Origin of the sequence: Streptomyces sp. CG4 (genome assembly GCF_041080655.1) — a bacterium.
Classification (GTDB): Bacteria; Actinomycetota; Actinomycetes; order Streptomycetales; family Streptomycetaceae; genus Streptomyces.
Genome location: NZ_CP163525.1, coordinates 1,206,931 through 1,320,319, shown reverse-complemented (window position 1 = coordinate 1,320,319; position 113,389 = coordinate 1,206,931). Strand labels below are relative to the sequence as shown.

General features: G+C 71.9%; 99 protein-coding genes, 3 pseudogenes and 2 riboswitches (2 of these 104 running past the window's edge). Of the genes and pseudogenes, 61 read left to right on the top strand and 41 right to left on the bottom strand.

Going from position 1 to position 113,389, the window contains the following annotated elements; translation table 11 throughout:
* Positions 1–527, top strand: the 3' end of a protein-coding gene (locus tag AB5L52_RS06065; RefSeq protein WP_369362883.1) for a cation:proton antiporter. It extends 781 nt beyond the left edge of the window; the window shows 527 of its 1,308 coding nt (coding positions 782–1,308); its start codon lies beyond the left edge, outside the window; it ends in the stop codon at positions 525–527.
* A gap of 10 nt (positions 528–537) precedes the next feature.
* Here AB5L52_RS06065 and AB5L52_RS06060 read toward each other — a convergent pair whose 3' ends face one another.
* Complete coding sequence (locus tag AB5L52_RS06060) at positions 538–2,235, bottom strand: hypothetical protein (RefSeq protein ID WP_369362882.1); 1,698 nt, start codon at positions 2,233–2,235, stop codon at positions 538–540.
* Positions 2,236–2,550: 315 nt separating this feature from the next.
* A riboswitch (cobalamin riboswitch) is annotated at positions 2,551–2,673 on the top strand.
* A 60-nt stretch (positions 2,674–2,733) separates the two neighbouring features.
* On the opposite strand from AB5L52_RS06060, the gene AB5L52_RS06055 reads away from it, so the two are divergent.
* From AB5L52_RS06055 to AB5L52_RS06035, 5 genes are all read left to right on the top strand, one after another.
* Entirely contained in the window at positions 2,734–3,141 is a 408-nt protein-coding gene (locus tag AB5L52_RS06055) for a (2Fe-2S) ferredoxin domain-containing protein (RefSeq protein ID WP_369362881.1), read from the top strand.
* A 152-nt stretch (positions 3,142–3,293) separates the two neighbouring features.
* Positions 3,294–4,370 carry an enoyl-CoA hydratase/isomerase family protein gene (locus tag AB5L52_RS06050; protein ID WP_369362880.1) on the top strand — a complete coding sequence of 359 codons (1,077 nt, stop codon included), beginning with the start codon at positions 3,294–3,296 and terminating at the stop codon, positions 4,368–4,370.
* 189 nt (positions 4,371–4,559) lie between these two features.
* Positions 4,560–4,698: riboswitch (cobalamin riboswitch) on the top strand.
* Positions 4,699–4,734: 36 nt separating this feature from the next.
* Positions 4,735–4,956, top strand: coding sequence for a CbtB-domain containing protein (locus tag AB5L52_RS06045; protein WP_351568199.1), 222 nt, complete (start codon positions 4,735–4,737; stop codon positions 4,954–4,956).
* A gap of 21 nt (positions 4,957–4,977) precedes the next feature.
* A complete protein-coding gene (locus AB5L52_RS06040; RefSeq protein WP_369362879.1) occupies positions 4,978–5,730 on the top strand; it encodes a CbtA family protein in 753 nt (250 codons plus the stop codon).
* A gap of 147 nt (positions 5,731–5,877) precedes the next feature.
* A complete protein-coding gene (locus AB5L52_RS06035; RefSeq protein WP_369362878.1) occupies positions 5,878–6,243 on the top strand; it encodes a hypothetical protein in 366 nt (121 codons plus the stop codon).
* Positions 6,244–6,292: 49 nt separating this feature from the next.
* Here the strand turns inward: AB5L52_RS06035 and AB5L52_RS06030 are convergent, their stop codons facing one another.
* Positions 6,293–6,877, bottom strand: coding sequence for a histidine phosphatase family protein (locus AB5L52_RS06030; protein ID WP_351568208.1), 585 nt, complete (start codon positions 6,875–6,877; stop codon positions 6,293–6,295).
* Between the two features lie 31 nt (positions 6,878–6,908).
* Positions 6,909–7,225, bottom strand: a pseudogene (locus AB5L52_RS06025) (short-chain fatty acyl-CoA regulator family protein); the annotation flags it as partial.
* Positions 7,226–7,343: 118 nt separating this feature from the next.
* Between AB5L52_RS06025 and AB5L52_RS06020 the strand changes: the two are divergent.
* Positions 7,344–7,754, top strand: a pseudogene (locus tag AB5L52_RS06020) (citrate/2-methylcitrate synthase); the annotation flags it as partial.
* A 79-nt stretch (positions 7,755–7,833) separates the two neighbouring features.
* Here AB5L52_RS06020 and AB5L52_RS06015 read toward each other — a convergent pair.
* Genes AB5L52_RS06015 through aceA form a run of 3 tightly spaced genes read right to left on the bottom strand, consistent with a single transcriptional unit; the run spans position 7,834 to position 11,645 of the window.
* A complete protein-coding gene (locus AB5L52_RS06015) occupies positions 7,834–8,712 on the bottom strand; it encodes a 3-hydroxybutyryl-CoA dehydrogenase (protein WP_369362877.1) in 879 nt (292 codons plus the stop codon).
* Positions 8,709–10,301 (bottom strand): malate synthase A, encoded by a 1,593-nt coding sequence (aceB, locus tag AB5L52_RS06010; protein WP_369362876.1) that lies wholly within the window; start codon positions 10,299–10,301, stop codon positions 8,709–8,711. Before aceB ends, AB5L52_RS06015 begins: the two co-directional genes overlap by 4 nt.
* 60 nt (positions 10,302–10,361) lie before the next feature.
* Entirely contained in the window at positions 10,362–11,645 is a 1,284-nt protein-coding gene (aceA, locus tag AB5L52_RS06005; RefSeq protein ID WP_369362875.1) for an isocitrate lyase, read from the bottom strand.
* A gap of 376 nt (positions 11,646–12,021) precedes the next feature.
* Here aceA and AB5L52_RS06000 point away from each other — a divergent pair, with 376 nt between their 5' ends.
* From AB5L52_RS06000 to AB5L52_RS05980, 5 genes are all read left to right on the top strand, one after another.
* Positions 12,022–13,452: a short-chain fatty acyl-CoA regulator family protein gene (locus AB5L52_RS06000; protein ID WP_351022806.1), complete on the top strand. Its 1,431-nt coding sequence runs from the start codon at positions 12,022–12,024 to the stop codon at positions 13,450–13,452.
* 174 nt (positions 13,453–13,626) lie between these two features.
* Positions 13,627–15,096, top strand: a complete 1,470-nt coding sequence (locus AB5L52_RS05995; RefSeq protein WP_369362874.1) for a Y4yA family PLP-dependent enzyme — start codon at positions 13,627–13,629, stop codon at positions 15,094–15,096.
* On the top strand, positions 15,093–16,412 hold the full coding sequence (locus AB5L52_RS05990; protein WP_369362873.1) for a pyridoxal-phosphate dependent enzyme: 1,320 nt from the start codon (positions 15,093–15,095) through the stop codon (positions 16,410–16,412). The genes AB5L52_RS05995 and AB5L52_RS05990 overlap by 4 nt, the downstream gene beginning before the upstream one ends.
* A gap of 47 nt (positions 16,413–16,459) precedes the next feature.
* Positions 16,460–17,629 carry an aminotransferase class V-fold PLP-dependent enzyme gene (locus AB5L52_RS05985; RefSeq protein WP_369362872.1) on the top strand — a complete coding sequence of 390 codons (1,170 nt, stop codon included), beginning with the start codon at positions 16,460–16,462 and terminating at the stop codon, positions 17,627–17,629.
* Between the two features lie 92 nt (positions 17,630–17,721).
* Positions 17,722–18,486, top strand: coding sequence for a trans-aconitate 2-methyltransferase (locus AB5L52_RS05980; RefSeq protein WP_369362871.1), 765 nt, complete (start codon positions 17,722–17,724; stop codon positions 18,484–18,486).
* Between the two features lie 101 nt (positions 18,487–18,587).
* Here the strand turns inward: AB5L52_RS05980 and AB5L52_RS05975 are convergent, their stop codons facing one another.
* Together AB5L52_RS05975 and rpmF are read right to left on the bottom strand one after the other, a co-directional pair.
* Entirely contained in the window at positions 18,588–19,760 is a 1,173-nt protein-coding gene (locus AB5L52_RS05975; protein WP_369362870.1) for a GTP-binding protein, read from the bottom strand.
* A gap of 6 nt (positions 19,761–19,766) precedes the next feature.
* Positions 19,767–19,937, bottom strand: a complete 171-nt coding sequence (rpmF, locus tag AB5L52_RS05970) for a 50S ribosomal protein L32 (protein WP_365709296.1) — start codon at positions 19,935–19,937, stop codon at positions 19,767–19,769.
* A gap of 155 nt (positions 19,938–20,092) precedes the next feature.
* Here rpmF and AB5L52_RS05965 point away from each other — a divergent pair, with 155 nt between their 5' ends.
* The gene (locus AB5L52_RS05965) at positions 20,093–21,073 is read left to right on the top strand and encodes a proline racemase family protein (RefSeq protein ID WP_369362869.1); all 981 of its coding nucleotides are present in this window, start codon (positions 20,093–20,095) and stop codon (positions 21,071–21,073) included.
* A gap of 54 nt (positions 21,074–21,127) precedes the next feature.
* Positions 21,128–22,048 carry an ornithine cyclodeaminase family protein gene (locus AB5L52_RS05960; protein ID WP_369362867.1) on the top strand — a complete coding sequence of 307 codons (921 nt, stop codon included), beginning with the start codon at positions 21,128–21,130 and terminating at the stop codon, positions 22,046–22,048.
* Between the two features lie 28 nt (positions 22,049–22,076).
* On the opposite strand, the gene AB5L52_RS05955 is transcribed toward AB5L52_RS05960, so the two are convergent.
* Genes AB5L52_RS05955 through glyA form a run of 5 tightly spaced genes read right to left on the bottom strand, consistent with a single transcriptional unit; the run spans position 22,077 to position 28,355 of the window.
* The gene (locus tag AB5L52_RS05955; RefSeq protein ID WP_369362866.1) at positions 22,077–22,700 is read right to left on the bottom strand and encodes a sarcosine oxidase subunit gamma; all 624 of its coding nucleotides are present in this window, start codon (positions 22,698–22,700) and stop codon (positions 22,077–22,079) included.
* Positions 22,693–25,533: a sarcosine oxidase subunit alpha family protein gene (locus tag AB5L52_RS05950; RefSeq protein ID WP_369362864.1), complete on the bottom strand. Its 2,841-nt coding sequence runs from the start codon at positions 25,531–25,533 to the stop codon at positions 22,693–22,695. The genes AB5L52_RS05955 and AB5L52_RS05950 overlap by 8 nt, the downstream gene beginning before the upstream one ends.
* Complete coding sequence (locus tag AB5L52_RS05945) at positions 25,530–25,826, bottom strand: sarcosine oxidase subunit delta (protein WP_369362863.1); 297 nt, start codon at positions 25,824–25,826, stop codon at positions 25,530–25,532. Before AB5L52_RS05945 ends, AB5L52_RS05950 begins: the two co-directional genes overlap by 4 nt.
* A 10-nt stretch (positions 25,827–25,836) precedes the next feature.
* Positions 25,837–27,057, bottom strand: coding sequence for a sarcosine oxidase subunit beta family protein (locus AB5L52_RS05940; protein ID WP_351022773.1), 1,221 nt, complete (start codon positions 27,055–27,057; stop codon positions 25,837–25,839).
* On the bottom strand, positions 27,054–28,355 hold the full coding sequence (glyA, locus tag AB5L52_RS05935; RefSeq protein ID WP_369362862.1) for a serine hydroxymethyltransferase: 1,302 nt from the start codon (positions 28,353–28,355) through the stop codon (positions 27,054–27,056). Before glyA ends, AB5L52_RS05940 begins: the two co-directional genes overlap by 4 nt.
* A 103-nt stretch (positions 28,356–28,458) precedes the next feature.
* On the opposite strand from glyA, the gene AB5L52_RS05930 reads away from it, so the two are divergent.
* Positions 28,459–29,124, top strand: coding sequence for a GntR family transcriptional regulator (locus tag AB5L52_RS05930; protein WP_369362861.1), 666 nt, complete (start codon positions 28,459–28,461; stop codon positions 29,122–29,124).
* Positions 29,125–29,194: 70 nt separating this feature from the next.
* Here the strand turns inward: AB5L52_RS05930 and AB5L52_RS05925 are convergent, their stop codons facing one another.
* Positions 29,195–29,491, bottom strand: a complete 297-nt coding sequence (locus AB5L52_RS05925) for a hypothetical protein (protein WP_369369086.1) — start codon at positions 29,489–29,491, stop codon at positions 29,195–29,197.
* On the opposite strand from AB5L52_RS05925, the gene AB5L52_RS05920 reads away from it, so the two are divergent.
* Together AB5L52_RS05920 and panD are read left to right on the top strand one after the other, a co-directional pair.
* Positions 29,373–29,768, top strand: coding sequence for an aldehyde dehydrogenase family protein (locus tag AB5L52_RS05920; protein WP_369368826.1), 396 nt, complete (start codon positions 29,373–29,375; stop codon positions 29,766–29,768). The two genes, AB5L52_RS05925 and AB5L52_RS05920, sit on opposite strands and share 119 nt — an antisense overlap.
* 90 nt (positions 29,769–29,858) lie before the next feature.
* Positions 29,859–30,278, top strand: coding sequence for an aspartate 1-decarboxylase (gene panD, locus AB5L52_RS05915; protein WP_351568260.1), 420 nt, complete (start codon positions 29,859–29,861; stop codon positions 30,276–30,278).
* Positions 30,279–30,736: 458 nt separating this feature from the next.
* Here the strand turns inward: panD and gndA are convergent, their stop codons facing one another.
* The gene (gndA, locus tag AB5L52_RS05910) at positions 30,737–32,176 is read right to left on the bottom strand and encodes an NADP-dependent phosphogluconate dehydrogenase (RefSeq protein ID WP_369362860.1); all 1,440 of its coding nucleotides are present in this window, start codon (positions 32,174–32,176) and stop codon (positions 30,737–30,739) included.
* Positions 32,177–32,447: 271 nt separating this feature from the next.
* Here gndA and AB5L52_RS05905 point away from each other — a divergent pair, with 271 nt between their 5' ends.
* Positions 32,448–33,605: a transglycosylase family protein gene (locus AB5L52_RS05905; protein ID WP_369362859.1), complete on the top strand. Its 1,158-nt coding sequence runs from the start codon at positions 32,448–32,450 to the stop codon at positions 33,603–33,605.
* Here the strand turns inward: AB5L52_RS05905 and AB5L52_RS05900 are convergent.
* A complete protein-coding gene (locus AB5L52_RS05900) occupies positions 33,595–34,773 on the bottom strand; it encodes a DMT family transporter (protein ID WP_351568269.1) in 1,179 nt (392 codons plus the stop codon). The two genes, AB5L52_RS05905 and AB5L52_RS05900, sit on opposite strands and share 11 nt — an antisense overlap.
* 489 nt (positions 34,774–35,262) lie before the next feature.
* Between AB5L52_RS05900 and AB5L52_RS05895 the strand changes: the two genes are divergently transcribed.
* The 7 genes from AB5L52_RS05895 (at position 35,263) to AB5L52_RS05865 (ending at position 44,511) form a co-directional block, all read left to right on the top strand.
* A complete protein-coding gene (locus AB5L52_RS05895; RefSeq protein WP_351022754.1) occupies positions 35,263–36,012 on the top strand; it encodes a (2Fe-2S)-binding protein in 750 nt (249 codons plus the stop codon).
* A gap of 40 nt (positions 36,013–36,052) precedes the next feature.
* A complete protein-coding gene (glgA, locus tag AB5L52_RS05890; protein ID WP_351568275.1) occupies positions 36,053–37,204 on the top strand; it encodes a glycogen synthase in 1,152 nt (383 codons plus the stop codon).
* 50 nt (positions 37,205–37,254) lie between these two features.
* Positions 37,255–38,475 (top strand): glucose-1-phosphate adenylyltransferase, encoded by a 1,221-nt coding sequence (gene glgC, locus AB5L52_RS05885; protein ID WP_369362857.1) that lies wholly within the window; start codon positions 37,255–37,257, stop codon positions 38,473–38,475.
* Between the two features lie 36 nt (positions 38,476–38,511).
* Positions 38,512–38,796, top strand: coding sequence for a hypothetical protein (locus AB5L52_RS05880; RefSeq protein WP_351568278.1), 285 nt, complete (start codon positions 38,512–38,514; stop codon positions 38,794–38,796).
* Positions 38,797–38,970: 174 nt separating this feature from the next.
* Positions 38,971–41,292, top strand: coding sequence for a GH92 family glycosyl hydrolase (locus tag AB5L52_RS05875; RefSeq protein WP_369362856.1), 2,322 nt, complete (start codon positions 38,971–38,973; stop codon positions 41,290–41,292).
* Positions 41,293–41,437: 145 nt separating this feature from the next.
* Positions 41,438–42,769, top strand: coding sequence for a wax ester/triacylglycerol synthase family O-acyltransferase (locus AB5L52_RS05870; protein WP_351022739.1), 1,332 nt, complete (start codon positions 41,438–41,440; stop codon positions 42,767–42,769).
* A 248-nt stretch (positions 42,770–43,017) separates the two neighbouring features.
* Positions 43,018–44,511, top strand: coding sequence for an SDR family NAD(P)-dependent oxidoreductase (locus tag AB5L52_RS05865; protein WP_351022736.1), 1,494 nt, complete (start codon positions 43,018–43,020; stop codon positions 44,509–44,511).
* A 783-nt stretch (positions 44,512–45,294) separates the two neighbouring features.
* On the opposite strand, the gene AB5L52_RS05860 is transcribed toward AB5L52_RS05865, so the two are convergent.
* Positions 45,295–45,690, bottom strand: a complete 396-nt coding sequence (locus AB5L52_RS05860; RefSeq protein WP_351568290.1) for a hypothetical protein — start codon at positions 45,688–45,690, stop codon at positions 45,295–45,297.
* Positions 45,691–46,343: 653 nt separating this feature from the next.
* On the opposite strand from AB5L52_RS05860, the gene AB5L52_RS05855 reads away from it, so the two are divergent.
* A complete protein-coding gene (locus AB5L52_RS05855) occupies positions 46,344–46,829 on the top strand; it encodes an N-acetyltransferase family protein (RefSeq protein WP_369362854.1) in 486 nt (161 codons plus the stop codon).
* Between the two features lie 44 nt (positions 46,830–46,873).
* Here the strand turns inward: AB5L52_RS05855 and AB5L52_RS05850 are convergent, their stop codons facing one another.
* Complete coding sequence (locus tag AB5L52_RS05850) at positions 46,874–48,223, bottom strand: amidase (protein WP_369362852.1); 1,350 nt, start codon at positions 48,221–48,223, stop codon at positions 46,874–46,876.
* A 219-nt stretch (positions 48,224–48,442) separates the two neighbouring features.
* On the opposite strand from AB5L52_RS05850, the gene AB5L52_RS05845 reads away from it, so the two are divergent.
* Both AB5L52_RS05845 and AB5L52_RS05840 read left to right on the top strand, forming a co-directional pair.
* Entirely contained in the window at positions 48,443–50,803 is a 2,361-nt protein-coding gene (locus AB5L52_RS05845) for an alpha-L-fucosidase (protein WP_369362851.1), read from the top strand.
* A gap of 74 nt (positions 50,804–50,877) precedes the next feature.
* Positions 50,878–52,413: an alpha-L-fucosidase gene (locus AB5L52_RS05840; protein WP_369362850.1), complete on the top strand. Its 1,536-nt coding sequence runs from the start codon at positions 50,878–50,880 to the stop codon at positions 52,411–52,413.
* 18 nt (positions 52,414–52,431) lie between these two features.
* On the opposite strand, the gene AB5L52_RS05835 is transcribed toward AB5L52_RS05840, so the two are convergent.
* Positions 52,432–53,490 (bottom strand): LacI family DNA-binding transcriptional regulator, encoded by a 1,059-nt coding sequence (locus AB5L52_RS05835; RefSeq protein ID WP_369362849.1) that lies wholly within the window; start codon positions 53,488–53,490, stop codon positions 52,432–52,434.
* Positions 53,491–53,710: 220 nt separating this feature from the next.
* On the opposite strand from AB5L52_RS05835, the gene AB5L52_RS05830 reads away from it, so the two are divergent.
* Genes AB5L52_RS05830 through AB5L52_RS05805 form a run of 6 tightly spaced genes read left to right on the top strand, consistent with a single transcriptional unit; the run spans position 53,711 to position 63,147 of the window.
* A complete protein-coding gene (locus tag AB5L52_RS05830; RefSeq protein WP_369362848.1) occupies positions 53,711–54,997 on the top strand; it encodes an ABC transporter substrate-binding protein in 1,287 nt (428 codons plus the stop codon).
* A gap of 6 nt (positions 54,998–55,003) precedes the next feature.
* The gene (locus tag AB5L52_RS05825; RefSeq protein ID WP_369362847.1) at positions 55,004–55,891 is read left to right on the top strand and encodes a carbohydrate ABC transporter permease; all 888 of its coding nucleotides are present in this window, start codon (positions 55,004–55,006) and stop codon (positions 55,889–55,891) included.
* Positions 55,888–56,793, top strand: coding sequence for a carbohydrate ABC transporter permease (locus AB5L52_RS05820; protein WP_351022706.1), 906 nt, complete (start codon positions 55,888–55,890; stop codon positions 56,791–56,793). Before AB5L52_RS05825 ends, AB5L52_RS05820 begins: the two co-directional genes overlap by 4 nt.
* Positions 56,794–56,819: 26 nt before the next feature.
* Positions 56,820–58,076 carry a glycosyl hydrolase gene (locus tag AB5L52_RS05815; RefSeq protein ID WP_351022703.1) on the top strand — a complete coding sequence of 419 codons (1,257 nt, stop codon included), beginning with the start codon at positions 56,820–56,822 and terminating at the stop codon, positions 58,074–58,076.
* Complete coding sequence (locus AB5L52_RS05810) at positions 58,073–60,088, top strand: endo-beta-N-acetylglucosaminidase (protein WP_369362846.1); 2,016 nt, start codon at positions 58,073–58,075, stop codon at positions 60,086–60,088. The genes AB5L52_RS05815 and AB5L52_RS05810 overlap by 4 nt, the downstream gene beginning before the upstream one ends.
* A gap of 44 nt (positions 60,089–60,132) precedes the next feature.
* Positions 60,133–63,147, top strand: coding sequence for an alpha-mannosidase (locus AB5L52_RS05805; RefSeq protein ID WP_369362845.1), 3,015 nt, complete (start codon positions 60,133–60,135; stop codon positions 63,145–63,147).
* A gap of 93 nt (positions 63,148–63,240) precedes the next feature.
* Here AB5L52_RS05805 and AB5L52_RS05800 read toward each other — a convergent pair whose 3' ends face one another.
* Complete coding sequence (locus AB5L52_RS05800) at positions 63,241–63,960, bottom strand: FCD domain-containing protein (RefSeq protein WP_351022695.1); 720 nt, start codon at positions 63,958–63,960, stop codon at positions 63,241–63,243.
* A gap of 176 nt (positions 63,961–64,136) precedes the next feature.
* Between AB5L52_RS05800 and AB5L52_RS05795 the strand changes: the two genes are divergently transcribed.
* The 8 genes from AB5L52_RS05795 to AB5L52_RS05760 are packed head-to-tail and all read left to right on the top strand — an operon-like array spanning position 64,137 to position 71,950.
* Positions 64,137–65,204: a sugar ABC transporter substrate-binding protein gene (locus AB5L52_RS05795; RefSeq protein WP_369362843.1), complete on the top strand. Its 1,068-nt coding sequence runs from the start codon at positions 64,137–64,139 to the stop codon at positions 65,202–65,204.
* On the top strand, positions 65,201–66,691 hold the full coding sequence (locus AB5L52_RS05790; protein WP_369362842.1) for a sugar ABC transporter ATP-binding protein: 1,491 nt from the start codon (positions 65,201–65,203) through the stop codon (positions 66,689–66,691). Before AB5L52_RS05795 ends, AB5L52_RS05790 begins: the two co-directional genes overlap by 4 nt.
* Positions 66,684–67,712, top strand: coding sequence for an ABC transporter permease (locus AB5L52_RS05785; protein ID WP_351022687.1), 1,029 nt, complete (start codon positions 66,684–66,686; stop codon positions 67,710–67,712). The genes AB5L52_RS05790 and AB5L52_RS05785 overlap by 8 nt, the downstream gene beginning before the upstream one ends.
* Before the next feature lie 36 nt (positions 67,713–67,748).
* Positions 67,749–69,089, top strand: coding sequence for an L-fuconate dehydratase (locus AB5L52_RS05780; protein WP_351022684.1), 1,341 nt, complete (start codon positions 67,749–67,751; stop codon positions 69,087–69,089).
* Entirely contained in the window at positions 69,086–69,841 is a 756-nt protein-coding gene (locus AB5L52_RS05775) for an SDR family NAD(P)-dependent oxidoreductase (protein ID WP_369362839.1), read from the top strand. The genes AB5L52_RS05780 and AB5L52_RS05775 overlap by 4 nt, the downstream gene beginning before the upstream one ends.
* Complete coding sequence (locus AB5L52_RS05770; protein WP_351022679.1) at positions 69,838–70,809, top strand: aldo/keto reductase; 972 nt, start codon at positions 69,838–69,840, stop codon at positions 70,807–70,809. The genes AB5L52_RS05775 and AB5L52_RS05770 overlap by 4 nt, the downstream gene beginning before the upstream one ends.
* On the top strand, positions 70,806–71,120 hold the full coding sequence (locus tag AB5L52_RS05765) for an L-rhamnose mutarotase (RefSeq protein ID WP_351022676.1): 315 nt from the start codon (positions 70,806–70,808) through the stop codon (positions 71,118–71,120). The genes AB5L52_RS05770 and AB5L52_RS05765 overlap by 4 nt, the downstream gene beginning before the upstream one ends.
* A complete protein-coding gene (locus tag AB5L52_RS05760; RefSeq protein WP_369362837.1) occupies positions 71,117–71,950 on the top strand; it encodes an amidohydrolase in 834 nt (277 codons plus the stop codon). Before AB5L52_RS05765 ends, AB5L52_RS05760 begins: the two co-directional genes overlap by 4 nt.
* Here AB5L52_RS05760 and AB5L52_RS05755 read toward each other — a convergent pair.
* Positions 71,938–73,359: a lipase maturation factor family protein gene (locus tag AB5L52_RS05755; RefSeq protein ID WP_369362836.1), complete on the bottom strand. Its 1,422-nt coding sequence runs from the start codon at positions 73,357–73,359 to the stop codon at positions 71,938–71,940. The two genes, AB5L52_RS05760 and AB5L52_RS05755, sit on opposite strands and share 13 nt — an antisense overlap.
* 131 nt (positions 73,360–73,490) lie before the next feature.
* On the opposite strand from AB5L52_RS05755, the gene AB5L52_RS05750 reads away from it, so the two are divergent.
* From AB5L52_RS05750 to AB5L52_RS05740, 3 genes are all read left to right on the top strand, one after another.
* On the top strand, positions 73,491–74,783 hold the full coding sequence (locus AB5L52_RS05750; protein ID WP_369362835.1) for a DUF6777 domain-containing protein: 1,293 nt from the start codon (positions 73,491–73,493) through the stop codon (positions 74,781–74,783).
* A gap of 85 nt (positions 74,784–74,868) precedes the next feature.
* On the top strand, positions 74,869–76,953 hold the full coding sequence (locus AB5L52_RS05745; RefSeq protein ID WP_369362834.1) for a SpoIIE family protein phosphatase: 2,085 nt from the start codon (positions 74,869–74,871) through the stop codon (positions 76,951–76,953).
* A 49-nt stretch (positions 76,954–77,002) separates the two neighbouring features.
* Complete coding sequence (locus tag AB5L52_RS05740; RefSeq protein ID WP_369362832.1) at positions 77,003–77,866, top strand: Fpg/Nei family DNA glycosylase; 864 nt, start codon at positions 77,003–77,005, stop codon at positions 77,864–77,866.
* 148 nt (positions 77,867–78,014) lie between these two features.
* Here AB5L52_RS05740 and AB5L52_RS05735 read toward each other — a convergent pair whose 3' ends face one another.
* The 3 genes from AB5L52_RS05735 to AB5L52_RS05725 form a co-directional block, all read right to left on the bottom strand.
* Entirely contained in the window at positions 78,015–78,668 is a 654-nt protein-coding gene (locus tag AB5L52_RS05735) for a zf-HC2 domain-containing protein (protein WP_369362831.1), read from the bottom strand.
* A 175-nt stretch (positions 78,669–78,843) separates the two neighbouring features.
* Positions 78,844–79,359, bottom strand: a complete 516-nt coding sequence (locus tag AB5L52_RS05730; protein ID WP_351022657.1) for a hypothetical protein — start codon at positions 79,357–79,359, stop codon at positions 78,844–78,846.
* A gap of 153 nt (positions 79,360–79,512) precedes the next feature.
* A complete protein-coding gene (locus AB5L52_RS05725) occupies positions 79,513–80,082 on the bottom strand; it encodes a sigma-70 family RNA polymerase sigma factor (RefSeq protein ID WP_351022655.1) in 570 nt (189 codons plus the stop codon).
* A gap of 228 nt (positions 80,083–80,310) precedes the next feature.
* Between AB5L52_RS05725 and AB5L52_RS05720 the strand changes: the two genes are divergently transcribed.
* Entirely contained in the window at positions 80,311–81,459 is a 1,149-nt protein-coding gene (locus AB5L52_RS05720) for a CapA family protein (protein ID WP_369362830.1), read from the top strand.
* Positions 81,460–81,469: 10 nt separating this feature from the next.
* Here AB5L52_RS05720 and AB5L52_RS05715 read toward each other — a convergent pair whose 3' ends face one another.
* Positions 81,470–82,894 (bottom strand): amino acid permease, encoded by a 1,425-nt coding sequence (locus tag AB5L52_RS05715; protein ID WP_369362828.1) that lies wholly within the window; start codon positions 82,892–82,894, stop codon positions 81,470–81,472.
* A gap of 333 nt (positions 82,895–83,227) precedes the next feature.
* Between AB5L52_RS05715 and AB5L52_RS05710 the strand changes: the two are divergent.
* Positions 83,228–83,362 (top strand): annotated as a pseudogene (locus AB5L52_RS05710) (MFS transporter); the annotation flags it as partial.
* Positions 83,363–83,401: 39 nt separating this feature from the next.
* Here AB5L52_RS05710 and AB5L52_RS05705 read toward each other — a convergent pair.
* The gene (locus AB5L52_RS05705) at positions 83,402–83,881 is read right to left on the bottom strand and encodes a universal stress protein (protein WP_351022646.1); all 480 of its coding nucleotides are present in this window, start codon (positions 83,879–83,881) and stop codon (positions 83,402–83,404) included.
* A gap of 422 nt (positions 83,882–84,303) precedes the next feature.
* On the opposite strand from AB5L52_RS05705, the gene lysX reads away from it, so the two are divergent.
* Positions 84,304–87,582: a bifunctional lysylphosphatidylglycerol synthetase/lysine--tRNA ligase LysX gene (lysX, locus tag AB5L52_RS05700; protein ID WP_351022643.1), complete on the top strand. Its 3,279-nt coding sequence runs from the start codon at positions 84,304–84,306 to the stop codon at positions 87,580–87,582.
* A 292-nt stretch (positions 87,583–87,874) separates the two neighbouring features.
* The gene (locus AB5L52_RS05695; protein WP_369362826.1) at positions 87,875–88,708 is read left to right on the top strand and encodes a polysaccharide deacetylase family protein; all 834 of its coding nucleotides are present in this window, start codon (positions 87,875–87,877) and stop codon (positions 88,706–88,708) included.
* A gap of 36 nt (positions 88,709–88,744) precedes the next feature.
* Here AB5L52_RS05695 and AB5L52_RS05690 read toward each other — a convergent pair whose 3' ends face one another.
* Positions 88,745–89,434 carry a class F sortase gene (locus AB5L52_RS05690; RefSeq protein ID WP_369362824.1) on the bottom strand — a complete coding sequence of 230 codons (690 nt, stop codon included), beginning with the start codon at positions 89,432–89,434 and terminating at the stop codon, positions 88,745–88,747.
* A gap of 333 nt (positions 89,435–89,767) precedes the next feature.
* Here AB5L52_RS05690 and AB5L52_RS05685 point away from each other — a divergent pair, with 333 nt between their 5' ends.
* Positions 89,768–90,547, top strand: coding sequence for a hypothetical protein (locus tag AB5L52_RS05685; RefSeq protein WP_351022634.1), 780 nt, complete (start codon positions 89,768–89,770; stop codon positions 90,545–90,547).
* Between the two features lie 156 nt (positions 90,548–90,703).
* Here AB5L52_RS05685 and AB5L52_RS05680 read toward each other — a convergent pair whose 3' ends face one another.
* Entirely contained in the window at positions 90,704–91,468 is a 765-nt protein-coding gene (locus AB5L52_RS05680; protein ID WP_351568368.1) for a hypothetical protein, read from the bottom strand.
* A gap of 33 nt (positions 91,469–91,501) precedes the next feature.
* Positions 91,502–92,071, bottom strand: coding sequence for a hypothetical protein (locus tag AB5L52_RS05675; RefSeq protein ID WP_369362823.1), 570 nt, complete (start codon positions 92,069–92,071; stop codon positions 91,502–91,504).
* Between the two features lie 254 nt (positions 92,072–92,325).
* Between AB5L52_RS05675 and AB5L52_RS05670 the strand changes: the two genes are divergently transcribed.
* The 3 genes from AB5L52_RS05670 to AB5L52_RS05660 all read left to right on the top strand — a co-directional run bounded on the left by AB5L52_RS05670 (position 92,326) and on the right by AB5L52_RS05660 (position 96,553).
* Positions 92,326–93,282, top strand: a complete 957-nt coding sequence (locus AB5L52_RS05670; protein ID WP_369362821.1) for an SCO0930 family lipoprotein — start codon at positions 92,326–92,328, stop codon at positions 93,280–93,282.
* 317 nt (positions 93,283–93,599) lie between these two features.
* Positions 93,600–94,412 carry an SAM-dependent methyltransferase gene (locus AB5L52_RS05665; protein ID WP_351022622.1) on the top strand — a complete coding sequence of 271 codons (813 nt, stop codon included), beginning with the start codon at positions 93,600–93,602 and terminating at the stop codon, positions 94,410–94,412.
* Complete coding sequence (locus tag AB5L52_RS05660; protein ID WP_351568377.1) at positions 94,409–96,553, top strand: EAL domain-containing protein; 2,145 nt, start codon at positions 94,409–94,411, stop codon at positions 96,551–96,553. The genes AB5L52_RS05665 and AB5L52_RS05660 overlap by 4 nt, the downstream gene beginning before the upstream one ends.
* A 120-nt stretch (positions 96,554–96,673) precedes the next feature.
* Here AB5L52_RS05660 and AB5L52_RS05655 read toward each other — a convergent pair whose 3' ends face one another.
* Positions 96,674–97,558, bottom strand: a complete 885-nt coding sequence (locus AB5L52_RS05655; RefSeq protein ID WP_351568380.1) for a LysR substrate-binding domain-containing protein — start codon at positions 97,556–97,558, stop codon at positions 96,674–96,676.
* Positions 97,559–97,677: 119 nt separating this feature from the next.
* Between AB5L52_RS05655 and AB5L52_RS05650 the strand changes: the two genes are divergently transcribed.
* The 5 genes from AB5L52_RS05650 (at position 97,678) to AB5L52_RS05630 (ending at position 103,024) form a co-directional block, all read left to right on the top strand.
* Positions 97,678–98,349, top strand: coding sequence for a succinate dehydrogenase (locus tag AB5L52_RS05650; RefSeq protein ID WP_351023035.1), 672 nt, complete (start codon positions 97,678–97,680; stop codon positions 98,347–98,349).
* 1 nt (position 98,350) lies between these two features.
* Positions 98,351–100,300 (top strand): fumarate reductase/succinate dehydrogenase flavoprotein subunit, encoded by a 1,950-nt coding sequence (locus AB5L52_RS05645; RefSeq protein WP_351568383.1) that lies wholly within the window; start codon positions 98,351–98,353, stop codon positions 100,298–100,300.
* The gene (locus AB5L52_RS05640) at positions 100,297–101,046 is read left to right on the top strand and encodes a succinate dehydrogenase/fumarate reductase iron-sulfur subunit (protein WP_369362820.1); all 750 of its coding nucleotides are present in this window, start codon (positions 100,297–100,299) and stop codon (positions 101,044–101,046) included. The genes AB5L52_RS05645 and AB5L52_RS05640 overlap by 4 nt, the downstream gene beginning before the upstream one ends.
* 257 nt (positions 101,047–101,303) lie before the next feature.
* Entirely contained in the window at positions 101,304–102,074 is a 771-nt protein-coding gene (locus AB5L52_RS05635; protein WP_351022608.1) for a GNAT family N-acyltransferase, read from the top strand.
* A complete protein-coding gene (locus tag AB5L52_RS05630; RefSeq protein WP_369362819.1) occupies positions 102,074–103,024 on the top strand; it encodes a lysophospholipid acyltransferase family protein in 951 nt (316 codons plus the stop codon). Before AB5L52_RS05635 ends, AB5L52_RS05630 begins: the two co-directional genes overlap by 1 nt.
* Here AB5L52_RS05630 and AB5L52_RS05625 read toward each other — a convergent pair.
* The 5 genes from AB5L52_RS05625 to AB5L52_RS05605 all read right to left on the bottom strand — a co-directional run bounded on the left by AB5L52_RS05625 (position 103,000) and on the right by AB5L52_RS05605 (position 107,297).
* Positions 103,000–105,330 carry an ABC transporter gene (locus AB5L52_RS05625; RefSeq protein ID WP_369362818.1) on the bottom strand — a complete coding sequence of 777 codons (2,331 nt, stop codon included), beginning with the start codon at positions 105,328–105,330 and terminating at the stop codon, positions 103,000–103,002. The genes AB5L52_RS05630 and AB5L52_RS05625 overlap by 25 nt on opposite strands.
* Before the next feature lie 32 nt (positions 105,331–105,362).
* Entirely contained in the window at positions 105,363–105,551 is a 189-nt protein-coding gene (locus AB5L52_RS05620) for an antitoxin (protein WP_351022600.1), read from the bottom strand.
* Positions 105,552–105,798: 247 nt separating this feature from the next.
* The gene (locus AB5L52_RS05615; protein ID WP_369362817.1) at positions 105,799–106,050 is read right to left on the bottom strand and encodes a DUF5133 domain-containing protein; all 252 of its coding nucleotides are present in this window, start codon (positions 106,048–106,050) and stop codon (positions 105,799–105,801) included.
* A gap of 133 nt (positions 106,051–106,183) precedes the next feature.
* Positions 106,184–107,116, bottom strand: a complete 933-nt coding sequence (gene ligD, locus AB5L52_RS05610; protein WP_369362816.1) for a non-homologous end-joining DNA ligase — start codon at positions 107,114–107,116, stop codon at positions 106,184–106,186.
* A 10-nt stretch (positions 107,117–107,126) separates the two neighbouring features.
* Positions 107,127–107,297, bottom strand: coding sequence for a hydrophobic protein (locus AB5L52_RS05605; RefSeq protein ID WP_351022594.1), 171 nt, complete (start codon positions 107,295–107,297; stop codon positions 107,127–107,129).
* Between the two features lie 152 nt (positions 107,298–107,449).
* Between AB5L52_RS05605 and AB5L52_RS05600 the strand changes: the two genes are divergently transcribed.
* Both AB5L52_RS05600 and AB5L52_RS05595 read left to right on the top strand, forming a co-directional pair.
* Positions 107,450–107,950 carry a DUF6328 family protein gene (locus tag AB5L52_RS05600; RefSeq protein ID WP_351022591.1) on the top strand — a complete coding sequence of 167 codons (501 nt, stop codon included), beginning with the start codon at positions 107,450–107,452 and terminating at the stop codon, positions 107,948–107,950.
* A gap of 15 nt (positions 107,951–107,965) precedes the next feature.
* Positions 107,966–109,378, top strand: coding sequence for an RtcB family protein (locus tag AB5L52_RS05595; protein WP_369362815.1), 1,413 nt, complete (start codon positions 107,966–107,968; stop codon positions 109,376–109,378).
* Positions 109,379–109,493: 115 nt separating this feature from the next.
* On the opposite strand, the gene AB5L52_RS05590 is transcribed toward AB5L52_RS05595, so the two are convergent.
* The 6 genes from AB5L52_RS05590 to AB5L52_RS05565 form a co-directional block, all read right to left on the bottom strand.
* Entirely contained in the window at positions 109,494–109,949 is a 456-nt protein-coding gene (locus AB5L52_RS05590; protein WP_351022586.1) for an archease, read from the bottom strand.
* A gap of 74 nt (positions 109,950–110,023) precedes the next feature.
* On the bottom strand, positions 110,024–110,443 hold the full coding sequence (locus tag AB5L52_RS05585) for a CBS domain-containing protein (RefSeq protein ID WP_369362814.1): 420 nt from the start codon (positions 110,441–110,443) through the stop codon (positions 110,024–110,026).
* Between the two features lie 206 nt (positions 110,444–110,649).
* On the bottom strand, positions 110,650–110,940 hold the full coding sequence (locus tag AB5L52_RS05580) for a hypothetical protein (RefSeq protein ID WP_351022580.1): 291 nt from the start codon (positions 110,938–110,940) through the stop codon (positions 110,650–110,652).
* A 57-nt stretch (positions 110,941–110,997) separates the two neighbouring features.
* A complete protein-coding gene (gene ligD / locus AB5L52_RS05575; protein ID WP_369362813.1) occupies positions 110,998–112,119 on the bottom strand; it encodes a non-homologous end-joining DNA ligase in 1,122 nt (373 codons plus the stop codon).
* Between the two features lie 259 nt (positions 112,120–112,378).
* Complete coding sequence (locus AB5L52_RS05570; protein WP_351022576.1) at positions 112,379–112,606, bottom strand: hypothetical protein; 228 nt, start codon at positions 112,604–112,606, stop codon at positions 112,379–112,381.
* 79 nt (positions 112,607–112,685) lie between these two features.
* Positions 112,686–112,928 (bottom strand): hypothetical protein, encoded by a 243-nt coding sequence (locus tag AB5L52_RS05565; protein ID WP_351022573.1) that lies wholly within the window; start codon positions 112,926–112,928, stop codon positions 112,686–112,688.
* A 130-nt stretch (positions 112,929–113,058) separates the two neighbouring features.
* Here AB5L52_RS05565 and AB5L52_RS05560 point away from each other — a divergent pair, with 130 nt between their 5' ends.
* Positions 113,059–113,389: the 5' portion of a hypothetical protein gene (locus AB5L52_RS05560; RefSeq protein WP_351022570.1), read on the top strand. The gene runs 161 nt beyond the window's last position; only the first 331 of its 492 coding nucleotides appear in the window; the start codon lies at positions 113,059–113,061; its stop codon lies beyond the right edge, outside the window.

Here is a 113,389-nt window from a genome sequence, read left to right as displayed (position 1 = left end):
TCGGCGCGGTCATGCCCCGGGAGGACGCCGGGGAGCGGCTGCGGGTCTCCGTGATGGACGGGCTGGAGAAGTCGGCCACCCAGATCCTGCTCCCCGTCTACTTCGTGGTGGCGGGCACCCGAGTCGATCTGACCACGTTCCGCGCGGCACACCTCGGCGGGCTGGCGGTGATGCTGGCGGTCGCGGTTGTGACGAAGATGGCCGGTGCCGGGTTCGGGGCCGCCGCGGCAGGCCTGCCCCGGCGGGAGGCGAAGACCGTCGCGGTGCTGATGAACACCCGGGGCCTTACCGAGATCGTCATCCTCACCGTCGGACTCCAACTGCACTTCATCGACCAGGCGTTCTACTCGATCCTGGTGGTGATGGCGGTGCTGACCACGGTCATGACCGGGCCGCTGCTCCACAGCGGCGGCCTGGTCACGGTGGGGGACGGCGGGCCCGCGGAGCGTGGGACGGGCCGTGGTCCCGGGCCTGCGGCAGGCGGCCGGGAGGCGTCCCGCCCCGCGCATCAGGAGAAGAGGTCCTGACCGCCCCGCCTCAGGAGGCCCGCACGGACTTGTCCCACACGCTGGTACGGAGCAGCCCCGCCCGGTGCAGCCGCTGCTCCAGCTCCAGCACCTCCTGCGCCGCCTGCCGCGGACACCGGGCCGCGACCCCGATCAGCCCCCAGCGCCCGGCCACCGAGGTGATCGCCCGCGCCCACCCCGCGTGCCCGGGCCGCTCGACCCTGTCCTCCAGCCGCTTCAGATCCGTCTCCGTCGTCGGCCGCACCACCTTCGTCGCCGCGTACACCCCCTGCCGCGTGCCGAGCACCTCCCGCGCCTCGGCGAGAAACGCCCGGACGTACTCGGCGCCGTTCGAGGAGAGATTTAGATCCTGCATGGCGACCACCGGCCGCCCGCCGAAACGGCCACCCAGACGGGCGATGGCGAAGTCCACACCGCCCTTGACGAACCCCAGATCGCGCCCCGCCCCCTGGAACGCGCCGTGCAGCGCCGCCATGCCCTCCCGTACGGCACGGAACTGAGCGGGCGTGATGTCGAACCGGGCGCAGGTCTCCTCGTCCACATAGACACTGCCCTCCCAGACGCTGCCCCGGGTGATCTGCACCGTTCCGCCCTCGGCGGGCTGTCCGGCCACCACATGGGCGGAGGGCGCCAGGATGAACTCGTAGCCGGGCAGGCGGTGGCGCAGATAGTGGGTATGCGCCTCCAGGACGTAGTCCTCCTCGGTCTCCATCGCCTGGCGGGCCAGCGCGTCGAGCGCCGCGTCGTCGGCCAGCGGCACGGCCATACGGATCCTGCTCCCGGTGAGTGCCTCGGCGGGCTTGAAACAGCCCAGCTCCAGCCCGTACCGCTCGCGCAACAGCCGGGCGGCCGTGTGCACCCGGTGACGCAGCAGTGCCTCGTCGGCGCCGGCCCGGGAGACCGAGTAGCCGGGCAGGCGGGGCAGCAGCACGCCGAACTCCCGGTGGAACGCCGTCACTTCGGCCTCCGCCGCCAAGGAGGACTCCGGGGCGTCCACCGCCCTCGGCGCGGAGACGCCCATCGCGTCCTCGACCGTCGGGTACAGCGTCGTCTTCCGGTTCCACCGCTCGGCGACCTCCGGCCCGTTGGCGTCCACCCGCAGCCGCTCCAGGCCCGCCGCACGCTTCAGCCAGAGCAGCAGCACCCGCGCCTCGGTGTCGATCGCGAACAGCCGCACCACTGTCTCCGGCGCGGCACTCAACTGCCGCACCAGACGCTCCAGCGGCGGCGCCGGCCGGTCCGCGAGCGAGTCGGCCGCCATCGCCAGCAGGGCGTGCGTCAGGTAGTAGTAGCGCAGCTCGGGGACCTCCACGGGCACCGCCGCGGACGCCGCCACCGCCTGCCGCCACGGCTCGCCCCGGCCCACGACCAGGTCGCCCGGCGCGGCCAGATACACCGCCCGCGCCTCGTTGTACGCCGAGAAGTCGTCCGGTGAGCGGCCGAGGGCCAGTTGGGCCACATCGGCCTCGAAGCAGCCCTTCAGCGTGGACGCGGTGCCCAGCACGATGGCCGGCACCTGGCCGCGCGACGCCCCGAACGGCAGCAGCTCCTTGCCCGCCGCCTCCTTCGCACCGGCCAGATCCGTCCCGAGCAGACGCCGTGAGACCTGCTCCAGTTCCTCGGTCGAGAGCAGATCGGGCCCGGTGACGAACCCCTCCCATGCCAGGGTCCTGCCACGGTGAACGACGGTCTGTTCCTGTTTCTGCATCCACGACTCCCGGATTCGGTGCGGAAAGCGACGAGTTGGTCACATTCTGTATGCCCCGCAGGGGCCCGGACCGCTCACCGGTCACAGCGGCCTCACCCATGGCGTGCGCCCGAGACGTGCGGCGCGCGCCCGGGACGCGAAGTGTGCGCCCGCGACGCGAGGGGTGCGCTGGGTACGCGAAGTGTGCGCTCGGTACGCAAAACAGGCACCCGAACCCATCATGAGCGCCCCGGACTCGTCGCGCGCCCGAGGGCGCCGTCCGCCCGCGGCCCCGGTGATGGGATGATGATCGGCGACATAAGGCGACGGCGGTCCGAGGAAGCCGGTGGAAGTCCGGCGCGGTCCCGCCACTGTGACCGGTGAGCGAGTTCCGGCAGGCCACCGCCCCGCCCGGGGTGGGAAGGCGGGGCGAGCCACGACCCGGGAGCCAGGAGACTCACGCGGTCGCCTCCTCGACGGACACCGGGGCGGATCTCCCCGGGAGGGGAGTGGCACGGCATGCCCGGGACGCCGACGGAAGAGACATCAGGCGAGCCGGCGGCGGCGAGCGGTGCGGCGCCGTGCCGGGTCGTGGTGTGCCGGGACTGCTGCTGCGGCAGTCCCAAGGTGACCGGGGTCGATCACGCGGCGCAGACCGCGCGGCTGCGGGCGGAGCTGCCGGTGCGCATCTCCGAGTGCCTCGACGTGTGCGATCAGGCCAACGTCATCGTCGTACAGCCCTCGGCCGCGGGCCGGGCCGCCGGTGCGCGGCCGGTCTGGCTCGGGCTCGTCAACGATCCGGACGCGACCGAGGACATCGTCGGCTGGGTGCGCGCCGGCGGCCCGGGCGTGGCTCCCCGGCCGGACATCCTCGACCTGTACACGTTCACACCGCCCCGACGACGACTCGGCGAAGACCGGCCGTAGCCAGGAAGGGCATGCCGCGCGCTCGCACCGCAGCCGCCGGCGTGCGCCGCGGGAACACCGTCCGCGGCCTGCGCACCGGTCCCGCAGATCCTGGAAGGAACCAAGGAGATCATGTACTTCATCGTGGCCCGTGACCTGCCGGAGGCGTTCGGATGACCGGCAGCGGGGAACCCGTCCTGTTCCACACCGCGGGCCGGGCCGCCCACATCACGCTCAACCGGCCCAGAGCCCTCAACGCCCTCACCCACGCCATGGTGCGCCGTATCGACGAGGCACTGACGGCGTGGGAGCACGACCCGGCCGTCGAGACCGTGGTCATCACCGGCGCCGGAGAGCGCGGACTGTGCGCGGGCGGCGACATCCGTGCCATCCACGACGACGCCCGCGCCGGCGACGGCACCCTCTCGGCCGCGTTCTGGCGCGACGAGTACCACCTCAACGCCCGTATCGCCCGCTATACCAAACCGTATGTCGCGCTCATGGACGGCATCGTGATGGGCGGCGGGGTAGGCGTCTCCGCGCACGGCAGCGTCCGCATCGTCACCGAGCGGTCGCGGATCGCGATGCCCGAGACCGGCATCGGCTTCGTCCCCGACGTCGGCGGCACCTATCTGCTCGCCCTCGCCCCGGGCGAACTGGGCACCCACCTCGCGCTGACGGGCGCGCAGATCGGCGCCGGCGACGCCCTGCTGTGCGGCCTCGCCGACCACTACGTACCGTCCGCCGCGCTCCGCTCCCTCGTCGACGACCTCGCCGAGATGCCCCTGCCGGACGTCCTCGCCCGGCACGTACAGCCGCCGCCACAAGGGGAGTTGACGGCAAGGCGCGAGTGGATCGACGGCTGTTACGCCGCCGACTCGGTCGAGGAGATCGTTCAACGGCTGTTCGCCCACGGCGGCCCGGACGCGAAGGAGGCCGCCGATACCCTGCTCGCCAAGTCGCCCACCGCCCTCAAGGTCACCCTGGCCGCAGTGCGCCGCGCCCGGCGTCTCGGCCCGCTGGAACGGGTCCTCGACCAGGAGTACCGCGTCTCCTGCGCCGCCCTGAGCACAGCCGACCTGGTGGAGGGCATCCGCGCCCAGGTCATCGACAAGGACCGCGATCCGCGCTGGTTCCCGAAGACCCTCGCCGAGGTCTCCGACGCCGACGTGGCCCGCTTCTTCGCCCCGCTCGGCGACCGCGAACTGGGGCTCGCCGGGCCCGGCGACGCCCGGGAGGCGGCCTGGTGAGCAGGACCGTCGCGTTCGGTCGACCCGGGCACTTGGACGCCCGCATGGCCGCCGAACCGGCGAGGTCGCGGCGGCCTTCATCGACGAACGACCGCCGGAATTCCGCCACTGCCGACCCACCGGCCCTCTGCCGTCCCGCCTGGTGGGAGAGGAAGATCACGTCGGGCGGAGGCGGTCTTGGCCATGGTCGCGTCACGCGGTACGGTCGGTCCGATATCGACGACGGCGACACGGAAGCCGGTGGGAATCCGGCACGGTCGCGCCACTGTATGCGGGACCCCCAGGGGGCTCGTGAGTCAGACCCGTGGCCGTCGTCCTGTGCACCACCGAGATGGGACGCGAACTCCCAGAGGAGGGTCCTGCCATGGCGCAGACCGTCGCCCAGCCGACAGCCACCACCCCCGTCGTTCCCGCCAAGCTGCCGCTGAAGGCGATCGCTCCCTGGGCGGTGTTCTTCGGCATCCTCATGATGGTCCTGCTCTACTTCGTCGGCGCCGAGCAGGGCGCCACCTCCGTGTTCAGCGGCACGGACGTCCACGAGTGGGTGCACGACGCCCGCCACCTGCTCGGTTTCCCCTGCCACTGACGCGAGGGACCCCGTGCACACATGAAATCCGCAACCGTACGGAACCTTCTCGTACGGGGCATGCTCGCCGGCCTCGCGGCCGGCGTGCTCGCCCTGGTGGTGGCCTATCTCCTCGGTGAGCCGAACGTCGACAAGGCGATCAGCTTCGAGGACGCCCACTCCCACGAGCACGAGATGGCGGTCGTCTCCCGCTCCCTGCAGTCCACCGCCGGCCTCGCCACCGGCGTCCTCGTCTACGGGGTCGCCTTCGGCGGCATCGCCGCGCTCGCGTACTGCTTCGCCCTCGGCCGCGTGGGCCGCTTCAGCCCGCGCGCCACGGCGCTGCTGCTGTCGGGCTGCGCCCTGTTCGCCGTGTACGTGGTGCCGTTCCTGAAGTACCCGGCCAATCCGCCGTCGGTCGGCAGCCCCGACACCATCGGCAAGCGGACCACCCTGTACTTCCTGATGATGCTGCTCAGCGTCCTCCTGGCGATCGCCGCCACCCTCCTGGGCAAGCGGCTCGCGCCGAGCCTGGGCACCTGGTGGGCGACCGTGGTCGCGGTGGCCGCGTTCGCCGTCGTGATCGGCCTGGCCTACCAGTTCCTGCCCGTCGTCAACGAGGTGCCCAAGGACTTCCCGGCGACCCTGCTGTGGCGGTTCCGGCTCTCGGCACTGGCGATCCAGACCGTCATGTGGGGCGGATTCGGCCTTCTCTTCGGCGAGTTGGCCGAGCGGGTGCTGAACCCCAAGCCGGCGGCGGCCAAGAGCGGACGTGCGGTTCCGGCCGCGCACTGACTCCTTCCGGACAACAGAGGGCCCTTCGGAACCTTCCAAGGGCCCTCTGGCGTTCAACGGACACCGATGCACACGGGATTTCACGGGCAGGGCACGGAAGCCGGCCGATCGGGCGCCCACCACCCGGGCGAGGCGCGGAGGAAGCGGATGGCCAGACCTTCACAGCCGCGCCGCATCACCCTCGGCGGCCGGGACGCGGTCGCCCTCACCCTGGAGGAGTACGAGCAACTGGCCGCCAGTCGCCGCCAGATCGGCGGCCAGAGCGCCCGCGTCCGGGTCCTCGCCCAGCAGGCCAAGCGCAACGAACGGCTCCTGCACGACCTGGAGGCGCTCATAGCCACCCCGGGAGAGCCCTGCCCAGGGCAGACCCCAGCGGAGACCTGCCAGGGGCACCCCCACATGGCACCGGCCACGAGCCCCGACGGCGAGCCCGTGGTGGACGCCACCGCGGCCCCCTGCCTGCGCTGCGCCGTGGCGGCACTGCTGCGCCGCCATCGGGGCCCGACAGCCTGAACGGCCCTTCGGCGCTCCCTGGTCGGCCTGAACCCCCGGCCGGCGGCGCCTAGTCGTCCTCCTCCGGTGCGGCCAGCGGACGCCCCAGCCGCAGATTCCACCGCCCGGACCGGCCGCTGAGCTCGGTCACGGTCAGCGGCGGCACATCGAGGCGCCAGAAGACCGAGGCGGACAGGTCGAGGGCGGCGACGACGGCCGCCCGCACCACCTCCGGCTCGACCACGGCGACCGTACGGCCGTCCATGTCCTGGGCGGTGTCCAGCCAGCGCCCGATCCGCTCGCACACGTCCCGCACCGACTCCCCACCGTGTTCCGCCCAGCCGGGATCGGTGAGCCAGCGGCCCACCGCCTCCGGCTCCGCGGCCCCCACCTCCTGCAGGGTGCGGCCCCGCCAGCGGCCCACATCGAGACCGGCCAGCTCCGCTGCCGCCGCGCCGTCGAGGCCGAGTGCCTCGGCCGTCTCCCGGCAGCGCACACTGGCGGAAGTGACCACGCGGGCGGGTGCGGGCAGTGACCCGGCCGCCGCCCGGGCACCGGCCGCGCCGATGTCGTCGACGGAGTCGCCGTCGTAGAAGCGGGCCTGCCGCAGAGATGGGCTCATGGCGGGCGAGACGAAGGTCACGCGGCTGGTCACGCGGCTGCTCCTGGTGTCCGTGTCATCGGTGTCATGGGGTGCGGGACTCGACCGCGTACGGCACATACGGACGCCGGTCCGGGTCGACGGCCGACCGTCCGCCGGCCGGGGGCGGGCCCGCTGGCCGCAGTCGCGACGCTCGCGGATCCGGCAGCCCAGGCCGCCGGCGGTTCGCGGCCCGGGGGTCGTCCAGGGTCACCATGCCCCGCGCGCCGAGTTCGCCGTCGCGCTCGCCCGCGAACTGCGGCACGCGGACCGTCGTTTGGAGATGTCGCCGGCCCGGTCGACCCGCAGGAACGAGAACGGCACGCCCCGTCGCCCGGTGCGCTGCAGGGTGCTCATCCGGTGGTCCAGCAGTGGGCCATGCTCCAGCAGCGCCGGTTGGCCGGCGGTCGGCCGGTCGCCGGACCATGCGCACACCTCCTCGCCTCGCCCGCGAACTTAGCATCCGCGGAATGCGCCGACGGAGGTCGGCGACCCGCGCCGGGCCGAGGAGCAGCTGGAGCAGGCGCCGGCCGGCGGGCGGAAGATCACGGGCTTCGGCCATCGCGTCTACGAGCACAGCGACTCCCGTGTGCCGATCACGCGGGACGCCCTGGACCGCCTGGTCGCCCGCGCCACCGACCCCGAGATCCCCCGTCTCGCCGAGCTGCACGCGGCCCTGCATCACGCCATGCTCGCTCACCCGCAAGGGCGTCCATCCCCACCCCGACTACCCGGCCGGGCTCGCCCGCCACCTGATCGGCTTCGACACCTCGGCCTTCACATCCCTCTTCGCGATGAGTCGCAGCACGGCCGGACCACCCACGTCACCGAACAGCTCGCCCACAACGCGCTGGTCCGGCCCCTCGCCGCCTACGCGGGTCCGGACCAGCGGGCGGCGTGCGCGGCGGCGGGTAGCGGGCCGAGCCCTGGTCGCGCGGGCGGTCTCCGCCCTGTTCCTGCGGGCGGTGGCCTCAGTCCTGGTCGTACGGGTCGTACGGGTGGAAGCCGCGGCCGGTCTTACGGCCCAGCAGTCCCGCCTCGACCATCCGCTGGAGCAGCGGGGGAGGGGCGTAGAGGGGCTCGCGGAACTCGTCGTACAGCGACTCGGCGATGGAGGCGACCGTGTCCAGGCCGATGAGGTCCGCGAGTTTCAGCGGGCCCATGGGGTGGGCGCAGCCCAGCTCCATGCCGGTGTCGATGTCGGCGGCGGTGGCGAAGCCGGACTCCGCCATCCGGATCGCGGACAGCAGATACGGCACGAGTAGCGCGTTGACGACGAAACCCGACCGGTCCCGGCTGTGGATCACCGTCTTGCCCAGTGTGCGGCCCGCGAACTCCTCGGCCGCGGCCACCGTGTCGGCCGACGTGTGCAGCGAGGTCACGACCTCCACCAGCGGCAGCACCGGAACGGGGTTGAAGAAGTGCAGGCCCACGACCCGGTCGGCCCGTCCGGTCGCCCTGCCGAGCCGCATCACCGACAAGGACGAGGTGTTGGTGGCCAGCACGGCCGCCGGATCCTCGACGATCTTGTCGAGTGCCGCGAAGACCTCGGTCTTGGCGTCGGGGCTCTCCACGACGGCCTCCACGACCAGCTGCCGGTCGGCCAGGTCCGTCAGGTCGCCGGTGAAGACGAGCCGGGCGAGCGCGTCCTGTGCGGCGCTCTCGGGCAGCTTCCCGCGTCGCACGGCGCGGTCGAGCGAGCCCGCCACCCGTTCCCGCGCGGCACGGGCCGCGGCCGCGTCCACCTCGCACACCACCGTGTCCAGACCGGCCCGCGCACACACCTCGGCGATCCCGGCGCCCATCTGGCCGCCACCGACCACGCCCACCCTTCGGATACGCCCGCTCATGACCCCTCCTTCGCGTGCCGCACGAGATGACGGGAGTAGGCGTCCGGTGTGAAGAACAGTGGCAACTCCCCGGACAGCGCGGTGCGTTCGAACAGCGCCCGCGCCTCCTCCACCGGCGCCCAGGGATACTCGGCGCCGAGCTTCGCGGTCTCCTCGTCGAGCAGCCGCAGGACCGTCTCCCGGTCGATCACCCGGTGCCGCAGCCACTGCCAGACCTGCACCCGGGCGAACTCGGCGGTGGCCGCGTCCGCCATGAGGCCGTGGAGGGCGACCGCGCCCTGCCCGCGCAGCCAGGCGGCGAAGTAGCGCAGCGCGACAGCGATGTTGGTGCGCACGCCGTCCGGGGTCGGCGGGCCGCTGAGCCGGCGCACGGACAGCAGGTCACCGGCCGTCACCGCCACGTCGTCCCGCGTCCGGTCGAGCTGGTGCGGCCGGTCGCCGAGGACGCCGTCGAACACCGCACGGCACACCGGGACGAGCCCCGGGTGGGCCACCCACGAGCCGTCGAACCCGTCCTCCGCCTCCCGCTCCTTGTCCAGCCGCACCGTGGCCGCCGCGGCCTCATGGGCGTCCGGGTCCTCGCCGGGCACCTGCGCGGCCATCCCGCCGATCGCATGGGCGCCGCGCCGGTGGCAGGTGCGCACGAGCAGTGCGGTGTACGCCCGCATGAAGGGCGCGGTCATCGTGACCTTGGCACGGTCGGGGAGCAGGCAGTCGGTGCGGTGGCCGAAGGTCTTGATCAGGCTGAACAGATAGTCCCAGCGGCCCGCGCTGAGGCCGGAGCTGTGCTCGCGCAGCTCGTGCAGGATCTCCTCCATCTCGAACGCGGCCGTGATCGTCTCGATGAGCACGGTGGCGCGGACGGTGCCCCGGGGGATGCCGAGCAACTCCTGGGCGAGGACGAAGATGTCGTTCCACAGCCGGGCCTCGTACCGGTTCTCCAGCTTCGGCAGACAGAAGTACGGGCCGTACCCGGCGTCGATCTGCCGCTGGGCGCAGCGGAAGAAGTACAGACCGAAGTCGACGAGCGCGGCGGGCACCGGCCGGCCGTCGTACTCCAGATGCTCCTCGTCCAGATGCCAGCCGCGCGGTCGTACGACGATGGTGGCGAGCTGCTCCCCGAGCCGGTACTCCTTGCCGTCCCCGGCGGTGAAGTCGATCCGCCGCTCGACGGCGTCCAGCAGGTTCAGCTGGCCACCGATGATGTTCTCCCAGGTGGGAGCGGTCGCATCCGCGAAGTCGGCTATCCACACCCGGGCGCCGGAGTTGAGTGCGTTCACCGTCGTACGGCGCTCCGGCGGGCCGGTGATCTCGACCCGCCGGTCGGTCAGACCGGGCGCGGGCGGCGCGACGCGCCAGCTCGGGTCGGCACGGACGGCGGAGGTGACCAAGGGGAAGTCGAGCAGGGACCCGGCGGCCAGGCGCAGGGCCTGTCGGCGGCGTTCCCTCATCAGGTCCTGGCGGCGTGTGCCGAAGGCCGCGATCAGACGACCGACGAAGTCCAGGGCGGCGGGGGTGAGGATCTCGTCGTGGCGGTGGCCGGGTGCGGCGAGGACGCGGACATGGTGGGTCAGTGCGGTGGTGGACATCGGGTTCTCCTGCGGGAGGAAGGGGAGCGGGGGCCGTGGGCCCCCGCTCGGCCGGGCTGCCTAGTGGAACTGCTCCTTCTCCGTGGACCCGGCCAACGCGGTGGTCGAAGAGGCGGGGTTCACGGCCGTGGACACCAGGTCGAAGTAGCCGGTGCCGACCTCGCGCTGATGCCTGACCGCCGTGAAGCCGTCGGCCTGCGCCGCGAACTCCCGCTCCTGCAGGCCGACATACGCGGTCATGCCGTGCTCGGCGTAACCACGCGCGAGGTCGAACATGCCGTGGTTCAGGGAGTGGAACCCGGCCAGCGTGATGAACTGGAAGCGGTAGCCCATCGCGGCCAACTCCCGCTGGAACTTGGCGATCTGGTCGTCGTCCAGCGCCGCCTTCCAGTTGAAGGACGGCGAGCAGTTGTAGGCGAGCATCCGGTCCGGGTACCGGGCGTGGATCGCCTCGGCGAACTCGCGGGCCTGCGCGAGATCGGGCGTACCCGTCTCGACCCAGATCAGGTCGGCGTACGGGGCGTAGGCCAGCCCGCGGGCGATCACGGGCGCCATGCCGCCCCGCACCCGGTAGAAGCCCTCCGCCGTGCGCTCGCCGGTGACGAACTCGGCGTCGCGCTCGTCGACATCGCTGGTCAGCAGGGTGGCGGCGAGGGCGTCGGTGCGGGCGATGACGACGGTGGGAACGCCGGCGATGTCGGCGGCGAGCCGGGCGGCGTTCAGGGTGCGGATGTGCTGCGAGGTCGGCACCAGGACCTTGCCGCCGAGGTGCCCGCACTTCTTCTCCGAGGCGAGCTGGTCCTCGTAGTGGATGCCGGCCGCGCCGGCCGCGATCATCGCCTTGGTCAGCTCGAAGGCGTTCAGCGGGCCGCCGAAGCCGGCCTCGGCGTCGGCGACGATCGGCGCGAGCCAGTCGGTCGTGTCCCCGGCGTCCTCGGCGATGGCGATCTGGTCGGCGCGCAGCAGCGCGTTGTTGATCCGACGCACCACCTGCGGCACCGAGTTGGCCGGGTACAGGGACTGGTCGGGGTAGGTGTGGCCGGCCTGGTTGGCGTCGGCGGCGACCTGCCAGCCGGACAGGTAGATGGCCTGCAGCCCGGCCTTGACCTGCTGCACGGCCTGGCCGCCGGTCAGGGCGCCGAGCGCATGGATGTAGTCCCGCTCGTGCAGCTGGCGCCACAGCCGCTCGGCGCCGCGCCGGGCCAGGGTGTGTTCCTCGCGGACGCTGCCGGAGAGCCGGAGCACGTCCTCGGCGCTGTAGGTGCGTTCGATGCCCTGCCACCGGGGGTCGGTGGCCCAGCGCCGCGCGAGTTCCTCGGCCGCCTGCGTCCTCGACTCTGCCATGACGGTCACGTCTCCTCGGTCTGTACGGGATGCCAATTCCCCTGTCCTTGCGGCCAGGAGTGGCACTGTGTGTCGATTGACTGGGGTGCGGTCCGCCGGCACGCGTGCGGGCGGAGCTGAGCAAGGCTGCCGGTCACGACTCCGCCGGTGCCGGGATCTCCGACGTCAGGGCATGAATCGCGCCCCGGTTCCGGGCGGTTGTCGCCGGTGTCCGGCGGGCCGCGCTTGAACTCTGGCACTGGCACTGGGTGCCATCAACCGTGGACGTTTGCCAACTTCTGCGAATCTTCGGGTCGTGGTCTGCCAAGTTTGCGAAGCGTGTGCGGGCGACCCGGTCACGTAGGCTGGGCGGACACCGGGGACGGAGGGGGAGCGGGTGAGCAAGACGTACGCGGGGGCGCGTCTGCGGCGGTTGCGCGAGGAACGGCGTCTGGCACAGGCCGAGTTGGCGCGTGTGCTCGGCATCTCGCCGAGCTATCTGAACCAGATGGAGCACGACTCCCGGCCGCTCACCGTGCCCGTGCTGCTGCGGCTGACCGAGGCGTTCGGCGTCGACCCGGGGTTCTTCTCCGAGCGCGACACGACCCGTCTGGTGGCGGACCTCCGGGAGGCGCTGGCCGGGGAACTCGCCGAGGCCCGGGTCTCCGCGGCCGATCTGGCGGACCTCGCCGCCCGCATGCCCGACGTCGCCCGCGTCCTGCTGGACCTCGGCCGCCGCAACCAACGGCTCGCCGAGCACTTCGGCGACGGCCGCGGCACGGACCGGGAGCAGCCTCGCTCACCCCACGAGGAGGTCCGGGACTTCTACTACCGCCGCCAGAACTACCTCCACGACATCGACCTCGCGGCGGAGGAACTCGCCCTGGAGATCGGCATCCGGCCGGGCGAGGTCGTACCGGCACTGGCGGCCCGCCTCGCGGACCGGCACGGCGTCCGGCTGACCGGTGCGACCGGCGACTACCTGCACCACTACGACGAGCCGACCCGCACCCTCCACCTCTCCACCCGACTGCGCCCCGGACAGCGTGCGTTCCGCATGGCGATCCAGCTCGCCCTGCTCGAACGCGGCGAGGCACTCGACCGCCAGGCCGCCGAGGACTTCGCGCCCGGCTCGCCCGCCCACCGCCTGGCCCGCATCGGCATCGCCAACTACTTCGCGGCGGCCCTGATCCTGCCGTACGGCGCCTTTCACGCGGCCGCCGAAGAGGTGCGCTACGACATCGAACGCCTCACCGACCGCTACGGCCTCGGCTACGAGACCGTCTGCCATCGCCTGAGCACCCTCCAGCGCCCGCGCCTGCGCGGCGTGCCCTTCTCCTTCGTCCGCGTCGACCGGGCGGGCAACATGTCCAAGCGCCAGTCGGCGACCGGCTTCCACTTCTCCCGGGCCGGCGGCACCTGCCCCCTCTGGAACGTCTACGAGGCCTTCGCCGCGCCCGGCCGCATCCATGTCCAGATCGCCGAAACACCGGACGGCCAGCGGTACTTGTGGACGGCACGGGCCATCACCCGGCACCGCGGGGGCTGGGGGGAGCCGGGCAAGACCTTCGCCATCGGCCTCGGCTGCGAGATCCGGCACGCCCACCGGCTCGTCTACTCCGACGGCCTCGACCTCACCAACGCCTCCGCCGCCACTCCCATCGGCATGGGCTGCCGCGTCTGCGAACGCCTCGACTGCCCCCAGCGCGCCGCCCCACCCCTCGGCCACCCGCTGCGCATCGACCAGAACACCGGCACCTTCGTGCCGTACCCCGTGGCGGACTCTGCCGATTCTGCTGACTCGCCTGGTGAAAGAGCGGGTGGCTGACCACCGACTCCTCCGGCCCCCCTGATCGTTTCCGGCCGCTGTCCCCGTCGCCCACTTGCGGACGTGCACGGAATAGGCCGACGGTGGGGTGGGAAGGGTGCCGAACGGCGCACCGCGGGGAGCGGTGGGCCGGGCCGGGGACGCAGGGCACGGCGGGTGGGGGAGGGGCCGGGTTTGGGCGGGCAGCCTTTGTATCTCGCACCGCGGCTGGGCCCGCGGCTGCGCTCCGTCCTGGAGTCGCCCGGGTGGTTGCACACCCTCACGGACGCCCTCGGGTCCCCGCTGCATGTCGTCCTTCCCGATCAAGTCGTGGAAAACCTCGATGGTTTCCGGACGAGCTACGGCAGACATCAGCTGTCCGGGCAGGTGTTCTTCGCCCACAAGGCCAACCGGTCCAGCGCCGTGCTGCGGCGGCTGGCCGCGACCGACGCGGGCGTCGACGTCGCCTCGCTGGGCGAGCTGCAGCACGCGCTGGGCTCCGGCTTCGCACCCGACCGCATCATGGTCACCGGGCCGAAGAACCCGGAACTCCTGTGGCTCGCCGCCCGCAGCGCGGTCACCGTCGGCGTCGACACCCCCGAGGAACTGGCGCAACTCGCCGCGCTGGTGCGCACGTACAAGCTGGCGCGTGTCCGTGTTCTGCTGCGACTGTCGGGCTTCGCGGCCACCGGCGTACGGGTGCTGAGCCTGCGCAGCCGATTCGGCACCCCCGTAAGGGAGTTGGCCGCCCTGCTCGACTTGATCGAGCGGTACGGCGACGCGGTCGACCTGACCGGGGTGGCGTACCACGTGGACACCACGAGCATCACCGAGAAGGTCACCGCGCTCGAAGGCTGTCTCCTGGCGTTGGAGGAGTGCCGGAGCCGGGGGCTGCGCCCGCGCGCGGTGGACGTCGGCGGCGGGTTCGGGGTGAACTACCTTGCCGACGGCGGGCAGTGGGAGCGGTACACGACCGAACTCACCGGCGCGGTCCTGGGCACCCGACCGCCCCTGACCTGGGGCGGGCACGGCTACGGCCTGCGCAACGAGAACGGCACGCTCCGCGGAACGCTCGGCCTCTACCCCGCGCACCGCCCGGTGGCAGGGGCCCGCTACCTCGACGAGCTGCTCACGCACCCGGCCCCCTCCTTCGGCGGGCGCCCGCTGGCCGAACTCCTGCTGGACTGCCTGTACGACCTGTACGCCGAGCCCGGGCGGGCCCTGCTCGACCAGTGCGGCACGACGCTGGCGAAGGTGCTGGAGGTCCGCGCCCCACGGGACGGCGGGCCGCTGCTGGTCCGGCTGGCGGCGAAGGCCGACGACGTGGCGCTGGAGGAACACGGAGTGCTCATGGACCCGATCGTCCTCCCGGGCAACGCCGCACCCTGCGACACCCGTGCCGAACCGGTCGCGGTCCATCTCTTCGGCAGCCTGTGCCTGGAGACCGACCTGATCACACGCCGGACGGTCTTCCTGCCCCGCCGCCCCGAGCCCGGCGATCTGCTGGCCTTCGCCAACACCGCCGGCTACTGCATGGACTTCCACGCCACCCGCGCCCAGGACCAGCCCGTCGCGCGCAAGGTCGCCGTCTGGCAGGAGGGCGGCGCGTGGCGATGGTGCCTGGACGACGAGTACTGGCCGATATCCGTGGGGGGAGCACAGTGAGGTACGACAGCATCACCGAAGTCATCGGCAACACCCCGCTGGTGCGCATCGACCCTCATGTGCACGGTCTGTCGCACATCGACCTCTACGCCAAGCTGGAACTGCTCAACCCGTTCGGGTCGGTCAAGGACCGTGCGGCCTGGAACATGGTCCGCCCGCAGCTGGCCGCCGCGGCCGAGCGGGGCAGCCAGGTCGTCGAGCTGTCCAGCGGCAACACCGCCAAGGCCCTCGCCGTCCTCGCGGGCATGCACGGACTGACCTTCAAGAGCGTCACCAACCGGATGCGGGTCCCGGAGATCAAGGACCTGTTGCTCCTGCTCGGCGCGGAGATCGAGGAGCTGCCGGGCCAGAGCGAGTGTCTCGACCCGACCGCCACCGACGATCCGCTGACCCTCTTCCACCGGACGCTGTCCGAGTCCGGCGCCGCCTATCTGCACACCGACCAGTACTTCAACCCGCGCAACACCGAAGCCCATCTCACCGGTACCGGCTCCGAGATCGTCAAGGACCTGGACGGCCGGGCCCCGGACTGGTTCATCGCCTGCGTGGGGACGGCCGGTTCCTCCACGGGCGTCGCCCGGGTGCTGCGCGAACACGACCCCTCCGTACGGGTCGTCGGGCTGGTCGCGGCCAAGTCGGACTTCGTCCCCGGCATCCGCACCATCGACGAGGCACACCAGGTGGGCCTGTTCGATCCCGGCACCTACGACTCGATCGAGGCGGTCGGCTCCGACGAGGCGATCGAGGGCATGCTGACCCTCAACCGGAGGTGCGGCATCCTGGCGGGACCCACCGGAGGAGCCGCCTACTTCGGCGCCCTCCGCCGGCTGCGGGCAGTGGACGCCGAACTGCGGGAACGCCAGTCGGCGGTCTTCATCGTCTGCGACCGCGTGGAGAGCTACCTGGGTTATGTGCGGGAACGGCGCCCCGACCTCTTCGGCCGTCCCCGCCGCGCGAACTCCCCCGCCGACCTGACCGACGCCGAGATACGCCGGGCCCCGTCCGCCGATGTCACGCAGGCACAGGCCTGGATCGACAGCGGCCGGCCGCCGGTGGTCGACCTGCGCAGCTCCTTCGCCTACGCCGCCCTGCACATCGACGGCTCGGTCAACATCGTCGACGAGCTCTTCGAGGAACTCCTCCGTGGCGGACTGCCGTTCAGCCGCAGTCGTCCCGTGCTGCTGGTCTGCCCGGTCGGCGAGAAGTCCGCGCGATACGCGGCCCTGCTGACCCGCCTGGGACATCCCGACGTCCGCAGTCTGACCGGTGGCATCATCGCCTGGCGCGACGCGGGCGCACCCCTGGTGCGGGACTGAGCGCCGTGACCGTACCCGGGTCTGAATGTCCGTACGTCACAGGAGGGTTGGGGGAGTGGCAGCGCGCCCTGCGCGCCGAGTTCCCCATCATCGCGGGGCACCCCGAGCTGTCCTACCTGGACAGCGCGGCCACCGCGCAGAAGCCGCAGGCCGTACTCGAAGCGGTCCAGGCCTACCTCACGACGACCAACGCCAACGCCGGACGCGGCACCTACCCCTGGGCCAACAAAACCACGTCCCTGGTCGAGGAGACCCGGGACCGGGTCAAGCGGTTCCTCGACGACCCGGACCCGGAGCGGTCCGCCGTGCACTTCACGAGCGGCACCACCGACGGACTGCGCACCGTCGCCCGCGACTGGCTCCCCCAACTCCTCGCCGACGGCGACGAGATGGTGGTCCCGGTCGCCGACCACCAGGCCAACATCGCGCCCTGGCTGGAGGTCCAGCGGCAGCTGGCCCGTCAGGGCGTGCACATCCGCGTGCTGCCGATGCCGTACCAGCGGTCATCGGGCGACTATGACCACAGGGCGCTGGAATCCGTCACCGGACCGCGCACGAGATTCATCGCCGCGACCCACGTCCACCACGTCTACGGCGGCGACATGAACATCCACCGCATCCGCCGGGCGGTCGGCCCGGACGCCGTCGTCTGCCTGGACGCCGCCCAGAGCGTCGGCCATCTGCCGGTGTCCGCGGCCGAACTCGACGTCGACTTCATCGTCTTCTCCGGGCACAAGGCCATGGCCCTGCCGGGCTCGGGGGCCGTGTGGGCACGTCAGGCACGCGGACCGGTGTTCACCCCCGGCGGCTGGTCGGGCACGCCCAATACCGTCGGCATCGCCTCCCTGGCCGCGGCACTGGACTGGCTGGCGGCCGCCGGTACCGACCGGATCGAGCGGTGGACGGTCGCCCTGGCGGCCCGGCTCACGGACGGGCTGCGCCGCCTCGACGCCTACGAGATCCTGGGCTGCCAGACCAGCCTGGCCGCCGACGCGGCCGTACAGCGACGCCGGGGCATCGTCACCTTCCGGCATCGCGCCGTGGACTCGGGCGACCTCGGCTTCATCCTCTTCAGCCACGGCTTCATGGTGCGCAGCGACAACCACTGCCAGGGCAGTGCGGGGGAGCGGACGGGCTCGGTGCGGGTGAGCCTGCATGTGTACAACACCGTGGAGGAGGTCGACCGGCTGCTGTCCGTGCTTACCTCGCTCGGGTGACGTGACATCAGATCCCGTAATGGGAACCGTTTCCACTAGTAGGGTCTCGACTCGAAGGCAACGGATGCGGGACAGCGAGGTGGCACGACCTGATGGGGCTGAGCCTGGCCACGGCCGAGCGATGGGTGGAGCGCTGGGAGCGCCAGCAGCAGCGGTACGCCGTGGAGCGCGAGGAGCGCTTCACAGTGATCGCGGACGTCGTGGAGCACATCACGGCGAGCGTCACCGGCCGGCCCCTGGTCGTCGACCTCGGCTGCGGTCCCGGCTCACTGGCGGCCCGGCTCGCCCGGCGGCTGCCGGGCGCCGACATCGTGGCGGTGGACCGGGATCCGCTGGTGCTCGAACTCGCCCGCACCCACCACCCGGACGCGGCCCGCTACGTCGACGCGGTGATCGGCGAGGAGGGCTGGACGGAGTCGCTGGGCCTCGACCGCCCACTGGACGCGGCCGTGTCGACCACGGCACTGCACTACCTGAGCCGGGACGGCCTGCGCCGCACCTACCGGCACATCGCCGGGCTGCTGCGCCCCGGCGGTGTCCTCGTCAACGGCGACCATCTGCCGCAGGACGAGCCCGGGCTCGCCGGCATCGCCGGGCACATCGGACGTCGCCGAGCCGAGCGGCAGCGGGTCTTCGCCCACGAGGACTGGTCCTCCTGGTGGACGGCCGTCGCCGAGGATCCCGAGCTGGCCGACCTGCTCACCGCCCGCCGCAGCCGGCAGCCCGACAGGGGCACCGGCGGCACCGCCCGGCTGTCCCTGTCCGCGCATCTCGGTCTGTTGCGGGAGGCGGGGTTCGGCTGTGCCGGTGCCGTCTGGCAGTACGGCGACAGCCATGTTGTCGTGGCGATCCGGTGATCCTCAGTTGGCCCCGGGGCGTCGCCGTGTCGGTGAGCGGCGGCAGCGGATGTGCCGGGCCGGGCGGTGCCGTGGCTGCGTTCACCGCCCGACCCGGAGTCTCAGGGTCGCGCCACGAGCTGCGGTGATGTGTGGTCGCAGCTGTCGTCGATGCCGTAGGTGTCCCAGGCGGGGAACGGATCGTCCGGCGGCAGGGTCTCGCCGTCCGCCAGCAGGCAGCTGGTGAGCGCGGCGTGGAGGGCCTCGGTGTGCAGGTGCGTGCCGATGAAGACGAGTTCCTGGCCGGCCGGGCTGTCGGTGTCGCGGGCGGCGGAGGGCTCGAAGCGGGCGACGGAGCCGGCCTGCGACCACAGCCCCGTCACCTGCGGGCGGCTGGCGAGCGTGAAGAAGCCCTTGGACCGCAGGATCTGCCCGTACGCTCCGCTGTCCATCTCCTCGGTGACGAACCGCCACAACCGCCCGGGGTGGAAGGGGAGTCCGGAGCGGAAGGCGGTGGAGGAGATGCCGTACTCCTCCGTCTCCGGGACGTGGTCACCGTTCAGCTCCATGACCCAGCCCGGAGCCTGCTGGGCCCGTTCGAGATCGAACAGCCGGGTGCCGAGGACGTCCTTGACGGTCACGCGTCCCTGGACGGCGGGCACGATCCGCGCCACCGGGTTGAGGCGTGTGAGCGTGGCCCGGAGCCGGTCGGCGGTGGCGTCGTCGACCAGGTCGAGCTTGTTGAGCACGAGGACGTCGGCGAACTCGATCTGGTCCATCAGCAGGTCGCTGACGGTCCGTTCGTCGTCCTCGTACTGGTCGAGCCCGCGCGCCACCAGCTCGTCGCCGCCCGCCAGTTCGGGCAGGAAGTGGGCCGCGTCGACGACCGTGACCATGGTGTCCAGGCGGGCCAGGTCGCCGAGGGTGGCGCCGTCGTCGCGGGCGAAGGCGAAGGTGGCCGCGACCGGCATGGGCTCGGAGATACCGCTGGACTCGATGAGGAGGTAGTCGAACCGGCCTTCGCGGGCCAGCCGGTCCACCTCCACCAGCAGGTCGTCGCGCAGGGTGCAGCAGATGCACCCGTTGGTCATCTCGACCAGCCGCTCCTCGGTCCGCGACAGCGCCGCCTCGCCGCCGCGCACCAGCGCCGCGTCGATGTTGACCTCGCTCATGTCGTTGACGATGACCGCGACGCGCAGTCCCTCGCGGTTGCCGAGCACATGGTTGAGCAGCGTGGTCTTGCCCGCGCCGAGAAACCCGGACAGGACGGTGACCGGCAGTCGGGGGGTATCCATCGCGGGTCAGCCCTCGGGGCGCAGCAGCCCGCGCTCGTACGCCCTGACCAGGTGCTGCGGTACGAGATGCCGTACGCCGTCGATCGTGACCGGGACCAGCGTCGGCGTGGCGGCCTTCCACTGGGCCCGGCGGTGACGGGTGTTGCTGCGGGACATCTTGCGCTTGGGGACGGCCATGGTTCTCCTCCTTGGGTGACCAAGGAGACGCTATATGAAAACGGATCCCATTACCAAGTTGGCGGGGGTGGCCGTCCCCCGACTCGCCACGACACAAGGAGCGCCCATGGCAGGACGGTTCCCGGCGGTCGGCACCGTCGACTACCACACCGGTGGTGAACCCTTCCGCATCGTCCCCGCACCACCGGTCGCCGTCGAAGGAGCCACCGTCGCCGAACGCCGCATGGCCGCCCTCGGCGACCCCGACGTGGACGACCTGCCTGCGCAAACTGCTGTGCCACGAGCCTCGCGGACACGCCGACATGTACGGCGGCTTCCTCACTCCGCCGGACGACGAGGGCGCCCACTTCGGCGTGCTGTTCTGGCACAAGGACGGCTTCTCGACCGCCTGCGGCCACGGCTCCATCGCGCTCGCCGTCTGGGCCGTACAGACCGGCCGCGTCGCCCGCGACCTCTCCGGCACGACCGTCGTCGTCATCGACGTCCCCTCGGGCCGGGTCACCCTGCGCGTGCACACGGCCGGCGAACGGATCACCGGCGTCGACTTCGTCAACGTCCCCAGCTACCGGCTCGCCGCGCAGGTCACCGTCGGGACGACACGCGGCGACGTCAGCGTCGACATCGGCTACGGCGGCGCCCTCTACGCCCACCTGGACGCGGCCCGTGCCGGACTCGCCGTCACGCCCGAGCACTACGCCGACCTCATCGCGATCGGGCGCGAGGTGAAACGGGCGCTGAACGACACCGCGTACGCCCGCCACCCCGTCGACGACCGCCTCAGCGGCCTCTACGGCACCGTCCTGTACGACGACCTCGGCGCCGACGAGGACGGCAATCCGCACCAGCGCAATGTCACCGTCTTCGCCGACGGCCAGGTCGACCGTTCCCCGTGCGGCTCCGGTACCTGCTCGCGCGTCGCCGTACTCGCGGCGGAGGGCCGTCTCAAGCGGGGCCAGACCCTCGTCCACGACTCGATCGTCGGCACGCGCTTCCATGCCCGGATCGTCGAGGAGCTGTCCGCCGACGGCCACCGTGCCGTCGTGCCGGAGGTCACGGGGATGGCCTACCGGACCGGTGAGCACCGCTTCGAGCTCGACCCGGCGGACGACCTCGGCACCGGCTTCGTACTGCGCTGACCGTTGACCGCTCACCGGCGCCGTAAGGTGCAATACCTCGACGGACGGAGTTCCATGCAGACCATCAGTCTCAGCGGGCGCGAGGTCCGTGACGCGGTGTCGATGCGCGAGGCCATCGACGCGGTGCGCCGCGGCTTCGTCGGTCTGGCGGGCGGGGAGTTCGAGATGCCCACGCGCACCGCGCTGCGGGACGGCCGGTTCCTCGTGATGTCCGCCCACCACCGGCCGACCCGGTCCGCCATGGTCAAGACCCTGAGCGTGAACTTCGACCGTGCGCCCGCCATCACCGGCACCGTCGTATGGAGCACCCTGGACCGGCTCGATCACCTGGTCGCGGACGCCGGCGCCGTCACCACGCTGCGCACCGGCGCGGCGGTCGGGGTCGCCACCGACCTCCTCGCCGCGCCCGACGCCGACCGGCTCACCCTGATCGGCACCGGCGGTCAGGCCCCCGACCAGGTCCGCGCCGTGCACACCGTGCGCCCGCTGCGCCGCCTCACCGTCGTCGGCACCAGCGACGCACGCGCCCGGTCCCTGGCGGACACCCTCCGCGCCGAGCTGGACGGCACCGAGATCCGTATCGCGACCGACCCGGCGGCCGCCGTCGGCGACGCACACATCGTGTGCTGCGCCACCCCCGTGACCAGCCCGCTCTTCCCCGCATCCGCCCTGCCCGCCCAGGTGCACGTCAACGCCATCGGCGCCTTCCGCCCCGCCATGCGCGAACTGCCGGACGAGCTGCTGGCCGACAGCACCGTGGTCGTCGACGAACTCGGCGCGATCCTTGAGGAGTCGGGTGAGATCATCCATGCCCTGCGGGCGGGCGCCCTCACCCGGGACGACCTCACCGAACTGGGCACCGCCCTCACCTCGGCCCCCGGCGGCCACGGCAGGCGCACGGTGTTCAAGAGCGTGGGCGTCGCCATGCAGGACTGGGCCGTCGCACGCCTGCTGGCCGACAAGTTCCTCGGCTGATCCCGCAGAGCCTGTCACTCCGCCCGGTTCAGGGGACCTCCGGGCCGCGGTACTCGCACATCGCGTCGAGGAGCCAGTGGGCCAGATAGCCGGCGAACGACGAGCGTGGGAAGAGCCGGTATGCCGGCTGCTCGTCGACCTGCCAGAGCAGCACGGGGACGGGTCCCACCGTGGTCGACACCGCCCGGCCGGGCCCGAAGGCACGGGGATGCAGGTCCAGCGGGCAGCCCTTCTCCAGCACCTGCCGAGCGGCCGGGCCGCTCAGCTCCAGCGTGGTGCGGTTGGCCGAGACGTCCACGACCGAGCCCGGGTCCTTCCCGAGCGCCCGCCGCAACTCGGCCGTGTCGAGGGGCTCTTCGGACAGCACCAGCCACTCGTCGGGGCCGAGCCAGACGACCGTACGGACGCCGGACGCGGAGGTGCCGCCGCACTGCCGGGGCAGCGGCGCCCCCAGGGCCTTCTCGATGCGGCCCGCCGCTTCGGAAGCGGGGTCGACGCGCAGGTTCACCATGGTGATGAACGGCCGCTCGGTGAGGGCGACGCCGCGGTCGCCGGTGACGGTGGCGTCGCGCATCCGTTCCGCCAGATGCGCCAGGGGGCTGGTGCGCAGAGCCACCGGGCCCGCACCTGCGTCGAGCGTCGGCTCAGCCATCTCGCTTGGTCCCTTCGGGGTCGTAGAGGACGGAGTCGGCCACCTCGACGGGCACCAGCGCCTCGCCCACCGCGGCGAGCAGGGTCTCACCGATCCTGGCCCGCCCGTCGGCGACGAGCGCGAGCGCGAAGGGGCGGCCGAGGGCCGGGCTGTGGTAGCTGGAGGTGACATGGCCCAGCATCGGCACCGGCCCGCTCCCGGGGGTGATCGGCACGCCGGGCGCGACGAGTTGGGTGCCCTCGGGCAGCCGGGTCCTGCGATCGGCCGGGAGCAGACCGACCAGCTGCTTGCGGTCGCCGCGGGAGGTGTCGGCGCGGGAGTGGGACCGCTTGCCGATGAAGTCCTTCTGCTTCGAGACCACCCAGGACATGCCCGCGTCCTGCGGGGTGACGGTGCCGTCGGTGTCCTGGCCGACGATGATGTAGCCCTTCTCGGCCCGCAGGACGTGCATGGTCTCGGTGCCGTACGGGGTGATGTCGTACGGCCGGCCGATCGCGTACACCTCCTCCCAGACCGCCTGGCCGTACCACGCGCAGACGTTGATCTCGTAGGCGAGTTCGCCGGAGAAGGAGATCCGGCAGATACGGGCGGGGATGCCGGAGGCCAGCGTGGTCTCGCGGAAGGCCATGAACGGGAAGGCCTCGTTCGACAGGTCGACGTCGGGGGCGAGTTGAGCCACGACCTGGCGCGAGCGCGGGCCGACGACGGCGACCGTCGCCCACTGCTCGGTCACCGACGTGCAGTGGACGTCGAGTTCGGGCCACTCGGTCTGCAGCCACTCCTCCAGCCAGTCCAGGACCGCGGCGGCGCCGCCGGTCGTGGTGGTCATGAAGTAGCGGTCCTCGTCGAGGCGCAGCGTCACACCGTCGTCGAAGATCATGCCGTCGGGCTTGCACATCACGCCGTAGCGGGCCATGCCCGGCGTGAGCTTCTTGAAGGCGTTGGTGTAGACGCGGTTGAGGAACTCGCCCGCGTCCGCGCCCCGGATCTCGATCTTGCCGAGGGTGGAGGCGTCCATGAACGCCACCCCCGCACGGGCCGCGCGGCACTCGCGGGCCACCGCCGTGTCCATGTCCTCACCGGGCCGGGGATAGTACCGAGGCCGCTTCCACTGCCCGACGTCCTCGAACACCGCTCCGTGGGCGACATGCCAGTGGTGCATGGCGGTCGTGCGCTCCGGGTCGAACAGCTCGCCGCGCTGCCGCCCGGCGAGGGCGGCGAAGGCGACCGGCGTGTACGGCGCCCGGTAGGCCGTGGTGCCGATCTCTCCCACCGAACCACCGAGGGCCTCGGCGATCACACCGATCGCGTTGACGCCGGAGGTCTTGCCCTGGTCGTTCGCGGTGCCGAGCGAGGTGTAGCGCTTCACGTGCTCGACGCCGCGCATGCCGGTGCCGGTGGAGCGCAGGACATCGGCGACCGTGACATCGCGCTGCAGGTCGACGAAGTGGGTGTCCCAGCCGTCGTCCACGCCCGGCACCAGCCACAGGGCGCGCACCTCGGGGCGTACGTCCTCGTACGACGTCGTCGGCACCGGCACCGGGAACCCGGCCTCGGTCGCCGCCACCGCCCCGGCTCGTGCGCCTTCGGCCACGCACCCGTCGAACGTGTACGTCCCGCGGGCCGCGCCGACGACCTGCTGCTGCCGCACGGTTCCGTCGGGCACGAAGGCGGCCCGCCCGGAGTCCCAGCGGAGCCGGCCCTGGCGCTGGCTGTGCAGATGGACCACCGGGCTCCAGCCGCCGGAGACGGCGAGCAGATCGCAGTCGAACGCCTCGGCCGCACCGGTGAGTCGGCCGTCCGCGTCGATCCCCCGGACGGTGACCGAGGTGATCCGCCCTTCTCCCGCCGTGTCGGCCACCGCGCTCCCCGCGAGCACCCGCACCCCGGTCGCGGCGGCGACTTCGCGGGCCCGCCGGGACAGTTCGGGACGTGCGTCGACGACGGCGGCGATGTCGATGCCGGCGGCGTGCAGATCGGCGACCGTGTCGTACGCGCTGTCGTTGGTCGTAGCCACCACGGCCCGCGAACCCGCCGCCACACCGTACCGGTTGAGGTACGTGCGCACGGCCCCGGCGAGCATCACCCCGGGCCGGTCGTTGCCGGCGAAGACCAGCGGGCGTTCGTGGGCGCCGGTCGCCAGGACCACCTGGCGGGCCCGGATGTGCCACAGCCGTTGGCGCGAGACACTCTCGCGGGGGGCGTCGGCGCCGAGGTGGTCCGTACGCCGTTGCAGGGCCAGCACGTAGTTGTCGTCGTACGACCCGAAAGCCGTGGTGCGTCGCAGTACGACGACTTCGGGGGCGGCGTCGAGTGCGGCGTGGACCTCGTCGGCCCAGTCGAGGCCGGACAGCAGCGAACCGCCGGGCTCGGGCCGGTCGTCGACGAGGATCACCCGGGCTCCGGAGCCGGCGGCAGCGGCGGCGGCCGCGAGCCCGGCAGGTCCGGCGCCTATGACCAGGACGTCGGTGTGGACGTACTTCTTGTCGTAGACGGCGGGGTCGGGGGTCGGGTCGAGCCGGCCCATCCCGGACAGGGTGGTGGCGGACAGGCCGTCGTACAGCTCCACGGTCGTGGCCGGGAGCATGCTCTCCGAGCACGAACCGGCCAGCTGCAGCAGGGCGTTGGGCTCCTCGACGCCCGCGGAGACGATGCCGCGCGGGCGGCCGCGGTAGAGCGACGGGGCGACCTCGACGAGGCCGTTCGCCAGCATGGCCGAGGCGACGGTGTCGCCGGGGTGCCCGGTCAGCCGCCGCCCGTCGACGGTGAACCGCAGTACGGTGCCGCGGTCGACACGGCCCCCCTGCCGGAGCCGGAAGCGCTGGTCGGTCATCGGTCTCCTCCGGCTGGGGGCAGTTCGGGGCGCGGCTCGTCGAGCCGGTAGGCGGCGAGTACCTCGTAGGTGACGGTGTCCCGCAGTACGTTGAACCAGCGGCGGCAGCCGATGCCGTGCAGCCATCGCTCGGCGAAGGGGCCCTTGGGGTTGTCGCGGTAGAAGACGTACTCGGCCCATTGGGCGTCGGAGAGGTCCTCGGGGTTCTCGGGGTAGGGGACGTGGGCCTGTCCCCCGTAGTGGTACTCGGTCTCGTCGCGGGGACCGCACCACGGGCAGGTGATCAGAAGCACCAGGTCCTCCTCAGTGGGCCACGGCTGCCGCGCCGTGCTCGTCGATCAACGCGCCCGTCGTGAAGCGGTCGAGGGCGAACGGGGCGTTCAGCGGATGCGGTGCGCCCGTGGCGATGGTGTGCGCGAAGGTCCAGCCGGCGGCCGGGGTGGCCTTGAAACCGCCGGTGCCCCAGCCGCAGTTGACGTACAGGTTCTCCACGGGCGTGGTGCCGATGACCGGAGAGGCGTCCGGGGTGACGTCGACGATGCCGCCCCAGGTGCGCAGCACATGGGCACGGGCGAAGACGGGGAACAGCTCCACGGCGGCGGCCATCTGCTGCTCGATCACATGGAAGGAGCCGCGCTGGCCGTAGCCGTTGTAGGCGTCGACACCCGCGCCCATCACCAGTTCGCCCTTGTGCGCCTGGGAGACGTAGACATGCACGTGGTTCGACATGACCACGGTGGGGTGCACCGGCTCGTGCAGCTCGGAGACCAGCGCCTGGAGGGGGTGGGACTGCACGGGCAGCCGGAAGCCCGCCAGCCGTGCCAGCACGCCGCTGTGTCCGGCCGCCGCGAGTCCGACCCGGCCGGCGAGGATGCGGCCGCGGTTGGTCTCGACGCCCGTGACCCGGTCGCCGTCCTTGAGGAAGCCGGTGACCTCGCAGCCCTGGATGAGGTCCACGCCCAGCGCGTCGGCGCGGCGGGCCAGCGCCCAGGCGACGTGATCGTGCTTGGCGATGCCGGCCCGCGGCTGGAAGGTGCCGCCGAGGACCGGATACCGGGTGCGCGGCGAGACGTTGAGGATGGGGCAGACCTTGGCCACCTCCTCCGGCTCAAGCCACTCGGCGTCGACTCCGTTGAGGCGGTTGGCGCCCACGCGGCGCACACCCTCGCGGACGTCCTGAAGGGTGTGCGCGAGGTTGAGGACGCCGCGCTGGCTGAACAGGAAGTCGTAGTCCAGCTCCGCCGGGAGCCGCTCCCACAGCTTGAGCGCGTGCTCGTAGATCGCCGCGCTCTCGTCCCACAGGTAGTTCGAGCGGATGATCGTGGTGTTGCGGGCCATGTTGCCGCCGGCCAGCCAGCCCTTCTCCAGGACGGCGACGTTGGTGATGCCGTGGTTCTCGGCGAGGTAGTAGGCGGTGGCCAGGCCGTGGCCTCCCGCGCCGACGATGACGACGTCGTACGAGGAGCGCGGCTCGGGGTTGCGCCACAGGAAGTCCGGATGCTCCGGCAGCGGCTCGGCGGTCATGCCGCGGCTCCGTTCAGGTGGGGGTAGAGGGGGAACGCGCCCGCGAGCTTCTCGACCCGGTCGCGCAGTGCGTCCTCCGCCCGTTCGCCCTTCAGGGCTTCGGCGATGATGTCGGCGGCCTCCCGGAACTCCGTCTCGCCGAAGCCGCGGGTGGCCAGGGCCGGCGTCCCGATCCGCAGGCCGGAGGAGACCATCGGCGGGCGCGGGTCGAACGGCACCGCGTTGCGGTTGACGGTGATGCCGATGCGGTGCAGCCGGTCCTCGGCCTGCTGCCCGTCGAGCGCGGATCCGCGCAGGTCGACAAGGACCAGGTGGACCTCGGTGCCGCCGGTCAGCACGGTGATCCCGGCCTCGGCCACGTCGTCGGCCAGCAGTCGGCCGGCGAGGATCCGGGCGCCGTCCAGGGTGCGCCGCTGGCGTTCCTTGAACTCCGCGCTCGCCGCCACCTTGAAGGCCACCGCCTTCGCCGCGACGACGTGCTCCAGCGGGCCGCCCTGCTGCCCCGGGAAGACTGCGGAGTTGATCTTCTTGGCCAGACCGGCGCGGCTGAGGATCACACCGCCGCGCGGGCCGCCGAGGGTCTTGTGCGTGGTGGTCGTGACGACATCGGCGTACGGCACCGGGCTCGGGTGCAGGCCCGCGGCCACCAGCCCGGCGAAGTGCGCCATGTCGACCATCAGGTACGCGCCCACCTCGTCGGCGATCCGCCGGAACGCCGCGAAGTCGAGCTGCCGGGGGTAGGCCGACCAGCCGGCGACGATCATCCTGGGCCGGTGGGCCAGGGCGAGCTGCTCGACCTCGTCCATGTCGATGCGCAGGTCGGACTCGCGCACGTGGTACGGCACGACGTTGTACAGCTTGCCGGAGAAGTTGATGCGCATGCCGTGGGTGAGATGCCCGCCGTGCGCCAGGTCGAGGCCGAGGATCGTGTCGCCGGGCTGGAGCAGCGCGAACATCGCGGCCGCGTTGGCCTGAGCACCCGAGTGCGGCTGTACGTTCGCGGCCTCGGCGCCGAACAGGTCCTTCACCCGGGCGATCGCCAACTGCTCGATGACGTCGACGTGTTCGCAGCCGCCGTAGTAGCGGCGTCCCGGGTAGCCCTCGGCGTACTTGTTCGTCAGCACCGAGCCCTGGGCCTCCAGGACGGCCGTCGGGGCGAAGTTCTCCGAGGCGATCATCTCGAGCGTCGACTGCTGACGGCGAAGCTCGGCGTCCACGGCGGCGGCGACCTCCGGGTCGAGCTCGCTCAGCGGGCGGGAGAGGGAGGAGGTGACCGTGGTCGACGGGGTGGTTGCCATCTGTACACCATCCTGGGAGACGACTAATAGTCAACTGATATATCAGTCTGTGCGGTAAAGTATGGGAGCTCGCGGCACAGGTCAAGAGGGCCAAGGGGGCTTCATGCAGCAGATGGCGACCGAGCCCAGGGGCGAGGAACTGTCCCTCGCCGAGCGCGCCTACCGCGCCCTCCGTGACCGGCTCGTCATGCTGGAGATCCGCCCGGGCGCGCCGATCAACGAGGATCAGCTGGCCCAGTCCCTCGGTGTGGGCCGGACGCCGGTCCGCGAGGCCCTCAAGCGGCTCCAGTACGAGCGCCTGATCACGACCTACCCCCGGCGCGGCACCTTCGCCACCGACGTGAACATCACCGACCTGGCCCATATCTCCGAGGTGCGCCAGGAGCTGGAGCCGCTGGCCGCCGCCCGGGCCGCGCGGCGCGCCACGGCCACGGACCGGGCGACCCTGACGGCCCTGCGGCAGGAGCTGGCGAGCGCGGACTCCCGCCGGCCCGCCGCCGCCGAGCTCCTGCACCTGGACCTTCGCGTCCATCGCGCCATCTACGCAGCCACGCACAACCCGTATCTGGACGACACCCTCGTCCGCTACGACAACCTGGCCACCCGCATCTGGTGCCTGTTCATCGACCGGCTGTCCGACATGGCCGGCCATGTCGGAGAACACGGACCGCTGATCGACGCCATCGTCGCCGGTGACCCCGACGCGGCGGCAGGACTCGCCCGCAGCCACGTCGAGCGCTTCGAGCGCGCCATTCGCGCCGCCCTCTGAGACGGCGCCGCGCGGTTGGCAACTCGCTTTCCGCACCTGCGAGTTCGCGGCGGACCAGCGATGGTCCGGGTCAGTGCACCGGGCCCCGCGAGTCTCCCGGACGCAGCCGGGGCCTGCCCGCCAAGGTGGTCCGCGGATACGGCTCGACCGCGTCCTCGGGGAGCTGGGCGACCATGTGGCGGACGCAGCGCTCGATCTTCACCCGCCACAGTCGCGCCGTCTCGTTCCCGTCGGCGCCGCGCACCGCCTTGACGTCGAGGTCGGCCCCCTGGTCTCGAAGGCTCACTTCGACCGGGCCGACCGTCCTGGTCGACGTACCCGAAGGAGCCGAAGTCGCCCGCGAGGAGATCTTCGGCCCCGTGATCACGGTCGAGACCTTCGCCGACGAGGAGGAGGCGGTACGGCGCGCCAACGACGTCCCTCTCGGCCTGTCGGCATCGGTGTGGACCGAGAACGCCCGCCGCAGCCACGACATCGCCGCCCGCCTCGACTTCGGCACCGTCCGGGTCAACTCCCATCTGGTACGGGCCGGCGAAGTCCCCTGGGGCGGATTCAAGGGATCCGGCTACGGCCGGGACCTGTCGATCTACGCGCTGGACGACCACTCGCGCACCAAGCACGTGATGCACAACCACGGCCGCTGAACCCGTACCCCTGTATGTCCCCGGTAGAGTGAGTGAACGCCTTTGACCTGCACAGAGCAGGCAGGGAGCAGACAAACCGGGAGTTTCTCCGTGCTGCGCACCATGTTCAAGTCCAAGATCCACCGTGCCACCGTCACCCAGGCCGACCTGCACTATGTGGGATCGGTGACCATCGACGCCGATCTGCTCGACGCCGCCGATCTGCTGCCGGGCGAGCTGGTGCACATCGTCGACATCACCAACGGCGCCCGCCTGGAGACCTACGTCATCGAGGGCGAGCGCGGGTCCGGGGTGATCGGGATCAACGGGGCGGCCGCCCATCTCGTCCAGCCCGGCGACCTGGTGATCATCATCAGCTACGCTCAGGTCACCGACGCCGAGGCCCGCGAGCTGAAGCCGCGGGTCGTGCACGTGGACGCGGGCAACCGCATCGTGTCCCTCGGTGCGGACGCCTCCGAGCCCGTGCCGGGCTCGGACCAGCGGCGCAGCCCGCAGTCGGTCCCGGCCTGACCGGGAGACGGGGAACAGGTCACTCGCCCTGTCGGGTGAGTGGCCGCTCGGGGGCCGGGTACGTGGGGGAGTAGTCCAGAGGCGATGCCTCGCGACTGCCCGGAGGACACCCATGACACACCCGTACCCCGACCCGGTCCCACCCGGCCCGGCCCCGGACCCCTACCCCACCCCGGTCCCACCCCCCGAGCCGGGCCCCCAGCCCACCCCACCCCCACCGGGCCCCGAACCGACCCCACCGCCACCACCCCCGGCCCCGGGCCCGCCGGAACCCTCGCCGTCCCCGATCCCGCCGGGCCCGGAGCCGGTACCGAACCCCGAGCCAGGTCCGCCACTGACCTGAAAGACCGGGCGCGAAGCGCCGGTCTTTCAGGGGCGCGGGGAACTGCGCGACCGGCCACGACGTACCCGCAGCCGCACGATGGCAGGTCCCCCACCCCCTGGGACGCACGAACCGACTACGCGGAGACCTCCGACCGGTCCCCACCCCACAACGTGTGGAACGAACCCTCCCGGTCCACCCTGCGATACGTGTGCGCCCCGAAGAAGTCCCGCTGCCCCTGCGTAAGCGCCGCAGGCAACCGCTCGGCCCGCAACGCGTCGTAGTACGCCAGCGCCGCGGCGAAGCCGGGGGTCGGCACCCCCTGCCGGGTGGCGGCGATCAGCACCTCGCGCCAGTCGTCCTGAGCGCCGGCGATCTCGCGGGCGAACGTCTCGTCCGACAGCAGGCTGGGCAGATCGGCGCGGGCGTCGTACGCGGCGCGGATGCGGTCCAGGAACGCGGCCCGGATGATGCAGCCGCCCCGCCAGATCGAGGACACCGCACCGAGGTCGATGTCCCAGCCGTACTCCTCGCTGCCCGCGGCGATCTCGTGGAAGCCCTGCGTGTACGACACGATCTTGGACGCGTACAGCGCCTGCTCGACCCGGTCGGCGAAGGCCGCCGCCTCCGCCCTGCCCAGCGGCACCGCCTTCGGCCCCGCCAGCCCCTGCGAGGCCTCGCGGAGCCCCGCGTGCCCGGACAGCGAGCGCGCGAAGACCGCCTCGGCGATGCCGGACACCGGAACGCCCAGGTCGAGGGCGATCTGGACCGTCCAGCGGCCCGTGCCCTTCTGCTCGGCCTGGTCCACGACGACGTCCACGAACGGCTTGCCGGTGGCCGCGTCCACGTGGGACAGGACCTCGGCGGTGATCTCGATCAGGTAGGAGTCGAGGCGGCCCCGGTTCCAGGTACGGAAGATCTCCGCGATCTCGGCGGGGGAGTACCCGGCGACATCGCGCAGCAGCTGGTACGCCTCGCCGATCAGCTGCATGTCGGCGTACTCGATGCCGTTGTGGACCATCTTCACGAAGTGCCCGGCGCCGTCGGGGCCCACATGGGTCACACAGGGCGCGCCGTCCTGCGCCTTCGCGGAGATCTTCTCCAGCATCGGGCCCAGCGAGTCGTACGACTCCTTCGGGCCGCCCGGCATGATGCTCGGCCCGTGCAGCGCGCCCTCCTCGCCGCCCGAGACGCCCATGCCGACGAAGTGGATGCCCTGCTCGCGCAGCGCCCTCTCCCTGCGCCGGGTGTCCGCGAAGTGCGCGTTGCCGCCGTCGATGATCATGTCGCCGGGCTCCAGCAGCGGCGCGAACTCCTGGATCACCGCGTCCGTCGGGTCACCGGCCTTCACCATGATCACCAGCCGGCGCGGGCGCTCGAGCGCCGCCACGAACTCCTCGGCGGTCTCGGCCTTGACGAAGTCGCCCTCGCCGCCGAACTCCTCCACCAGCGCCTTGGTGCGTGAGGCCGTACGGTTGTGCACGGCGACCGTGTAGCCGTTGCGGGCGAAGTTCCGGGCGAGATTGCGGCCCATGACCGCGAGGCCCGTGACACCGATCTGCGCTGAAGTGCTCATACCGCCTGCTCCCTGGTTGCCTCGTGACTACGGCTCCGTCAGTACGGGTCCTCGCCCATCCTTACGTGCCGCTGTGGCGAGCGCACATTCAACCCGCCACGCCTGTGTACGCGGCGGGGGCGCCCGCGGCCTCAGTTCCCGGCGAATCAGGCCAAGCAAGGGCCGTTCCCGGCCACTTGGGCGGCGTGAGCGGCCGGATTTCCGTCTTGTCATGGCCTGTTCGCGGCGCTTACTTTTGCCCCTCCTGACGCATGTCGAGGGGGAGTCGGACATGGCCGTACGCGGTCGGCACCGCCGGTACCAGCCGAACAGGATCAACCGCGCCTCACTCACCGTCACGGCGGGCGGCGCCGGACTCGCGATCCCCCTGGTCGCCGCCGGCACGGCCGACGCGGCCGAGGCCGCCACCTGGAACAAGGTCGCCGCCTGCGAGTCCAGCGGCAACTGGAGCATCAACACCGGCAACGGCTACTACGGCGGGCTGCAGTTCACCCAGTCCACCTGGGAGGCGTACGGCGGCACCCGGTACGCGCCGCGCGCCGACCTCGCCACCCGGGACCAGCAGATCGCCGTCGCCGAGCAGGTCCTCGGCGGGCAGGGGCCGGGCGCCTGGCCGGTGTGCTCGGTGCGGGCCGGGCTCACTCGCGGGGAAGCCGACCCCGGCCGGCACACCGAGAGCGTGCACCCGGACAGCGCCGCGACCCGGCCCGTGACCGCCGAGAAGAAGAGCTCCGTACGGGACGTACGGCCGCAGACCACCCCGCAGTCCCGCGCGGGCCTGACGGAGATGTACACCGTGGTGCACGGCGACACACTCTCCGGCATCGCCGAGGACCACCATGTGCGCGGCGGCTGGCGTGGTCTCTACGCCGGCAACCGCGCGACCATCGGCGCCGATCCCGACCTGATCCTGCCGGGCCAGCGGCTCAGCCTGCGCGGCGCGGCCCCGGCCGACACCAAGTCCCCGAAGCGGAAAGCCCCTTCGGAGCACAGGACCGCCCCACAGCGGACCAGGAGCACCGGCCGCACACTCATCGCACCGGTCGACGCGCCCATCGGCACCGGCTACCGCGTCGCGGGCGCGCACTGGTCGAAGGGCTACCACACCGGCGTCGACTTCCTCGTGCCCACCGGCACCTCCGTGCAGGCCGCCGAGGCCGGGAACGTGGTGGCCGCGGGCTGGGGCGACGCGTACGGCTACCAGGTGGTCATCCGGCACGCCGACGGCCGCTACACCCAGTACGCCCACCTGTCGGCCATCTCGGTGCGGATCGGGCAGAGCGTCACCACGGGCCAGCGCATCGGCCGTTCCGGAGCCACCGGAAACGTCACCGGCCCGCACCTGCACTTCGAGGTGCGGACCGGGCCGGACTTCGGGTCGGACATCGACCCGCTCGCCTATCTGCGGGCCGGCGGCGTCAGGATCTGACCCGCGTACGGCGGCGGACCACCACCGGCAGCGGCACCGGGGCACTCGCGGGCAGCGCGCTGTACCACGCGGGGAGCACCGGGTCGGCCGGCGGCCGGCCGTCGTCGGCGCCCTCCCCGGTGCCGCCCGGCGCCGGTGCCGGCAGGTCCCGCGGCACGGCCGCGTCGAGCACGGGCTCCTCGGGCACGCCGTCGGCCTCGGGCAGCACGCCCTGCTCGGCCCCCTCCGCCTCGTCCTGCGCCGCTCCTCGCTGGTGCGGCACCCCCAGGAGGGCTTCCGCGTTGCCGGCGGCCGGTACGGTGCCGGGCGCGCCGGTATCCGGGAGGGAAGGCGACTCGGTGTGCGCGACGCGCTCGGTCGTCAGCATGATCAGGCCGCCCGCCGCCACCACCCCGCAGCACAGGGCGAACGCGGTGCCCGTACCGCCGTAGCGGAACGTCTCGCCGAACATCAGGATGCCGACCGCCGCCGCCAGTACCGGATTAACCACGGTGAGTGTGGCCAGCGGGGCGGCGAGCCCGCCGCCCCGGTAGGCGGCCTGGGACAGCGCGACGCCGCCGACCGCGAACAGGCCGATGGCCGCGAGCGAGGGCAGGTCGCCCAGGTCGATGCCGTGGGTCCAGTCCTCGGCGACGGTCTTGGTGAACACCGACGACATGCCGAACGCGATGCCGGAGGCCGTGGCGAGCAGCACGCTGCGCACCGCCGGGTGCCGGTGCGCGGCCAGCCCCGCGGACATCAGCGCCACGACCGCGCCCCCGGTGACCAGCGCGACCGCGACCCGCTGGGCCGCGTCGAGGGAGTGGGCGTCGGAGGTGCCGACCAGGGACAGCAGACCGGCGAGACCCACGGTGGCCATGACCGCACCGCGCCAGGCTTTGGCCCCGGCCCCGCGGCCGACGAACAGCGCCGCCATGGGCAGCGCGAAGACGATGGTGAGGGCGCCGAGCGGCTGGACCAGGCTCAGCGGGCCGTAGGCCAGCGCCACCACATGCAGCACACCGCCGAGCCCGTTGAGCGCCAGCGCCCCCCACCAGCTCGGGCGGCGCAGCGGCAAGTACGCGCTGTCCGGGCAGGACACCGCCACCTGCTCCTGCACGATCGCGCCGGCCGCGTAGGCCAGGGCGGACACGAACGACAGGAGCACGGACAACGCGAGGGCACTCATCCGCGTCTCCCCTGCGTGCGGCCGGAGCCCTTGGACCCTGTCGTCGGACTCCCTCCCCCACGGCCATGAAGGGCGTGGGAGGTGCCCCCGGCCCGGCGGCGTCCGGCACGCACTCCCCCGGAGGGGGCACGCCCTGCCGCGTCGTCGTCATGCGCCGACGCTCCCCCGCGCTCGAACGCGCTCGCGCGGCGGGACCCCCGTCGTCGGCTCCCTCCTCCACCTTGCGGCTGCGCGCACCCGACGCCGCCGGGCCCGCCCTCCGGGCGGACGACGGGAGTCTGTTGGCAGGGCCCGGCCGGGCGCGGCGTACGGTCGGCTTCCATGGTCCACACTCTGCCCGTCCGCGCCCTTCCCGTCGTCGTCCCTGAGCACCCAATGCGTCCTACTGCCGATGGAGTACACCGGCCACGCGATCATCCTCGGGACGGGTGACGCCAGGCGGACACCCCGGGGGCCGGCCCGCGAACGCGCCTGGTACGAGTACCTGTCGTGGACCTCGACCCCGCTCTCGCCGCCCTCCGCCCGCTCGGCGGCTTCTTCGCCTTGCGCACACACCCGACTTGGGCCGGATCCGCCGGCGGACCGGACCCCGGCCGACTGCCGACACTCGCCGAGACCTACGAACGGGTGACACCGGACGCCCTGACGACACGGGTTGCCGTGGTCGCGGACCGGCTGCGCACCTCCGAGCCGCGCGTCGCCGCGTCCATCGCCCAGCAGGGCCTCGCCGCCCGGCTGTGGTCGACGGCCCTCGGCTGCGCCGTCCTGTACGGCGCACTGCCCGACCTCGACCCGCGCCTGCTGCGCTGGGACCCCCGCGCCACCGCCCCCGACGACCTGTACCTGACCGAACTGCGCCCGCTGCCCGGCGACGCAGCCACCCTCGCCGACACCGTGCTGCACGGACACTTGCGTCCCCTAGGGGAGACCCTGAGCGCCCGCTTCGGGTGCGCACCCGGACTGCTGTGGGGCAACGCGGGCTCCGCGCTCGCCGGCGCGGCCCGGGAACTGGACCGCTGGGCGCGCGCCCACGGCCGCGCCGACGCCGCGGTCCGGGCAGGCGCCCTGACGGACGAACTCCTCGCCCACCCCCTGCTCAGCACCACCGGCACCCGCGCCGGCACCGCCTTCCGCCGCCGCAGCTGCTGCCTGTACTACCGCGTCCCCGGCGGCGGAGTCTGCGGCGACTGCTGCTTCATCCGCCCGCCGCGCTCTTCCCCGGACGCCGCATCTGGGTGACCATGAAGGGAACCTGCCGCCGGGACAAGGGGGTTGTCGGGTGCGAGTGGGACTGCTGACCCGGGAGTACCCCCCGGACGTGTACGGCGGCGCCGGTGTCCATGTCGAGTTCCTCGCCCGGGAGCTGTCCGCCCTGGTGGACCTGGAGGTGCACTGCTGGGGCGAGGGCCGCGGCGTCGGCGTCGTACGCCACCGCCCCTGGTCCGTGCTCGACGGCGCCAACGACGCGCTGCGCACCTTCTCCGTGGACCTGGCCGTCGCCGCCGCCCTCGAAGGCCGCGAACTCGTCCACTCCCACACCTGGTACGCCAACCTCGCCGGCCACCTCGCCAAGCTGCAGTACGGCATCCCGCACGTGGTCACCGCCCACTCGCTGGAGCCGCTGCGCCCCTGGAAGGCCGAGCAACTGGGCGGCGGATACGCGCTGTCCAGCTGGGCCGAACGCACCGCGATCGAGACCGCCGACGCGGTGATCGCCGTGTCCGGCGCCATGCGGGAGGACATTCTCGCCTGCTACCCGGCGCTCGACCCGGACGCCGTACACATCGTGCACAACGGCATCGACACCCGCCTCTACCGGCCCGACCACGGCACCGACGCCCTCACCCGGCACGGCATCGACCCCGATCGCCCCTACGTCCTGTTCGTCGGCCGGATCACCCGCCAGAAGGGCGTGCCCCATCTGCTGCGCGCGGTACGGGACATCGACCCCGGCGCCCAGGTCGTGCTGTGCGCGGGCGCGCCCGACACCGCCGAGATCGACCGGGAGTTCCGGGACCTGTTCGAGGAGCTGAGCCGGGCCCGCGCGGGCGTGTTCTGGATCCCGCAGATGCTGCCGCGCCCCGAGGTCGTCCAACTCCTCACGCGCGCCGCCGTGTTCGTCTGCCCCTCGGTGTACGAGCCCCTCGGCATCGTCAACCTGGAGGCGATGGCCTGCGGCACGCCCGTGGTCGCCTCCCGGGTCGGCGGCATCCCCGAGGTGGTGGACGACGGCAGGACGGGCCTCCTCGTCGACACGGGCGACGGCTTCGAAGCGGGCCTCGCCCGGGCCCTGGACGCCGTCCTCGGCGATCCGGTGGCGGCGCGGCGGATGGGGCGGGCCGGACGGGAGCGCGCGGCACGGGAGTTCGGCTGGGACACGGTGGCCCGGCGCACGACCGCGCTGTACGAGGAGATCCGCAAACAGGCTTAGTCCCGTCCGCGCGGGGCAGCCATGGTTCATCCAGGGTGAGGGGAGCGGCCATGCGTCGTGGAGGACCTTCGGTGCTGGGGATCGTACTGGCGGGCGGCGAGGGCAAACGCCTGATGCCGCTCACCGCGGACCGCGCCAAACCAGCCGTCACCTTCGGCGGCACCTACCGCCTCGTCGACTTCGTCCTGTCCAACCTCGTCAACGCCGACATCCTGCGGATCTGCGTACTGACCCAGTACAAGTCGCACTCGCTGGACCGGCACATCACCACCACCTGGCGGATGTCCAGCCTGCTCGGCAACTACGTCACACCGGTCCCGGCCCAGCAGCGCCTCGGCCCGCGCTGGTACCTGGGCAGCGCCGACGCGCTCCTGCAGTCCCTGAATCTGGTCCACGACGAACAGCCCGAGTACGTCGCCGTGTTCGGGGCCGACCACGTCTACCGCATGGACCCGCGGCAGATGCTCCGGCAGCACACCGAGGGCGGCGCCGGCGTCACGGTGGCCGGCATCCGGGTGCCGCGCGCGGAGTCCTCGTCCTTCGGGGTGATCACCCCGGGCCCCGACGGCCACAGCGTCGAACGCTTCCTGGAGAAGCCCGCCGACCCGCCGGGCCTGCCGGACGACCCGGAGACCGTGTTCGCCTCGATGGGCAACTACCTCTTCACCACCAAGGTCCTCGTCGAGGCGCTGCACCGGGACGCCGAGGACGAGCAGTCGGTGCACGACATGGGCGGCTCGATCCTGCCCCGGCTCACCGCGCGCGGCGAGGCCCAGCTGTACGACTTCGGCGACAACCACGTGCCCGGCGAGACCAGCCGTGACCAGGGCTACTGGCGGGACGTGGGCACCCTCGACGCCTACTACGAGGCGCACATGGACCTCATCGCCGAGCGCCCCGCGTTCAACCTCTACAACCGTCAGTGGCCCATCTACACCCACTCGAACCAGCTCTCCCCGGCCCGCTTCAACGCGGGCGGCATCGCCGGCGAGTCCATCATCAGCGCGGGCTGCCTGATCCGCGGTCAGGTCACCCGGTCGGTCCTCTCCCCGGGCGTACGGGTCGACCCGGGCGCGGTGGTCCAGGGCTCGGTGCTCCACGACAACGTGCGCATCGGCCGGGGCGCGGTGGTCCGCGGCGCCGTCCTGGACAAGAACGTGGAGGTCCCGCCCGGTGCGACCATCGGCGTCAACCCGGAGCGGGACGCCGACCTGTACACGGTCTCCAAGGGCGGGGTGATCGCCCTGGGGAAGGGGCAGCGGGTGCCCTGAGCCGGCTCCCGGGGTCCTGAGGATAGGGTCCCCGTCATGCGATGTTCGATATGCGGGTCGGCCCGGCTGAGTCCGGTCGGTGAGCTGACCTCGGGGGAGCGGGCGTTCGAGCGGCTGCGGCTGAGGTTTGGCCGACCGGGCTTCCTCAAGCCCCGACCGGTGTTCGAGGCCTCGCGCGCGCGGGCCTGCCGCGACTGCGGGGCCCTGTTCCCCTTCCTCACGGAGTACGACCGGCGGGAACTGGACGCGGCGGCCGACGGCCTGATCGAGGTCGAGGACGCCGCAGCCCAGTACCACGGCCCGTCCGACGGTCCGGGATAGGCCGGGCGCCCGTCACGCGGGCCCGGCCTCCTGGGGGCCCGCTGACGGGTCGTCACCGTACCCCGCCCGGTCGTGCGCGACGCGTTCGGTGTGATGTCCGTATCTTGCCCGGATTTGGGTCGTTCGACCTTCAGGATGCAGACAACGATGTCGAACCTGCGGAGGTCATCCGACATGAGAGGGACCCGGCGCACGCGGCTGTGCCTTGCCGGGGTGATGGCAGCGTCCGCGCTGATCGCCACCCCCGCCGCTCCGGCCGCCGAGCGGACCGACGGCCACCTCACCGACCTGGTCAACCCGTTCATCGGGAGCCAGAACGAGGGCAACACCTTCCCCGGCGCGGCCGTGCCCTTCGGCATGGTGCAGCTCTCCCCGGACACCGGGCACATGACCGGCTACGACTACACGCAGAACCGGATCCGTGGTTTCTCCCTGGTCCACCTCTCGGGCGTCGGCTGCCGCCTCGGCGGCGACCTGCCCGTGCTGCCCACCACCGGCGATGTCACACAGACGGACTACACCAAGTACGCGGCCGGATTCTCGCACCGGGACGAGACGGCGAGCCCCGGCTACTACCGGGTCGGCCTCTCCTCCGGCATCCGTGCCGAGCTGACCGCGACCGAGCGCACCGGCGTGCAGCGCTACACCTTCCCGGCCACCGACAAGGCCAACGTCCTGCTGAACGCGGCCCAGTCGCTGCACAAGACGGCCTCCAGCTCGGTGGAGGTCCTGGACGACCGCACCGTGCGCACCGCGATCACCGGACACGGCTTCTGCCGGGACACCGGCCCCTACACCGTCTACACGATCACCCGTTTCAGCCGGCCCTTCACGGCGTACGGCACCTGGAACGGCCGGTCCGTCACCTCGGGCGTCCGCAGCGGACCCGGCGGCGCCTACGTCCGCTTCGACACCACCAAGGACCGTACGGTCGAGGCGACCACCGCGATGTCGTACGTCGACGCGCGCGGCGCGGCCGGGAACCTGCGCGCCGAGGGCGGCCGGAGCTTCGACGCCGTACGCGCGCGGGCCCGCGCGGCGTGGGAGCAGCGGCTCGCCGACGTCCAGGTGCGCGGCGGCACCAGCACCCTGCGCCGGACCTTCTACTCCTCGCTGTACCGGTCGTTCCTCGCGCCGAACATCGGGAGCGACACCGACGGCCGCTACCTCGGCTGGGACCGCCGGATCCACCACGCCAACGGGTTCACGTACTACCAGAACTGGTCGCTCTGGGACACCTACCGCACCCAGGCCCAGCTCCTCGCGCTGCTCGCGCCGCGCGAGGCACGGGACATGGCCCGGTCGGTCGTCGCGATCGACGAGAACGGCGGCTGGCTGCCCAAGTGGGGCTACGGCCCGGTCGAGACGAACGTCATGAGCGGCGACCCGGTCACCCCGTTCCTGACGACGGCCTATCAGATGGGCCTGCTCAAGGGCTTCGAGGAGCGGGCCTACCGGGCGCTGAAGAAGAACGCCGACGGCGTCCCGCCCGCCGGCAACCCGGGCATCGGCCGGGAGGCCAACACCGAGTACCTCGCGCACGGCTACGCCCCCTTCGTCCAGGACCGGCCGTACGCCAAGATGGGCGACTCCGACTACCACCACGGCGCCTCCGTCACGCTGGAGTACGCGCTCGCCGACGCCATGCTGGCCCAGATGGCCCGCGGTCTCGGCCACCAGGCCGACGCCGCCCGCTACGCCGCCCGGGCGCAGAACTACCGGAACATCTTCGACCCGAGCACCGGCTTCTTCCGCGCCCGCGACGCCTCCGGCGACTTCACCGGCTCGGCCGACCCGGCCCAGGGCACCGGCTTCCACGAGGGCACGGCCTGGCAGTACCAGTGGCTCGTACCGCAGGACGTGCAGGGCATGGTGCGGCTCATCGGCGGCGAACGCGCGGCCAACGACCGGCTGGACTCCTTCTTCGCCTACGACAAGCTGCTCGCCGACCCCGCGAAGACCGCCCGTGAGGCGTGGGTGCACGGCAACGCGTACGCGTACTACAACGCCGACAAGTACAACCCGATGAACGAGCCCGACCTCATCGCGCCGTACACCTACCTCGCCACCGGGCAGCCGTGGAAGACCACCGACGTGGTGCACGCCGCCCTCACCCTGTTCACCGACGGGCCCACCGGCATGACCGGCAACGACGACCTGGGCACGATGTCCGCCTGGAACGTGCTGTCGTCCATCGGGCTCTTCCCGATCCAGCCGGGCTACGACACCTGGGGCCTGTCCACGCCCGTCTTCGACCGCGTCGACGTCGCCCTGGACCGCCGGTACTGGCCGAGCGGCGGGCTGACCATCGCCGCGCCCGGCACCTCGGCCACCCACCGCTACATCCAGTCCGTGCGCACCGACGGAAACCCGCACGGGCGGACGTATCTGACGACGGGTGCGCTGCGCAGCCTGCGTTCGCTGGCGTTCACGGTCGGCTCGCGCCCGTCTGAGTGGGGTACGTCACCCAAGGCGGCGCAGCCGGTTCTGAAGTGACCTCACGTATCACTGGGTCCCGCCCCTTTTGCAGGGGCGGGACTTAATCTGCCGTTAACTGAGCGTAGCCTGATCGTACTTGACCGTAATCAGGTCGCGGGGATTGACTGCAGATCCACCCGCCGTCGACGCGTGAGGCAAGCCCGTGACTTCCGATCTGCTCGCTCCACTCGACCTGGCGTTCTGGAACATCGAGTCCGACCAGCACCCCATGCACCTCGGCGCGCTCGGCGTCTTCGGTGCCCACTCGCCCACCGCGGGTGCGCATGCCGCCGACCTGCTGGCCGCCCGGGCCGCCGCCGTGCCCGGGCTGCGGCTGCGCATCCGCGACGTATGGCAGCCGCTGGCCTTCGGCGGCGCCGCCCGGGAGACCGACCCGGACTTCGATCCGCTGAACCATGTACGGCTGCACGCCCCGACCGCCGACTTCCACGCGGTCGCCGGCCGGCTCATGGAACGCCCGCTGGAGCGCGGCCGGCCGCCGTGGGAAGCCCATGTGATGCCCGGCGAGGACGGGGTGTCCTTCGCCGTGCTGTTCAAGTTCCACCACGCCCTCGCCGACGGGCTGCGCGCGCTGAAACTCGCCGCCGGCGTCCTCGACCCGGTGGACCTGCCCCAGCGGGCGCCCCGCGTCCTCGAGCCGCCCCGCGGTCTGCTGCCCGACGTGCGCAAACTGCCGGGGCTCGTGCCCGGCCTGGTCAAGGGCGCGCTGTCCGACATGGGCCGGGCCCTGGACATCGGCGCCTCGCTGGCCCGGTCCACCCTCGGCATGCGGCCCGTCTCCGCGCTGACCGCGGCCCCGAGCGGCACGCGCCGCACCGCCGGGGTCGTCGTCGACATCGACGATGTGCACCGGGTGCGCAAGACCGCGGGCGGCACCGTGAACGACGTGCTCATCGCCGTGGTCGCCGGTGCCCTGCGCCGCTGGCTGGACGAGCGCGGTGACGGCAGCAAGGGGGTGGCGCCCCGTGCCCTCATCCCCGTCTCACGGCGCCGGCCGCGCACCGCTCATCCGCAGGGCAACCGGCTCTCCGGCTATCTCATACGGCTGCCCGTGGACGAACCCGAGCCGCTCGGCCGCCTCGACTCCGTGCGCACCGCGATGGTCCGCAACAAGGACGCGGGGCCCAACCGGGGTGCCGGCGCCGTCGCCCTGCTCGCCGATCACGTCCCGGCCCTGGGTCACCGGCTCGGCGGGCCGTTGGTCGGCCAGGCGGCCCGGCTGTGGTTCGACATCCTCGTCACCAGTGTGCCGTTGCCGGGTCTGGGGCTGCGGCTGGGTGGGCACGAGCTGAACGAGGTCTATCCGCTGGCTCCGCTCGCCCCGGGGCAGGCGCTGGCGGTGGCGATCTCGACGTATCGCGGGCATGTGCATTACGGGCTCGTCGCCGACGCGCGGGCCGTGCCGGACCTCGACCGGTTCGCGTACGCGGTGTCGGCCGAGGTCGAGACGTTGCTGTCGGCTTGCGACATGTGAGGGTTCCCACCCGCTCGCCCGCGCGGCTTTCGCCGCCGGGCGCGGGTGGCCCCGCGGGGCGCCCTCGCCGCCGACGGCCTGCGGGCGTCGCCGGGGCCGCCCCCCGGCGTCCGCAGGGCGGCCTGCGGGTGTCCGTAGATCGTCCCCGTGAGCGGTTTGGTCCCACGCCCCGGCCTCCGTAAAATGCCCTGTTCGAATGCGGGCGCGAGTCGGAGCGCTGCGCGGGTGATCAGGGAAGCGGCAGCGCGATGACGGTGACAGAGGACGGCCCGACGGCCACGGACGAGGTCGTGTACGGCCCCGGCATCGACCCCGAGCGCCTGGCCGTCTGCCTCGCCGTGCTCGAGGAACTCGACACGCTGGAGGTCGACCACCCGGACGCCATCGCGGTGCGCCGGGCCACCGCCGGCATCTACCGCACGGTCAAGCAGCGCCGCCGCCAGGAGCGCCGGGCCGCCAAGACCGCCCACGACAAGGCGGTCACCGAGGCCACCGCGACCGGCTCCGCCGAGCGCATCGACGACGAGACCGAGGGCCTGCTGCCCAGCTCGAAGATCGAGGAAGGCAGGATCGCGGGCATATTGCAGCGCCCGCGCTCCTGCTACACCTGCAAGACCCGCTATGTCGAGGTCGACTACTTCTACCACCAGCTCTGTCCGGACTGCGCCCGCACGAACCGGGCCAAGCGCGACGCCCGGGCCGACCTCGCCGGCAAGCGCGCCCTGCTCACCGGCGGCCGTGCCAAGATCGGCATGTACATCGCGCTGCGGCTGCTGCGCGACGGCGCGCACACCACGATCACCACGCGCTTCCCGAAGGACGCCATCCGCCGGTTCAAGGCGATGGAGGACTCCGCGGACTGGATCCATCGGCTAGAGGTGGTCGGCATCGATCTGCGCGACCCCGCGCAGGCCGTCGCGCTGGCCGAGCGGGTCACCGAGGCCGGTCCGCTCGACATCCTGATCAACAACGCGACGCAGACCGTGCGCCGTCTGCCCTCTGCCTACGCGGCCCTGGTCGACGGCGAGACCGCCCCGCTGCCCGCCGGTGAACTCCCCGCGCATCACGTGATCGGCGCGTTCAACTCCGGCGCGGTCGACGGCATCGCCGCGCTGCCCGTCGGCACCAGCGGCCTCGACGCGCAGAAGGTCGCCGACCTCGCCCTGGTCGCGGGCAACGCCAGTGTCGCCCGGCACGTCGCGGGCACCGCCATCGACGCCGGCGGCCTCGTCCCCGACGTCGTCGACACCAACACCTGGGTGCAGACCATCGACCAGATCTCCCCGGTCGAACTGCTGGAGACCCAGCTGTGCAACTACACGTCGCCGTTCATCCTGATCAGCGCCCTGCGCCCGGCCATGGCCGACGCCGCGAAGAAGGCGGCCAGCGGACGCGCGTACGTCGTGAACGTCTCGGCGATGGAGGGCGTCTTCGCCCGCGGATACAAGGGCGCCGGGCACCCGAACACCAACGCTGCGAAGGCTGCCATGAACATGGTCACGCGGACCAGCGCCCAGGAGATGTTCGACGCCGACGGCATCCTCATGACCTCCGTCGACACCGGCTGGATCACCGACGAGCGGCCGCACTACGACAAGCTGCGGCTCGCCGAGGCCGGCTTCCACGCGCCCCTCGACCTGGTCGACGGCGCCGCCCGCGTCTACGACCCGATCGTCCGCGGCGAGGCGGGCGAGGACCTGTACGGCGTCTTCCTGAAGGACTACGCGCCCGGCAAGTGGTGATCGCGCCGGAGACGCCACGCCCGCCTAATCCGGTGGCCGGCGCGACCGCCCCCGTCCTAGGGTGAAGCGGTCGTGCCGGAGTGCCCGGTGCGCAGGCGACGCGTTCTTCATGGTTGTGATCCATCAGCAGACCCCAGCGGGACTGCGGGCCTCTCGGGGCCGACGCGTAGCCTTCCGGATCTCGGGCACCCCGCGCCGACGGCCGACTGACGGACCATCAGCCACCCAAGGCCGTCCCGGCGGTCATCGACAGCCGATTCCGTCACTCGCGCAGAACCGCGCCGGCCGGTCACCCAAAGCCCGGGTCCGGTCAGTCGCCCGAGGCCGCGCCGGCGGGTTGTCGAGGTCCGGTCTGGTCGGTCGCCCGAGGCCGCGCCGGTGGGTTGTCGAAGTCCGCCCGAAGCCGCACTGGTGGGTCGTCGGAGTCCGGTCTGGTCGGTCGTCCGAGGTCGTACCGGCGGGTCGTCGAAGGCCGGTATCGTCAGTCGCCCGAAGCCGCACCGGCGGGTCGTCGGAGTCTGGTCCGGTCGGTCGTCCGAGGTCGCGCCGGTGGGTTGTCGAAGTCCGCCCGAGGCCGCGTCGGCGGACTGTCGGAGTCCGGTGTGGTCGGTCGCCCCAGGCCGCCACGGCGGGTCGTCGGAGGCCGGTCTGATCGGTCGCCCGAGGCCGCACCGGCCGGTCGTCGAAGTCCGGTCTCGTCAGTTACCCGAAGCCGCACCGGTGGGCCGTCGAAGGTCGCACCCGGCAGCCCCCGCGGCCGCACGCCCTGGGGGCTGCCGCGTGTCAGTCGACGGCGCCGAGTCGTGAATGGCGGGCCGCCACCAGCTCCAGCACCGTGCGCCAGTCTTCCAGGACGCCCGCGTCGAAGCCCGTCGTACGGCTCTCCTCTTCGGCCTGGCGCAGCCGCAGCACATCGTCGTCGGCGGGTCCCGCGTCCCCGCGCACCAGGCGGAAGACCCGCTCCCCGAGCAGGGAGCGCACCGCCTCGGCCGCGCCGAGCGCGTCGCCCGGCTCGTCGCCCGGGCTCAGTACCGGTCCTATGCCGTGCACCAGCCCCGCGACCTGGAGCTCCTTGTCGGCGGGGCGCCTGCGGCGCAGCAGCGCGGCGGTTCGCAGCGCGTGCTGGTGCCGGCCGGCGTACAGCAGATCCATCAGCTCCTCGACGCTGCGCAGCTCCATGCGTCAGTCCTTCCGCGAGACAGCCGTTGCAGCTCATCAGCAGATCATGGCGAGCTTGCGGTCCGGCCAACGGCACTTGAACTGAGCCACATGTAGGCCGATTGGGTGAACCGCCCCGGCGGCCGGGCGAGCGGCTCATGGCAAATGGCCGCATATTAGGAGTCATTGGGCGGCAAACGACTTCTTATAGTTACACCTTGTTTGCACTCCCGATCGAGCGCACCACCGCTCATTTGGGTAATCTGGAGGGGTGGACAGCAGCACCGGGTCCCACCCAGACCCAACGTTCGCACCGGCGCCACCGCGTCCGAACTGGCCTTGCAACCAGAACCCGAGTGGGCGTCGAGTGCCGAAGCGCAGGCTGTCCGGCATGCCCTCGAGGGTGACCGACACATAAGGAGTGCGCGGTGACACCGGACAAGACGAATCGCGATCAGCGCCCCAAGGAACGTACGGAGCGCGTGGGACGGCGACCCGGAGAGCTCGGCAGCCTCGATGTGTGGGCCCGGTCCGCCCCGATCCGCCTCGCGGGCTACGAGGACGACCTCGCCGAACCCCACATCCTGCCCAGCGTGGACTGACCTCGGGGCCGGATCTGGGCCGGATCTTCGCGATCGCCGCAGGCATGGGCGTGACCTGACAGACTCACGCCCATGCTGATCAGAGAAGCCGTGGCCGACGACTGGCCGCGGATCTGGCCTTTCTGGCGCCGGATCGTCGCCGCAGCCGAGACCTACGCCTGGGACCCGGAGACCTCCGAGGAGGACGCCCGCGCGCTGTGGATGAACCCCGCCAAGCGCGTCTACGTCGCCGAGGACACGGCCGGACGCGTGGTCGGCTCGGCCTATCTCACCCCGAACTACGGCGGCCCCGGCGCCCGCGTGGCCAACGCCGGCTTCATGGTCGACCCCGACTGCGCCGGCCAGGGCATCGGCCGCGCCCTCGCCGTACACGTCCTGGCCGAGGCCAGGGCCCACGGCTACCGCGCGATGGTCTTCAATGCCGTGGTCGAGACGAACCCCGCGGTCGCCCTCTGGACCTCCCTCGGCTTCACCGTCCTCGCCACGATCCCGGAGGCCTACGACCACCCCCGCCACGGCAGGGTGGGCCTCCACATCATGTACCGGGCGCTCGACTAGGGGGGCGCAGGCGCACAGGCAAGGCTCGGGCGCATGAGCGCGACTCAGGAGCCGGCCACCGGCGCCGTCCGCCGCCAGGGGCGCAGCCGCTCCAGTTCCTCCGCCAGCTCCAGCAGGACGGCCTCCGTACCCGGACGGCCGACGAGCTGTACGGCGCACGGGGCGCCCGAGCCAAGGGTGCCGCACGGGACCGACATCGCGGGCCAGCCGGTCAGGTTCCAGGGCGGGGTGAACGGGGAGTACGCGGTGTTGGCGAGGATGTTGCGCAGCCAGCCGCGTTCGTGCCAGGGGCCGGCCGCGGGGGAGCGCCGGGCCAGGGCCGGGGTGAGCAGGACGTCGTGCTCGGTGAAGAAGGGGGTGAGCCGGTCGCGCAGCCGCTCACGGCTGTCTCCGGTGCGCACCGAGCGGACGAACCGCCGGCCCAGGTCCGCGTGCACCCGGGTCCGCCGGGCGAGCCGCGCCCGGTCCAGGCCCGCGGCGTCCACCGCCGTCCCGGCCGTCCAGTGCCGCAGCGCGGTCACGCCCAGCGAGAGCGGATACGGCGGCTCGGCCCGCCGCACCCGGTGCCCGGCCCGCGCCAGCATCCCGGCCGCCTCCCGGACCGCGGTCGTATACGGTCTGCTCACCGCGACCCCGGCCAGCGGGCTGCGCAGGGCCACCGCGATCCGGCGGGGTGCGGGCTGCCCGGACCGTCGTACCTCCGTGCCCGCGAGGACGCCCAGCGTCAGCCGCAGATCCTCGACCGTCGTGGCCAGCGGGCCGTTCTCCGCCATGCCGAACCAGTCGCCCTGGCCGATCCCCGCCGGAATCACCCCCAGGCCCGGCTTGAGCGTGACCAGGCCGCAGTTCGCGGCCGGGATGCGCAGCGAGCCCATCCCGTCGTTGCCGAGCGCGACCGGCACCAGGCCGGCGGCCACCGCGGCCGCGCTGCCACCGGAGGAGCCGCCCGCCGTGCGGGAGGGGTCCCACGGATTGCGGGTGATGCCGAAGACGCCCTCCGTGGTGCCGAAGACACACAGCTCGGGCACGTTCGTCAGACCGACGACCACCGCGCCGGCCGCCCGCAGCCGGGCCACCGTGACATGATCCTCGGCGGCCGGGGTGTCGGAGGTGGCGGTGGTGCCGTCGCGATGGGACTCGCCGCGCACCGCCAGATTGTCCTTGACGGCCACGGGCACGCCGGCGAGCGGCAGTTCGGCCAGATCGGCGCGGGCGGCCACCGCGTCGGCCTCGGCCAGCGCCGCCTCGGCCCGCACCTTCCGGAACGCCCCGATCCGTCCGTCGATCCGCTCGATCCGCGCGAGGCACTCGGCCACCACCTCCCGTGGCGTGACCTCCTTGGCGCGGACGGCGGCGGCTGTCTCGGCGGCGGTCCGCCCGACCCGGTCACCCACGGGCACTCCTCGCTCGGTCGTCGGCTACTCGCCGGTATGCATCACGGCGCACGGAGAACTGTGCCCGGTCGGGAGCGGTACGTCGAGAGGCCCGTCACAGCAAGGCACTGATCGTCCGATCAATACGTGAAGTGCGGCCCGCTGCAGCCCCGTTGACAGCCCGGAGGCCACCCCACCATCATCAGACATCCGATGAATCGGACTGCATGGGAGCCGCTCATGAGCATGTGTCCCAGACGGCTGATCCTGGGCGCGGCAGCGGGCGTCACCGCCTCGGCCGCCCTGCCGCTCACCACCACGACCCCCGCGCGAGCCGCCGGCGAGCAGGGATCACTGGCCGCCGCGGCGCAGGGACCGTGGGCCGCCGTCCCCGATCCGGTGCCCGTCCCGCTCGACGTCCTCTTCGACAACGACGGCATCGACACCGGCGCCGCCCGCGGCGGCGACTTCGACGGCTCCGGCTACACCTTCCCCGGCGAGGAACTCCCCGCCGGCCCGGTCGAGGTGGCCGGCGTGCCCTTCCGGTTCCCCGCCTCGACCGCGGGCAGCCGCAACAACGTCGTCGCCCTCGGCCAGCGCCTCGACCTGCCGAAGGGCCGCTATCTGTCGGCCTTCTTCCTCACCGCGGCCAGCTACGGCAACGCCTCCGGCACGGCCACCGTGCACTACGCCGACGGCACGACCAGCACCGCCGGCCTCGGCGGCGCGGACTGGTACGCGGCGGGCGGCCCGCTGTCGGCGCCCTACCGCTACCGTCCCGACGGCGGCAAGGACGAGCACAGCGTCGGCATCGGCGTCTCGGAGATCTGGCTCGACCCGCGCCGGGAGGCGGTCGCCCTCACCCTCCCCGTCACCAATCCGGCCGAGGCGAACAAGGCCTCCCTGCACCTCTTCGCCCTCAGCCTCCAACCCGCCGCCGAGGGAAGGGCGTTGACCCTGCGCGCCCCGCACTCCACGCCCTCCCTGCTCGAACCCTCCGGCGCACAGAGCGTGGAGGCCACGGTCGTCAACGCGGGCACCGTCGCCGTGCTGGCCGCGGACGGCGTCTCGGTCAGCGTGGACACCGAGGGCGCCCGCACGGTCCAGCCGGCCCGGATCCGCCGCCTCGACCCCGGCGAACAGGCCCGCGTACGCATCGGTATCCGCAACAGCCCGGGCACCGCGCCGGGCACCCGCCGGGACGGCACGGTCACGGTGACCGGCCGAGGCGCCCGAGCGGCCGCGAGCAGGGCGACATTGACCCTCGGCACCGCCGACTACCGGCCCACCGAGACCTCCCTCTCCGCCCACCAGGCGCCGTACTGGTTCCAGGGCGCCAAGTTCGGGATCTTCATCCACTGGGGCGTCTACTCGGTCCCCGCCTGGTCACCGGTGGGCAAGCAGTACGCCGAGTGGTACTGGGACCACATGCAGGATCCGGCGGGCGCGGTGTACGCCTACCACCGGGACACCTACGGCGAGGACTTCGCCTACGACGACTTCATCCCCCGCTTCACCGCGGAGCGGTTCGACCCGCGAGCCTGGGTGGAGCTGTTCCGCGACGCGGGCGCCCAGTACCACGTCCTGACCTCCAAGCACCACGAGGGCTTCGCCCTGTGGGACACCCGGGTCAGCGACCGCAACGCCGTCAAGATGGGCCCGAAGCGGGACCTGGTGAAGGACCTCTTCGAGGCCAGCCGCCGCTACGCTCCCGAGCTCCATCGCGGCCTGTACTTCTCCATGCCCGAATGGTTCAACCCGGACAACCCGTGGATGGGACACGCCCCGCGCAACCCGTACACCCTCCAGCCCGTGCCGTACACCGGCTACACGGCCGGCAAGGACTACGTCCACGACTACCAGGCCGCGCAGCTGCTCGAACTGATCCACGGCTACGACCCCGAGATCATCTGGTGCGACATCGGCGGCGTGAACGACAGCGTCCACGTCCTCGCCGAGTACTTCAACCACGCCAAGAACCGGGCCCGTCCGGTCGACGTCACGGTCGACGACCGCTCCGGCATCACCGTCCACGACTTCACGACCCCCGAGTACACGACGTACGCCAACACGGTCGTCGCCAAGTGGGAGGCCAGCAGGGGGCTTGACCCCTTCTCCTACGGCTACAACCAGGCGACGCCCGACTCCGCCTACATGACCGCGGAGGAGGTGGTCCACACGGTCGTCGACATCGTCTCGAAGAACGGCAACTTCCTCCTCGACATCGGCCCCCGCGCCGACGGCACGATCCCCGAGATCATGCAGACCCGGCTGCGGGAGACGGGCGCCTGGCTGAAGACCAACGGCGAGGCGATCTACGACACCACCTACTGGTCGCGGATGGCCCAGCTCGGCGACGAGTTGCGCTTCACCGTCCGCCCGGACGACGCCTTCTACATCCACTCCCTCGCCGCACCCGGCCCGAAGCTCACCGTCGAGGCCCCGGTGCCGGTGCGCCCCGGTGACAAGGTCACGATGCTCGGCCATGACCGGCCTCTGACCTGGACGCTCACCAACGGCGCACTCGTGATCGACGTACCGGAGGCGGCCCGGAAGGCGGGCAAGTACGCCTGGGTGTTCAAGGTGGAGTGGCATGGCTGAGCACCGCCGCGGAAGGCTCGGGCTGCTCGGTCTCGCCGCGGTGCCGGCCCTCTCCTGACCCGAGGAGTACGCACATGGATCTCTCCAGGCGCGTCTTCGTCACCTCGGCCGCTGCCCTGGCGGCCACGGTCGGCCTTCCGGCCCTGCCGGCCGCCGCCGCGGACACCGACCGCTCCCGCATCCCCGTCGGCCCGGCCGACACCGAGGCCGAGCTCGTCCGCAAGGCCTCCCAAGTCCGGCCCACCGCACGGCAGATCGCCTGGCAGCGGCTGGAACGCACCGCCTTCCTGCACTTCGGCGTGAACACCTTCACCGGCCTGGAATGGGGTACCGGGGACGAGGACCCGGACGTCTTCCAGCCGGCCGGCCTGGACACGGACCAGTGGGCGCGCGCCCTGCGCGACGGCGGTTTCGAACTCGCCATCCTCACCGTCAAACACCACGACGGCTTCGTTCTCTACCCGTCCCGCTACACCAAGCACACGGTGGCGAGCAGCAGTTGGCGGGGCGGCCGAGGCGATGTGCTGCGCCCGTTCGCCGACTCGATGCGCCGCCACGGCCTCAAGGTCGGCGTCTACGTCTCACCGGCCGACGAGAACCAGTACCTGCACGGCGTCTACGCCAACGGCAGCCCGCGCACCGCCAGGACGATCCCGACACCGGCCGAGGGCGACGACCGCGCCCCGGGCCGCGTCTTCACCCTCGACGCCACCGACTACGGCGCGCACATGCTCAACACGCTCTACGAGGTGCTCACCGAGTACGGGCCGATCGACGAGGTCTGGTTCGACGGCGCCCAGGGCCGTATCCCTCCGGAGAAGGTGGAGCGGTACGACTGGGACAGCTGGTACACCCTGGTCCGCTCGCTCGCCCCGGCCGCGGCCATCGCCGTCTCGGGCCCGGACGTGCGCTGGGTGGGCAACGAGGGGGGACTGGCCCGGCAGGACGAGTGGAGCGTCGTACCGGTCGCGGAGAAGGACAACGGCCGCACCGACTACGCGCTGGCCTACGACGCGCCCGACGAGGGCAGCCGGTCCGCGCTGCTCGCGGCCCGCGACGTCGCCGGCTATCTGCAGTGGTGGCCCGCCGAGTGCGACGTGTCCATCCGGGACGGCTGGTTCTACCACCCCGGCCAACAGCCCAAGTCGGTGGAGCAGTTGACGGACATCTACTTCCGTTCCGTGGGCCGCAACGCGGTGCTGCTGCTCAACGTTCCGCCGGACACGGACGGTCTGCTGCCCGCGGCGGACGTGGCACGGCTGCGCGCATTCCGCGAGCGCATCGACCGGGAACTGCCCGAGGACCTCGCCCAAGGCGCCCGGACCACCACCTCACCGGGGCGGGTGAGCGTCGACCTCGGCACGGAGCGGGAGGTGGACCGGATCCGGCTGGCGGAGGACATCCGGCACGGGCAGCAGATCGAGGGGTTCGTCGTCGAAGCCCAGGTGGACGGTGCGTGGTCACAGGTGGCCGCCGCCGGGACGGTGGGCGCGAGCCGGATCCTGCTGCTGGCGGCGCCGGTGCGGGCCCGGCGGTGGCGGGTGCGGGTCACGGCGGCCCGGGCGGCCGTACACCTGGACCAGTTCGCGCTGTACCGGTCGCGCGACTGACCGCGAGGACGGTCACCTTCACACAGACGGCTCCCCGGGGCGCACCGGCGCCGTGCTGCCCCGTACCGTCAGGCGGGGGACCGGCACGCGTACCGCCCGTGCCGGTCCCCCGTCCAGCAGTGCCGTCAGTTCCCGTGCCGCCGTGCGGCCGAACTCCGCGCTGTCCCGGGAGAGGGCGGACAGCCAGGGCTTGACCATGCGGCACAGGGCCGAGTCCTCCCAGGAGACGACGGAGACGTCCTCCGGTACCGAGTGGCCGAGTTCGGCCGCCGCCGACACCCCGGCCACCGCCATCACGTCGTTGTCGTAGATCAGGGCCGTCGGGGGCGCGGCAGCGCGCAGCACGCGGCAGGTCACGGCCGCGCCCTCCGCGTCGGAGTAGTCGGTGGTGACCGAGCGGACCTCGGTCAGACCGCGCCGGTCGGCCTCGGCGCGCAGGGTGCGGATCCGGCGCTGGGTGTGAGCGAGGCCCGGCAGCCCGGCGATGTGCACGATCCTGCGGTGGCCCAGCGTCGTCAACTCGTCGACCACCGAGGCCATCGCGCCCGCGTCGTCCGCCCAGACCGCCGACAGGTCGGGATGGCGTTCGTCGGGTGCGCCGCCGATCACGACGGCGGGCAGACCGAGTTCGTCCAGCAGGCCGGGGCGGGGGTCGTCGGCGCGCGGGTCGACCACCAGGACGCCGTCGACGCGGTGTTCCGCCCACCAGCGGCGGTAGACCGCGCATTCGTCGGCCACGTCCTCCACGACCTGGAACAGCAGCCCCAGATGCCGTTCGGCGAGCACCTCCTGGATGCCGGAGACGAGTTGGAGGAAGAAGGAGTCGACGCCCAGGGTGTGCGCGGGACGGGCCAGGACGAAGCCGACCGTCGCCGCGCCCTCGCCGGACAGGGCGCGGGCGGCCGTGCTGGGACGCCAGCCGAGCTGCTCGGCGACCCGGCGGACCCGCGCACGGGTGACCTCGGAGACACCGGGGCGGCCGTTGAGCGCGAAGGACACCGCGCTCTCGGAGACTCCGGCCCGCCGGGCGATGTCCTTCATCGTGGGCCGGCGTGCGGGGGACCGCTTGGTCGGCACGTTTCTCCCCCCTTCCTGACAGTGCTGGCTAATGCGCTTGAGTGTCAAGACCCTAAAGCGCATTAGCGAACTACGGCAAGATCCCGGCCAGAACTCTCTGACCTGCACTAATGAACTTCCCTTTTCTTTAGTTCGGATGACTGCATTGACTTTCTCCGAACGGCGCGGGCAAGGTCTCTGGCACCCCGACAGCCCGACACAGCAAGGGAGCCGTGTCACCGTGCCCCAGTCCCGCAGAGCCCTCGCCGCCGCTGTCGTCGCCCTCGTCCTGCCGCTGAGCGCCTGCGGTTCGGGCGGGGACGGCGGCGGCTCGACCGACGCCTCCGGCAAGGTCGAGGGCGACATCACCTTCCAGACCTGGAACCTGCGCGCGAACTTCACGTCGTACTTCGAGGGCCTCATCGCCGACTTCGAGAAGAAGTACCCCGGCACTCATGTGAAATGGGTCGACCAGCCCGCCGAGGGCTACCCCGACAAACTCAGCGCCGACGCCGCCGGCGGCACCCTGCCCGACGTCGTCAACGTCTCCCCGGACCTGGTCGCCCCCCTCGCCAGGGCCGGGCTCGCCATGGACCTCGACAAAGCCGCCGGAAAGTACCGGTCCGAGTACCTGGACGGCGCCTGGGCCGGCCACCAGGTGCCCGGCATGAGCGGCACGTACGCCTTCCCCTGGTATCTGAACACCGGCCCGCTCTTCTACAACAAGGCGCTCTTCGAGAAGGCCGGGCTCGACCCCGACAAGCCGCCGAAGACCTACGGCGAACTCTTCGCCGACGCCCTGCAGATGGGAAGGAAGAGCGGAGGTCAGGTCGCCACCCTGGCCAACGTGCCCACCATCGAGGACTTCGGTCGCTACGGCGTCACCCTGATGAACCGGCAGGGCACCGCGTTCGCCTTCAACGACGCCAAGGGAGTCGAACTCCTCACCGAGTACAAGAAGTTGTATGACGCCAAGGCCCTCGACCCGCAGGCACTGACCGCGACCCCGGAGTCCTCCGGCAAGAAGTTCCTCACCGGCGCCGTCGCCATGAACCCCGGCAGCGCCCTCGACCTCGACAACTTCAAGAAGAACGCCCCGAGCCTGTACAGGAACATCGGCATCACCGACCAGATCACCAGCACCGGGCACGTCAACATGTATGTGATGGGGGTGATGGTCAACTCCCGCACCCGGCACACCCCGGCCGCCGTGGCCTTCGCGCACTTCGTCACCGACGCCCGCAACCAGATGTCCTTCGCGAAGAAGGTGGCCATCTTCCCGAGCACCGCCGGTTCCCTGAACGACCCGTACTTCACCAAGGAGGACGGCACCGACGAGACCCGGGTGCGCATCGCCGCCGCCAAGTCCCTGAAGAACGCGGTCAACTACACCCCCGTGCTGTTCAGCGACCAGATGAAGACCGCGCTGCGCAACGAGGTGGCCAAGGCGCTCCAGGGCAAGGAGAGCCCCCAGCAGGCCCTCGACAACGCTGTCAACGCCGCCGACCGTCTGCTGCGGCAGGGCTGAGCTGCCGTGGCCGTCCCCGTGCGCATCAGACGCCAACTGCCCATCAGCCCTTGGCTGTTCGCCGCCCCCGGACTGCTCGTCACCGGCGCGTTCGTGCTCTACCCGTTCGTCTCCACCCTGGTGAACTCCTTCACCGACCGCCGCACCCTGCTGCCGGGGCACTTCGTGGGCCTCGCCAACTTCCGGGAGCTGCTCCAGGACGACATGTTCTGGACCGGGCTGCGCAACAGCACCCTGTACATCGCCGGGGTCGTCCCCGCCCTCGTCGTCCTGCCGTTGCTGCTCGCACTGCTGGTGCAGAAGAACATCCCCGGCATCACCTTCTTCCGCTCCGCCTTCTACACCCCGGTCGTCGCCTCGATCGTGGTCGTCGGGCTCATCTGGGTGTGGCTGCTGGACGAACGCGGACTGGTCGACTCGGTGCTGGAGACCGCCGGGATCGGCCGGATCGGGTTCCTCAGCGACCAGTGGCTGCTCCTGCTGAGCGCGATGGCCGTCACGGTGTGGAAGGGCCTCGGCTACTACATGATCATCTATCTCGCGGCGCTCGCCCATGTGCCGCGCGAGTTGCACGAGGCCGCCGCCGTGGACGGCGCGGGCCCCGTGCGTCGCTTCTTCTCGGTCACCGTGCCCGCCGTGCGCTCCACGATGGTGCTGGTCGCCGCGCTGTCCTCGGTCGCCGCGTTCAAGGTGTTCTCCGAGGTGTACCTGATGGCGGGCCCGGCCGGCGGGCCGGCCGGTGAGGACACCACCCTGGTCATGCTCGTCCAGCGCACCGGCACCGGTCTGACCGGCCGGGTCGGCTACGCCTCCGCGCTCTCGGTCGTCGTGTTCGTCGTCACCGTCGCGCTGATGCTGCTCGTCCTGCGCGCCGACCGCAGGGAGGAGTCGTGAGCGTCCTGGAGAAGGTACGGCCCGAGCCGCCCGGCACCGCCCGGCGCGAGCCGCGCGTCACCGACGAACACGGTCGCCGTATCCGCGCCGGCGAGCTGGTCTGGCGCTATCTGCTGCTCCTCGGCGTCCTCGCGCTGACCGTCGGCCCGTTCCTCTGGCAGCTGTCGACCTCCCTCAAGGGTCCCACCGAGGACATCTACGGCTCGCCGCCGAGCCTCCTGCCCGCCCACCCCACGCTGCACAACTACACGCGGGTCGCCGACACCATCCCCGTCTGGGACTACGCCCTGAACTCCCTGAAGGTCGCCACCGCCAACGTCGTCACCAACTGCGTCGGCTCGGCGCTCGCCGGATACGCCCTGGCCCGGCTGCGCTTCAGGGGCCGACGCGGGACCACGCTGGCGTTCGTGCTCGCGATGCTCGTGCCCGTCGAGGGCATCGTCATCGCCCAGTTCACCACCATGCGCGAACTCGGCCTGAACAACACCCTGATCGGGGTCGTCCTGCCCGGCGCGATCGGTGCGATGAACGTGCTGCTGATGCGGGGCGCCTTCCGCGCCCTGCCGTACGAGATCGAGGAGGCGGCCTACGTCGACGGCGCCAACGTCTGGCAGCGGTTCCTGCGCATCGCGCTGCCGTCGGTGAAGGGCACGCTGGCCGTGGTCGCGATCTTCGCCTTCATGGGCGCCTGGGACGACTTCCTGTGGCCGCTGATCGTGCTCAGCGACCCGTCCAAGTTCACCCTCACCATCGGCCTGAACTATCTGCACGGCACCTTCGCCAACGACGAACGCATCGTCGCCGCCGGCACCGTGATCGCCGTGGCCCCGCTCATCGCCCTCTTCGCCTGCCTGCAGCGGTACTTCTTCCGAGGTGTCGGCGAGGGCGCCGTCAAGGGCTGAATACCCGTACGCCACTAGGACACTTCATGCCTCCTGCCGTCCGCTTCGGCGTCAACTACACCCCGAGCGAAGGGTGGTTCCACCACTGGCTCGACTTCGACCTGGACTCGGTGCGCGCCGACCTCGACGCGATCGCCGCACTCGGCCTGGACCACATCCGCGTCTTCCCGCTGTGGCCCTACTTCCAGCCCAACCGCACCCTGATCCGCCCGCACGCCGTAGAACAGCTCGTGGCCCTCGCCGACGCGGCCGCGGAACGCGGCCTGGACGTCAATGTGGACGGCCTGCAAGGCCACTTGAGCAGCTTCGACTTCCTGCCCGCGTGGACCCGCACCTGGCACCGGCGCAACCTCTTCACCGACCCGGAGGTGGTCGAGGGCCAGGCCGCCTATCTGCGCACCCTCGCCGCCGCCCTCGCCGACCGCCCCCACTTCATCGGCATGACCGTCGGCAACGAGGTCAACCAGTTCGCCGCCGGCCCCCACCCCGACCCCGACCGCATCACCTCAGCGGAAGCCGAGCGGTGGCTCGTCCGGATGCTGGCCGCCTGCGCCGAGGGCGCCCCGGACCGGCTGCACCTGCACGCCTCCTACGACGCGGCCTGGTACCAGGACGACCAGCCCTTCACCCCCGCCCACTCCGCCCGCCTCGGCGACGTCACCGCCGTGCACTCCTGGGTGTTCAACGGCACCGCCCAGCGTCACGGCCGTACCTCGGTGCCGGCCGAGCATCACGCCGCCTATCTGACCGAGCTGAGCAAGGCCTGGGCGGACGCACCTCACCGGCCGGTGTGGCTGCAGGAGGTCGGCGCGCCCGCGCCGCTCGTGCCCGCCGAGCACGCGGCCGCCTTCGCCGAGGCCACCGTCACCCATGCCCTCGACTGCCCCGACCTGTGGGGCATCACCTGGTGGTGCTCCCACGACGTGGCGCGCGGCCTCGCCGACTTCCCCGAACTCGAATACGGGCTGGGCCTGTTCACCAACGACCGCGCGCCCAAGGACATCGCCCGCGTGCTGGCCGGCGCGGCGCACCGGACCCCTCGGGTTCCGGCTGTGCGCACCACCGCCCTCGTCGTGCCCGACGATCCGGCGCGCCGCTCCCGGTGCGCCCCCGGCGGACCCGTCTTCGACGCCTTCTTCCGGCTCGTCGCCGACGGCGCCCGTCCCACCACCGTCCTCGACACCCGCGCGGACGACAAGGACCACCTCGCCGCGCGCGGGATCACCGAGGTCGTCACTCCCGACCAGGTACTCCCCACCCCACACGGAGGCACCCGCTCGTGAACCCCAGCAGACGCACCGTCCTCGTCGCCGGCGCCGCGGCCACCCTGGTCCCGGCCGCTCCCGCCCTGGCAGCCACCCGTCCGAAAGCCGCCGCCACCGCGCCGTACGCCTCCTACTGGTACCCGGACTCGCTCCCCGCCGGCAGCCCGGACACCGGCATCACCTGGCGCAGCCTGAAGAGCTGGCGCGCGGCCGACGACGCCGACCTCGTCTGCAACGCCGCGTCCGTGCCGCTCGCCGCCCGTTTCACCCCGACTCCCACGAACACCACGGCCCGCTCCGGCCAGGCCCGCATCCAGGCCCTCGTCTCCTTCGGACCCACCTCGAACAACCCGTCCCAGGGCTCGGCCACCGCCGACTACTACGCCCTCACCCACTGGTCCTACCTCGACGAACTGGTCTTCTGGGGCGGCTCGGCCGGCGAGGGCCTGATCCTCGCGCCGAACGCTCCGATCGTGGACGCGGCCCACCGGCACGGCGTCCCGGTGCTCGGAAACATCTTCCTGCCACCGGTGGCGTACGGCGGGCAGCTGCAGTGGACCCGGGACCTCGTGCAGAAGGACGCCTCCGGGCACCATCCGCTCGCCGCGCAACTCGTCGCGGTCGCGGCGGCCTACGGCTTCGACGGCTGGTTCGTCAACGCCGAGACGGGCGGCGGGAACACCGCCCTCGGCCAGGCCATGCTCGGCTTCGTGAAGGAGCTGAAGGCGCTCGCGGCGGCCAAGGGGCAGCGGGTGACCTGGTACGACGCGATGACCGTGAACGGCACGGTCAGCTGGCAGGGCGCCCTCGACAGCCAGAACCAGGCCTTCTTCCAGGCCGCCGACGCCATGTTCGTGGACTTCCGCTGGAGCGCGGGCACGCTCGCGTCCTCGGGCACGAAGGCGGGCCGACTGGGCCGCAGCCGCTATGAGTTGTGGGCGGGAGTGGACGTGGAGTCGAACGGTTCGGACACGTCGGTGGACTGGGACGCGATCGTGCCGTCCGGCAAGCAGCACATCTCCTCGATCGGCTTCTACCGGCCGGAGTGGACCCGCAGCCACCTGCCCGCCGACCAGCGCGCCCCCGAGGACTTCCACGCCGCCGACGACCGGTTCTGGACCGGGCGCTCGGCGGACCCCTCCCGGCCGGACGCGAGTGATCCCTGGCGGGCGCCCGCGGTGTCGGTCGCGGACCGCTCGACGGTGACCTCACTGCCGTTCGCGACCGTGTTCAACACGGGGCACGGGCTGCGCTGGTACGAGAACGGGGCCGTCACCTCGGACACGGCCTGGAACCACCTCGGGCTGCAGGACCGGCTGCCGTCACGGCGCTGGGTGGTGCGCACCACGGGGGAGCGGCCCGCGGTGACCTTCGACTTCGCCGCCGCCTGGCGGGGCGGGAGCAGCGTGCTGGTGGACGGTGCGCTCGATCAACCCGTGGTGGTGGATCTGTACGCGACCCGGCTGCCGATCGGCGCTGACACGGTCGTCGAGCTGACGTACCGGACCGACGCGGGGGCCGTGCACGTCGAGCCGGGCGTGGCGACGGCCGAGCCGAGCGGCGCCGGGGCGGCTCCGCCGTACACGTATCCGGCGGTGACCTCGGTCGACGAGGGCGTCAACGGCTGGCAGTCCGTGTCGCTGCCGCTCACCGGGCTGACCGGCACCGTCCACGCCCTCGGCGTGCGGCTCACGGCCACCGCGGGCCCGGTGCGCTGGCGCCTCGGCGGTCTCGCCGTCCGGGGCACCGGCACCGCCCCGGCAGCCCCCACGGGCGCCCGGATCACCGCCGCGACCGGCGGCGACCTGCGCCTCGCCTGGGACGCCGCCCCCGGCGCCGTCCGCCACTACGAACTGCACCGCGTGCTGCCCGACGGCACCCGGCGCTTCCTCGGCGGCACCTGCCAGCGCGCCTACTTCCTCACCGGCCTGCGGCCCGAGCAGGGGGAGAGCGCCGCACGGTTCGAACTGCGCGCCGTGGGGGAGCTCTACAACGCCTCGGCCCCCGTGACCGTGACCCACACCTGGTAGCCATCCGGACCCCGTAACTCCGCACTCCGCAGGGAGCACCCCCCATGCATGACGACCGCACTCTGGTGGAAGCCCGCCTCAGGCGCGTCCTCGACGAACGCATCCGCCCCGCCGTGTACCCCGAGTCCGTGCCGCTGCGGGTCGCGGTCTGGCACGCGCCCGGTGAGCCCGTACCGGTCGCGGAAGGACTCGCCGCCGAGCCGGAGCGCATCGAGGTCGGCGCCCGGTGGGGGGCTCCCTGGGGCACGAGCTGGTTCCGGGTGACCGGGACCGTGCCCGAGGCCTGGGCCGGGAAGACCGTCGAGACCCTGCTCGACCTGGGCTTCGACGAGAACATGCCCGGCTTCCAGTGCGAGGGCCTGGTCTACCGCCCCGACGGCAGCCCGGTGAAGGGCCTCAACCCGCGCAACCAGTGGGTCCGCGTCGGCGCCCCGGCGGCGGGCGGGGAGGAGGTGGTCCTGCACATCGAGGCCGCCTCCAACCCGGTCATCCTCGACTACCACCCCTTCCTGCCCACACGGCTCGGCGACAAGGAGACCGCCGGCAGCGATCCGCAGTACACGCTCGCCCGCATGGACCTCGCGGTCTTCGACGACACGGTGTGGCAGCTCGTCATGGACCTGGAGGTGCTCGGTGAGCTGATGGCCGAGCTGCCCGTGGACTCCGCGCGCCGGTACGACATCCTGCGCGCCGTCGAGCGAGCCCTGGACGCCGTCGACCTCCAGGACGTGAACGGCACCGCGGACCGGGCCCGGCAGCAGCTCACCGCTGTGCTCGCCTCCCCCGCCGTGCCGTCCGCGCACCGCGTCAGCGCCGTCGGGCACGCGCACATCGACTCGGCCTGGCTGTGGCCGCTGCGCGAGACGGTCCGCAAGGTGGCCCGTACGACCTCCAACATGACCGCGCTGATCGAGGACGAGCCGGAGTTCGTCTTCGCCATGTCCCAGGCCCAGCAGTGGGCCTGGGTGAAGGAGCACCGGCCCGAGGTATGGGCGCGGGTGAAGAAGGCCGTCGCGGAGGGGCGGTTCGCGCCGGCCGGCGGGATGTGGGTGGAGTCGGACACCAACATGCCGGGCTCGGAGGCGATGGCCCGGCAGTTCGTGCACGGAAAGCGGTTCTTCCTGGACGAGTTCGGCATCGAGAACGAGGAGGCGTGGCTGCCGGACACCTTCGGCTTCGCCGCGGGCCTGCCGCAGATCATCAAGGCGGCGGGCTCGAAGTGGCTGCTGACGCAGAAGATCTCCTGGTCCCGGACGAACACGTTCCCGCACCACACCTTCTGGTGGGAAGGCATCGACGGCACCCGGATCTTCACCCACTTCCCGCCCGTCGACACCTACAACTGCTCCATGAAGGGCAGCGAACTCGCCCACGCGGAGCGCAACTTCAAGGACAAGGGCCGGGCCCGGCACTCCCTCGCGCCCACCGGCTGGGGCGACGGAGGCGGCGGCACGACCCGCGAGATGGTCGCCAAGGCGGCCCGGCTGCGCGACCTGGAAGGCTCGCCGACCGTCGCCTGGGAGACACCCCGCGCCTTCTTCCGGAAAGCCGAGGCCGAGTACCCCGAGGCGCCCGTCTGGGTCGGCGAGCTGTACCTCGAACTGCACCGCGCCACGCTCACCAGCCAGGCCAGGACCAAACAGGGCAACCGGCGCAGCGAACACCTGCTGAGGGAGGCGGAGCTGTGGGCGGCCACCGCCGCCGTCCGCACCGGATTCCCCTACCCCTACGACGAGTTGGACCGGATCTGGAAGACGGTCCTGCTGCACCAGTTCCACGACATCCTGCCCGGCTCGTCCATCGCCTGGGTGCACCGGGAGGCACGGGCGACGTACGAGCGGATCGCCGCGGAACTGAACGACATCATCGACGCGGCCCAGCGCGCCCTGGCCGCCGACGGCGACCGGGAACTGGTCTTCAACGCGGCACCACACAGCCGCGCCGGCGTTCTCGCCGGCGGCGCGGGAGCACGGCGCTTTCCGCAGGGGACGAGCTCCGCCCCGCGCCCCGCCGGTGGATTCGTCCTGGCCAATGGCCTGCTCCGGGCCGAGATCGACGCCCAGGGGCTGATCGTCTCCGTCTACGACATCCAGGCCGACCGCGAGACCATCGCCCCCGGCCAGGCGGCCAACCTCCTCCAGCTCCACCAGGACTTCCCGAACATGTGGGACGCCTGGGACGTGGACGAGTTCTACCGGAACACGGTCACCGACCTCACGGACGCGGAGAAGGTGAGGGCCGGTGAGGACGGTACGTCGGTGCGGATCACACGCTCCTTCGGCGACTCCCGCGTCACCCAGGTGCTGTCCCTGCCGCCGGGCGAGCGGCGCCTGGTCATCGACACCGAGGTCGACTGGCACGAGACGGAGAAGTTCCTGAAGCTGGCCTTCCCGCTCGACCTGCACGCCGAACGCTACGCCTCCGAGACCCAGTTCGGGCATGTCTTCCGCCCCACCCACACCAACACCTCCTGGGAGGCGGCCAAGTTCGAGGCGTGCAACCACCGCTTCGTCCACCTGGCGGAGCCCGGCTGGGGCGTGGCGGTCGTCAACGACTCGACGTACGGCCACGACGTGACCCGCACGGTGCGCGCCGACCCCGACCGCGGTACGACGACCACGGTCCGCGTCTCCCTCCTGCGCGCCCCGCGCTTCCCCGACCCCGAGACCGACCAGGGCGTCCACCGCTTCCGGCACGCGCTCGTGCCCGGCGCGGACATCGGGGACGCGGTCCGCGAGGGCTGGCGGATCAACCAGCCGGAACGCCACCTGACCGGTGCCCATGAGGTGGCCCCGCTGGTCACCCTGGACAACGACGCCGTGGTCGTCACGGCGGTGAAGCTCGCCGACGACGGCAGCGGGGACGTGGTGGTCCGCTTCCACGAGGCCCAGGGGGGCCGGGCCCGCGCGACGCTCACGGCGAGCTTCGAGGTGTCGGACGTGACGGTGACGGATCTGCTGGAGCGGCCACTGCCGGATGCCGTGGAGCGCGCGGGCACCAGCGTCGCTCTTCGCTTGCGGCCGTTCGAGCTGGTGACCTTGCGGTTCAGGCGAGCCTGAGCGCGCCCCCAAGGGGCGCGGGGCAGTGGTGGACCTGCGGCTCCGCCGCGCGGGCGCGATCAGCCCCCGGTGCCGTGGACGACGGACGGCCTGTCACGGCCCTTCTCGCGGAGCGCCGAGCTGTGCGCGCAACCACTCCTCCACTTCACCCACATGCGCCGCCGCCGCGGCCCTCGCCGCCTCCGGATCACGCGCGGCGAGGGCGCGATGGATCGCCGCGTGCTCACGCCGTGTACGCGCGAACGCCCCCTCCTCCTGATACCCCCGCCACACCCGGGCCCGGAAGGTACGCGACGAGAGGCCCTCCAGAATCGCGGCCATGGTCTCGTTGCCCGCCGCGGCGGCGATCTCGCGGTGGAACGCGAGATCGTGGGCGAGGATCTCCTCGGGATCGTCGGTGGCGTTCATCGCCGCCAAGTGCTTCTCCACGGCCGTGAGTTGGTCCGCCGTGATCCGCGCGGCGGCCAGCGCCGTCGCCGTGGACTCCAGGATTCGGCGCACCTCCAGCAGTTCCACCAGCCGGGGGCCCCGGGACAGGTCCGCGACCACCCCGAAGGTCTCCAGCAGGTCCCCGGCCTCCAGCGCGGTGACGTAGATCCCGGAGCCGTGCCGGGCCTCCAGGACGCCCAGTACCGTCAGCGCGCGAATCGCCTCCCGCATCGAGCTGCGGGAGATACCCAGCCGGGCGGCGAGATCCCGCTCGGTGGGCAGCCGCTGGCCGGGCTCAAGCCGGCCCTCGCCGATCATCGCCTTGATCTCCTCGATGGCGCGCTGGGTCACCGTGCCCTTCTGCGGCACTTCTGCCTCGTTCACGCCACTCCTCCTGCCCTCCCGGTGCGCCGCAGTCTAGCCAGCGGAGTGGTCCGACCACTACGCCCTGGATTCGCGAATTTTCCGTGCAGGAGGGTGTTGACTCGGCTTATTGGTCTGATAAGTATGCGGCGTCTGCTCGAACAGCCTCGATTTCACCCTCGACGAGGAGCCGCGAGATGCCCGCCAGCACTGTGAGGAAGCGCAGCAGGTCCCGGATCATCGGCGCGGCGGCCCTGGCCGCCGGTGCCGCACTCATGCTCGCCGCCTGCGGCAGTACCAAGGACACCGCGAGTCCGGGCGGAGGCGGCGGCGCCGGCAGGGTCGGCGTGATCCTGCCGCTGCTGACCTCGCCGTTCTGGCAGTCGTACAACGACTATGTGCCCAAGATGGCCACGTCCGAGGGCGTCGAGGTGCTGAAGACGGTCAACTCCAACAGCGACCCCTCGCAGCAGATCACCGACATCGACAACGAACTCACCCAGGGCGTCAAGGGGTTGGTGGTCGCCCCCCTGGACAGCGCCGCCGTCCAGGCCGGACTCGACCAGGCCGAACGCAAGGGCGTCCCCGTGGTCGCCGTGGACGTCGCACCCGACAAGGGCAAGGTCGCCATGGTGGTGCGCGCCGACAACGTGGCCTACGGCGAGAAGGCCTGCGACTACCTCGGACAGCACGTGAGCAGCGGCAAGGTCGTACAGATCATGGGCGACCTGGCCTCCGTCAACGGCCGAGACCGCTCCGAGGCCTTCCGCTCCTGTGTGAAGAAGAAGTACCCGAAGCTCACGGTGCTGGAGATCCCCGCCAAGTGGGAGTCCGACACCGCCGCGGCCAAACTCGACACGCTGCTGGGCGCCAACCCCGACATCAAGGGCATCTATCTGCAGGCCGGCGGTGTCTACCTCGCTCCGACCCTGCAGACCCTGAAGTCCAAGAACATGCTGAAGCCGGCCGGGCAGCAGGGCCACATCGCCATCGTCTCCAACGACGGCATCCCGCAGGAGTTCGACGCCATCCGCAAGGGCCGGATCGACGCCACGGTCTCCCAGCCCGCCGACGCCTACGCCCAGTACGGCCTCTACTACATCAAGGCGGCGATGGCCGGGAAGACGTTCAAGCCCGGACCCACCGACCACGGCTCCACGATCGTGCGGCTGCCCAACGGAATCCTGGAGGACCAGCTGCCCGCGCCGCTGGTCACCAAGGCCAACGTCGACGACCCCAAGCTCTGGGGCAACACCGTCAAATGAGCACGCCACTGGTGCAAGCAGAGGGCATCGTCAAACGCTACGGCCCCACCGTCGCCCTGGCCGACGGACGGCTCACCGTCCTGCCCGGCGAGTCCCACGCCCTGGTCGGCCGCAACGGCGCCGGCAAGTCCACCCTGGTCAACGTCCTCACCGGTCTGCAGGCCCCGGACGACGGCACCGTCCGCTTCGACGGCGAGCCCGCACCCCCGCTCGCCGACCGGGACGCCTGGCGCCGCAAGGTCGCCTGCGTGTACCAGAAGCCGACGGTCGTCCCGGAGCTGACGGTCGCCGAGAACCTGTTCCTGAACCGGCAGCCGACCGGCCGCGGCCTCATCAGCTGGCGCCGGCTGCGCCGTGCGGCCGCCGAACTCCTCGACACCTGGGACGTGCGCGTCGATCCCGAGGCCCGCACCGCCGACCTCCGGGTCGAGGACCGTCAAATGGTCGAGATCGCACGGGCGTTGAGCTTCGGCGCCCGGTTCATCGTGCTGGACGAACCCACCGCCCAGCTCGACAACCGGGAGATCGAGCGGCTCTTCACCCGCATGCGCTCCCTGCAGGGCTCCGGCGTCACCTTCCTGTTCATCTCGCACCACCTCCAGGAGGTGTACGAGGTCTGCCAGACGGTCACCGTGCTGCGCGACGCCCGCTGGATCACCACCGCACCCGTCACCGACCTGCCGAAGGCGGCCCTGGTGGAGGCCATGGCGGGGGAGTCCATCGCCCAACAGGGTATGCACAACAGGTCGGTCGACACCGACGCTCCCGTCCTGCTGGAGGCACAAGGGCTCACCTCACCGGCGTACGACGGCGTCGACCTCACCGTGCGGCGCGGCGAGGTCGTCGGACTCGCCGGGTCCAGCGGCAGCGGCAAGACCGAGTTGGCCGAGTCCTTCGCGGGACTCCACACCCCGACCGGCGGCAGCGCTCGGCTGGCCGGTGAGAGGCTGCCGTTCGGGGACGTACGGGCCGCGCTGCGCGCCGGGATCGGCTGCGTCCCGCGCGACCGGCACGAACAGGGGCTGATCGCCGGCATGAGCATCGGCGACAACGCCACGCTGAGCGTGCTGGACCAGCTGGGCAGGTACGGCTTCGTCGCCACCGAGCGCAGGCGCGGGCTCGCCGCCGAGTTGATCGACCGTCTCGATATCCATGCCGAAGGCCCCGACCAGCCCGTGTCCGACCTGTCCGGCGGCAATGCGCAGAAGGTCGTCATGGCCCGTGCCCTTGCCTCGGACCCGCGCCTGCTGGTCCTGATCAACCCCACCGCCGGGGTCGACGTGAAGTCCAAGGAGTCGCTGCTCGCCCGCATGGACAGCGCCCGCGACGACGGCACCGCCGTCCTCGTCGTCTCCGACGAACTCGACGACCTGCGCCGCTGCGACCGCGTCCTCGTCCTCTTCCACGGCCGCGTCGTCGCCGAGCACCCGGCCGGCTGGCGCGACCACGAGCTGATCGCCTCCATCGAAGGAGTTGACCATGGCTGACACCCGGGCCGTCCCGCCGCTCGCACCCCCGAGGACCCCGGACGCCCGCTCGGCCCGCACCGTCCTGCTCCGCCGCGCCCGTGAACTCGCCCTCGTCCCCGCCCTGTTGCTGCTCATGGTGCTCGGCGCATTGGTCAACGACTCGTTCCTGACCGAGCGGAACCTGATCTCGATCCTCGGCGCCTCCGCGGCGCTCGCGATGGTCGTCCTCGCCGAGTCCCTCGTCCTGATCACCGGCAAGTTCGACCTGTCCCTGGAGTCGGTCGTCGGCATCGCACCGGCCGTTGGCGCCCTGCTGGTGCTGCCCGCGAGCCAGTCCGGCTGGGGCACCGACCTCCCGGCCGCGCTCGCGCTGCTCGCGATCCCCGTGGTCGGCGCGGTCATCGGCGCCTTCAACGGTGTCCTCGTCGTGAAGTTCCGCCTCAACGCCTTCATCGTCACGCTCGCGATGCTCATCGTGCTGCGCGGTCTGCTGGTCGGCGCCACCAAGGGCAAGACCCTGTTCGGCATGCCCGACAGCTTCTACTCCCTGGCCACCACCACCTTCCTGAACGTGCCCATGTCGGTGTGGCTCGCCGCGGTCGCCTTCGCCGTCACCGGGTTCGTGCTGAAGTACCACCGCACCGGTCGCGCCCTCTACGCGATCGGCGGCAACGCGGAGGCTGCCCGCGCGGCCGGCGTCCGCGTGGACCGGGTCATGCTCGGCGTGTACGTCGTCGCGGGCGTGCTCGCCTCGGTCGGCGGCCTGCTGCAGACCGGGTACGTCGGCGCGATCAGCGCCAACCAGGGCCAGAACATGATCTTCACCGTGTTCGCGGCCGCGGTGATCGGCGGCATCAGCCTGGACGGCGGCAAGGGCACCATGTTCGGCGCCCTGACCGGCGTCCTCCTCCTGGGCGTCGTACAGAACCTGCTGACCCTCGCCCAGGTCCCGTCGTTCTGGATCCAGGCCATCTACGGCGGGATCATCCTCGTCGCCCTCGTGATCGCGCGTGTGACGACCGGCCGCGCCCAGGACTGACGTTCCATCCAATCTCCGCTGACGGAAAGGACTTCAGTGTCCCAGGCCCCCGCCCGCGTCACCGCGGTCGACACCCACGACATCCGTTTCCCCACTTCGCGCGAGCTGGACGGCTCCGACGCGATGAACCCGGACCCCGACTACTCGGCCGCCTACGTCGTGCTGCGCACCGACGCCGCCGACGGGCACGAGGGACACGGGTTCGTGTTCACCATCGGGCGGGGCAACGACGTCCAGGTGGCCGCGATCGACGCGCTGCGGGACCATGTGCTCGGCCGGGACGTGGCCGAGCTGTGCGCCGACCCGGGCTCGCTCTTCCGGGACCTGATCGGCGACAGCCAGCTGCGCTGGCTCGGCCCCGAGAAGGGCGTGATGCACATGGCGATCGGGGCCGTCGTCAACGCCGTCTGGGACCTCGCCGCGCGACGGGCCGGCAAGCCGCTGTGGCAGCTGCTCGCCGACGCCGAACCGGAGTGGCTGGTCGGGCAGATCGACTTCCGCTACATCGTGGACGCGCTCACCCCGCAGGAGGCCCTCGGTCTGCTCAGGCGCGGGAGGCAGGGCGCCGAGGAGCGCCGGGCCCGGCTGCTGGAGCGCGGCTACCCCGCCTACACCACCTCCCCGGGCTGGCTCGGCTACGACGACGACAAGCTCGGCCGGCTCGCCGCGCAGGCCGTCGCCGACGGCTTCCGGCAGATCAAGCTGAAGGTCGGCGCCGACCTCGACGACGACATCCGGCGCTGCCGGGTCGCCCGCGCGGTCGTCGGACCGGACATCCGGCTCGCCGTCGACGCCAACCAGCGCTGGAACGTGGACGAGGCGATCCGCTGGACCCGGGCCCTCGCCGAGTTCGGCCCGTACTGGATCGAGGAGCCCACCAGCCCCGACGACGTCCTCGGCCACGCCGCGATCCGCCGCGCGGTGGCCCCGGTGAAGGTCGCCACCGGCGAGCACGTGCACAACCGGATCGTGTTCAAGCAGCTACTCCAGGCCGGTGCCCTCGACATCGTCCAGATCGACGCGGCCCGCGTCGCCGGCGTCAACGAGAACCTCGCCATCCTGCTGCTCGCCGCCAGGTTCGGCGTCCCGGTCTGCCCGCACGCGGGCGGCGTCGGCCTGTGCGAACTCGTACAACACCTCTCGATGTTCGACTACTTGGCGATCTCGGGCACCACCGAGGACCGTGTCATCGAGTACGTCGACCATCTCCACGAGCACTTCGTCACCCCGGTCGTCATCCGCGCCGGCCACTACTCGGCACCCACCGCGCCCGGCTTCTCCGCCGCCCTGCGCCCGGAGTCCCTCACGCGGTACACCTTCCCCGGCGGCACGTACTGGGCCGCCGACCCCGACACCCAGAAGGGACAGGCCGCATGAGCGACTTCGAGGGTCTCAGGGCCCTGGTCACCGGCGGCGCGTCCGGCATCGGCCGGGCCACCGCCGACCTCCTCGCCGCCCGGGGCGCCCGGGTCGCCGTCCTCGACCGGGACCCGGCGAACGTCGGCAAGCCGCTCCTCGCCTACCGCGCCGACGTCACCGACGACAGCTCGGTACGGGCCGCCGTCGAGCGGGCCGCCGAGGACCTGGGCGGTCTGGACATCCTGGTCAACAACGCCGGGATCGGCGCCCAGGGCACCGTCGAGGACAACGACGACGCCGAGTGGCAACGCGTCTTCGACGTCAATGTGCTGGGCATGGTCCGCGCCGCCCGCGCCGCCCTCCCGCACCTGCGCCGCTCGGACCGGGCGGCCATCGTCAACACCTGCTCCATCGCGGCCACGGCCGGACTCCCGCAACGCGCCCTGTACAGCGCCACCAAGGGCGCCGTGTACTCCCTGACCCTCGCCATGGCCGCCGACCATGTCCGCGAGGGCATCCGCGTCAACTGCGTCAACCCCGGTACGGTGGACACCCCGTGGGTCGGCCGGCTGCTGGACGCGGCTCCCGACCCGGCCGCCGAACGCGCCGCCCTGGAAGCCCGCCAGCCCACCGGCCGACTGGTCTCCGCCGCCGAAGTGGCCGGCGCCATCGCCTACTTGGCGGGCCCCCTCTCCGACGCCACCACCGGCACCGCCCTCGCCGTCGACGGCGGCATGCAGGGCCTGAGGCTCCGGCCGGTGGGCCGATGAGGACGCTCGGTCGCAGCGGCGTCGAGGTCACCCCGCTCGGCTTCGGCGCCGCACCGCTCGGCAATCTCTACACCCCGCTGGACGACGAGCAGGCGGGGGAGGCGGTACGGGCCGCCTGGCAGCGCGGCATCCGGTACTTCGACACGGCTCCGCACTACGGCCTCGGTCTCTCCGAACGCCGGCTCGGCGCGGCCCTGCGCCGGTACGACCGCGCCCACTACACCGTGTCCACCAAGGTCGGCCGCCGCCTCGAACCCGCCGAGGGCACGGGGGACGACCTGGCCAACGGCTTCGCGGTACCCGCCACCCACCGCCGCGTCTGGGACTTCAGCGCCGACGGCATCCGCCGCACCCTGGAGGCGAGCCTGCACCGCCTCGGCCTGGACCGCGTCGACGTCGTCTATCTGCACGACCCCGACGACCACGCCGAGCAGGCCTTCCGCGAGGGCTACCCGGCCCTGGAGAAGCTGCGCGCCGAAGGAGTGGTCGGCGCGATCGGCGCGGGCATGAACCAGACCGCGATGCTCACCCGGTTCGTCCGCGACACCGACGTGGACGTGGTCCTCTGCGCGGGCCGCTACACCCTGCTCGACCAGAGCGCCGGCACCGAGCTGCTGCCCGCGGCGGCCGAGCGCGGGGTGTCCGTGGTCCTCGGCGGCGTCTTCAACTCGGGCCTGCTCGCGGATCCGAAGCCCGGGTCGACGTACAACTACACCCGGGCCCCACAGGAGTTGCTCGGCCGTGCCCTGCGCATGAAGGCGGTCGCCGAACGGCACGGCACCACCCTGCGCGCCGCCGCCCTGGCCTTCGCCGCCGCGCACCCGGCCGTCGCCTGTGTCCTGGCCGGTCCCCGTTCCGCAGCCGAAGTCCACGACGGTGCCGACCAGTTCGCGTCCCCAATCCCGCCGGAGTTCTGGCGCGAGCTGCGGGAGTCCGGCCTGCTGCCTGAAGAGGAAGGCCCGTCATGAGAGTCGCCCTGCACACCAAGGTCCGTCCCGACCGCATCGCCGCCTACGAGGCCGCCCATCGGGACGTCCCGAAGGAACTCACCGCCGCCATCCGCGCCGCCGGCGCCACCTCCTGGACCATCTGGCGCAGCGGCACGAACCTGTTCCACCTGCTGGAGTGCGTGGACTACGGCCGTCTGCTCGCCGAACTGGAGCAGCTGCCGGTCAACGTGGCCTGGCAGGCTCGCATGGCCGAGCTGCTCGATGTCGTACACGACTACTCGCGTGACGGCGCCGAAGCGGGGCTGCCCGTCGTCTGGGAGCTGCCGTGACCGTCGACGCCCACCACCACCTCTGGGACCTGTCCGTCCGTGACCAGGACTGGATCCCCGAAGACAGCCCGCTCAGGCGCGACTTCAGCCTGGCCGACCTCGAACCCGAGGCGCGGGCGGCCGGAGTCACCCGTACCGTCCTCGTCCAGACCGTCACGGTGCCCGAGGAGACCCCCGAGTTCCTGGCCCTGGCCGACATGCACGACCTGATCGCCGGTGTCGTCGGCTGGACCGACCTCACCCGCCCCGACATCGCCGACGAACTGGACCGACTGCGCGAACTCCCCGGCGGCTCCCGCCTGAAGGGCATCCGGCACCAGGTGCAGAGCGAGCCGGACCCGGAGTGGCTGCTGCGCCCTGACGTACGCCGGGGCCTGACGGCGCTCGCGGACGCGGGCCTCGTCTACGACCTCGTCGTCCTGCCCCACCAGCTCCCGGCGTGCGCCCAGGCCGCCGAGGCCCTTCCCGGGCTGACCTTCGTCCTCGACCACTTGGGCAAGCCGCCGATCGCCTCCGGAGCGCGGGAGCCCTGGGCCTCCGCCCTGCGCGCACTCGCCGCCCGCCCGAACACGGTCGCCAAGCTCTCCGGCCTGCTCACCGAGGCCGACCCCGCTTCCCGGGCCACGGCCGACCTGCGGCCGTACGCCGAGACCGCGCTGGCGGCCTTCGGCCCCGGCCGCCTGATGTTCGGCTCCGACTGGCCGGTGTGCACCCTGGCGGCCGCCTATGCCGAAGTCCTGGACGTGACAAGGGAGTTGACCGCCGGGCTCAGTGCGGCGGAACGCACGGCCGTCCACGAGGGCACCGCCACCCGCGTCTACGACCTCTGAACCGCCCCCGCCAGCCTGGTCGGCGGCAGATACTCGCGCACATACGTCCGCTCCCAGCACGCGCCCGTCTCCCGCAGCTCCCGCCAGGTGGTGTAGCGGTAGCGGAAGAGGCGGGCCCGGATGTAGCGGGGCGGGGTGTCCGCCGGGAAGGGGGAGCGGCGGAGCAGGCGCAGCGTGGCGCGGTCGTTCTCCAGCAGGCGTTCCACCAGTCCGCCGAACCAGTCGCCGGCGTAGGCCGGGGACAGCGCCGCGAACCACATCAGCCAGTCCAGGCGCAGATGGTAGGGGGCGAACTGGCGCGGCCAGTGCCGGGTGTCACCGGGCTTGCCCCGGAACTCGTACTCCCGCCAGTCCGAGTCCTCGCGGGGTAGTGCGTCCAGGGTGCCCTCGACCACCACCTCGTAACGGACCCGGCTGATGCTGCCGAACGCGCCATAGGTGTTCACCAGGTGCAGCGGGTCGAAGGAGCGGTTCATGACCTGGCGGCGGGAGACCATGTTCAGCACCGGGTGGTAGCTCAGGAAGACCAGCAGGGCCGCGACCGCGAGCACCAGGACCTCGTACCACAGCGGCGCCGCCGGCACGGGCGGCGCGGACCCGGGAAACCGGAGCGCGGACAGGGCCAGCACGATGGTGATCCAGTTCAGCCAGGAGAAGTTGCCGGACAATACCAGCCACAGCTGGGTCACGATCATGAGCGCGGCGGCGGCCGAGGCGATCGGCTGTGGTGTGAACAGCAGTACCGGCACGACGAGTTGGGTGAAGTGGTTCGCGGCGACCTCGACCCGGTGCAGCGGCCTCGGCAGACGGTGGAAGAACCAGCTCAGCGGGCCCGGCATGGGCTGTGTCTCGTGGTGGTAGTACAGGCAGGTCAGCTTCCGCCAGCACGCGTCGCCCCGCATCTTGATCAGCCCGGCGCCGAACTCGACCCGGAACAGGATCCAGCGCAGCAGGAACTGGACGACGATCGGCGGCGCCACCTCGTCGTTGCCGAGGAACGCCGCCAGGAAGCCCGTCTCCAGCAGCAGCGACTCCCAGCCGAACGCGTACCAGGTCTGGCCGACGTTGACGATCGACAGATACAGCGCCCAAGGCACCAGCCACAGCGGGATCACGGCCCACAGCGGCAGCAGGGAGTCCGCGCCGGCGAGCAGCGCCGCCGAGACCGCGCAGCCCGCCCAGGCGCAGCTCGCGAAGAAGCGGTCGGAGTAGTGCAGATGGAACAGGCTCGGGGCCCCTCGGAAGGGGATCCGCGCCACGAAGCGGGGGATCGGCAGCATGCCGCGCTCGCCCAGCAGAGCCCGGAACTGCAGAGCCGCCGTCACAAACGCGACCAGGTACACGGCAGCCAGAGCCCGCTGGAAGACCAGCCGGCTCAGCCAGTAGTCGGGAGCGGTGAACCAGTCCACGGCTGTGCGCGCCCTTCGTCGCGGCCAAACCGCCGGTGTCGTCTTCATCATGGACCGCCCCCGAGTTGCCGGCCAGACAGGCGCGATGCACACAATGAAGGGAAGTCACCCACAGTGATGCGGAGTGTACGGTGCGGATACCCGCCGGATTCATCGTCCTCGCCTGCGACCTCTCGGTGGCGCTCTTCGCCGCCGGCTGCGTCCGCCCCGGTGCCAAAGAGGCCCGGATGGGCGAGGCCGTCTATCGTCTCCCCGCCGCGGCGCGGGGGCCCGACCCCTTCACCGGCTCCATGGTCATCGCGACCGCCGCGCCGACGGCACCCGGCACGGGCAGTGCCGATCCCACCGCGCCCCCCACGGGCACGACCGCTCCCACCACCCGTGCGCCGGAGGGCGTCAGCACCACGGGACCGCCCGTCGCCGCGTCCTCCAGGCCCTGGGTGCCCGCCGCGCTGCTCGCCCTACCCCTGCGCGCGATGCGCGCCCTGTCCGGCGCGACCCCCGGCCTCTACGGCGGCACCGCACGCGTCGCCGCCTGCGACGTCGAGCGGCGGATCGGGCATCTGACGGCGGACCGGGCCAGGGCCGACGCCTTCGCCCGCGTGGCCGGCGTGTCCGGCGGCGGCCTGACCCGCTATCTGCAGGGCCTCACGCCGGTCGTGCTGCACGCCGACACCCGGGTCACCACCCACGGCTACCGCGGCAGGCACGCGGTCGCCTACCAGGCCGTGCTGCAGGCCGGCACCGCCGTCCTCATCGACGACCGGGGCGTGCCGCGGGTGCGCTGTGGCTGCGGCAACCCGCTGGGCGCACCCGCGCCGGGCAACGGTGGCGTCGGCACCCGGGGCAGCACCTGGTCCGGATACCGGCCGGACCAGGTGATCGCGGTGAGGCCGGCGCCGCGAGCCGTCACCAGCGTCACCATCGTCAACGTCGAGACCCGCACCTGGATCGAACGCCGGATCGGGCACGACGTGCGGGGCGACCACGTCGTACCGGCCCCCACCTGGGCCACCACCCGCCCCGACGCGCCCCTCCCGGCGGACCCGGCCGCCCCGGCCACCGCACAGCCGACCAGCACCCCGCCCGGCGCCCGGCAGACCCGGCCGGGAGCCTCTCCCGGCACCACCGGCTCTCCATCCGGCACCGCCACCCCGACCGCACCCAGCCGGCCCGCCGGGCGGAGCACCACACTCCCCGGTACGGCCGACCCGTGGAGCCCGCCGTTCCTCGACCTCACCCCGGACGCGCCCGGCACCACGCACCCGCCGCACGCGGTCGGCCCGCCCGACGGTTCCGACCTGCCCGACGGCGGACTGATCCCGTACGGCACCGCGGGCGACCGTCCCGTCGTACCCGGCGCGACGGGCGACGCCACCCCGCGCGCTTCGACGAGTCTTCCGACGAGTCTTCAGGGCGGCTGAGCCGCCTCGGCACCGGCCGTCGCAAGCCCCACGGCCTCCCGACGATCAGGTCGAAGAATCCGCTGAATCCTGGCAAGGTGGGCCCATGGCAGATGGGGGAGCGAGTGCCAGGTCACTCCCGGAGGACTGGCCCGCCCACCCGGACCCGATCCTGGCGCTCAACCGCATGGGCACCTTCGACTGGGACCTGGACACGGGCCTGTTCCACATGGACGCCCAGGCGCACCAGGTGTTCGACCTGCTGCCCGAGGAATACGACGGACGCCCCGAGTCCCTGGTCGTCCGGGTGCCGCAGTCCGAAGCCGCCCGGCTGGACGCGGTGGTGGCACGGGCCATCAAGGACGGCAGCGAGAACTACGGGGCCTACTTCCGCATCCGTCGCCGCGACGGCACCCCGCGCTGGACCCACACCCAGGGCTACATCCGCCGGGACGACACCGGCCGCCCGCGCCGGGTCGTCGGCATCGTCCGGGACGCCACCGAGGAACTCGCCGACAGCGAGGCACGCAGTGTGCGGGCCGCCCAGGACCAGGCGTTCCGCCGGCAGACCAACGTCGTCCAGGTCGTCTCGGCCGCCCTCGCGCACGCCCGCACCGTCCGGGATGTCATCGACGTCCTCAAGGACACCCGCGGCATCCGCCGCCTCGGTGCGACCAGCCTGGTGATGGGCCTGGTGGAGGCGGGCCGGATCCGCGTCGTCGCCGAGGCTCCCGTCGGCAGCTTCGTGCCCGTGGGCAGCCAGGTGAACCGCATCGACGAGCCGTACCCGATGAGCGAGGTCGTCCGCACCCTCGTGCCGCGCTTCATCGAGTCCCCCGAGGAGTTCGCCGAGGGCTATCCGATCCTCTGGCCGCACCTCGTCGACCTGCACATCACCTCGGCCGCCTATCTGCCGCTGATCGCCCAGGCCCGCCCGATCGGCGCGATGGGACTGCTCTACAGCGACCGGCGCGGCTTCTCCACCGAGGAGCGTGCCGTCCTGGTCGCGCTCGGCAGCAGCATCGCGCAGAGCCTGCAGCGGGCCATGCTCTACGAGCAGGAGAAGGACCTCGCCCAGGGCCTGCAGCAGGCCATGCTGCCCCGCACCATCCCCAGCGTCCGCGGCGCCGACATCGCCGTCCGCTACCGCGCGGCCACCGTCGGAGGCACCCGCGGCCGGGACATCGGCGGCGACTGGTACGACCTGATCCCGCTGCCCGGCGGCCGGGTCGGTGCGGTCATCGGTGACGTCCAGGGCCACGACACCCACGCCGCCGCCGTCATGGGCCAGCTGCGGATCGTGCTGCGCGCCTACGCCGCCGAGGGCCACACCCCGGCCACCGTGATGGCCCGCGCCTCCGTCTTCCTGCACGAACTCGACACCGACCGCTTCGCCACCTGCCTGTACGCCGAGGCCGACCTGTCCACCGGAGTCGTCCAGGCGGTCCGCGCCGGGCACATCGACCCGCTGATCCGGCACAGCGACGGAACCTGCTGCCGGGTCCCGGTCGAGGGCGGGCTGCCGCTCGGCCTGTCCGCCGAGTTCAGCCGGCTGGAGTACCCCGTCTCGACCCTCGAACTCGACCCCGGCCACACCCTGCTGCTGTGCACCGACGGGCTGATCGAACAGCCCGGCACCGACCTCGACGACGGCATGCGTCGCCTGACGACACTGGTCGCGGCCGCCCCCGAGGACGTGCGCGGGCTCGCCGACCGGCTGATCCAGCTGGCCGAGGATCGGGGCGGCGACGACGACGTGGCGCTGCTCCTGCTGCGCCGCCGCACCCCGGAGGCCCCGCGGGCCGGCGGCCGGCTGCAGCAGCACGTGGTCCCCGGCGACCCGGAGGCCCTCACCCACGCCCGGCACATGATCCGCGCCGCGGTCCGCTCCTGGGGCGCCGGCGACCGCGCCGACGAGGTCGAGCTGGTCGCCGACGAACTGATCACCAACGCGCTGATGCACACCGAGGGCTCCGCGATCGTGACCCTGCGGGCGCTCGGCGACGGCGACGGCAGGCTGCGGATCGAGGTCGAGGACTCCTCCAGCGCCCTGCCCCGGCGCCGTGAGGCGGGTGAGGACGGCGTCTCCGGCCGGGGCCTGTTCCTCGTGGAAGAGCTCGCCGACGCATGGGGCGTGGAGGCGCGCGGCGGCGGCAAGGCCGTGTGGTGCGAGTTCCGCCTCGACGGCTGACGGGACTCGGCTCGGGGGAGTTGTCAGTACCGGGTGGCACTCTGGACCCATGCCGGAACTGCCCGAGGTAGAAGCGCTCAAGGACTTCCTCACCGAGCACCTGATCGGCCACGAGGTCGTGCGGGTGCTGCCGGTCGCCATCAGCGTCCTGAAGACGTACGACCCTCCGGTCGGCGCGTTCGAGGGCAGCGAGGTCACCGCCGTGCACCGGCACGGGAAGTTCCTCGACATCGAGGGCAGCGCCGGCCTGCACCTCGTCACCCACCTGGCCCGCGCCGGCTGGCTGCAGTGGAAGGACCGGCTGCCGGACGGCCCGCCCAAGCCGGGCAAGGGCCCGCTCGCGCTGCGTGTGGCGCTGGAGACCGGGGAGGGCTTCGACCTCACCGAAGCCGGCACCCAAAAGCGCCTCGCGGTGTACGTAGTCCGCGATCCGCAGCAGGTCGAGGGCATCGCCCGGCTCGGCCCCGATCCCCTCGCCGCCGACTTCGACGAGGAACGCCTCGCCGCCCTGCTGAAGGACGAGAGACGCCGGCTGAAGGGCGCGCTGCGGGACCAGTCCCTGATCGCGGGCGTCGGCAACGCCTACAGCGACGAGATCCTGCACGCCGCGAAGATGTCCCCGTTCAAGCTCGCCGCCTCCCTGACCCCGGACGAGACCCACCGGCTGTACGCGGCCCTGCGCGCCACGCTCACCGAGGCGGTCGACCGCTCCCGGGGTGTGGCCGCCGGACGGCTGAAGGCCGAGAAGAAGGGCGGCCTGCGTGTCCACGGCCGCACCGGCGAACCCTGCCCGGTGTGCGGGGACACCATCCGCGAGGTCTCCTTCAGCGACTCCTCCCTGCAGTACTGCCCCACCTGCCAGACGGGCGGAAAGCCCCTGGCGGACCGCAGACTCTCCCGGCTGCTGAAGTGAACTCCCGCCCCAGTGCCGGGCCGCGGCGGCCGGTCAGCCGGAGCAGGGCGTGCTGGTCGGCCGCCGACCAGGTGTCGTACGCGCCCGGGCGCGTAACGGCTTGCCTCATGAGAGTCCTCTGAGAGTCCTCGGTCGAGTCCCGATGCCGTCACTGTGCCCGGAGCGTGACCAGATGCTGCCCGTCGGTCGTGCGTACCTCGTACCGGTCGATCTGGTCCGGGTGCATTGTGGAGGACCCGAGCGTGGTGAAGGTGTCGGCGGCGTGGTCGGGCTCGGTCCACGTGCCGGCGATCTGTTCGGAGCCGTCGCGGCCCACGACGACGAGCCGGCATCGGTGCGGGCCGGTGCCGTCCTTCACCCGCAGCAGCAGCCGGCTGCCCGTGTCCCCGTCGTCGGCCGTGACCTCGGCCCACACCCCGGTCTGTGGATCGGCCGCCGCCGTGACGTGCGCGGCCGGCTCCCGATGGCCGGCGAAGGCCACGATCCCCGGACCGGCGACGGCCAGCACCACCGAGGCGGCCAGACCGTACAGGAAGCGCCGGCGGAGCACCCGCTGCCGACGCGCGGCCTCGCCGAGCAGCCGGTCCAGCAGCCGGGGACCGGGCTGCGCCATGGGGTGCACAAAGCGCGGCGTGGCCCGGCGGTACAGCATCAACTGCCGTGCGGCGGGACCGAATTCGGTCACCTGCGCCGCGCACTGCGGGCACTCCATGAGGTGGTCCTCGAAGCGGAAGGCCTCCGCCTCGTCCAGCACGCCGAGCGCGTACGCGCCGACGTCGCGATGCCTTTCCAGGGACCTCATGCCGAATCCTCGTGCCGATGGGTGCGGGTTGGGTTACTCCGTGCACCCATCCGTACGCAGCCGACAGCCGAATCACTCAAGCCACCCACAGAATCCCGGAGAGGAGATTCGGAGCGGTCCGGCCCGCGGATTGGTCGGATTTCGAGAAACCTCGGAATGGACCTCGGAAAGGGCCTCAGAAGAGGTGGATCGCGAGGTGTCCGAGGGGAAGCCCGAGCCGCCAGGCCGGGGTCCACACCTTCGGCCCGTCGTCCTCGCCGGTCAGCGCACCGCCGCCCGGCACCGCGTCCAGGTCCGGCGCGAGCAGCTCCGTCTCCTCCAGCCAGCGCCAGGCGTCCGCTGCGAGCGCCAGGTCGGGGGAGCGGGTGCCAGACCGCTCGGCCGCGTCGGCCAGCTCGGCCATGCGCTCGTGCACCCAGTCCCGCCACGGCTGGTCGTAGGCGGTCAGTGACAGCCAGTTCTCCAGCTGGGAGATCACCCGGATGCCGGACAACTCGCCGTCGGTGTCGGACAGGAAGACGGTGAGCGCCAGGGCGTCCCGGCCGGCCCGGAACTCGAAGGACGTCGGCGGCATCAGATCGCCGGTGCGCAGCAGCTCGTCGGCGATGTACTCCGCGTACAACCAGGCCATGGGGACGGTCAGTTCACCGCCGTCGGTGCCGTCCGTGCTCTCGTGCCCTCTGTGCAGCATCCCTTCCTGCCCTTCCTCCGGTACGTACGCGTCGCCCGAGCCCCGTCAGGGCCGCGGCCCCGGCCCTCGGCCGGGACGCGCATGAGGACAGCCCATTGCCCGAACGGGGGCCACAGCAAGGCGCTTTGCGAGAGCTTTGCACTGCGGCCGGTTTCAGTGCAGGTCGGCCGCATAACCCGGAAGGACCCGGCGCAGCGCGCGCAGCGCGTAGAACGCGCGGGATTTCACGGTACCGGGTGGCACGCCCAGGGTCTGCGCCGCTTCCGCCACACTGGCCCCGAGGAAATACACGAGTACCAGGACGTCACGGTGCTCCGGCGTGAGTGTCTTCACAGCCTCCCGGACGTCGAGCATCGCGGCGGCCCGTTCGGCATGATCGGCCGTCACCCGCGCGGTCTCCGGGATCTCGTCACCGGTCTCCGGCGGCCGTGCCTGCCGGGCCCGCCGGGCGTCGATCGCGAGCCGCCGGGCGACCGTCAGCAGCCAGGGCCGTACGGAGTCGAAGTCGTCGGCGTGCAGCGCCTCGGGATGCTGCCAGGCGCGCACCAGGGTCTCCTGGACGAGGTCCTCGGCGCGCTGCCGGTCTCCGTCGCAGAGTCTGAGCAGCAGGGTGAAGAGGGGTCCGCCGTGCTCGCGCTGGAGCGCGGCCAGTTCGTGGTCGGCGGTCGTCGTCCGGTGGGTCGGTGCCATGGTCCCGTGGATGAGTGAGGTTCCGGCCGTCATGGCCGTATGGCAGCACAGGGCGCGGCCGGGGAACAGAGCGCGCGCACGGGTCCGCGCGGGACGCTCGATCGCGTCGGCGAACGGCCGGGCGGACGTCCGGGCGCACGCTTCGGCACGGCACCGGATGGGCTAAGGACAGCGCTCAGGCTGTTTATCCGATGAGCCAGCTTCGTACTCATATGCCCGTGATGGCCTTGTCGGTAAATACGACATTCCTGGGGTGTGGTGATGATCGGACGAAGACAACAGGTGGCCCTGGTCCTCACCGCCGTCCTCGCGGCCGCGGCCGCCTGCCAGGACCATGCGCGCAAGGAGTCCGGGCACGCGGCCCCGGTCGGGTCCCCCACCCGCGGCTTCACCCTCGTCGCCTCCGGTGACGTCCTGCCCCACACCTCCGTCATCGACCGGGCGGCCTACGACTCCGGCGAGGGCGGCTTCGACTTCCGGCCCATGCTCTCCGGCGTCCAACCCGTCGTCGCCCGCGCGGATCTGGCGCTCTGTCACATGGAGACCGTCTACGGAGCCGACGGCGAGTACTCCGGCTACCCCGCCTTCAAGTCACCGCCGCAGATCGCCCAGGGCCTCGTCGCGACCGGCTACGACGGCTGCTCCACCGCCTCCAACCACTCCCTGGACGACGGGGCGGAGGGCATCCGCCGCACCCTGGACGCCATGGACCGGGCCGGCCTGCGGCACGCCGGCACCGCCCGCAGCCAGGCCGAGGCCCACTCGGTCACGATCCTGCAGGCCGGCCCCGCCAAGGTCGCCCACCTCGCGTACACCTTCGGCACCAACAGCACGGCGGTGCCCTCCGGCCGGCCCTGGGCCGTGAACCTCATCGACGAGCGGCGCATGATCGCCGACGCGCGTGCCGCCCGGCGGGCCGGCGCCGATGTGGTCGTGGTCTCGGTGCAGTGGGGCACCGAATGGCAGGACGCCCCGGACCAGCTGCAGCTCGGCCTCGCCCAGCGGCTCACCGCCGCCACCACCGACGGCCGCCCGGACATCGACCTGATCCTCGGCACCCACGCCCATGTCCCGCAGGCGTACGAGAAGGTCAACGGGACCTGGGTGATCTACGGCATGGGCGACCAGATCGCCGGCGCGATGTACAACGCCCAGGGCGTCCGGGACGCGCGCGGCAACGAGTCGACGATCGGCCGCTTCACCTTCGCCCCGCCCGCCCGGCAGGGCGACCGCTGGCGGGTCACCAAGGCCGAGTTCATCCCGCAGCTGTACGACCTCGACGCCGGCCGGGTGGTGGACGTCAACCGGGCCATCGACGACGGCGCCGCCCTGGACGGGGTGCGCAACCGCATCCGGGACGTGGTGCTCAGCCGCGGCGCCGCCAAGGACGGCCTGGTCATGGGGGAGTGATCACCCCGTGCTATTCCGCAGGCCGCCGCCCGGCCAGCGCCGAGCGCTTGTAGGAGTAGCCGAAGTAGACCACGCAGCCGATCACGAACCACACCGCGAACCGGACCCAGGTCTCCCACATGAGGAATGTGATCAGCCAGATCGAGAAGACGACACCCAGCGCCGGCACGACGGGCATCCACGGCGTACGGAAGGTGCGCGGCAGCTCCGGACGCCGGTAGCGCAGCACGATCACCGCAGCGCACACCACCACGAACGCCAGCAGGATGCCGATGTTGGTCAGTTCGGCCGCCGAGCCGATCGGGACGAACCCGGCGATGGCGGCCGACGCCGCCCCGACGATCCAGGTCACGCGGGTCGGCACGTGGCGTGTCGGGTGCGTCTTCGCGAACCAGCGGGGCAGCAGCCCGTCACGGGACATGGAGAACCAGACACGGGTCACGCCGAGCATGAACGTGAACATCACCGTGAGGATGCCGATGATCGCGCCCACCGCGATCACGTCCGCGAGCCGGTCCAGGCCCACCGACTTGAAGGCGGTGGAGAATCCGCTCTTGGGGTCGATGTGCCGGTAGTTCTGCATGCCCGTCAGCACCAGGCAGGCCGCCACGTACAGCACCATCGAGACCACCAGCGAGTAGATGATCGCCTTCGGCATGTGCCGCTGGGCGTCCTTGGACTCCTCGGCCGCCGTCGACATGGCGTCGTAGCCGAACACCGCGAAGAACACGGTGGCCGCCCCGGTGAAGGCGCCGCCGACGCCGTACGGGAAGAACGGGTGGTAGTTCGCCGTGTCGATGTGGAACACACCGACCCCGATCACCAGCAGCACCACCAGCACCTTCAGCGCCACCACCAGGGTCTCGAAGCGGGCCGCGCTGCGGATGCCCAGGTTCAGCAGCCAGGCGATCAGCAGGCACAGGATCGCCGCGAACAGATCGACCCGGTGTCCGTCCCCGGTGCCCGGAGCGCCCAGCATCCAGTGCGGCAGATGCGCGCCCGTCTCCTCGACCAGGAAACTGAAGTACCCCGAGATGCCGATGGCCACCACCGCCACGATCGCGGTGTACTCCAGCAGCAGGTCCCAGCCGATGAACCAGCCCGCGAACTCTCCGAGCACCGCGTAGCCGTAGGTGTACGCCGATCCCGCCTTCGGGATCAGCCCGGCGAACTCGGCGTACGACAGTGCCGCACAGGCGCTCGCCACACCGGCGACCAGGAACGACACCAGCACCGCGGGTCCGGCCGTGCCGTTGGCCACAGTGCCGGCCAGCGTGAAGATGCCGGCGCCGATGATGCCGCCCACGCCGATGGCGGTGAGCTGCCACAGGCCCAGGGACCGGTCCAGCCGGGTGCCCTCGCCGACCTCGGTCTCCTCGATGTGCTCGATGGGTTTGCGGCGGAGAATCCCCTCACCCGCGCGGAGCTTGGCCATACGCCTCACCTCTTCCCCGACGGCAACGCCTGACGGCGGATCATGATGTCTCAGGGGCGGCGCGCAGGGAAGACGCCACGCACGGCCCAGGCCGGCGTCCAGATCCGGGCCGCGGGCCCGGACCGACTGCCCGGCGCTGAGACGAGCCCCGGGTGCGTGTATGCGGCGCCTCAGACCAGGGAGCGCGGGTACGCCGGCGTCGAGCCGGTGAGCGGGATGCACCGACGACCGTGCGCGCGTCTAAGACCGTCACCACGTCGAGGGCCGTGCCGCCCCGATCACGTCGACACGCAGGGCAGAGCCACAACCAACGGTTGTACGAGTGGGCTGCGCCCGCACGACCGGGTCCCCCGCACCTTGTCCGCCTGGCCGATCGCCGGCAAGGCCACCACGGCCGCCCTGATCGCCCTGTGGGGCGTGCCGGCGAGCCTCACAGGACCGTCTACAGCCCTCGCCGGCGTTCTGCTGCCCGCGCCCCGCCCCCGCCTCTACGGGAGCCTCGGGAGGCTACGGAACTACCGTCACCGGCCAGCGTCCCGCCTTCACCAGCCGAACCGCCACCGAGCCGATGATCCGGTGCCCCGCCTGCTCCGAGGCGCCCACGACCACCGCGTCCGCCTTGAGGTCGTCGGCCGCTTTCACCAGGCCGTTGTAGGGGTCGCCGCGGAAGGTGTGGAACTCCCAGCGCACCTCGAATATCCCCTTGACCCGCTCGGCCGCCTCCCGGATGTACGTGACCAGGTCCTCGGCGATCTCGTCGGTCGTCTCCGCCACCGGCGCCCCGAGAGCCGCTCCGGCCGCCAGCACCGGCTGCACGTACACCACGGCCAGCAGCGCGTGCTGCCGCCGGGCGAGCCCGCCCGCGTACGCGGCCGCCCGCAGCGAGGAGTCGGAGCCGTCCACCCCGACCACGATGACCTTCGGCCCGTCCGTACCGCGCTCGAACCCCGAATGCGAGGGCGAGTGCTGCTCGTGCTGATCCGTCACGACGAGAGGCTATCGGAATCGACCGTTCCCGCGGAGACGAGGGGCTGTCCCACACCGGGAGACACGGCCGGGCGTCGGCTGTACGGCACCGGTGCCGGGTGCCACCTCCGGAGCGGGTCGTCGGCCGTGCGGTACGGGTGTGGGCGCTGTGGCCCCGGGGACGGGCCGCGCCTCGTGTCGTAGGGCCCCGGGCCCCGGCTCGACGGGCGGGCCGCGCCTCGTTCGGCACGGGCAGGGCGCGGTCTCGACGGACCAGCCGCGCTGCCTTCGGCACGGCTCCCGTGCCGGCTCGACGGGCCGGCCACATGCCGTTCGGCATGGGCTCGGGCGCCGTCTCCACGGGCCGGCAACGCACCGTCCGGCAAGAGCTCTGGCGCCCTCTCGACGGGCGAGGCGCGCGACCCCTTCCTAGAGTCGACATCATGACCGCCAGCGCGGAGCCCGTCGCCCGCAGCGACCTCGGGGCCCCGGCCGGCCCGCCCGCGATCGGGCGGCTCGGCTGGGTGCCCGAGGCCTTCGCGGTGCTCTTCGCCGCCCTCGGCCTGCTGTGCGCCCTGCTCGCGCTCATCGAGCCGCTGCGCGGCGTGCTCCGCCCGGTCGCCCACATCCTCGACCAGCTGCTGATACCCATCAGCGCCAACCTGGCCTACGCCGTCTTCCTGTTCCTGCTGGCCGGCGCCATCGCGGCCCGCAAGAAGGTCGCCTGGTGGCTGGTCGTCGTCTATCTCGGCCTGCTCGTCCTCACCGACGCGCTCGGCCTGATCCTGGGCCAGTACGCCCAGTCGGTGCCGTCCTTCGTCCTGTGCGGCCTGCTGCTGCTCCTGCTCGTCCTGGCCCGCAGGGAGTTCTACGCCGCCTCCCGCCGCGGCGCCCTGTGGCGGGCCATCGGCGTCCTGCTGGCCGGGCTCGCCGTGGCCATCCTGCTCGGCTGGGGCCTGGTGCTGCTCTTCCCGGGCACGCTGCCGGCGAACGAGCATCTGGTCTGGGCGGCCGACCGGGTCCTCGGCGGACTGTTCCCGCCCGGCACCTTCTCCGGCCGCCCGCCCCGCAAGGTCACCTTCGTGCTCGGCCTGCTCGGCGCCCTCGCCCTGCTCAACGCGGCCGCCACGCTGTTCCGTTCCCAGCGCCTGGAAGCCGCCCTGCACGGCGACGAGGAGGCCCGCATCCGCCTCCTCCTCTCGGCCTACGGCGCACGGGACTCCCTCGGCTACTTCGCCACCCGGCGCGACAAGGCCGTCGTCTTCTCGCCCAGCGGCAAGGCCGCCGTCACCTACCGTGTCGAGGCCGGCGTCTGCCTCGCCAGCGGCGACCCCGTCGGCGACCCCGAGGCCTGGCCGCACGCCATCGCCGCCTGGCTGGACCACGCCCGCCGCTACGCCTGGGTGCCCGCCGTGATGGGCGCCTCCGAGGACGGCGCCCGCGCCTACGCCCGCGCCGGACTCGGCGCCCTCCAGCTCGGCGACGAGGCGATCGTGCACGTGGCCGCCTTCGACCTGGACGGCCGCGACATGCGGGTGATCCGGCAGGCCGTGCACCGCGTCCGGCGCACCGGCGCCACCTGCCGCATCCGCCGCCACGCCACCCTCACCGAACACGAGATGGAGGAGATCGTCGACAAGGCGGACGCCTGGCGCGACACCGAGACCGAGCGCGGCTTCTCCATGGCCCTGGACCGGCTCGGCGACCCCGCCGACGGCGACTGCCTGCTCGTGGAGGCCCTCGGCGAGGACGGTCGGCTCCTCGCCCTGCTCTCCTTCGTGCCCTGGGGTCGCGACGGCGTCTCCCTGGACCTGATGCGCCGTGACCGCGCCGCACCCAACGGGGTCATGGAGTTCATGGTCGCCGACCTGTGCGCCGCCGCTCCCAAGCTGCGCGTCCGCCGCATCTCACTGAACTTCGCGGTCTTCCGGTCGGTCTTCGAGGAGGGCGCCCGGATCGGCGCCGGACCCGTCCTCAGGCTCTGGCGCCGTCTGCTGCTTTTCTTCTCCCGCTGGTGGCAACTGGAGGCCCTGTACCGCTCCAACGCCAAATACCACCCGGAGTGGTACCCGCGGTTCATCTGCTACGGCGAGACCGCCTCCCTCGCCCGCATCGGCCTGGCCTCCGGCATCGCCGAAGGCTTCGTCTCCGTCCCGTCGTTGCGCAAACTCTGGGGAAAGGGGCACCCGAAGACCGGGCAGCGGCCCGCCACCGCCCACGGGCTGCCGCCCCTGACGGAGCTCGGCCTCGACGGAGGGGACCGGGCCGGGCCCGCAGCCCCGGACGCGGGCCTGCCCGAACAGGTCCGCGTCCGGCACCACAAGCTGGACGGACTCCGCGCCACCGGCACCGACCCCTACCCGGTCGGCGTCCCCGCACCCACCCACGCCCTCGCCGACGTGCCCCCCGACGCGGACGTCACCGTGGCCGGACGGCTCATGCTGGTCCGCGACTTCGGCGGGATCGTCTTCGCCGTGCTGCGCGACTGGTCCGGCGACCACCAGATCGCCCTCACCCGCAGCGATTCCGGTGCCGCCCTCGACCGCTTCACCGCCGGCTGCGACATCGGCGACCACATCACCGCCACCGGTCGCACCGGCCTGAGCGACCGGGGCGAACCCACTGTCTTCGTCACCTCCTGGCAGCTCACCGGGAAATGCCTGCGCCCGCTGCCCGACAAACACCGCGGCCTCACCGACCCCGAGGTGCGGGTCCGCCGCCGCTATCTCGACCTCGCCACCAGCCCCGCCGCCCGCACCGTGATCCGGGCCCGCTCCGCCGCCGTACAGGCGCTGCGCCAAGGGCTGCTGGACCGCGGCTTCGTGGAGGTCGAGACCCCGATGCTGCAGCAGATCCACGGTGGCGCGAACGCCCGCCCCTTCACCACTCACATCAACGCCTACGACCTCGACATGTATCTGCGCATCGCCCCCGAGCTGTATCTGAAGCGGCTGTGCGTCGGCGGCCTGGAGAAGGTCTTCGAACTGGGCCGCACCTTCCGCAACGAGGGCGTCTCCTACAAGCACAACCCCGAGTTCACGATGCTGGAGGCCTACCAGGCGTACGCCGACTACGACGTCATGCTCGACCTCACCCGCGAGCTGATCCAGGCCGCGGCGACCGCCGCCCTCGGCTCCCCGGTGGCCCGCAAGGACGGGCGGGAGTACGACATCTCCGGGCCCTGGCCGGTTAAGACCGTCCACGGCGCGCTCTCCGAGGCGCTGGGGGAGGAGATCGGCCCCGGCACCGAACTGCTGCGTCTGCACCGGCTCTGCGACCGGGCCGGGGTGCCGTACACCGCCGACGACGGGCCCGGGGACGTCGTCCTGGAGATGTATGAGCGGATCATCGAGGAACGCACCCAACTCCCCACCTTCTACAAGGACTTCCCGACCTCCGTCGCGCCGCTGACCCGGCAGCACCGCACCGACCCGCGGCTCGCCGAGCGCTGGGACCTCGTCGCCTTCGGCACCGAACTCGGCACCGCCTACTCCGAGTTGACCGACCCCGTGGAGCAACGGCGGCGGCTCACCGAGCAGTCCCTGCGGGCCGCGGGCGGCGACCCGGAGGCCATGGAGCTGGACGAGGACTTCCTGGAGGCCCTGGAGTACGCGATGCCCCCGACCGGCGGCCTCGGCCTCGGCGTCGACCGCCTGGTGATGTTCCTCACCGGCCTGACGATCCGCGAGACCCTCCCGTTCCCGCTGGTGCGCCGCCGCTGAGACCCGTCCGCTGCCGGGCGACCACGACGATCCCGGCCGCCGGGCGGACGAACGGCGACACACCCGGCCCGGCACCGAGCGGCCGCGACGAGTTCAGCCCCCCGGGGTAGCCGGTAGCCCCCGGGGCAGCGCCCCGCTCTCCCGGCCCGCGTGAACCCCGGCACCACCCCGCGACGGCACCACCCCGCCTGGCGGACCCCACCGCCCCCGCACTCGGCCGTCCGGGTGTATTCCCGCAGCCGCATCAGTGTCGCTGCGGTGCGCCGGAGTTCGGTGGGGCGACTGATGAGTCATGCAGAAGGATCATTTCTTCACCCGGCGCCGGATGCTCCTCGCCGGCGCCGCCACCCTGGGCGCCGCGGGGACCGCGAGAGGCGTTCTGGCGGGCGGTGCCACGGAGACCACCCGGGCTGCTCCTCCGGTCTCCGGCCCACAGGCCCGTCAGGCGCTCAAGCCCTCCGCCTTCCGGCTCCAGCCGCTCACCGGTGACGGGCCGCCGCACACCGAGCCGCGGAAACTGAAGGTCCGCAGGGAACCCATCCTCCAGATCTCCGGGCGCGGCCGGCGCATGATGCTGACCTTCGACGACGGGCCCAACCCGGACTACACCCCGCACATCCTGGACGCCCTCGACAAGTACGACGTGCGGGCGATGTTCTTCGTGTGCGGCGAGTGCGTGGCCGACTACCCGGAACTCGTGGCCCGGATGGCCGACGAAGGCCATGTGGTCGGCAACCACACCTGGACGCATCCGCTGCTGACGACCCTCAACCGCAAGCAGATCCACTCCGAGATGAAGCGCACGAGCGACATCATCGAGCACACCTACGGCGAGCCCCCGCAGTGGTTCCGCGCGCCCTACGGCGCCTGGAACCGGGCCGCGTTCCAGCTGGGAGCCGAGATGGGCATGGAGCCGATGGCGTGGACGGTCGACACCACCGACTGGATGGAGCCCGGCACCGACACCATCATCGACCGGGTGGAGAGCGGCGCCGCCCCCGGGGTCGTGGTGCTCTCCCACGACGCGGGCGGCGATCGCTCGGAGACCGTGCACGCGATCCGTGAATGGCTGCCCTATCTCCTCGACTCCGGATATCACCTGACGGTTCCGCCCCGCCGCGTGTGACGGTTCTCCGGGCTTTTCCCACCCGGCCGCGGTGGCTCAGCTCACCGCGACCAGGCGGGCGAAGACGACGACATTTCCGTCGTATCCGTTCCGCTTGGAGAATCCGCCGCCGCAGGTGATGACCCGGAGTTCCGGAGTTCCCTTCGAGCCGTAGACGCGCTCACCCGGGAACCGGTTCTTCGAGAAGACCTCGACGCCGTAGGTCTCGAACACCGCGGTTCTTCCGTCCTTGCGCAGGACCTCGATCCGGTTTCCCTTCTTCAGCGCCCCGAGTCCGTAGAACACGGCGGGACCCCGCTGGTTGTCGACGTGCCCCACGACGACGGCGGTGCCCTTCTCGCCGGGGGAGACCGCACCGGTGAACCAGCCGGCCAGGTTGGCGTTGTCCGCCGGTGGCGCGCCGACCCAGCCGTCCGCGTTCAGACCGACGGGCATGACCGGGGCGTTGACCCGGATCGCGGGGATCCGGATCCGGTCGACGGTGGAGAAGTCGAGCGGCTTCGCGGGCGCGCTGAAGGTGCCCATGCCGGTACGGATGTCCGGAGCCGCCGCCGAGGCGGGCTGCGGCGGACCGACGTCGAACTCCCCCGAACCATTGCGCAAGAGCGCCAGGCCGGTCAGCAGGAGAAGCGCCATCACGCCCCATGGGGCGCGTTTCCTGCGCCGCTCGTCTTCTTCGGCAAGTTCGGCCAGCTCCGAGAGCGTGGACAGGTCGGACGCAAGCATGTGCCAGCCCCTCTCGACGCGGCCGTTACCACCTCCATCGCGCATGAGAAAACGCTAAGTCCCGCGCGCGCGGCGGGCGACGGGTGGAGCGGCGAACGGGTGGCCGACGGCCCGCGTGGTGCGCCATCCGAGTTGCCGTTCCCAGCATTTTTCTGACGGTCTGTGACCTGCGGCAATATCCGATTGTGTGCTTTTTGTCGGGCGTGTTGCCTCACCAGGACGGACGATTCTCGACATGCGGGCGTGTTCCGCGCGCCCCACGGTCTTCCCGGGAGGCGTTTTCTCGCCGATCGACCGGGGACAGGTCCCGGACCGCCTCCCGCGGAGGATCACATGCGAAACCAACGTGCCCTGGTGGCCGCGTGCGCCGCGGTCGCCGTGCTCGGGCTCGCCCCCCCTGTGGCCGTCGCGGACGGCATGGGCGACGGCGGCGCGCCGTCCAGCGGCAGTGCGGGCTTCGGCAATGGCGGCGGCCTGTCCAACGGCGGCAACCCGGGCGGGGTCCCCGGCAGCGGCGGCCTCAGCAGCAACTTCAACTTCGACGGCCACTTCAACGACAACGACAACGACGACGACAGCAGCAACGGTAACGGCAACCGCGGCTTCGGCGACGACGGCCGTGACGCGGGCCGGGGCGACGACAACGGGAACGCCGGCAGCGGGAACGCCGACAACCGGAACGCCGGGAGCGGGGGCGAGCTCGGCGGTCGCGGCGACGGTGGCGCGATGCACATCGTCGCCGCCCCCGGCGTGATCGCGAGCGGCGCCCGGCTCACCGTCACCGTCGACGGCTGCCAGGGCGGCACGATCTCCTCCCGCGCCTTCCCGACCACCCGGCTCAACCCGTTGCGCGAGGACGTCTCGCGCGCGCGAGCCAGGATCGACAGCGACGCCCGTCCTGGCCACTACGACGTCACGGCCCACTGCGACGGCCGCAGCCTGCTGCACCCGGCCGCGTTCACCGTGCTCGGCGGCGTCCAGGGCGGGTTCGGCGGCGGCATCACCTCGGGTGCCACACGGGCCGACATGGCGATCGGCGCCGGACTGGTGGCCTGGGCCGTCGTCGGGGGCGGCATGTACTGGCTGCGTCGCCGGAAGGAGAAGCGGTTCTGACGCCCCGTCGTCCGCTGTTCCGGACTCCTGGCTCGCCCCCGCGCACGGCGTACGGCGATACGGCGATCGCCCCGGTCCCTGCGGGAACCGGGGCGAAGCCTTTCAGCAGGGGCGGCCGGCCGCTGTCCGCAGGGGCGTGGCGGCAGGGTGTAGGGACTATCCGGTGATGCCCGGGAACAGGTTCATGAACGGTTCCGCGGTCACCGCGATGCCCCGGCTGTAGGGGGCGTCGAAGTCCCAGATGAGGAACAGCATGAACGCGATGGTCGCGGAGAACAGCCCGGCCAGGACCAGTTCCCGTTTGGTGCGCCGGATCTGCAGCGCGAACACCATGCCGACGGTGACCACCGCCCCGGTGAGCAGGCCCCACCACACCACCGACGGCATGGTGTCCCCGGTGGAGTCGGCGCGCGCGTTGCGTGCCTGGTCGGCGGCGGTCATCTGGTCCAGCAGCGGCTGGTAGGCCTGCGCCTCGAAGTCGTTCTTCGGCTGGTAGTCGGTGACGTCCTGGCGGACCTTCTGCAGCAGCTGTGCGCCGCGGTCGGTGACGCGCTCCTGGTGGGACATCGTCTTCCACTCATGGTCGACCACATAGCTGACATAGGTGTTGACATCGGCCCGGATCCGGTCGCGGACGTTCGGCGGATAGACCCGGACCCGCTCGGAGATCTCGTGCAGGGCCTGGGCCTCGTTCTGCACATGGTCCTGGGCGGAGTTGCGGGCTTCCCACACACCGGCGATGGCCAGACCCAGGACGATGGCGTACACGACGCCGATCCACATCGTCATGTACTCGATGACGTCCGGGGTCTCGCTGGGATCCTCGTCCACGGGGGCGCGTTTGTTCCGTAGCAGGGTGACGACCACCACCACGGCACAGGCCGCCAGCATCGCGAGGACGAGAACAAGCCAATCCGGCAACGGATACCTCCAAAAGGTGAGCCGGCCCACGCGTCAGCGCGGGCGCAGCGCCGCGACGGCGACGATCGCCGGCACGGTGATGAGCAGGACGTAGACGACCGGCGCGGTGTGGGCGGGCGCGGTGTGCGCGACGGGGTGCGGGTGATACGCCGGATAGCTCACCTTCGTCGCGAGGGGGCGCACGGTGGGGGCGGGGCGCGGCGTCGGTTCGGGCCTGGGCGTCGGCGTCGGTGTGGGGGTGGGGGTGGGAGTCGGCGTCGGCCGGGGCGCCGGCGGAGCGGGGGCGGGCCGGGCCGGCGGCTTGGGTTTCGGGGTGGGCTTCGGCACCGGGCGCGGAGTCGGCGTCGGCTTTGACGGGGGCGGAGTCGGGGCGGGCGTGGGCCGGCACGGTGGCAGGGCGGGGTCCGGCCAGGGCGGTGAGGCCGGCCAGTGGTGGCCGCCGGCGTACGCCAGCGCCACCGTGCCGTCCGGGCCCGCCGAGGCGTACGCACAGGCGTCGGCGGACGCGCTGCCGACCGGGCAGCCCACCAGGGTCCAGGTCAGCGCCATCAGGGCCAACACCCGTGCGGCGGGCGCACATCGGGTCACTTCGGGTCCATGCACGACGAAGATCATGGGGGTGCCGATGGCAGTCGTACGTCGTAGTGCGCCGGGATTGCTCCGAAAGGGGGACATAGCGCGATCAATGGTTTGACGTGGTGCAGGGCGTGGTGCAGGGCGTCGCGCAGGGTCCGGAAAGATTTTCCCGAAGAACTTCCCCGCCCCGTTGAACGCTCCGGCCCCCTCCGTGCGTACCCATGGCCGTGCGGCGGCGCGACAGAGCGCCGCAACATCCAGGCGAATATGGGGAGTTGGACATGAAGACCTCCTGGCGGACCGCCTCACTGGTGGCCACAGCCGCTTCGGTGCTGGCGCTGACGACGGCGTGCGGTCAGGACAACAGCACGACCCCGGCCTCGGCGGCCCAGAACGTCGGAGCCACCGCGCCCGCGGGCAGCCCGACCACCGGCGCCGGAGTCGGCACGGGCAACGGCTATGGCGCCGACGGCAACCAGAGCTCCAGCTCCCCGAGCCCGGCCGCCTCCGCGGGCAAGCTGACCGTGGCCGCCAACCCCGACCTCGGCAACGTGCTGACCGACGGCTCCGGCCTCACCCTCTACCGGTTCGACAAGGACACCGCCAATCCGCCCAAGTCGAACTGTGCCGGCGACTGCGCCACCACCTGGCCGCCGGTGCCCGCCAGCGACGCCACCGCCGGCGCCGGCGTCGACAAGGCGCTGCTCGGCGAGGTCACCCGTGCCGACGGCACCAAGCAGCTCACCATCGGCGGCTGGCCCGCCTACCGCTACGCCAAGGACGTCAACGGCGGAGACGTCAACGGTCAGGGCGTGGGCGGCAAGTGGTTCGCGCTCGCCCCCGACGGCAAGAAGGCCTCGCTGGCCTCCCTGCCCGGCCTGTCCGTCCGCAAGGACCCCAAGCTCGGCAACATCATCGTCAACAAGAACGGCATGACCGTCTACCGTTTCCTGAAGGACAAGGCCTGGCCGAAGGTCATCTCGAACTGCACCGGGGCCTGCCTGGTGAAGTGGCCGGCCGTCGGCATCGTCAAGCCCGACGACACCCAGGGCGTCAAGAAGAAGGGCCTGATGGGCTTCACGCGTCCCGACGGTGTGCAGCAGATGACCGTGAACTGCTGGCCGATCTACACCTTCTCCGGGGACAAGGCCCCCGGCGACACCAACGGTCAGGGCGTGGGCGGCACGTGGTACGCCGTCTCGCCCGACGGCAAGCCGGTCGGCGCGCCGGGCAAATAGATCACCTCCCCAGGGTCGATCGCCCCGCCCGACCCGGAGCGCCACCGAAGGTCCGCCCCCTCCGCACCGCACGGAGGGGGCGGATCGTTGTGCGTGGGGCGCGGTGCGGGCGGGAGCGCGCGGGCGCGCGGGTGGGGAGGAGTCGGCCAAGGCGGGCACAGCCGTTACACAGCGGGGCCATACGGGCACTTGCCGCAGGCAGTGGCGGGGAACGGACGGTCAATTTCCGGTTTGGGTCGCTCCCTTGGCGGGCGATCAGTAGCCTCAGCTCGAACACCGGATCGCCTGTCCCTGTCGCCTACCCCTCGGAGAGATACATGGAGCGCCCCGCCTGGGCCCCACGGAGCATCGACATCTCGGTGCCGAGCGTCTCGCGGATCTACGACTACTACCTGGGCGGCTCGCACAACTTCGAGGTCGACCGGGAGGCGGCCCGCAAGGCGATGGAGTTCATGCCGGGACTGCCGAAGATCATGCAGGCCAACCGGGCGTTCATGCGCCGCGCCGTGCGGTTCGCGGCCCAGCAGGGCATCAGCCAGTTCCTGGACATCGGCTCCGGCATCCCGACGTTCGGCAACGTCCACGAGGTGGCCCAGGCGGCCGTACCGGGCGCGCACGTGGTCTACGTCGACCACGACCCGGTCGCCGTCGCGCACAGCCAGGCCGTACTGGCCGGCGAGGACACCGCGGACGTGGTCGCGGCGGACCTGCGCAAGCCGCAGGAAATCCTTGCGAGCCCCCAGGTGGAGCGACTGATCGACCTGAACCGGCCGGTCGCCCTCCTCCTCGTTGCCATACTGCACTTCGTGGAAGACGCGGACGACCCCTACGGTGCGGTGGCCGAGCTGCGCGAGGCGCTCGCGCCCGGCAGCCTGCTGATCCTCACCCATGCCTCGTACGAGGGAATCCCGGTGCCTGCCGAGCGGGCCGAGGGCGCGGTGGACGTATACAAGGACATTCGCAACCCGCTGATCATGCGCTCGCGCGACGAGATCGCGCGGTTCTTCGAGGGGTACGACATGGTGGAACCGGGACTGGTGCCGATGCCGCACTGGCAGCCGGAGTCGGCGCCGGAGGACGAGGATCCGTTCGCCTTCTCCGGATTCGCCGGCGTGGGGCGTACGGCGTGAGCGCCGGGCCGGACGGGCCGGAGGGCAGACTGCGCCGGTTCACGACGATCTGGAGCCGGGCGGTCTACCCCGTGACCTCCACGTCGCTGACCCGCGCGGAGTTCGAGGCGGAACTCCTCCCGCTCGCACGCCGGTTGAGCGAGCTGCTGCGAGCCCGCGGCTTCGACGCGAACGGCGCGAAGGCGGTCGGCGCCGCGCTGGTCGGCGCGCACTGCACCGACCCCGAGGCGCTCGCCCGGACCCTGGACTGCGTGGACGCCTATCTGGTGCTGTACTGCGCCGAGGACGGCCCCCAGGACCAACCGCGCATGCGCTCCTCGCGGTTGCAGCACGCGATGGCCGCCGGGTACGCCGAGGCGCTGCGCGAGCGCACGCTCGCCGAGCAGGAGTCCATCGCCCAGGCCGCGTTGCAGGCCCAGGGCCTGGTCGCGCAGGCCCTGCACGCCAGCGAGGCGCGCTTCCGCGCGGTCTTCGAGGGCGCCGCCATAGGGATCGGCATCGCCGACCTCGAAGGGAACGTCCTCCAGGTCAACGACGCGCTGCTGCGCATGTTCGGGCAGTCCGACCATGCCCTGCGCGGCCGCCGCGTCCAGGACTGGGTGCATCCCGAGGACGCGCCCCAGACCTGGAAGCTCTACGAGGAACTCGTTCTCGGCGAGCGCGAGCACTACCACCTGGAAAAGGCCTTCAACCGCCCCGACGGCACGGTGCTGTGGACCAATCTGACGGTCTCCCTGCTGCGCGACGCCGACGGCGCACCGCAGTACCAGCTCGCCCTCATGGAGGACACCACCGAGCGCCGGCTGCTCAACCTCCGGCTGCGCTACGAGGCGACGCACGACGCCCTCACCGGCCTGCCCAACCGCACGCTGTTCTTCGAGCGCCTGGAGAAGGTGCTGGCGGCGGGCGAGGGGCAGCGCTTCGGCCTGTGCTACCTCGACCTGGACGGCTTCAAGACCGTCAACGACAGCCTCGGGCACGCGGCCGGCGACCGGCTGCTGGTGGAGGTCGCCGACCGGCTGCAGTCCTGTGCGACCGCGCCCGGCGAGATGGTCGCCCGGCTCGGCGGCGACGAGTTCGTCGCCCTGACCACCGGGCCGGGCACGGAGCGCGCCGTGGACGAACTCGCCGATCGCATCATGAGCGCCCTGGTCACCCCGATCAGCATCGACGGCCGGGACCTGATGGTGCGCGGCAGCCTGGGCATCGTCGAAGGCCCGGCGGGGGAACGCACCGCGGCCGAGGTGCTGCGCAGCGCCGACATCACCATGTACCGGGCGAAGTCGGCGGGCGGCAACCGCTCCGAACTCGCCGACCCCGAGGCCGACGCCCGCGCCATCACCCGCCACGGCCTGACGACGGCCCTCCCCACGGCCCTGGAACGCGGCGAGTTCTTCATCGAGTACCAGCCGCTCGTCCACCTCGGCGACGGCAGCGTGCGCGGCGCCGAGGCCCTGGTCCGCTGGCTGCACCCGCAGCACGGCGTGCTCGGCCCCGACCGCTTCATCCCGCTCGCCGAACACACGGGACTGATCGTCCCGCTCGGCCGCTGGGTCCTGGAGGAGTCCATCCGGCAGGCCCGCGCCTGGCGAGAACGTCATGGCGAGGAGACGGCCCCCGGCCCCCTGCGCATCAACGTCAACCTGTCGCCGTGCCAGCTCAGTCATCCGGGCCTGGTGCAGGACACCGTCGACATCCTGGAGCGCGCGGGTGTCGCCCCGGACGCCCTGTGTCTGGAGGTCACCGAGTCCGCGCTCATCGGCGCCGACGACGATCTGCTCAAACCCCTGCACCGGCTGGCCGAGATGGGCGTCGACATCGCCCTGGACGACTTCGGCACCGGATACTCCAACCTCGCCAACCTGCGGCGCCTGCCGGTGAGCATCCTCAAGCTGGACCGCTCCTTCACCATGGGCATGCAGCAGTTCCCCGCCGACCCCGTCGACCTCAAGATCGTCGAGGGGATCGTCACCCTGGCCCACAGCCTCGACCTCGCGGTCACCGTCGAGGGCGTCGAAACCGGCGCCCAGGCCGAACAACTCCGGATACTGGGCTGCGACACCGCCCAGGGCTGGTACTACGCCCGCCCGGGCCCACCCGAGCGTCTTCACGAGCTTGCACTGGTGGACGCAACGGGCTGAGGTTTTCAAGGAGGGGCGGCGCAGTTCCCTCAGGGGCGCGGGGAACTGCGCGCGCAACCACGACGAACGGAAAGCCCGAAACGGCGATTCAAGGGCAGACGCATCCGTCAACAAACACTGTCACCGCTCAAGAAGCATCCGCTGAAGCTCCCGCGCGGCCCGAGGCGGAGCCACATCACTCCGGTGAGCCAACGCAATGGTCCGCTGCAAACCCGGCCGAGCCAACGGAGTGACCCGCAGCCCCTGCCCGGACCGCGTGGCAACCATCCGCGGCACCACAGCGATCCCCAACCCCGCCCGGACAAACCCCAACACCGCGTCCATCTCACCCCCTTCAACAGCAAACTCCGGCTCGAACCCAGCGGAGCGACACGCGGAGACGGTCAGTTCCCTGAGGTCGTAGCCGTGCCGGAACATCACGAGCCGCTCGCCCTCCAGATCGGCGACATGCACCACCCGCCGACCCCGGCCGGGGGCCGGCGCCTCGGGTGAGGACACCACCACCAGCTCCTCCCGCAGCAGTTCCACCGTCGACAGCGCGGGCGCCGGCGTCGGCAGGGGCAGCACGACCAGCGCGAGGTCCAGCGCGCCCCGGGCCAGCTCGCGCACCAGGTCGTGCGAGCCGCCCTCCTCGATCAGCAGCCGGATACCGGGATAGCGGTCGTGGAAGGCGCGCAGCACGTCCGGCAGCAGGCCCGTGCACAGGCTCGGCGTCGCCCCGAGCCGCACCCGGCCCCGCCGCAGTTGCACCAGCTCCTGCACCTCGTACCGGGCGGTGTCCGTGTCGGCCAGGATCCGCCGGGCCAGCGGCAGCAGTGCCTCGCCCGCGTCGGTGAGCGTGATGTTGCCCCGGGCACGCAGGAACAGATCCGCCCCCAGCTCCCGCTCCAACGCCTTGATCTGCTGCGACAGCGACGGCTGGGCGACATGCACCAGCTCGGCGGCGCGGGTGAAGTGCCGGGTCTCCGCGACGGCGACGAAATACTGAAGCTGCTGGAACTGCATGGTTTCACCATAGCTTCCTCCTATGGAATCGAGCCGGACCATGTCTTGGACTGATGAGTCGTTGCGGCTCTAGCGTGCGGGGCATGGCTCTGGCAACGCGGACGGACCGACGGCCGTCCATGGCGCGCACGATGTGGGACTCCTCCGTCGGCAAGAAGACGGTGATGGCGGTCAGCGGCGTGATCATGCTGCTGTACCTGGTCGCGCACATGATCGGCAATCTGAAGATCTACTTCGGAGCGGGCGAGTTCAACCACTACGCCCACTGGCTGCGCACTGTCGGCGAACCCTTCATGCACTACGAGTGGACCCTCTGGCTCATCCGGATCGTGCTCGTCGTCGCCGTGGTCGCCCACGCCACCTCCGCGTACCAGCTCAGCCGCCGGGACATCAAGGCGCGGCCCAGCAAGTACGTGCACGCAAGGCCCAGGGCGAGCTACGCCACCCGCACCATGCGCTGGGGCGGGATCATCCTCGGCCTGTTCATCGTCTGGCACGTCCTGGACCTGACCACCGGCACCGTGCACCCCGGACACTTCCGCAACGGGCACCCGTACCAGAACGTCGTCGGCGACTTCTCGCACTGGTACAGCAACGTCATCTACATCGTCGCGATGCTCGCGCTCGGCCTGCACATCCGGCATGGCTTCTGGAGCGCAGCGCAGACCCTCGGCGTCGGCAGCCGCGCCCGCGACCGCGCCCTGAAGACCGTCGCCAACGTCCTCGCGCTGCTGCTCACGGCCGGTTTCATCGCCGTACCCGTGGGCGTCATGACCGGAGTGGTGAGCTGACATGACCGAATACGTGAACTACGCGACGGGCGAGCCGGTCGTCGACACCAAGGCCCCGGCCGGCCCGGTCGGCGAGCGCTGGGACAAGCGCCGCTTCGAGGCCAAGCTGGTCAACCCCGCCAACCGGCGCAAGCACACGGTCATCGTCGTCGGCACCGGCCTCGCGGGCGGCTCCGCGGGCGCCACCCTCGCCGAACAGGGCTACCACGTCGTCCAGTTCTGCTACCAGGACTCCCCGCGCCGCGCCCACTCCATCGCCGCGCAGGGCGGCATCAACGCGGCGAAGAACTACCGCAACGACGGCGACTCGATCCACCGGCTGTTCTACGACACCGTCAAGGGCGGCGACTTCCGCGCCCGCGAGTCCAACGTCCACCGGCTCGCGCAGATCTCGGTGGAGATCATCGACCAGTGCGTGGCCCAGGGCGTGCCCTTCGCCCGCGAGTACGGCGGACTGCTCGACACCCGCTCCTTCGGCGGCGTACAGGTCTCGCGCACGTTCTACGCCCGTGGCCAGACGGGGCAGCAACTGCTCCTCGGCGCCTACCAGGCCCTCAGCAGGCAGATCGCCGCGGGCAACGTGGAGATGCACCCGCGCACCGAGATGCTCGACCTGATCGTCGTGGCCGGGCGGGCCCGCGGGATCGTGGCCCGCGACCTGATCACGGGCCGTATCGACACCTACTTCGCGGACGCCGTCGTCCTCGCCAGCGGCGGCTACGGAAACGTCTTCTATCTGTCGACCAACGCCATGAACTCCAACGCGACCGCCGTCTGGCGGGCGCACCGGCGCGGCGCCTACTTCGCCAACCCCTGCTTCACCCAGATCCATCCGACCTGCATCCCGCGCACCGGCGACCATCAGTCCAAGCTGACGCTGATGAGCGAGTCGCTGCGCAACGACGGCCGGATCTGGGTGCCGAAGGCCAAGGGCGACACCCGCCCGCCCCACCGGATCCCCGAGGACGAGCGCGACTACTACCTGGAGCGCATCTATCCGTCCTTCGGCAACCTGGTCCCGCGCGACATCGCCTCCCGCGCCGCGAAGAACGTCTGCGACGAGGGCAGGGGCGTCGGTCCCGGCGGGCAGGGCGTCTACCTCGACTTCGCCGACGCCATCCAGCGGATGGGCCGCAAGGCCGTCGAGGCCAAGTACGGCAACCTCTTCGACATGTACCAGCGGATCACCGACGAGGATCCGTACGAGGTGCCGATGCGGATCTACCCGGCCGTGCACTACACGATGGGCGGCCTGTGGGTCGACTACGACCTGCAGACCACCGTCCCCGGCCTGTTCGCGATCGGCGAGGCCAACTTCTCCGACCACGGCGCCAACCGGCTCGGCGCCTCCGCGCTGATGCAGGGCCTCGCCGACGGCTACTTCGTGCTGCCGGCCACCATCAACGACTACCTGGCCCGCAACCCCCACCAGGAGCCGGTCACCCCCGAACACCCCGCCGTACAGGAGGTGCTGGCCGAGACCGAGGACCGGCTCAATCTGCTCCTCACGGTGGACGGCGACCGCACCCCGGACTCCTTCCACCGTGAACTCGGCGAGCTGATGTGGGAGTTCTGCGGAATGGCCCGCACCGACTCCGGCCTGCGCAAGGCCCTGGAGCGCATCCCGCAGATCCGCGAGGAGTTCTGGCGGCGCATCAAGGTGCCCGGCACCGGCGAGGAGTTCAACCAGTCGCTGGAGAAGGCCAACCGGATCGTCGACTATCTGGAGCTGGCCGAGCTGATGTGTCTCGACGCACTGCACCGCGCCGAGTCCTGCGGCGGCCACTTCCGCGAGGAGTCCCAGACCCCGGACGGCGAAGCCGCCCGCAGGGACGACGCGTTCGGCTACGCGGCCGCCTGGGAGTTCACCGGTACGAGCACCGCTCCCGTCCTGCACAAGGAAGACCTGGTCTTCGAGTACGTCCACCCCACTCAGCGGAGCTACGCATGAAGCTCACCCTGCGCGTCTGGCGGCAGAAGAACGCCGACGCCGACGGCGCCATGTCCACGTACGAGGTGGACGGCATCTCGTCCGACATGTCCTTCCTGGAGATGCTGGACGTCCTCAACGAGCAGCTCATCCTCGCCGGCGAGGACCCCGTGGCCTTCGACCACGACTGCCGCGAGGGCATCTGCGGCGCGTGCTCGCTCGTCATCAACGGCGACGCGCACGGACCGGAGCGCACCACCACCTGCCAGCTGCACATGCGGTCCTTCGAGGACGGCGACACGATCGACATCGAGCCGTGGCGGGCGGCCGCCTTCCCGGTGATCAAGGATCTGGTCGTCGACCGGTCCGCGTTCGACCGGATCATCCAGGCCGGCGGCTACGTCACCGCGCCGACCGGCTCCGCGCCGGAGGCCCACGCCACGCCTGTGCCGAAGGCCGACGCCGACTTCGCGTTCGAGCACGCGGAGTGCATCGGCTGCGGGGCGTGCGTGGCCGCGTGTCCCAACGGCGCCGCGATGCTGTTCACCTCCGCCAAGGTCAACCACCTGAACGTGCTGCCGCAGGGGGCGCCCGAGCGGGAGACGCGGGTGCTGGACATGGTGGCGCAGATGGACACGGAGGGCTTCGGCGGCTGCACGCTGACGGGCGAGTGCGCCACGGCCTGCCCGAAGGGGATTCCGCTGGTGTCCATCACCAGCATGAACAGGGAGTGGCTGCGGGCCACCCGGAAGGTGGGGAAGCGGTAGCGCTCACGGCGAAGCGGTAGCGCCCCACGGAGAGTGAGACGTTCGTCGCACAGACGAACGGGCGGGGCCGGGAGCGGTGCTCTTCCCGGCCCCGTCTGGCTTTCCCGTGATCGCCGGGACCCCGGCGTTCAACATTCCCACATCCGCTCTCCGGGCACAGGTCACGCGCTCGCCAACCGGCGTCGGAAGAACAGGAGCAGCAGGCCGTACGCGCGGCCCGCGCCGTCGCCGAACCGGCCCGTGACCAGGAGAGAGCCATGACCGGCGTTTCCACCCTAGACCGCCCCCCGCAGCCCGTGGCACCGACCCGCTACACGGTCACCCTCGCCCGTGACGAGGACGACGTGCGCGCCGCACAACGGCTGCGGCACGACGTCTTCGCCGGGGAGATGGGGGCCCTGCTGGCCACCCCGCAGCCGGGCCTCGACGTCGACGCCTTCGACGCCTACTGCGACCACCTGCTGGTGCGCGACACGGTCACCGGCCAGGTCGTCGGCACCTACCGGCTCCTTCCCCCGGAGCGGGCCTCGGTCGCCGGACGGCTCTACTCCGAGGGCGAGTTCGAGCTTGCCGCCCTCGACGGGATCCGGCCCTCGCTGGTCGAGGTCGGCCGCTCCTGCGTGCACCCCGACCACCGCGACGGCGCCGTCATCAGCCTGATCTGGGCCGGCATCGCCCGCTACATGGTCGACCGTGGCCACGAGTGGCTGGCGGGCTGCTGCTCGGTGCCGCTGGCCGACGGCGGCACCCTCGCGACGGCCACCTGGGAGCGGGTGCGCGCCAAGCACCTGGCACCCGAGGAGTACCGGGTACGGCCGCTGCTGCCGTGGACCCCGAACGCCGAGGCCCCCGCCGGCCACACCGACCTTCCGGCCCTGCTCCGCGGCTACCTCCGCCTCGGTGCCTGGGTGTGCGGCGAGCCCGCGCACGACCCGGACTTCGGGGTCGCCGACCTGTACGTGCTGCTGTCGATGCGCCGGGTCAACGCGCGCTATCTGCGGCACTTCCTCTCCCTCGTGCCGGCCTGATGAGCGTCTGGCTGCCCACCGCGCCCTGCACCCCGGGCGCCTGTGTGGAGCCCGCCCCGGCCGCCGTGGCCGTACCCCGGGCCGTGCTGCGGCTCACCGCGGTCGTCGTCCTGGTGCTGGCCGGAGTCACGCTGATGCCGCTCGGCGGGAGGATCCCCGCCGAGTGGGTCAGGCGGTGGTGCCGGGCGATCGTGCGGGCCATCGGGGTCCGGGTCCGGATCACCGGCACCGCCGCACCGGCCGGCGGGCTGCTGCTGGTCGCCAACCATGTCTCGTGGCTGGACATCCCGCTGCTGACCGCCGTACGCCCGGCCCGCATGCTCGCCAAGACGGAGATCCGGCAGTGGCCGGTGGCGGGCGCGCTGGCCGCGCGCGGCGGGGCCCTGTTCATCGAGCGGGACCGGCTGCGCGCCCTGCCCGAGACGGTCGCCCGGATCGCCGGGGCGCTGCGCCAGGGCGCGGCCGTGGCCGCGTTCCCGGAGGGCAGCACCTGGTGCGGGCGGGCCCACGGCCGCTTCCGTCGGGCCGTCTTCCAGGCCGCGCTCGACGCGGGGGCGCCCGTGCAGCCGGTGCGGCTCCGCTACACACAGGAGGGCGGCACGGCCGGCACGGCCGCCGCGTTCGTCGGCGAGGACACCCTGCTCGCCTCCCTGTGGCGGGTGGCCCGCACCCGGGGCCTGATCGCGGAGGTGGAGATACGGCCGGTGATCACGCCGGGCACCCATCCCGACCGCCGCGGCCTCGCAGCCGCGGCCCAGCCGGTCGTCTCCGAGCCCGACTGGACCCACACGGCCCTGGTCACCGGCGCTCAGGACCGCCCCCGAAGGGGCGCGGGGCCGTCTCTCATATCCGGCTACCGCCGCGCGGGCGCGACCAGCCACGACGTCGCCGCGGACGACCGACGGCACATCGTGGCACTCTCCCCTCAGGGCAACACCCGCGCCAGATAAGGACCCGTCGCACTGCCCGCCGCCGAGGCGACCCGCTCCGGCGGGCCGGCCGCCACGATCCGGCCGCCCCGGTCACCCCCGCCGGGGCCCAGGTCGACCACCCAGTCGGCGCCCGCGACCACCGTCATGTCGTGCTCCACCACCACGACCGTGTGCCCGGCGTCCACCAGCCCGTGCAGCCGCTCCATCAGCAGCTCCACGTCGGCCGGGTGCAGCCCGGTCGTCGGCTCGTCCAGCAGATACAGGGTGTGGCCGCGCCGGCCGCGCTGCAATTCGCTCGCCAGCTTGATCCGCTGGGCCTCCCCGCCGGACAGCTCGGTCGCCGGCTGCCCGAGCCGCAGATAGCCGAGACCCACGTCGAGCAGGGCGCCAAGGCTCCGGGCGGCGGCCGGGATGTCGCCGAAGAACTCCGCCGCAGCCTCCACCGTCAGATCGAGCACCTCGGCGATGTTCCGCTCCCGGTACGTCACCTGGAGCGTCTCGGGGTGATAGCGGGCGCCGCCGCAGTCCGGGCAGGGCGCGTAGGTGCTCGGCAGGAACAGCAGCTCGACGCTGACGAACCCCTCGCCCTGACACGTCTCGCAGCGCCCTCCGGCCACGTTGAAGGAGAACCGGCCGACCCCGTACCCGCGGGCCCGCGCCTCCTCGGTGCCGGCGAACACCTTGCGGACGACGTCGAACAGGCCCGTGTAGGTGGCCAGGTTGGAGCGCGGGGTGCGCCCGATCGGCCGCTGGTCGACCCGGACAAGACGGTCGACGCCCTCGACGTCCTCACTCAACTCGCCGATCAGCGTGGACTTCCCGGAGCCGGAGACCCCGGTGACGGCGGTGAACGCGCCGAGCGGGAACTCCGCCGTCACCGCGCGCAGGTTGTGCCGGGTCACCGGACCCACCGTCAACCAGCCACGCGGCTGTCGGACTTCACGCGCCGGGCCCGGCGACTCGTCGAAGAGGAACGCGGCCGTCGCCGACTCCGCCACCGACGCCAGCTCGGCCGGCGGGCCGCTGTACAGCACGCGCCCGCCGTGCTCGCCCGCGCCGGGCCCGACGTCCACCAGCCAGTCGGCGCCGCGCACCACCTCCAGGTGATGCTCGACCACGAACACCGAGTTGCCCGCGGCCTTCAGCCGCGCCAGCACGGTCATCAGCGCCTCGGTGTCCGCCGGGTGCAGTCCGGCGGACGGCTCGTCCAGCACGTACACCACGCCGAACAGCCCGGAACGCAACTGCGTGGCGAGCCGCAGCCGTTGCAGCTCACCCGCGGACAGGGTGGGCGTCGGCCGGTCCAGGCTCAGATAGCCGAGGCCCAGCTCGGCCACGGGCGCGATCCGGGACTTCAGGTCCTCGGTCAGCACCCGGGCGGCTTCGTCCCTGCCGTCGAGCAGTGTGGCGAGGTCGGTCAGCGGCAGCGCGGCCAGCTCGGCGATGGTCCGGCCGCCGAAGGTCACCGCGAGCGCCTCGGGCCGCAGCCGGCTGCCCCCGCACACCGGGCAGGGCGCGCTGGTCAGGAACCGCTCCGCCTTCGCCCGCAGCGAGGCCGACTTGGTGTCCGAGAACGTCTTGAGCACATACCGGCGGGCGCTCATGTACGTGCCCTGGTACGGCCGTTGGATACGGTCCGCGTCCCGGACGGGGTGGACGGTGACCACCGGCTGCTCGTCCGTGAACAGGATCCACTCCCGCGCCCCGGCGGGCAGCTCGCGCCAGGGCCGGTCCACGTCGTGGCCGAGCGTGTCGAGGATGTCCCGCAGGTTCTTGCCCTGCCAGGCGCCCGGCCAGGCGGCGATGGCGCCCTCCCGGATGGACAGCCCGGGATCCGGGACCAGCAACTCCTCGGTGGTGCCGTGCACTTGACCCAGCCCGTGGCACTCCGGGCAGGCCCCGGCCGCCGTGTTCGGCGAGAACGCGTCGGATTCGAGCCGCTGGGCGCCCGGCGGATACTCCCCGGCGCGCGAGAACAGCATGCGCAGGGAGTTGGAGAGGTTGGTGACCGTGCCCACCGAGGAGCGGGAGGTGGGGGCCGAGCGGCGCTGCTGCAGCGAGACCGCCGGCGGCAGCCCGGTGATCTCGCCGACCTTCGGCGCCCCGACCTGGTGGATCAGCCTGCGCGCATACGGCGCCACGGACTCGAAGTACCGCCGCTGCGCCTCGGCGAAGATCGTGCCGAACGCCAGGGACGACTTCCCCGAGCCGGACACACCGGTGAACACGGCCAGGACGTCGCGGGGGATGTCGACGTCGACGCCTTTGAGATTGTGTTCGCGGGCGCCGCGGACGCGGATGTACTGGTCAGGAGGGCTGTGCATAGGCGCACAACTCTAGCCGCGCCCGTGCGCCGCTACTGTGGAGGGTTGTCCTGGCGATTCTGGTCGATGAACTCGTCCGTCTTCTGCTGCGCGGTATCCACCTGGGAGCGGTACGTGCCCTGGGTCCGCTCGTCGATCGCGTCGCCCGCCTTGTCGACGCCCGTCTTGGCCTGGTCCTCGTGGCCCCTGAGCATCTGCTTGAGCTTGTCCATCACGGACATCGCAGCCCTCCTCATCACTTGAGGCTTCCCCTCCCAGGGTCACCGTCCCCGGCCGCGTTCGCATCTCGGGCCTCAGCGGTCCGGGGCGACCGGCGCTCGCCGGCGCCACTCGTCGGCGCCGTAATGGGGGCGGCGAGCATCGCCATGGATGCGCCTGCGGGGCAAACCGTCGGTGCCCGTGGAAACGTCCGGTCGGTCCGCGTGGTCCTCGGCCCGTTCCCGCTCGGCGGAGGTCTCAGCGGAGGTCTCAGGGGATGGCGGTGCGTGCCCGGCGGGCACGCTTCGGCTTCGTGCCGGCGGAAGCCGCGGCGAGCAGGCGTTCCGCCCGTGCGGCGGCTTCGGCGGCCTCGCGTTCGCCCATGAGCACGCAGAGTGTGTAGGCGATGTCGTCGTACTGACGACGGCGGAGTGGATTCGCCGGACTCCGCAGGAGGCGGGCCTGGGCGATCCGGTAGGCGCGCAGCGCCGTGGCGGCGGTTCTGAGGTCGGGCGTCAGCATCTGCGTCTCCGTTCTCCCGCGCCGGGCCGGATCCATCCGGATCGGTGATGCCGGTGGGCCGCGAGGGGGCGGTTCATGCGCCTTCCACGCCTTCCATGGTGCGCGCCGGAGCCCGGACGGGCGACTCGTCCGTTCAGGTGAGGTCGTCCAGGCGCTGTTGTGCCGTGCGCAGGGAGCGCCGGCAGCGGCTCAGCCCCTTCCACGGGTCGCCGTACTTGTCGAGACGCTCGGGCAGGGTGCGCAGTGTCCACCGGCGCGCGCCCAGGTCCGGGTCGTCGAGCTCGTCCCAGTCCAGCGGGGTGGCGACCGGAGCGTGCGGGCGGGCCCGTACGGCGTACGGGGCGACCGAGGTCTGGGCGTAGGCATTGCGCTGGGTGTCCAGGTAGAGGCGGCCCCGGCGCTTGTTCTTGCGCGGCTCGGTCGTCAGCCAGTCGCTGTGCCGCGCGGCGAGCAGGTCAGCGACGCGCCGCGCGAAACGCCGTGCGGTGTCGAAGTCCGTGCGCCGGTCGAGCAGGACCAGCAGATGCATGCCCCGCGATCCGGTCGTCATCAGCGCGGGGCGCAGCCCGAGTTCGGTGAGCAGATCACCCAGAGCGCGGGCGCTCCACCGTACGGTCGCGAAGCCGTTCTCCTCGCCCTCGGGAGGGTCGAGGTCGAAGACCAACCGGTCGGGGCAGTCCAGGCAGTTCGCGATGCTCAGCCACGGATGCGGCGTGATGCAGGCCTGGTTGGCCAGATAGGCGAGGGTGGCCGTGTCGTCACACACCGCCATGGTGAGCCGGCCGCCCTCCTTGGGCACCTCGACGGTGCGGATCCAGTCGGGGAAGTAGTCCGGAACGTCCTTGTGGAAGAACGACTTTCCCCGGTACCCGTCGGGGTACCGCTCCATCACCAGCGGCCGGTCCTTCAGATGCGTGAGCATCGGGCGCGCGACGGAGCGGTAGTAGTCGACCAGTTCGGCCTTGGTGATCCCGTCGTCCGGAAACAGCTCCTTGTCCGGGTTGGACAACGACACCCGTCGGCCGCCGACCCGGATCTCGTCCTTCGTCCTGGCCTTGGCGGTCATGACGGCGTTCTCACCACCGGTACCAGCGGTGCCTGACTCCACCGACGCCCGCACCGCGGAACAGGAAGCCCAGCAGCCACACGACGAACACCGCCACAGCGATCCACCAGAGAATCTTCACCGCGAAGCCGACGCCGAAGAGCAACAGCGCGAGCAGCAGGACCAGCAGGATGGGAAGCATGATCTGCACCTCCTGCCGTCCGAGTTTCCCGGAACGCGCGGATCAGACCTCCCTCCGGAAGACCGGTCCGCCCGTTCCGGGAGCGGGCGTGTACAGGAGGCCTCCCTGGGTACCGGGACGGCGGGGGCGCAGCCGCTGATCCAGGAGGAGCCGTGACGGGCACCGAACGGGGTGGGGGCACCGAGCGCACCGGGCGCGACGAGACCGCGGAGGAGCGCGCCGACCGCAGATGGGGAGAGCTGATCCAGGAGGTCCGCGTCGCCCAGACCGGCGTGCAGGTCCTCTTCGGCTTCCTGCTCACCGTCGTGTTCACACCGAGGTTCGCGCAGCTGGACCGGACGGACCGGACGATCTACATCGTGACCATCGTCCTCGGCGCCGCGGCGACCGGGGCCCTGATCGGCCCGGTGTCCGTGCACCGGCTCGTCGCCGGACGACGTGTGAAACCGCAGGCGGTCGTGTGGGCCGCCCGGCTGACCCTGGTCGGCCTGGTCCTGCTGCTCGCCACGATGACCTCCGCGCTCCTGCTCGTCCTCAGAGTCGCGACCCACGGCAGCTATGTGCTCTGGCTGGTCGCCGCGGTGCTGGCCTGGTACCTGCTGTGCTGGTTCGCCTGGCCCCTGTGGACGCGGCACCGGCACACGACCAGGTGAGCGCGGGAGGATGCCATGGAACTGGTCGAGGAGCGGCCCTACCGCTTCCGCATCGAACGACAGGGGGACATGCGGGTGCCGGGCCTGGTGTTCGCCTCCCGGCAGCTGCTGAAGGACGCCGAGAAATCACTGGAGCAGGTGGTCCACGTGGCAACGCTGCCCGGCATCGTCGGCGCCTCGTACGCCATGCCGGACATCCACTGGGGCTACGGCTTCCCGATCGGAGGCGTGGCGGCGACCGACGTGGACGAGGGCGGCGTGGTCTCGCCCGGCGGGGTCGGCTTCGACATCTCCTGCGGGGTACGGCTGCTGGCCGCCGACTGTGACCGCGAGGAGCTGTGGCCCGCCCTGCGCGCGGTCATGGACGGCCTGGACAAGGCCATCCCGCGTGGGGCCGGCCCCGGCGGGGTGTGGCGGCTGGACGGGCCCCGTCAGCTGGAGCGGATCCTTGAGGGCGGGTCCCGCTACGCGGTGGAGCAGGGGCACGGTGAGGAGCGCGACCTGATCCGCTGCGAGGACGGCGGGGCGGTCGCCGACGCGGACGTGACCCAGGTCGGGCGGCGAGCGCGCGAGCGCGGCCTCGGACAGGTTGGCAGCCTCGGCTCCGCCAACCACTTCCTGGAGGTGCAGCAGGTCGCCCGTGTCTACGACGAGCGGGCCGCGGCCGCGTTCGGGCTGGCCGAGGGCCAGGTGTGCGTGATGATCCACTGCGGGTCGCGCGGCCTCGGACACCAGATCTGCACCGATCACGTGCGCGAGATGGGCCACGCCATGACCCGCTACGGCATCACGGTGCCGGACCGGCAGCTGGCCTGCACACCCGTGGACTCGCCCGAAGGGCGCGCGTACCTCGGCGCGATGGCCGCGGCCGCCAACTACGGACGCGCCAACCGCCAGCTGCTCACCCACGCGGCACGCCGGGTCTTCGACCGGGCCGCGGGAGTCCGGCTGTCGCTGGTCTACGACGTCTCCCACAACCTCGCCAAGATCGAGACCCATCCCGTGGACGGCACACACCGCCGGCTGTGCGTCCACCGCAAGGGCGCCACCCGCGCCTTCCCGCCCGGCCATCCCGAGCTGCCCGGCGATCTGAGCGGGGTAGGGCAGCCGGTGCTGATCCCCGGCACCATGGGCACGGCCTCGTACGTCCTGGCCGGAGTGCCCGGCGGGGGCGCCTTCGCCTCCACCTGCCACGGCGCGGGCCGCACGATGAGCCGCCACGAGGCGGTGCGCACCATCACCGACAGCCAACTACGGGCCAGACTCGAACGGGACGGCATCGCGGCGCGCCCGCTGTCCTGGCGCGGCCTGCCCGAGGAGGCGCCGGAAGCCTACAAGGACGTCGACGCGGTGGTCGCCGTCGCCGAGGAGGCGGGGCTGTGCGGCAGGGTGGCCCGGCTGGTTCCGCTCGGCGTGGTCAAGGGGTGAGACGGGGACGTGGTCACGAGGCGACGCGGGGACGTGGTGAAGAGGCGACGCGGGGACCTTTGACCGGCCTTGGCGTCACCGCTCACACGTCACCTCACCGGCCCGGCGCCACCGCTCATACGTCGACGGTCACCCCGCAGGACCAGCCGTACGGGTTGGGCCCGATGTGCAGCCGATGCCATGAAACGCCTTTGGGCGGGGCGCCGGTGATCTCCACCGTGTCGAGGCCGGCGACCGCCAGCCGTATGCCGAGACCGTCGCCGACCGCCTCCGCCTCCACGTCGACGGGCACCTCACCGCGCACTTCCAGGCGGTAGACCACCTCGTCCAGGAGGGACGCCAGCAGCTCCTCGTCGCTCGCTTCGGGCAGGTCCAGGCGTTCCACGGCGGTCGGCCGTACCCCGGAGAGGTCGGCGAAGCACTCCACCAGCCCCAGGACCGCCTCCGCGAGGCACCGCTCACGGCTCGGTCCCCATGCCTCGATCCCCACGTCGGCCGTGTGGGGCACCGCCCGATGGCCGGCGGTGCCCTGCCGCCGCGCCAGCACTTCGTCGCCCGTGTCGCCGACCATGCCCACCAAGTGCCCATTTCGGAGACCCGCACACCGCCTCGGCGGAGTACAGGAGTACAGGTGGCCGAGTCGGCCTACCGGTTCGGCCGCGCGGCGCTGATGTCGGCGAGTGCCGAGTGGGGATCCCGTTCGACGGCCAGGTCACCCAGGCTGAGCGCCCCGACCAGCCGGTCGTCGTCGACGACGGGCAGCCGCCGCAGGGTGTGCTCCCGCATCAGGCGAACGGCCTCCTCGACCGGGGCCTGGGACGAACAGGTGACCATGTCCCTGCTGCACACCTGCCCGACCACCGTCAGCTTGGGGTCACGCTCGTCGGCGAAGGCCCGGACCACCAGATCGCGGTCCGTCACCAGACCACAGACGTGGTCGCCCTCCGTGACGATGACATCGCCGATGCCGTTCTGCCGCATGAGCCGCGCCACTTCGGTGAGGGGCGTCTTCTCGGGCACCGTCACCGGATCCCGCGTCATGATCTCCCGCACGTACTGAGTCATGGCCACCCACCTCTTCCGCCGCGCGCGACGAGCGCCGACGCAGCCTCGCGCACCCACCGGGTACCCGTGCACACGACCGCGACGCCCGTCGGCTCGGAGCGCACCACGTCGCACGCAGCGGCCGCCCGCTCCGCTGGCCGTGAGCCCTCGCCGGCGCGGCACAGAGCGGTGACGCCGAGCACTGCCCCGGCCGGCGACGGCGGGTATCAGGCCCGGGTGCCCGGCCCCATCATCGGGCCGACCGTGGTACGGCGGTGTGCCCTGCGCGGACGCGGGCTCCTGCGATGGTGTGCCCCTCCACTCACCATGGCCAGGCCCAGGCAGAAGATGAGGGCCAGTGCGAGACCGGAGCAGAAGAGGCCGAGCGGGCTGAGCGTGGCGATGTGGTGGCCGAGGACCGACACGCCGTACTGCGGACCACCGGACAGGTTGCCGGCGATCGCCAGGGCCGTGAAGGCGCCCGTGGCCACGAGGAGAAGCAGTCCGAGGATCAGCATCCGATTCATCCCCTCAAGAAGACGTCTTGTGCGTACGAGTACCTGCGACACGGCGGATTACACAGCGTCCGCTTCGTCCCGCAGCAGCGGAGCGCCGGCGCCGGCGATCTCGGCGGCCTGGTCGTGGGCCTTGTGGAGCGTCATGTCGGGTTCCCACCCTTCCCGGGCCCCTCCCGTACGACCTTGTGCGGCCTTGTCGCTCCGCAGTCCGACGAACCGGGGATGGCGCAGCTTGCCGTCGTCCGTCCACTCCGTGAACCCGATCTCGGCGACGAGCCGCGGCTCGGTCCCATGGGCGCCGCGCTCCCGCGGGGCGCTGCCCGCGAAGGGGGAGCGGCCGCGTTCCAGGCGGTCCATCCGCGCGCGCAGCGCGTCGAGCGTCTCGCGGTCGTAACCGGTACCGACCTTGCCCGCGTAGACGAGGCGTCGCCCCTCGTAGTAACCGACCAGCAACGCGCCGAAGCCGGTGCGGCTGCCCGTGGGCTCGGTGAATCCGCCGATCACCAGTTCCTGCCGCCGCCCGCACTTGAACTTCAGCCACTTCGTCGAGCGCCGGTGCTCGCAGCGGCTGTCGGCGAGCTTGGCGATGACGCCCTCCCAGCCTCGCTCGCACGCCTGGCGCAGGTACGCCTCGCCGTCGGCATTGCGGTGCGGGGTGAAGCGCAGCGGCGGGGCGAAGTCCAGGGCGCGGCGCACCAGTGCCTTGCGGGTGCGCAGGGGCAGGGCGGTCAGATCGTGGCCGGCCAGGTACAGCACGTCGAACACGTAGTACGTCACCGCCACTCGGCTGGCGCGCGCCCGGCGCGGGTCGTGGATCCCGATGCGCTGCTGCAGCCGCGCGAAGCTGGTCCGCGAGCCCTCGAAGGCCACGACCTCGCCGTCCACCACGAAGTCGGCGCAGCGCTGACGGCCGAGTGCGTCGGTGATCTCGGGATAGGTGTCCGTGAGCGGCCGGCAGGTACGGGAGAACAGCTCCGTCCGGGCGCCGTCACGGACACCCAGACACCGCTCCCCGTCCAGCTTGCGCTCGAATATCCACTCCGAATCCGAGAAGTAACGCTCCGTCAGTGTCGCCGGCATCGGCCTGGGACTCTCGGGCCGAGCCGCTCGCCGCAGTGCCGTGCGCTCCTCGTCGGGCACACCCTCGAACAGATCCGTCACAGACGGGGAGACGGGCATCCACATCCACCTCGATCCACCGCGACAACCGTTCTCCGGGCCCCCAACGACCGCGCTTCGCCCTACGGGTTCCCGCTCCACGCGCGCACAAGCAGCACCACGCCACGCCCGACCGCCCGGTCCACAGGTCCGACGCGCGGTGTCCGGCGGCGTCACGGTTCCGCCGGCCGGGAGACCAACGATCCACGGAACTGCCGTGTTGTGCCTGCGCGTTCTCCTTCTCGGCCACCCGAGAATCCGTCTGCCGGACGCTCGTACGTCACGGTGTCCACGACGTCCCCCGCCACTCCTCCGGGCCACCCCCATGCCACTCGATCACCGGCGACTCGGCGACATCCAGCTCATCCACACCCTCCAGCCCGGCCCGCCGCAAGAACGCCGCCACATCGTGCAGGCCGAACGCCGTGCCGAGCGTCACGCCGTCGACCTGGACACGCCGGCCACCACACTCGGACGGCGGGAACACGATCACATGACGCTCGGCCATGACCCACCCCTCACCTGGACGAGCACGGGTACGGGCATGGCCCCAGCCTCACCCGGGCTGCGGACGGGTGCACGTCCGGCTACTCCACGGCAGGGTCCTCCTGAGCGTGCCGCACCGCCGCCTTGACCGCCCGCTCGATCTCCTCCGGGCTTGCCCCGGTCGCTGCGGCGTGGGCGGCGATCGCCGCCTGGACCGCCTCCATGGCCGCACGCCAGCGGCGCCACTGCTCGTCGTACTCGTCGCCGGCCAGACCCGCCAGCTTCGCCCGCTCCGCTTCGGCGCAACACTCCAGCTTGATCAGTTCATCGGGGAAGTCTGCCACGACCGGATCATAAGAGGACATCTCGCTCGGCGCACGAGCTGAGTACATGTACGAGCTCAGTACACGTACCAGCTGAGTACACGTGCGCAGGCGCTCCTGCGCGCCTCACGACACCGTCTAAGGTGACCCCGTGACCGACAGCGACAAGCGGCCGCTCGCCGTGTTCGATCTCGACAACACCCTGGCCGACACCGGGCATCGCCAGCACTTCCTGGAGGCCCGGCCGAGGAACTGGGCCGGGTTCTTCGCCGCCGCGCCCGCGGACCCGCCCCTCGCCGAGGGGGTCGCGCTGGCCGTGCGGAGCGCCCGGGAGTGCGAGGTCGTCTATCTCACCGGCCGCCCCGAGCGGTGCCGGCGCGACACGGTGGAATGGCTCGCGGCCCAGGGGCTGCCCGAGGGCCGTGTGCACATGCGGGGCAACGCCGACCGCAGGCCCGCGCGGTTCACCAAGCTGGAGATCC

What these genes read in the sequence shown, in the direction of transcription:
- AB5L52_RS06060 (WP_369362882.1), bottom strand. Translation starts at nt 2,235, where the DNA reads ATGCAGAAACAGGAACAGACCGTCGTTCACCGTGGCAGGACCCTGGCA.
- AB5L52_RS06055 (WP_369362881.1), top strand. Translation starts at nt 2,734, where the DNA reads ATGCCCGGGACGCCGACGGAAGAGACATCAGGCGAGCCGGCGGCGGCG.
- AB5L52_RS06050 (WP_369362880.1), top strand. Translation starts at nt 3,294, where the DNA reads ATGACCGGCAGCGGGGAACCCGTCCTGTTCCACACCGCGGGCCGGGCC.
- AB5L52_RS06045 (WP_351568199.1), top strand. Translation starts at nt 4,735, where the DNA reads ATGGCGCAGACCGTCGCCCAGCCGACAGCCACCACCCCCGTCGTTCCC.
- AB5L52_RS06040 (WP_369362879.1), top strand. Translation starts at nt 4,978, where the DNA reads ATGAAATCCGCAACCGTACGGAACCTTCTCGTACGGGGCATGCTCGCC.
- AB5L52_RS06035 (WP_369362878.1), top strand. Translation starts at nt 5,878, where the DNA reads ATGGCCAGACCTTCACAGCCGCGCCGCATCACCCTCGGCGGCCGGGAC.
- AB5L52_RS06015 (WP_369362877.1), bottom strand. Translation starts at nt 8,712, where the DNA reads ATGAGCGGGCGTATCCGAAGGGTGGGCGTGGTCGGTGGCGGCCAGATG.
- aceB (WP_369362876.1), bottom strand. Translation starts at nt 10,301, where the DNA reads ATGTCCACCACCGCACTGACCCACCATGTCCGCGTCCTCGCCGCACCC.
- aceA (WP_369362875.1), bottom strand. Translation starts at nt 11,645, where the DNA reads ATGGCAGAGTCGAGGACGCAGGCGGCCGAGGAACTCGCGCGGCGCTGG.
- AB5L52_RS05980 (WP_369362871.1), top strand. Translation starts at nt 17,722, where the DNA reads ATGGGGCTGAGCCTGGCCACGGCCGAGCGATGGGTGGAGCGCTGGGAG.
- AB5L52_RS05975 (WP_369362870.1), bottom strand. Translation starts at nt 19,760, where the DNA reads ATGGATACCCCCCGACTGCCGGTCACCGTCCTGTCCGGGTTTCTCGGC.
- rpmF (WP_365709296.1), bottom strand. Translation starts at nt 19,937, where the DNA reads ATGGCCGTCCCCAAGCGCAAGATGTCCCGCAGCAACACCCGTCACCGC.
- AB5L52_RS05960 (WP_369362867.1), top strand. Translation starts at nt 21,128, where the DNA reads ATGCAGACCATCAGTCTCAGCGGGCGCGAGGTCCGTGACGCGGTGTCG.
- AB5L52_RS05955 (WP_369362866.1), bottom strand. Translation starts at nt 22,700, where the DNA reads ATGGCTGAGCCGACGCTCGACGCAGGTGCGGGCCCGGTGGCTCTGCGC.
- AB5L52_RS05950 (WP_369362864.1), bottom strand. Translation starts at nt 25,533, where the DNA reads ATGACCGACCAGCGCTTCCGGCTCCGGCAGGGGGGCCGTGTCGACCGC.
- AB5L52_RS05940 (WP_351022773.1), bottom strand. Translation starts at nt 27,057, where the DNA reads ATGACCGCCGAGCCGCTGCCGGAGCATCCGGACTTCCTGTGGCGCAAC.
- glyA (WP_369362862.1), bottom strand. Translation starts at nt 28,355, where the DNA reads ATGGCAACCACCCCGTCGACCACGGTCACCTCCTCCCTCTCCCGCCCG.
- AB5L52_RS05930 (WP_369362861.1), top strand. Translation starts at nt 28,459, where the DNA reads ATGCAGCAGATGGCGACCGAGCCCAGGGGCGAGGAACTGTCCCTCGCC.
- gndA (WP_369362860.1), bottom strand. Translation starts at nt 32,176, where the DNA reads ATGAGCACTTCAGCGCAGATCGGTGTCACGGGCCTCGCGGTCATGGGC.
- AB5L52_RS05905 (WP_369362859.1), top strand. Translation starts at nt 32,448, where the DNA reads ATGGCCGTACGCGGTCGGCACCGCCGGTACCAGCCGAACAGGATCAAC.
- AB5L52_RS05900 (WP_351568269.1), bottom strand. Translation starts at nt 34,773, where the DNA reads ATGAGTGCCCTCGCGTTGTCCGTGCTCCTGTCGTTCGTGTCCGCCCTG.
- glgC (WP_369362857.1), top strand. Translation starts at nt 37,255, where the DNA reads ATGCGTCGTGGAGGACCTTCGGTGCTGGGGATCGTACTGGCGGGCGGC.
- AB5L52_RS05880 (WP_351568278.1), top strand. Translation starts at nt 38,512, where the DNA reads ATGCGATGTTCGATATGCGGGTCGGCCCGGCTGAGTCCGGTCGGTGAG.
- AB5L52_RS05875 (WP_369362856.1), top strand. Translation starts at nt 38,971, where the DNA reads ATGAGAGGGACCCGGCGCACGCGGCTGTGCCTTGCCGGGGTGATGGCA.
- AB5L52_RS05865 (WP_351022736.1), top strand. Translation starts at nt 43,018, where the DNA reads ATGACGGTGACAGAGGACGGCCCGACGGCCACGGACGAGGTCGTGTAC.
- AB5L52_RS05860 (WP_351568290.1), bottom strand. Translation starts at nt 45,690, where the DNA reads ATGGAGCTGCGCAGCGTCGAGGAGCTGATGGATCTGCTGTACGCCGGC.
- AB5L52_RS05855 (WP_369362854.1), top strand. Translation starts at nt 46,344, where the DNA reads ATGCTGATCAGAGAAGCCGTGGCCGACGACTGGCCGCGGATCTGGCCT.
- AB5L52_RS05845 (WP_369362851.1), top strand. Translation starts at nt 48,443, where the DNA reads ATGAGCATGTGTCCCAGACGGCTGATCCTGGGCGCGGCAGCGGGCGTC.
- AB5L52_RS05840 (WP_369362850.1), top strand. Translation starts at nt 50,878, where the DNA reads ATGGATCTCTCCAGGCGCGTCTTCGTCACCTCGGCCGCTGCCCTGGCG.
- AB5L52_RS05815 (WP_351022703.1), top strand. Translation starts at nt 56,820, where the DNA reads ATGCCTCCTGCCGTCCGCTTCGGCGTCAACTACACCCCGAGCGAAGGG.
- AB5L52_RS05805 (WP_369362845.1), top strand. Translation starts at nt 60,133, where the DNA reads ATGCATGACGACCGCACTCTGGTGGAAGCCCGCCTCAGGCGCGTCCTC.
- AB5L52_RS05795 (WP_369362843.1), top strand. Translation starts at nt 64,137, where the DNA reads ATGCCCGCCAGCACTGTGAGGAAGCGCAGCAGGTCCCGGATCATCGGC.
- AB5L52_RS05790 (WP_369362842.1), top strand. Translation starts at nt 65,201, where the DNA reads ATGAGCACGCCACTGGTGCAAGCAGAGGGCATCGTCAAACGCTACGGC.
- AB5L52_RS05785 (WP_351022687.1), top strand. Translation starts at nt 66,684, where the DNA reads ATGGCTGACACCCGGGCCGTCCCGCCGCTCGCACCCCCGAGGACCCCG.
- AB5L52_RS05775 (WP_369362839.1), top strand. Translation starts at nt 69,086, where the DNA reads ATGAGCGACTTCGAGGGTCTCAGGGCCCTGGTCACCGGCGGCGCGTCC.
- AB5L52_RS05770 (WP_351022679.1), top strand. Translation starts at nt 69,838, where the DNA reads ATGAGGACGCTCGGTCGCAGCGGCGTCGAGGTCACCCCGCTCGGCTTC.
- AB5L52_RS05765 (WP_351022676.1), top strand. Translation starts at nt 70,806, where the DNA reads ATGAGAGTCGCCCTGCACACCAAGGTCCGTCCCGACCGCATCGCCGCC.
- AB5L52_RS05745 (WP_369362834.1), top strand. Translation starts at nt 74,869, where the DNA reads ATGGCAGATGGGGGAGCGAGTGCCAGGTCACTCCCGGAGGACTGGCCC.
- AB5L52_RS05740 (WP_369362832.1), top strand. Translation starts at nt 77,003, where the DNA reads ATGCCGGAACTGCCCGAGGTAGAAGCGCTCAAGGACTTCCTCACCGAG.
- AB5L52_RS05735 (WP_369362831.1), bottom strand. Translation starts at nt 78,668, where the DNA reads ATGAGGTCCCTGGAAAGGCATCGCGACGTCGGCGCGTACGCGCTCGGC.
- AB5L52_RS05730 (WP_351022657.1), bottom strand. Translation starts at nt 79,359, where the DNA reads ATGCTGCACAGAGGGCACGAGAGCACGGACGGCACCGACGGCGGTGAA.
- AB5L52_RS05725 (WP_351022655.1), bottom strand. Translation starts at nt 80,082, where the DNA reads ATGACGGCCGGAACCTCACTCATCCACGGGACCATGGCACCGACCCAC.
- AB5L52_RS05720 (WP_369362830.1), top strand. Translation starts at nt 80,311, where the DNA reads ATGATCGGACGAAGACAACAGGTGGCCCTGGTCCTCACCGCCGTCCTC.
- AB5L52_RS05715 (WP_369362828.1), bottom strand. Translation starts at nt 82,894, where the DNA reads ATGGCCAAGCTCCGCGCGGGTGAGGGGATTCTCCGCCGCAAACCCATC.
- lysX (WP_351022643.1), top strand. Translation starts at nt 84,304, where the DNA reads ATGACCGCCAGCGCGGAGCCCGTCGCCCGCAGCGACCTCGGGGCCCCG.
- AB5L52_RS05695 (WP_369362826.1), top strand. Translation starts at nt 87,875, where the DNA reads ATGCAGAAGGATCATTTCTTCACCCGGCGCCGGATGCTCCTCGCCGGC.
- AB5L52_RS05690 (WP_369362824.1), bottom strand. Translation starts at nt 89,434, where the DNA reads ATGCTTGCGTCCGACCTGTCCACGCTCTCGGAGCTGGCCGAACTTGCC.
- AB5L52_RS05685 (WP_351022634.1), top strand. Translation starts at nt 89,768, where the DNA reads ATGCGAAACCAACGTGCCCTGGTGGCCGCGTGCGCCGCGGTCGCCGTG.
- AB5L52_RS05670 (WP_369362821.1), top strand. Translation starts at nt 92,326, where the DNA reads ATGAAGACCTCCTGGCGGACCGCCTCACTGGTGGCCACAGCCGCTTCG.
- AB5L52_RS05665 (WP_351022622.1), top strand. Translation starts at nt 93,600, where the DNA reads ATGGAGCGCCCCGCCTGGGCCCCACGGAGCATCGACATCTCGGTGCCG.
- AB5L52_RS05655 (WP_351568380.1), bottom strand. Translation starts at nt 97,558, where the DNA reads ATGCAGTTCCAGCAGCTTCAGTATTTCGTCGCCGTCGCGGAGACCCGG.
- AB5L52_RS05650 (WP_351023035.1), top strand. Translation starts at nt 97,678, where the DNA reads ATGGCGCGCACGATGTGGGACTCCTCCGTCGGCAAGAAGACGGTGATG.
- AB5L52_RS05645 (WP_351568383.1), top strand. Translation starts at nt 98,351, where the DNA reads ATGACCGAATACGTGAACTACGCGACGGGCGAGCCGGTCGTCGACACC.
- AB5L52_RS05640 (WP_369362820.1), top strand. Translation starts at nt 100,297, where the DNA reads ATGAAGCTCACCCTGCGCGTCTGGCGGCAGAAGAACGCCGACGCCGAC.
- AB5L52_RS05635 (WP_351022608.1), top strand. Translation starts at nt 101,304, where the DNA reads ATGACCGGCGTTTCCACCCTAGACCGCCCCCCGCAGCCCGTGGCACCG.
- AB5L52_RS05630 (WP_369362819.1), top strand. Translation starts at nt 102,074, where the DNA reads ATGAGCGTCTGGCTGCCCACCGCGCCCTGCACCCCGGGCGCCTGTGTG.
- AB5L52_RS05625 (WP_369362818.1), bottom strand. Translation starts at nt 105,330, where the DNA reads ATGCACAGCCCTCCTGACCAGTACATCCGCGTCCGCGGCGCCCGCGAA.
- AB5L52_RS05620 (WP_351022600.1), bottom strand. Translation starts at nt 105,551, where the DNA reads ATGTCCGTGATGGACAAGCTCAAGCAGATGCTCAGGGGCCACGAGGAC.
- AB5L52_RS05615 (WP_369362817.1), bottom strand. Translation starts at nt 106,050, where the DNA reads ATGCTGACGCCCGACCTCAGAACCGCCGCCACGGCGCTGCGCGCCTAC.
- ligD (WP_369362816.1), bottom strand. Translation starts at nt 107,116, where the DNA reads ATGACCGCCAAGGCCAGGACGAAGGACGAGATCCGGGTCGGCGGCCGA.
- AB5L52_RS05605 (WP_351022594.1), bottom strand. Translation starts at nt 107,297, where the DNA reads ATGCTTCCCATCCTGCTGGTCCTGCTGCTCGCGCTGTTGCTCTTCGGC.
- AB5L52_RS05595 (WP_369362815.1), top strand. Translation starts at nt 107,966, where the DNA reads ATGGAACTGGTCGAGGAGCGGCCCTACCGCTTCCGCATCGAACGACAG.
- AB5L52_RS05590 (WP_351022586.1), bottom strand. Translation starts at nt 109,949, where the DNA reads ATGGTCGGCGACACGGGCGACGAAGTGCTGGCGCGGCGGCAGGGCACC.
- AB5L52_RS05585 (WP_369362814.1), bottom strand. Translation starts at nt 110,443, where the DNA reads ATGACTCAGTACGTGCGGGAGATCATGACGCGGGATCCGGTGACGGTG.
- AB5L52_RS05580 (WP_351022580.1), bottom strand. Translation starts at nt 110,940, where the DNA reads ATGCTGATCCTCGGACTGCTTCTCCTCGTGGCCACGGGCGCCTTCACG.
- ligD (WP_369362813.1), bottom strand. Translation starts at nt 112,119, where the DNA reads ATGCCCGTCTCCCCGTCTGTGACGGATCTGTTCGAGGGTGTGCCCGAC.
- AB5L52_RS05570 (WP_351022576.1), bottom strand. Translation starts at nt 112,606, where the DNA reads ATGGCCGAGCGTCATGTGATCGTGTTCCCGCCGTCCGAGTGTGGTGGC.